The sequence below is a fragment of the Rhizobium sp. Root149 genome, assembly GCF_001427345.1.
Taxonomy (GTDB): Bacteria; Pseudomonadota; Alphaproteobacteria; order Rhizobiales; family Rhizobiaceae; genus Neorhizobium; species Neorhizobium rhizoryzae.
Genome location: NZ_LMGD01000012.1, coordinates 574266 through 686685, shown reverse-complemented (window position 1 = coordinate 686685; position 112420 = coordinate 574266). Strand labels below are relative to the sequence as shown.

Genomic DNA, 112420 nt, shown 5'->3' with positions numbered 1-112420 from the left:
GAATAATCGCGCGTCGCCGGGCAGGTGGATTGTTCGTCCAGCGGACGCATGTCCTCGGCGTGCTTGGCGTTGCGGATGTTGACCTTACCCTTGCGGGTGAAGGCCAGACCGTGGCGACCGGACCGGGTCGGCATGACACAGTCGAACATGTCGATACCGCGTGCCACCGATTTGATGATATCGTCCGGCGTACCGACGCCCATCAAGTACCGCGGCTTCTCGGTAGGCAGCACCGGCAGCGTGATGTTCAGCATGTCAAGCATGACATCCTGCGGCTCGCCCACGGCAAGACCGCCCACCGCATAGCCCTTCAGGTCCAGCTGCTTCAGGCCTTCGGCCGAACGAATACGCAGGTTTGGCTGATCACCGCCTTGCACGATGCCGAACATGGCCTTGCCCGGCTGGTTGCCGAAGGCCACCCGGCAGCGTTCTGCCCAGCGCAACGACAACTCCATGGCGCGTTCGATTTCCTTCGGCTCAGCCGGAAGCGCCACGCATTCATCAAGCTGCATCTGGATATCGGAATCCAGCAGGCCCTGGATCTCGATGGAGCGTTCCGGCGACATATGATGCAAGGAGCCATCGATATGGCTCTTGAAGGTCACGCCCTGCTCATCCAGCTTGCGCAGGCCGGAAAGCGACATGACCTGGAAGCCGCCGGAATCGGTGAGGATCGGTTCCGGCCAGCGGATCAGTTCGTGCAGGCCACCGAGGCGCGCCACCCGCTCCGCGCCGGGGCGAAGCATCAGGTGATAGGTGTTGCCGAGAATAATATCGGCACCGGCGTCCCGCACCTGATCCAGATACATGGCCTTGACCGTGCCAACCGTACCGACAGGCATGAAGGCGGGCGTACGGATGGTGCCGCGCGGCATGGTAATTTCGCCAAGCCGCGCCTTGCCGTCAGTGGCCTTGAGGTTGAACGTGAAGTTCTCGGTCATCGTGAATCGTTCCGGAAAAGCAGGCTGGAATCGCCATAGGAATAGAAGCGATAGCCTGTGGAAATCGCATGATCGTAAGCCGCGCGCATCGTCTCGTAACCGGCAAAAGCGGAAACGAGCATAAACAGCGTCGAGCGCGGCAGGTGGAAATTGGTCATCAGCGCATCGATGATCTTGAAGCGGTAGCCGGGCGTGATGAAGATATCCGTCGCGCCGCTCCAGGCCTTCAGGCTGCCATCGTCAGCTGCGGCACTTTCCAGAAGACGCAGTGATGTGGTGCCAACGGACACGATCCGCCCGCCCCTCGCCCGCACGGCATTCAGCGCATCGGCTGTCGCTTGCGAAACATAGCCGATTTCGGAATGCATCTTGTGTTCGGTCGTATCATCCGCCTTGACCGGCAGAAATGTTCCCGCGCCCACATGCAGCGTCACGAAATGCCGCTCGATCCCCGCTGCATCGATCGCCGCGAAAAGATCCGGTGTGAAATGCAATCCGGCGGTCGGGGCAGCAACAGCGCCCTCTTCCCGCGCATAGATGGTCTGGTAATCCTTGCTGTCCTGCGCATCTTCCGGTCGCTTTGCAGCGATGTAAGGCGGTAATGGAATATGCCCGACAGCCATGATTGCCTCATCCAGCGCCGGACCGGACAGATCGAAGCGCAGGGTTACTTCGCCGCCGTCGCCCTTGTCTTCCAGCGTCGCGTCCAGGCTGCCAAGAGCGCAGGTTTCCGCCGAATGGCCGAAGTGAATGCGGTCACCGATCTTCAGGCGCTTGCCCGGCTTGGCGAAAGCCTTCCAGACATCAGGCTCGGTGCGCATGTGAAGCGTCGCGGAAACGGCGATATCGGGCGCGCCTTCGCGGGTTCGAACACCTTCAAGCTGGGCGGGAATGACTTTGGTATCGTTGAAGACCAGCGCGTCTCCCGCTCTCAGAAAGCGCGGCAGATCGCGCACGATCTGGTCCGACAACACGGTTTCACCCTGCGGCTGAACCAGCAGCAGCCGCGCGCTATCCCGCGGATTGGCGGGTCTCAATGCAATGTTTTCTTCTGGCAGATCGAAATCGAAAAGATCGACGCGCATGTGCAAAGGCCGTTCGTTGGATAGGGGATGCTCAAAATCAGGCACGCTGATAAAGGCATCATCCCAAAAAGAAAAGCGCCCCGGCCACACCGGAGCGCTTCAATTCGCTCACGATGGGGAGATCAGGCCGCGATATCGGCAGCAACCTTCATCGAAACGATGGAGTCCGGATCGGAAACCGGCTCGCCCTTCTTGATCTGGTCGATGAAGTCCATGCCTTCAATGACCTGACCCCAGACAGAGTACTGCTTGTTGAGCCACGGAGCATCGGTAAAGCAGATGAAGAACTGCGAGTTGGCGGAGTTCGGGCTCTGCGAACGCGCCATGGAGCAGGTGCCGCGAACATGCGGAACAGCCGAGAATTCGGCCTTCAGGTCCGGCTTGTCGGAGCCGCCCATACCGGCACGAGCCGGGTTGAAGCTCTCGCCGCCCTTCTTGCCGAACTTCACGTCGCCGGTCTGGGCCATGAAGTCTGCGATTACGCGGTGGAAGACAACGCCGTCATAGGCGCCTTCACGTGCCAGTTCCTTGATGCGGGCAACGTGGCCCGGTGCGAGATCCGGCATCAGAGCAATGACAACCTTGCCCTTTGTCGTTTCCATGATGATGGTGTTTTCCGGATCCTTGATCTCGGCCATAGTCACTCTCCTTCTATGCGGAATGTCCGCCCTTTACTTGCCGACGGTGACCTTGATCATCCGGTCGGGATCTGAAACTTCGCCATTGCCGCCTGCGCCGCGCTTGATCTTGTCGACATTTTCCATGCCTGAAACGACCTTGCCGATCACGGTGTACTGACCGTTGAGGAACGAGCCCGGTGCGAACATGATGAAGAACTGCGAGTTTGCGGAATTCGGATCCTGCGAACGCGCCATGCCAACCGTGCCGCGCTCGAATGGAACCTTGGAAAATTCGGCAGGAATATTCGGCAGATCGGAACCGCCCATGCCGGCGCGGCGGGCGTCAAAACCCTTCGTCAGGTTGCCGAACTTCACGTCGCCGGTCTGCGCCATGAAACCGTCGATCACGCGGTGAAAGGCAACATCGTTATATTTGCCTTCTGCGGCCAGCTTCTTGACCTGCGCCACATGCTTCGGTGCGATTTCCGGCATCAACTGAACGACCACCGGACCATTCTTCAGCTGGATTGTCAGGAAATCGTCGGCAGCCGCAAAGGCTTGTGAAGCGAGCGAGGCTGCGGCCAGTGCGCCAGCAAATGCGAGAGAAAGAAGCTTCATGGTGAACTCCGTTTGAAAAAGATCGTCAGCTTGCGAACCGGGATGCCAAGGCACCTGCGACGCAAGCTGGTACGAACGAGCCTACATCGCCGCCCATTTTCGCGATCTGGCGAACCAATGTGGCCGTTATGGGTCTGGACGAAACACTCGCCGGCAGAAACACGGTCTGGATGTCCGGCGCCATCTGCGCATTCATGCCGACCATCTGCATTTCGTAGTCGAAATCTGTCCCATCGCGCAGCCCCCGGATCAGCAGGCGCGCATTGTGCGCTCTCGCTGCATGGATCACGAGACCATCGAAGGAAACCACCTCCAGCGAAGCCGCACGGTCCGGCAGAGCCTCCGTCAGCGAGCTGCGGATCATGGCGGCACGCTCTTCGAAGCTGAACAAAGGCACCTTGCCGGGATGGACGCCGATGCCGACAATGACGCGCTCGGCAACATTCAGCGCCTGAACAAGCACATCCAGATGGCCGTTTGTCATGGGATCGAAGGATCCGGGATAGAAAGCGCTCGTCAAGCATACCTCCAGCGTCGCGTTCGCCTTGTGTCATGGACTGCCGCAAATCGCAAGACAGCGCACCCCGCAGCGGTTGAACGCCAGATGAATGCGGCGTTCAAGGCCGTTTCAGACGCGCTCTGGTTAAGTGGGATCATCCAAGGCAGAGGCAAGGACGCCCTGACTGGAGATGGGGAAAACGATGTTGATCTTGCTGATGGCTGTCGCAGTTCTTGTTTCATTTGCTGTGGAACTCGCAATCGAGGCGATCCGTGAGAACTGGAACGAGGTTGAATCCTGAACGCCAGATGAACGGCGCTTTCAGGGTCGCTTCAGAGCCCGTCGTTTAACCATTCTTTCATACTGGTGCGGAACCGGTTCGCGTTTAACGCGTTCTGGTCATGAAAAAGGAATTCGGAGATGTTCGCCAAGAAGAAAACGGCAATGCCGGACACCATTACGATGATCAACCTCGTATGGACCGCCGTTATCGCAGTCATGATGACCGCTACTGTGACACTCTACCAGGACAGAAATGAAACTCAGGCTGTGAAGTACACGCAGCTGACCAGTCAACACTACGGACAGCCCTATTACTGAGAATAGGGCTCCTTGATCAGAAGGGAGATGCCTATGTACGTTACGATGATTGCACTTGCTGGATTGATCAGCACCATGTTTGTAGCGACAGTGGCCTCCACCATCAGCGAGTTGCGCCGAGAGCAAGCCAATCTCCGAGCCTTCGCAAAGCGCCACAGCGCCTTCTGAGCAAACAATGATGTTGAGTCTTATTTAGAGGCTCCGGCACGATGAGCGCCGGAGCCTTTTCCGTATCTTACTTCGCGGTGATGAGTGTGACGCGGTCGCCGTTTGGATCGTCCGGGTTCATGGACTTGTTGACCGCGTAAACGCCGCCCTTACCGTCTGCCACCACGTGGTTTGCGAAGGGTGCGACCGGAAGGTTGGCGACGATCTTGCCGTTTGCATCAACGACAGTCACCGTTCCCGCATCGCGGCTGCTGACATAAGCATGCTTCTTGACCGGTTCGAAAGTGACGTTGAGCGAACCAGCGCCCACTGCAACATTGTGCAGCGTCTCGCCCGTCTTCCCATCGAGAATCAGCAGATTATCGCTGCCTTGCCCGGCCACGAAAATGCGGTCGTCGGCTGCATCATACGCGATGCCGATGGTAGAAAGACCACCCTTCACCGGCAGAACCTTGTCCACCTTGCCAGCGACCGAATCGATGATTGCCACCTCATTGGTCGAGAGGCTGATGACGAACACCTTGCCGCTGGCCGGATCGAAATCGATGCTCGCGGGGGAGAACTTCTCGCCGCGAACCTTGGACTCGATCTTCACCGAAGGTAGTTTTTCAAGCGTGTTGGTATCGAAGACAGCAACTTCCGGCTCTCCGACCTGGCTGACATAGGCCTTGCCATTCTTCTCATCGATTTTCACGTCACGCGCATGCTGGGCAAGCCCCGGCTCGAACTGCTTGACCAGCGAAAGGTCTGACTGCTTGTAGACGGCAACTGTGTTCTGGCGGGTATTGGTCACCCAGACCGTCCCCTTTGCATCGTCCACACCCAGACCGTAAACTGCGTGTACACCGCCGTCTTTTGCGTCAGCAGGCTTTCCCCGCGCAACGACTTTCAGCGTCTCAGGATCCAGTTTGAGGATCTCAGATGTCTTGACGGGTGGGCGACCGACCGCGGACGTAACAAAGACCGCATTGCTCTTTTCACTGATGCCGATCTGGTAGAGACCCGGCGAAAGCTTCTCGGACGAAAGCGTGAACTTGTCCTCACCGGACAGCGGGACCTTCGGCGAGATCTTCAGCTTGGTAATGTCTGCGTAATAAGGCGAATCGGTCGTCACGATCAGCGGATAAGTTCCAACGACTGCATTTTCCGGCAGTTTGAATTTGCCTTCGAACTTGCCTTCCTGGTCGGCAGTGAAACCGTTTTCGCTCAGCGCAACCGCACCTTTCAGCAACTGTACCTTTTGCCCCGGTTTGAAGTTCTGCCCCTGCACAGACACTTCCCCGCCCGAGAACAATGGCTGGCCTCGCGTTGCGGAACCAAGCCGGACCTGACCCTTGTAGTCTTTCTCCGGCTGCTCAAAGGCGACCTGCGCAAAGGCGCTGGTCATGCCGAGCAACATGGCACTCGTGAGGATTGCCACCCGTGCCACTCCGGTGCGCAGGGTGATTTGGCTTGATCTCGAAAGTTTCGTCATTGGTTTTATCCTGTGATGACTGTGATGGATCGAAGGAAATACGGCATGGGTTGAACCCTGCCCGACAGCTTGAGATGCCTGCGATCAGGCCCGCATGGTCGCGCCACCATCGACATAAAGATCCGTCATGGTGATGTGGCTGGCCTGATCGGACAGAAGAAAGAGGACCGAATGCGCGACATCTTCGGGTGTCGCGAGTTTTTGAAGTGGAATGCCAGTCTTGAACCGCTCCGGCAGTCCCGCAATCACGCGCTCTGCGCCACGCTCGTCTGCCCACATGCCCGTCTGCATCGGCGTGAGGGTGGAACCGGGCGCGACGATGTTGCAGCGGATGCCGTGCGGAGCGAGCTCGAGGCCAAGGCATCGGGTAAACATCGTGGCCGCCGCCTTCGAGGCTGCATAGGCCGCCATTGCCTGCCTTGGAATTCCGGCGGCATTGGAGCTGACTGTGACCATTGCTCCGCGTTTGCGAGGCAGCATGACACGCGCAAGAGCGCGCGAGACATGAAAAACGCCATCCGTATTGACCGCAAAAATGTTCCGCCAGGATGCATCATCTGTCTCGACCACTGTGGTCGTGGTCAGAATTCCGGCGACGTTGATCCCGAGATCGATCGGTCCAAGCTGATCTTCGATTTCGTTGACCAGCGCATCGACGGCCGCACTGTCTCGAACGTCGAGTTCAAGCAGCGTGACGTCGCTCGTATGTTCTGGTCCGATTTCAAGCGGATGCTTGGCATTGTGATCGGTGGCGACGACATGAGCGCCCGCTTGTACGAGCAGTTTCACGACTGCAGCTCCGATGCCGCCAGCTGCGCCCGTGACAAGAGCGCGTTTTCCCTGAATGCCTGTCAACTGCATCAGGCGGTTCCTTTCTTTTCAAGCAATGTGAGGCTGGACAGGATTTCAGGCGCGATCGTCTGAACAGCGCCGGCCGAGGTCATCTGCGGATGAAGGCATGCGACATCGACTGTCTCGACTTCCGCGCAATAGGCAGCCCAGAGCGCCGGAGTCAGGTTCTTGTCCTTGTGATCCAGCGCTGCGCGGAAATGCGTGAGCGTGCCATCGAAACGTTTGTGGTAGTGTCCCCGGACCAGCCGATTCGTATCGAGGACCGACCGGATAACTCCGTCCAGGGCAGCGTTTGGCAGTCCGCCCAGCGAGCTGCCGTCCTGTTTCAAGAATGCGATGATCGCGTCCTTCGCGATGAGTTCCGGGTGTTCAAGCGGATCATGACCGGCAATGGCCAGCAGCGCCCGCAGCGCTGCCGTTTCATCAGGCTCCGGCTCCGCGCGCCAGCAATCACAAGGATAGCTGTCGAGAAGCGCAACGAGGCCAACATCGAAACCTTGCTGCTGAAGCTCTACGGCAACCGCTTGCGCAAGAATGCCGCCAACGGACCAGCCAGCGATGTGATAGATGCCGGTATAGATACGGCGGATCAGTTCCGCATATAATGCGGCAAGCGATGTTAGGCTTTCCGGCGACATCGCTTCTTTTGAAAGCCTCGGAGACTGGATGCCGTAGACAGGTCGGCGACCGAGTTGCTGGGCCAGATGACGGTAACCCCAGGCAATGCCACCTGCCGGATGAATGAGAAAGACGGGTGCCAGTGTCTCGTCGCCCCGCACAAGACGGATGATCGGACCGAGCCCCTCGTCGCTTCCTGCTTTCTCCAGCACCTTTGCGAGATCGCAAATGGCCGGATGCTCGAAGATTGCACCAAGGCCCGGATCAGTACCCGTTTCGGTGCGAATGCGCAGGCATAGCTGAACCGCTGACAAACTATCGCCACCCAGCGAAAAGAAGTCGCTCTCCGCGGTCGGGTCGCCATCCAATTCAAGGATCTCCTTGAACAGGATGGCCAGAAGCTGTTCCAGCGGTGACGAAGCACGCCGGCCGGCCGAAATATCGATAACCGGCGCTGGCAGAGCGCGGCGGTCAAGCTTTCCGTTCGATGTGACGGGGAGAGCATCCAGCCTGACGAATGCGGCCGGGATCATGTAATCCGGTAACTTCGCAGAAAGGCTCTCGCGCAGGGCCTCGATGGCAAGCGATGGATCTGCAACGACATAGCCTACGATGCGCTTGTCACCCGGTCGATCCTCCCGCGCGATCACGACGGCCTCGCGCACCAGACCAGAGGTCATGATAGCCGTGTCGATCTCTCCAAGCTCGATCCGCAGGCCGCGGATTTTGACCTGATGATCAGACCGACCGAGATAGACGACGGCGCCATCGGCACGAAGCTTTGCCATGTCACCGGTTTTGTAGATGCGCTGACCTTCTATGAAGGGATCCGGTAGAAAACGGTCTGACGTCAGATCGTCTCGCCCGAGATAGCCTCGCGCCAATTGAACGCCACCGAGGTAAAGATGACCTGCCACACCCGGCGGCAATGGCTGAAGATGATCATCCAGGACGTAGAGTCTGGTATTCCAGACCGGCCAGCCGATAGGCAGTGGCGAAGAAGTATCGGATGCCGATGCCTCCCAATAGCTGACATCGACAGCCGCTTCCGTCGGTCCGTAAAGATTGTGCAGTTCGCCCTTGATCAGCCGGTGGAAGCGGTCGCGCTGCTCGGCGGTGAGCTCTTCGCCGCTACAAAAGACGCGTGAGACCTCCAAGCCTTCCACTGAGGGCTCCGCCATGAAAGCGGACAGCATGGACGGCACGAAATGCAGCGTCGTGATGTTTTCGTCGCGGATGATGCGCGCGATAGACAGCGGATCACGATGCGCTTCCGGCGGTGCTACCACCAATGTCGCGCCGCACAGCGCGGGCAAAAAGAACTCCCAGACCGAAACATCGAATGTCGCGGGCGTCTTCTGCAGGATGCGATCTGCTGGGCCGAAACGATAATGCTGACGCATCCACACGAGCCGATTGACGATAGCTCGGTGTTCGATCATCACGCCCTTTGGCTCGCCCGTGGAGCCGGAGGTGTAGATCACGTAGGCGAGATTGTCGGTAGTAGCGACCGGCCATTCCGTATGCTGCGTATCTGATCGCCAGCGACTTGGCGGCAGAAGCGCGTAGTCAAATAGATCCGCAGCATTCTCTTCCCCGAGAACGAGAACCGGCTGCGCCGACGAAAGGATGCGCGACAGGCGGTCCTTGGGATGGCTCACATCCAGCGGCAGATAAGCTGCGCCGGACCGGAGGATCGCAAACAGGGCGACGATCAGCTCAAGGGAGCGCGGAAGCGCCACGGCAACGAGGCGGTCTGGTCCGGCCCCTTTCTCGACAAGTTGCGATGCGAGCGCGAGGCTACGGCGATCCAGTTCCGCATAGGTCAGCGTCTGGCCTTCGAAGATAACGGCAGGCGCATTGGGATGCGTGTTCATCGTCCTTTCGATCAACTCGACCAGCGTGACATCTTCAACCGAATGCGAGGTGGCGTTCGCATCGAATAGGTATCGTTGGCGTTCATACGCACTGGCCAGCGCAACATCGGCCAGGCGCTCCGCCTTCAAAGCATTTTCGAGATAGGCGATCAGCCTTGCCGAATGCGCTTTGGTGTCCTCTTCGCTATAGAGGGCCGGATTGCTATCCACTTCCATCATCAGGCTGGTTTTGGCATCACCCCGGAACGTGAAGGTGATATCATCCACTGCCCCGGCGCCCAGGATGTGAAGACTGACATCAAGACCATCGAACTTCGGCGGCATGTCGAATGGCTGTACGTTGATCAATGGACCGAACAGCCGACGCTGCCCACCGATCAAGCCCAGATCGCGGCGCAATTGTTCGCTGCGATAACGGCCGTGGCGACGGCAGGCCATAAGGCGTTTCGTGTGAATGACAGCTGCCTCATCAAGCGGCAGATGATCGGTGTTTTCGAACCTTACCGGCAGAACATTCATCAAGGTACAGGGAACGCGCGCCGCCTTGCTTCCGAGCCGACCCATATGCGGCACGCCCGCAACGATCTCGGCAGCCGACGCAAAACGACGGCAATAGGATGCAACCAGCGCCGTTAGAAGATCCGGCCAAGTGACCTTTGCATGCTCCGCTCGCGCTACGAGTACGCCGAAGAGGTCTTTGGATAGAAACCGGGTCTCCCGCCTGAACGAATGTTCGCTGACAGCGCGGCCACCTGCCAGGCTCACCACTTCGGGCAGGCTTGCCAGTTCATGTCGCCAGAACTCGGCATCACGCCGACGCCTGTCGTCAGAGAGATAAGCGGCGCCCTCGTCAATTGCCTGCATGAAAGGCGCAAACGGTGTGCCCGTACTCGCGCCGGATATGAGGCCTGAGTAGATTTCGCCAACACGGTTGGTTACGAGAACGATCCCGTATCCATCGATCGCCAGATGGTGAATCCGTTCGTACCAGTAATGTCTGTCTTCGCTCAGCCTGAAGAGGGTGAAACGAGCAACAGGGCCTTGGCCAAGATTGACCGGCCTTGCGGTATCCGCCTGCATGAGCGCAAGCGCCGCAGAGGCCGGGTCCGCCTCCGAACGAAGATCTACGATCTCGAGGGAAGGACGTGTGCTCGCGTCAAGACGTTGCGATGGGCCGAAAGCACCACTGTGGAATGTCAGCGAAAGGCAATCGGCCTCCTCGACCATCTGCGCGAAAGCGCGGCGGAAAAGGTCTACATCGAGCTCACCCGCCAATTCGACATATTGGCTGGCGTTGAGGATCGGATTTGAAGGGTCGATCTGCTGAACATACCACAAGCCCGCCTGCGCTTCCGTCAACAAGTGCTCGCCGGATGGCATGGCAGATCCGATAGGCTTGGCCGAAAGGCTGCTCATGCGTTTGCCCGCTTCGCCTCGATTGCCCGCCACCAGCCGTTCAACGTGAACTCCTCGGCAAATTCGCCGAAATCCAGGTCCACGCCCGCTTCCTGCCAGGTGAGGATGAGGTTCATTAGCCGCATCGAATCAAGACCAAGATCCATGAGGTTGTCGTCAAAGCCGATCTCGGAGGGATCTTCGTGAATGATCGCTGCCACATCGGCGCGCATCTTTTCGAGAGTGATGGTCATCGCGTTCTCCTTCACGCTCCAAGTCGGGCGAGAGCCTGCTGCGTGGTCAGCGGAATGCCGCAGCGTCCCGCAACCCAATTGATTGCGAGGTCATGCTGATCGCGTGAAAAATCTGCGAGGGCATCGGCGATGAAAAACGCCTCGATATCGCGCTGGAAGGCTTCGGCGGCTGTCATCATGCAGCCGATATGCGCGTAGATGCCGGTGACGATCAGTTGGTCGCGGCCCCTCGCCTGCATCATGGTTTCGAGGTTCGAGCGCTGAAAAGCACTGTAGCGATGCTTGACCAGAACGAAGTCTGATGCTTCCGGCTGGAGCTCCGGTACAATCGATTGATGCTCCGGTGCAGAAGTCATGCCCGGCCCCCAGAGATCTGCCTGCAAACCGCGATCACGGCGATCCTGATTGCCATTCTGCGCAGTGTAGAAAACCGGAATACCGATCGCGCGGCAGGCCTTTGCCAGTTGTGCAATGTGTGCTGTCGCAGGTGTTATGGGCGATGCGTCCGGCGTAAAGGCGTTTACGAAATAGTTCTGCATGTCATGGATCAGCAGAGCCGCCCTCTTCGGCTCCAGCTGCCATGGACCTTTCGGTGTCGGCAATTCCTGCGCTGTGGGCAGCGCATAGGGCGCAATCTTCGGCAAAGCCATCAGTCTATTGTCCTGCTTTCAATTGTTCATCGCCAAGAAACTGGGCTCTGAGGCGGGCTCGCAATTCTTTGCGGCTGACCTTGCCGACTGCCGTCAGTTCGAAGGCGTCGACAAACACGATCTGATCCGGAACCTTGAAATCCGCGACCTTGCGACTGCGCATGAAGGCCTTCAGCGCTGGACCCTTCGGCTTTTCGCCCTGTGGAATAACGAAAGCGCAGATGCGCTCGCCAAGGAACGGATCCGGTATGGAGACAACCGCTGCGTCAAAGACGTTCGGATGCGCCAGAAGGTGGTCTTCCACCTCGTCTGCGGAAATCTTCTCGCCTGCCCGGTTGATGTGATCGGTGGCGCGACCCTGCACCACCAGGTAGCCCTCGGGCGTGCGCTTCACGATATCGCCGGTCTTGTAGAACCCGTCTTGCGTGAAGGAACGCGAATTCGCACCCGGATCGTCATGGTAATTGCGGATCGTATAGGGGCCGCGAGTCAGCAGGTTCCCCGCTTCGCCTTCCGCGACGGGATTGCCCTGATCGTCGACGATCAGGATCTCGTCATCCGGAGAGATGGGACGCCCTTGGGTTTCCACGATGATGTCTTCGGGATCATCCAGACGGGTATAGTTCACCAGCCCTTCCGCCATACCGAACACCTGCTGGAGCGTGCAGCCGAGCGTTGGACGCACGCGCTTCGCTGATTCCGGCATGAACTTCGCACCACCGACCTGCAGCACCTGCAAGCTGGAAAGATCATGCTTCGATGAAGGTGCCGCCTGCAGCCACAGAAGTGCGAGCGGCGGAACAAGCCCGGTGATGGTGACCTTTTCCCGCTCGACCAAGGGGAACACCGTCTCAGGGCTGGGCGATGGCGCAAGCACGACGGTGCCGCCCGCGTAGAACACCCCGAGATAGCCTGGCGAACTCATTGGAAAGTTATGAGCCGCTGGCAAAGCGACGAGATACACGCTCTCTTCCGTCAGCTGGCAGATCTCAGCACTCGCCCGGAAGGAGTAAATGTAATCATCATGAGTACGCGGAATGAGCTTCGACAATCCTGTGCTGCCGCCGGAGATCTGCAGGAAGGCGACAGAGGAAGGGTCGGCCGGCTCAAACGCGATGTGCTGGTCGCGCTCGAAGGAGCCAAAGGAGATGAACTCCTGCGCTTCCCCAACGATGATCACGCACTCCAGTTCAGGTCGCTCAAGCTTGATCGACCGCGCAACATCTCGGTAATCGAAACCGTCATGGCTGGCAGCTGTCACATAGGCCGCAGCTTCTGATTTCTGAAGGAAATGCAGAATCTCAGTTTGGCGGTGCGCGGGCAGCGCGTAGACCGGTACCAGACGTGCGATGAAGAGACCAAAAACGACCGAGAAGAACTCCGGTATATTCGGCAATTGCACGACGACGCGGTCACCTGGCTGCAGACCCAGCTTCAGAAATCCGCACGCGGCGACTTCGGCCTTCTCCAGAAGATCGGCATAGGTCCAGCGCTGGTCCCCTCCGACCACTGCCGTGCGCGAACCAAATCGCTCGGCGCGTTCACGCAGCAATGCCGGAAAGGTTTCACCTCGCCAATAACCTTGTTCCCGATAGCGTGCAGCGAAGTCTGTCGGGAAATTTGCCTCAAGCGGAATCATGCAGCAAACTCCTGCAAGGGTCGCCCCTGCTCATCGATGCCGAACGCAGTCAGCATGGCTGTGAACTTGGCGGAAGTTTCTTCGGTTTCCTTGACGGGATCAGACCCCGGTACAATGCCCGCGCCAGCAAAGACACGTGCACGACGCTCTGAAATTTCTGCACACCGGATGGAGACGTACCATTCGCCATCCTGCTGATCGTCGATCCAGCCGACGGCACCGGCATAGAAGCCGCGGTCATATCCTTCCAGTCGGGAGATCAGATCTGCCGCTTCCCGCCTCGGCAATCCGCAAACGGCGGGTGTGGGATGGAGCAGCGAAAGCAGATCCGCAACCGGCGTAGCGCGGTCCTTCAATCTCGCGACGATCCGGGTTCCGAGATGATGCATGGTGGCCGTAGAGCGGATGGTCGTGCCCTCTGGCGCTATGATCTCTATCGAATAAGGACCAAGCGTATCGAAAATCATTTCCCGCGTGATGCGATGCTCTCGCTGGTCCTTTTCGGACGCCAGAAGATCACGGGCCGCCTGACGGTCTGCCGAAGGGTCGCTCGAACGCCGCGCGGATCCGGCGAGCGGATAGGAGACTGCCAGTTCAGCCTTCTTCGAGAGAAGCAGTTCCGGAGTCGCTCCGACAAGAGCAGTCGCAGCTTTGGCGGGAAGCGGCGTCCTGAACACGGTCACAGAGGAATCGCGTCTTAGCCGGTTGATGACCTGTCCAACCGGGATTGCAGAATCCGACTGCAGTTCAAGGCTTCTGGAAAGGACAGCTTTTGTTACCTGCGTTGCAGCCGCGGGATCCGTGAGCGCAGCAACGCATCTTGCTACGCTTTCGGCATAGTCTGCGGCGGAAGGGCACGCACGTAGCATCCAGCGCCCGGAGCCGGATGCGGCATCACCACCGGACTTTGCACCCAGCAGGCGACCAATGCGAGCGGGCTGGAACAGGTAGTCCTCGTCGCTGGAAGCAAACGGCACAGCACCGACAAGAAGAGCAGGTCCATCTGACGCAGTCTGGAAGAATTCTGAAACCCGATCGCTCAGGCTATCGGCTGCTCCACGGGGCAGAGTTCGGATCACGCCATGCGCTTCCAGTTCGTGTTCCGGTGCCGAGAGCAGAAACGTATGAGCATTCTGGAACCCAGGTGCCGCAAGGGGCGAAACCAAATCTGTCATCGCGAACTCCTTAGCTGTTTGATCAAAGCGCAACTGACATCAGAACCCGAAGCGGCGGGCGGTTAGCAGGCTTGGCCGAGAGAAATGCCGAAACGAAGTCGGGCGATAACTACTAACGTGACTAGAATTGTCAACTTTAATCCGCTGAAAACCAGTTAAAAACTATCCACTTTAGAACAGTTTGAAACTGCACGTCTTTTCATAGAGTTAGTCAGAGTACGGCGGCGACAGCGCTGTTTGACAATCAGAGGCTGACGATTGTCAAAGGGAATTGCGTTGAGATGAAAAGACGCGCACATTAGGCGTGCATTTGATTGGAGGAGCAGATGCGGCATACTGTTGCACACGCTGATCAGGTCTATGCATCCGCGCAGTCGACTGCTGCGGGGTCAACGGTTGTTGCCTCCTGGCGCCGCTGCATGACAATGCACAAGCTGGCACCGGAACAGGCAAGGCTTCCCGACAGGCTTACAGAGGTGGAGTTTCGCCGCGCACGCGACCGCGCCTCACCTCTGGTCGAAAGTTCCACTGATGAAATCGATCGCCTGTTTCAAACCGTCGGCAAGGCCGGTTGCTGCCTCCTCCTGACGGATCAGGACGGAGTAGCGCTGGAGCGTCGGGGGACGCGCGGCGACGACAAGGATTTTCATCAACTCGGGTTATGGACCGGATCGATCTGGTCCGAGGCCAGTGTCGGTACAAACGGTATCGGCACAGCGCTTGCTGAAGAACGATCTGTTGCGATCATCCGTGACCAGCACTTTCTGTCTTCCAACATTGCGCTGAGTTGCACCACCTCGCCCATTCGCGATCACCTCGGTCGCTTGTGCGGCGCGCTGGATGTATCGACCTGCCGCGAAGATATGGATGCCATTACGTTGAGCATCCTTCAGCAGACGGTTCGCGACTCGGCAATCCGCATAGAGCTTAATCTCTTTCGGAGAGCCTATGCCGGTGCACGCTTCATATTGGTACCAACCGAAACTGGGGCTAATTCCGCGCTCCTTGCCGTTGATCGGAACGACCTCGTGCTGGGCGCGACGAGATCCGCCCGCGCTGCGCTGAGGTTGACGGACGAGCGCATTTGCGCCGGAGTTCCGGCTGCGGACCTGCTTCAGGATGGAACTGGTCCAGATAACGAGGATCTGCAGCAGGCTGAGCGTGCAGCCCTCAAGCGTGCCCTTTCGCGCGCGAGCGGCAATGTTTCCCAGGCGGCGATTTCTCTTGGAATGAGCCGGGCAACGCTTCACCGCAAGATGAAGAAGCTCAACCTCAACTGAACACGCTTCGACTGTCTCAAACTTGCGACAGTGTGCACTGCGGAACCTTACTCCCCATCTTTGAACGCGTCTTCAACGGGCGCACAGTCTCCTCACCGGTTCGGAGGAACCAGTTCAATCCATGGGAGGATGACATGCTGCACCAGAAAATCGTCGAGTCACCGTTCAAGCTGAAATACGGCAACTACATTGGCGGCGAATGGCGCGAGCCGATCAATGGCCGCTACTTCGACAACATCACACCTGTCACCGGCGGCAAGCTGTGCGAGATCGCCCGCTCGGATGAGCATGATGTCAATGCGGCGCTGGACGCCGCCCATGCTGCCAAGGACAAATGGGGCCGCACCTCTACGACGGAACGTTCCAACATCCTGATGAAAATTGCCCAGCGAATGGAAGACAAGCTGGAGGTGCTGGCGCAGGCGGAGACCTGGGACAACGGCAAGCCCATTCGGGAAACCATGGCCGCCGATATTCCGCTGGCAATCGATCACTTCCGGTATTTTGCGGCCTGCATTCGCGCACAGGAAGGTTCTATCGGCGAGGTCGACCACGACACTGTCGCTTACCATTTCCATGAGCCGCTTGGTGTGGTCGGCCAGATCATACCCTGGAACTTTCCGATCCTGATGGCGGCCTGGAAGCTCGCCCCTGCCCTTGCCGCCGGCAACTGCGTGGTGCTGAAGCCCGCCGAGCAGACGCCCGCCTCCATTCTGGTCTGGGCGGAAATCGTGGGAGACCTGCTGCCACCGGGCGTCCTCAACATCGTCAATGGTTTTGGCCTCGAAGCAGGCAAGCCTCTTGCCACCAGCCCGCGGATTGCGAAGATCGCCTTCACGGGTGAAACGACAACCGGCAAGCTCATCATGCAGTATGCCAGCCAGAACCTCATTCCGGTCACGCTGGAACTCGGCGGAAAATCGCCGAACATCTTCTTCGCAGATGTGATGGCAGAGGATGATGATTATCTGGACAAGGCGCTTGAAGGCTTTGCGATGTTCGCCCTCAACCAAGGCGAAGTCTGCACCTGCCCAAGCCGCGCACTGGTGCATGAATCCATCTATGATCGCTTCATGGAACGGGCAATCAAGAGGGTTGAACTGATCAAGCAGGGCAACCCGCTCGATCCGGCAACCATGATTGGCGCCCAGGCCTCCGGTGAACAGTTGGAGAAGATCCTTTCCTATCTTGATATCGGGCGCCAGGAAGGTGCCGAAGTGCTCACTGGCGGCGCGCGCAACAATCTCGGAGGCGAGCTTGCCAACGGCTATTACGTGCAGCCGACAATCTTCCGCGGACACAACAAGATGCGAATATTCCAGGAAGAAATCTTTGGCCCCGTGGTTTCCGTCACCACGTTCAAGAATGATCAGGAAGCCCTGGAGATTGCGAATGACACGCTCTACGGTCTGGGTGCTGGCGTCTGGACGCGTGACGGCAACCGCGCCTATCGCTTTGGCCGTGAGATCCAGGCGGGTCGCGTGTGGACCAATTGCTACCATGCCTATCCGGCCCACGCGGCATTCGGTGGCTACAAGCAATCCGGCATCGGGCGCGAAACGCACAAGATGATGCTGGATCATTACCAGCAGACCAAGAACATGCTGGTCAGCTATAGCCCTAAAGCGCTCGGCTTCTTCTGATAGTCGCCCAACTATCGGACGACGAGGGCTCCCGTTCCCCGATCGGGGGCCTTCTGATTACTGGAGCGATTCAGTCATTGATGAGGACGAGAGTATGGATCAACCAATTGATGAACCGCGCGTAACGGCGACAGAACCTGCACTCCAGCTCATCCGTGAGATTCAGAAGGATTATCCGGATATTCTGTTTCACCAGTCCGCTGGATGCTGCGATGGCTCTTCTCCCATGTGTTATCCCACGACCGAATACCGCGTTGGCGAGACGGATGTAAAACTGGGAGAGATCGGCGGCGTACCGGTTTACATCAGCGGCAGCCAGTTCGAAGTGTGGAAACATACCCAACTGATTATCGACGTCGTTCCCGGTCGCGGCGGCATGTTCTCTCTCGACAATGGGCGAGAGAAACGTTTCCTGACCCGCTCACGTCTATTCCGACAGGAAACTTCCTGAACAAGGCGAGGCGCTCAGTCTATTTTTTCGTCACGAGGCAGACGATGCTTGCGGAGATCGCATGATCGTTGATCTCATCAGCGTTTTCTGAAGACGGCGCGAATGTGCGTAGCGTGTCGCGAGACACCTGATCCTCATTGACCAACCGCAACATCAGATAGAACAACCTGGATTTCGGATCTTCACCGATCTCCAGAAAATCATCCTCACATGCAGAAGCGATCGTGCGCTCAACCAGAGCGTGCTGCTCCGATTCGAGCGGCGTGAAGCACTTCGACCACCTCAGCAGGATCAATCGAAGGTCGGGATTAAGATCCGCATACTGTGCTTTTGAAAACGGCATCGCTTTCCTCCTTGAAACAGGCGGAAGCGATTAAGGCTCACAGCCGTCAGCGCCCGGGATGTAATAGCTGACGATGTATCATCTTAACCCTTGCGGTTCAGCTTGTCACCGTGCGCCACCGTACGGACGATTTCGCCTCAGATCGTGCAAGACGTTTCAATGCGGTAGCCCGCATCGGAACAATATTTTCCACCGATTTTGGCGCCTGTGGGAAGGTGTGTTTTCCGGCTTGAAAAGCCGCGAAGGCTTCGATGGAAATCTGCATGAACCATGGCCTCCTGAAGCGTGCACTGCTTCAAGTTCCTCGGGAAATGGATGGATTCACATAAGTTGAGGATTGGTTTCTCTTGCTTCGCATGCCAAAAGACGAGCGGACGCGACCGCCGTTATCTTTAGAACGGGGTCGGGCGACCGATTGACGTCACGTTGCTGCCGCGAGATCACGCTGGCCGTCCGCTTGGTTCAATTGAAGGTTTCAGGATGACCATATCTGTACAGAAGACCATTCCTGCATCACGGATGCGTCAGTTCAACCAGATGGTCGATCGATGGCTGGAAGAGGGACCGATCAAGCTGGCCACGAATGCGACTATCACCGCGCTGGACAATGCTGGTATTCCGAAGGATGAACAGGTCGCGATCATTGAAGATCGCAATATCATCATGAAGCACAATATGCGCCTTGGACTGATCAGCGAGGTGTTTGCCAAGTCACTCGAAGCCGCTGTTCATTCGTTTCGATCAGGAAGTGAAGCGCAGGACGAAATCGCGCGCTTGATTGTGACTGCGGTTGGAATCCGCCAGCAAGACGACAGCGAGCTGGTCACGTTTGTGTTTCTCAAGCAAAGTGAAGCCGACGCATTCGATGCAGCGCTGTGACCGTAGCGCCTGAGCTAAAAGGCTAATCTAGCGACAGTTCGGAAGCCAAGACAAGCGAGGCCTATACCCGCCGCGTAGAACGGTGGAACCTTGCAAAGCAGGCGCTTGGAAAGCTGGATTGCAAAAGTGAACAGGACGACGCCAAAAATCATTGTCCCATAAACGAGAAAAAGCGCTGATAAATCAGCGCTTTTCTCAAGTACTTGGTGCGGTCGAGAAGACTCGAACTTCCACGGGTTGCCCCACAGCGACCTCAACGCTGCGCGTCTACCAATTCCGCCACGACCGCATCGTGGTAGGCCTTCTTGCGTCGGCGAGGGAGCATCTAGCAAAGCGTTTTGGCCCGCGCAAGAGCGCCGTGACAGTTTTTTGAAAGATAAATTTCTCGAAACAATCCCCATATGTGGAGGAGCCCGCATTTGCAGGGTTTTACGCCTGTGGATATAAGCGGGCATCATCGAAAAAAGAGAACCATGCCATGCTGACGCGCACCGATCTTGAGGTTTCCATGCTGCCGAAGGTGGGCTCCCCGCCCGTCCGCTGGAGAATCTCTGATGATCTTGTGCCTTACGACCATGCGCTTGCGGTCATGGAACGCGAGGTAGCGGAGATTGCTGATGGCAAAGCGGACGAGCTTGTCTGGCTTCTGGAGCATCCGCCGCTCTACACAGCAGGCACGAGTGCAGATTCGGCTGACCTGATCGAACCGGACCGCTTTCCCGTGTTCGCGACAGGCCGCGGAGGTGAATACACGTATCACGGACCTGGCCAGCGCGTGGCCTATGTCATGCTTGACCTCAAGCGCAGGCGCCAAGATGTGCGTGGTTATGTCGCCGCACTGGAAGAGGTGATCATTCGAACCCTAGATTCCATGAATGTTCGCGGCGAGCGCCGTGAGGATCGCGTCGGCGTTTGGGTTCGCAGGCCGGAAAAACCGCTCTTGCCAGATGGATCCATAGCCGAGGACAAGATTGCAGCACTTGGTATCCGGCTGCGGCGCTGGGTCAGCTTTCATGGTCTCTCGCTCAATGTAGATCCAGACCTCTCGCACTTTTCAGGCATAGTGCCCTGCGGAATTTCCGCCTACGGCGTCACCAGCCTCATGGATCTCGGCCTGCCGATCTTGATGACGGACGTCGATGTCAGGCTGCGGCAGGCATTCGAGGATGTGTTTGGACCAACGGCACGGGAAATGGTCTGAGTGAGCAGACGAGGCGCTTGACGTAAGGTGAGTCCCTGTGATTGATGTCGAACATAGGGAGAACACTCATGCATAGCGCGAGCGCAAGCATCGACCGTACCGTACCGGGAATGGCGCTCATGGCTTTCTGCATGATCGTGCTTCCGATGATGGATGCCATCGCAAAATACATGGCGACATTCGAAACCATGTCGCCCGGCCAAGTGACGTTCTATCGTTTTTTCTTCCAGCTTGTTGTTCTGGCACCGCTTTTCTTCTGGAGTGTTGGCAGCTTCCGTAACGTCAAGCGACCATGGATGAACCTGCTGCGCGGTGCGCTTCATGCAGCCGCCAGCCTGCTGTTCTTCACCGCTGTCAAATACATGCCTTTGGCAGACGTATTCGCCATCTATTTTGTCGAGCCCTTCCTGCTGACGATTATGTCTGCAATCTTTCTCGGCGAACGCGTCGGCTGGCGCAGATGGCTGGCCATCCTTGTCGGCTTTGCCGGTGCGATGATCGTCATCCAGCCGAGCTACGCCATCTTTGGCCCGACCTCTCTTCTGCCGATTGCCTGCGCCGCCCTTTTCACGCTCTACCTCTTTCTCAATCGCGCGCTTGGCGACGCCGACTCACCGCTGACAATGCAGATGATGTCCGGCCTGGGCGGTACACTCTTCATGGGCGTAATCCTGGTTATCGGGCATCTGGCGGGCCAGACAGATTTTGCAATGTCCCTGCCCTCGTCGACCCTTGGGCTTACATTGCTTGTCATACTGGGGTCGCTGTCCGGCTACGTTCATCTGCTCGTGGTTCGCGCGTTCCGGATGGCGTCCCTGTCTCTTCTGGCACCGTTTCAGTATTTCGAGATCATTTCCGCAACTGTGCTGGGCTATTTGCTGTTTTCCGATTTCCCCACGCCATCAAAGTGGCTGGGTATTGCAATCATTGTCGCGTCCGGGCTGTTTATCATCTGGCGAGAACAGGTCGCGCGGGCGCGCTTGGAGGCCTGATCGTAAATTCACACGCACAGAGTTTCGGCCGTCAATGAATGTCGCACTGAAGACTTGAGCCTCTGAGCCGGGCATGTAACAAGCGTGATGAATCAAGAATGTAGGGAGATTAAAGATGGATGTACGTGCAGCCGTTGCCGTTCAGGCTGGCAAGCCCCTTGAAGTCATGACCGTTCAGCTTGAAGGCCCGCGCGCGGGAGAGGTTCTGATCGAGGTCAAGGCAACAGGAATCTGCCACACGGATGATTTCACGTTGTCCGGTGCCGATCCCGAAGGTCTCTTCCCGGCAATCCTCGGCCATGAGGGCGCTGGCATTGTTGTTGATGTCGGACCGGGCGTAACGTCGGTGAAGAAAGGCGACCACGTCATTCCGCTTTACACGCCGGAATGCCGCGAATGCTATTCCTGTCTTTCCCGCAAGACCAACCTCTGCACGGCGATCCGCTCCACGCAAGGGCAAGGCCTCATGCCGGATGGCACAAGCCGCTTCTCCATCGGCAAGGACAAGATCCATCATTACATGGGTTGCTCCACCTTCGCGAATTTCACGGTCCTGCCGGAAATTGCTGTCGCTAAAGTCAACCCAGACGCTCCTTTCGACAAGATCTGCTACATCGGCTGCGGCGTGACGACAGGCATTGGCGCTGTCATCAACACAGCCAAGGTGGAGATTGGCTCGACGGCAATCGTCTTCGGTCTCGGCGGTATCGGCCTCAACGTCCTGCAGGGGCTGCGTCTGGCCGGCGCGGACATGATCATCGGCGTTGACATCAACCCGGACCGCAAGGCCTGGGGTGAGAAGTTCGGCATGACGCATTTCGTAAACCCGAAGGAAGTCGGCGATGACATCGTGCCCTACCTCGTCAACATGACGAAGAGGAACGGCGATCTGATCGGTGGTGCAGACTACACCTTCGACTGCACGGGCAACACCAAGGTCATGCGTCAGGCACTGGAATCCTCCCACCGCGGCTGGGGCAAGTCCATCATCATCGGCGTGGCGGGAGCGGGCCAGGAGATCTCGACGCGCCCCTTCCAGCTTGTGACCGGACGTAACTGGATGGGCACGGCCTTTGGCGGCGCACGCGGACGAACCGATGTTCCAAAGATCGTTGACTGGTACATGGACGGAAAGATCCAGATCGACCCGATGATCACGCACACCATGCCGCTTGAGGATATCAACCAGGGCTTCGAGTTGATGCACAAGGGCGAAAGCATTCGCGGCGTGGTGGTTTATTGATCAGCCACCCCTCCTACGCAGTGGACGTGCGGAGCCTTGATGAATTCTCCGCACGCGAACTCTATGCTCTGTTGAAACTGCGCGTCGACGTTTTCGTCGTCGAGCAGGCATGCGCCTATGAAGAGCTGGATGGCAATGACGACGGAGCACTGCATCTGCGCGTAATGCAGGGCAGTGACCTGATGGCAGCTGCGCGGATTCTCCCGCCGGTGGACGGGAAGAACCCGCGGATCGGCCGGGTCGTGGTATCCCCGCATCATCGCGGCAAACGCTTGGGCGAGGCTGTGATGAGGGAGGCTTTGGCGGTCTGCGCCGATCGTTTCCCGGGTATTGACGTGGAGATTTCCGCACAAAGCCATCTCCAGCACTTCTACGGCGCCCTTGGTTTCGCGGTGATCTCGGAAGAATATGTCGAGGATGGTATTCCCCACGTCGATATGGTGAGGTCTTCATCATGATCTATGTCGATGCTGATGCCTGTCCGGTGAAGCCCGAGATCTTGAAGGTTGCGGAACGCCTCGGGGTGGAGGTCACGTTCGTCGCAAATTCCGGGCTTAGACCGTCTCGTGACCCGATGATCAAGAATGTCATTGTCTCGGGTAAGTTCGATGCTGCGGACGACTGGATCGCGGAACGGGCCGGAACCGGCGACGTCGTGGTGACTGCAGATGTGCCGCTGGCTGTTCGCTGCGTCGCCAATGGCGCGCAGGTCACGGGGCCGACTGGCCGGATTTTCGATGAGACAAATATCGGCATGGCGAGCGCCATGCGGGACCTCGGTGCGCATTTGCGGGAGACCGGGGAAAGCAAAGGCTATAACGCGGCCTTCACTCAAAAGGACCGCTCCGCGTTTCTCTCCGCCTTGGATGTTCTCTGCCGCCGGGCAATGCGCGCGGATGGATCTGCGGGATGACAAGCGGGACACCGAGAGTGAAGCTGAAATGGCGTAGCCGCCGCTACAGCCCGTTCTACGGTGCGGGATTGGCCGGGCTTGCTGCCGTGCCGTTGTTTGCTTACTTCGCCCCGAATCTCCTCATTGAAGGTGCGGCGGTCACCTTTTTCCTGATCTATCTGGGCATTATGGGCCGTCGAATTCCGCACCTCACCGTAGAGCGTTACAAAAACAGCCGGGAGCGCGATGATGCGCCCGCCTACGCCATCATACTCGTCACGATTCTGGCCGTCGTCGCGGCAATCGGAGCATTGTTCAATGCGCTCAATCGGGGTTCGCATGTGAGTAGTTTCGAGATTGCGCTTGCCTTCCTGTCCGTCATCGGCGGCTGGCTGACGCTTCATACAATGTTTGCGTCGCACTATGCGCATCATTTTTGGCGGCATGTCACTGGGCCGGACGGCGTTCGCAAGGTCCAGGGTGGGCTCTCATTTCCCGAGACGGAAGAACCGGCCGGTCTGGATTTCCTCTATTTCTCCTTCGTCATTGGCATGACGGCGCAAACATCGGACGTTGCAATCACGACGACTGCGATGCGGCGTATCAATCTCTCCCATTCTCTGACAGCCTTCTTTTTCAATACGGTGCTGGTGGCGGCAACAGTCAATGCCGCCGTCGCATTGGCAGGCTGACACCGCGCAAGGACATAAGAAATGAAAGTCATCTCCCAGAATACAGCGTTTGGCGGCATGCAGGGCGTTTTCCAGCATCAGTCGGAAGCGTGCAATTGTGAAATGACCTTTGCCGTTTTCGTGCCTCCGCAGGCCATCACCGAGAAGAGACCGGTACTCTGGTTCCTGTCCGGCCTGACCTGCACCCATGCCAACGTCATGGAAAAGGGAGAATATCGGCGGCTGGCGGCTGAACTCGGGCTGATCATCGTGTGCCCCGATACCAGTCCAAGGGGCAATGACGTCCCGGACGAGCTGACGAATTGGCAGATGGGTAAAGGCGCGGGCTTTTACCTGGATGCAACAGAAATGCCGTGGTCTGAACATTACCGTATGTATACCTACATCACCGAGGAACTGCCGGCCCTGATCAGCGAGCACTTCCGGGCAGACATGACACGTCAAGGCATGTTCGGCCACTCGATGGGCGGCCATGGCGCAATGACGATCGCGCTGAAGAACCCTGATCGCTTCAAGAGCTGCTCGGCATTCGCCCCCATCGTGGAGCCATCCACTGCGGATTGGTCTGCACCCGCCTTGGAAAAATATCTCGGCTCGGACAAAGCCAACTGGCGCGCCTATGATGCATGCGCCCTCGTTCAGGATGGAGCCCGTTTTCCGGAATTCCTGATTGATCAGGGTAAGGCTGACAGTTTTCTGGAAAACGGATTGCGTCCCTGGCTCTTTGAGGACGCCATTCAGGGCACAGGAATCGGCCTGACCTTGCGCATGCACGAACGCTATGATCACTCCTACTATTTCATTTCGACCTTTATGAATGATCATCTGCGGTGGCACGCCGAGCGGCTCGGATAAAATTCAGCAGGTCTTGAAATAGGTCAGGTCACACACTACCTCCTGGCTTGCGCAGACGACTGCGTATGCTTTTCCTCTCGAAGCATGGTGAACCGGCGGGGACGACCTCGCTCTCAAAAGGAGCGATACATGCCCTGGATATACCTGTTCCTCGCCGGCGTGCTCGAAGTTGGTTGGGCCATTGGCCTGAAATACACTGACGGCTTTACGCGCCCTCTCCCCACAATCCTGACTGTCTTGTCCATGGTTGCAAGCGTTGGCCTGCTTGGGCTCGCCGTTCGCGACTTGCCCATTGGCACAGCCTATGCAGTCTGGACAGGGATAGGCACGGTGGGCGCCGTAACACTGGGCATGGTTTTGTTTGGTGATCCGGCGACAGTGGCCCGCATAGCCTGCATTGGCCTGATCCTGATCGGCATTGCCGGATTGAAGCTCACCAGTTGACGCAAAAGGAAGCGGAGATCGAACCCGTCGACCTCCGCTTCGTTGCTCATGCACATATCGATAGCAAGATTGGAAATCAGTCCGGCTTGCGGTGCTCCAGCTTCAATCCCTTAGCGGTCCGGTTCTTGAAACCGGCCCAGTAAGTGTGATCCGGCTTGAACCCACCGCCCTGTTGCGCCGACCACACGCCTTTCTCGGCGTCCTCTACCAGATCCAGATAGCGCACCTTGTCCTGGTCGCCTTTCAGCTTGAGATCGAACCAGACCGAAGCGAAATGTTGCGCGATGTTATTCATGCGCACCGTATCCCACACCGGATCGGCGTAGTGATCGAAGGGTGCATATCCCAACGTCTCACTAACCTTCCAGCTTTCAGCGGGTGCAGGCATGGGCGCCGCGGCATTGTGGTTCGCATTGTCGAATGTGAGCAGGTAACGGTCTACCGGCATTTTCGCTTCGAAGATCTTGCGGATACCCTTCTGATAGTCGGAAACGTCATCAACACTGCCAGCCATGAAAAAGAGCGGAACCTTGATTTCAGCAAGCCCCGCTGCATCCCACATTCCACGCTGCATGCCCCAGGGAGCAATGGCTAGGATTGCCTTGAACCGCTGATCGAAAAGCTGACGATGCGTCTCCGAGCCTGCCTTATGGATGGCAAGCAAACTGTTCGGCGCGCTCCAATCAGCTGTCACGGCGCCGTCGGAAACGCCCGCCCCTGCGGTGATGACTGCACCATATGCGCCCATGGAATAACCAATGAGGCCCGTGGTTGATGTATCGACCAGTCCGGAGAGAAAACTGTTGCTAGATGTCTCCTGTCTCGAAATCTCGTCCAGAACGAATTTCTGGTCCAGCGGACGGTTGACCAGCGTGCTGCCGAAGGGTCCGCGGTCAGCATATGTACTGTCCGTATGGTCGATCGATGCAACGACATAACCTTTGCTGGCGAGATTCTCCGCAAGCGGGCTCAGCAGCATCCTGTTGCCCGGATAGCCATGCGAAATGATGATCAGAGGATATTTCGGCTCCGGCTTCAGGGGTTCTGCATCGCGAACCGCCCTGCCCTTCAACGTCACTTCCGTCTTGCCATCACGAAGAAGCGTTCGGTACTCCCCGCCCATCTGGTCGGTCTTTGCAGGATACCAGACTTCAAGCGTCAGTGGCCTGTCATATCGCGGCGGCTCCTTGCCCGCTTCCGCCTTGGCGACATTGATCTGGTTGGGGTTGGTGAGGTTCAGCGTTCGCACACCAACCGGTGCGGTTCCATAGGCCGCCAGTTCTGGCGCGTCCGGTCGGATCTGGTCAATCCTGTTTTCCGCCCTGTTTTCCGCAATGGCCGGTCCAGATCCCATCATCCCAACAATGCACGCCCCTGCCAGGAGGTTAAACTTCATCACCATCTCCTCCAAACGATCCAAAAAGGAATCATGCTCACAACCCGGCCATCAAAACCGAAGCTGCTTCATTTAGAAAGATAGCATGTGACGATTGGATGAATTCTCAGAACCGTGGAAACAGGGCGGTGGCAAGGGTTGAGGGTCCTGTCTCCTGAAGACGAAACTCGAACGAGATGCGATCGGCGATCCGCCTCGCCAAAGCCACGTCGCCATACTCTGGATGAAGGGAAAATGAGGAGACGCTGAAAACTCCGGCCGCGATCTTTTCACCATTACCGACTGCTGTAGCGTCAACGGAAACATCGGCGCTGAAACGACCACCGACGATGTATTCCTGTCGTTTTACCTCGATGATCCGGACAGTCAGAACGGCTCGAGGAAGCAAAGTTGCTCGAAATGTCGCGCGTATGGCTTCATCTACAAGCCGGTCGGTTTCCGTTACAAGTCGCCGGGATACGGTGGGTGGAGCGCTGACAAATGCACCACGGACATCGTAGAGCACAGCCATTTCCGGAGGGCGATCTCCCGGCGCAAGCCGAAAGCTGCTGAGGGTCAGCCAGGCCAGCAAAAGCAACAAAACTCGGACAAAAGCGCTGTTCATGGACCACCGGAACAATTTGTCCGATGGTCTCAGAACAGGGTTAGGTTTCGGTTAAATTCGTCCGATCAGGAGCGCAGAGATCGAAATACCGCAACCGCCGCCTGCAGTTCCTGGTAACGCTTGGAGCGTCTCGCTTCAGCCTCCGCATCGACGCCCCAATGTTCATTGGTCCAATCCTCATCGAGATGAGCAAGTTTCCACGCCTCATCCATTCCGATGAAACCTCTGGCAAAGGCCAGAGCCAGCATGGCGGAACCAGTGAGAGATGTGATTGTGTGGAGCGCGGCGAGGTCCAAAGGGGTCGAGAAGGGTCTGAGCGCATCGGCAAAGGCCGCGATAGCGTCATCTGGCTGTTCCTGCGGCATGATCCCTTCTATCAGGATGAAGCGTGCACCAACTTCGCTGGCCAGCCACTCCATGACAGGATCCCATTCTGCAGTCTGCCGAGCGACAAGTTCCACGGGACCATCTGCACGGTAGCACAGCAGATCGCCGCCGGAGAAGCGAACGATTTCATCGAACACCGCCTGCATCTCAAGCGAAACACCATCAATCGCAGTGTTGACCAGACGCGTGACCGGCATGGTGGATGGATCGACGGTCTCGCTCTGCGCATCCCATTCGGATTGAAGCAAGGCGGCCAACGCCTCCGTCGGAACCTTGAGGGGATGCTTTGCAGGCGTCTTGATCGCTTTCCCGTCGAGCAGGACGGCAAACTCTTCACCGTCCAAGCTCACGGAGACCTCTTTGTAGAAGCGCTTTGGAAGCGGCTTCTGCATTTGAATCTGCGCACGACGGGTAGGATCTGGATGGCTAAGACCATCTGGAAGATCAAAGAGTTCTCTCATTTTCGGGCTTCCTCAGCCAATCAGTCTCAAAAGGTCGTCTGGTGTCCGGGCAATCGCGTCCGCACCGGCGGAAAGCAAATCGGCAACTGAGGCATAGCCCCAGGAAACGCCAATCGCTGTGGCGCCAGCCGCTTTCGCCATCTGCATATCGTAGATGGCATCGCCGATAACAAGTGTACGAGAGGGTGGGATCCCGCTTTCATCGCAGCATTCGGTGACCATTGCCGGATGCGGCTTTGAGGGACAATCGTCTGCTGTCCGGCTCACCGTGAACAGTTTGCCGAATTGATGCGTCTGAACGATCATGTTCAAGCCACGGCGCGATTTGCCCGTTACCGCGCCGATAAGCAATTGCTCGCGAGCCTCAAGCGAGGTCAGAACCTCCCGGATCCCGTCGAAAAGCGGCTCTTCGAACCCGAGTTCGGAACGCGTCTGCAGGAAGATGGATTTGTAATAGGCCATCATGCCGACGGCTTCTTCATCGGCATGGGCTTTGCCTTGCAGCCGCGCGATTGCGATATCGAGCGTCAATCCAATGATGGACTTCGTTTGCTCCAGCGTCGGCGCCGCATACTGAAAATGGGTGAAGGTTCGAACCATCACCTCGTGAATCAGCTTCGCGCTATCGACAAGCGTCCCATCGCAATCGAAAAGAACGAGACGCAGATCACTCATCGTCATCAATTGCGCCATCCGCCTGATCGAAACCGAGCAGGTTCCAACTCTGCACCATGTGGGGAGGCAGCGGCGCCGTCACACGCAGGCGCCCGCCCGAAGGATGCGGAATGTCGATGTGGCGTGCGTGGAGATGCAAACGCTTCTGCACACCACCCGGGAAATCCCAGTTCGGGTCGTCCTCGAAATACTTCGGATCGCCAATGATAGGGTGGCCGATATGAAGCGCGTGAACACGCAACTGGTGCGTACGGCCTGTATAGGGCTCCATCTCGAGCCACGACAGTCTTTGCGCGGCAGTATCGATCACGCGGTAGTAGGAAACAGCGTGATCGGCCCCCTCTTCCCCGTGCTTGGCAATGCGCATACGGTCGCCATCGGGGGTCTGCTCCTTGACGAGCCAGGTGGAAATCTTGTCCTCGCGCTTGCGTGGAAGCCCTTTGACCAGCGACCAATAGGTTTTCTTTGTATCGCGCTCACGAAAAGCCGCAGTCAGCTTTTGGGCTGCGCCGCGTGTGCGCGCGATCACCAGAACACCGGACGTATCCCTGTCGAGGCGGTGTACCAGACGTGGCTTCTCGCCCTTCTGGCTCACCCAGGCTTCCAGCATCTTGTCGATATGCCTGGCGACACCGGAACCGCCCTGGACGGCCAGACCGGCAGGCTTGTTCAGCACAAAGACCTTGTCGTCCTCATGCAGCAGCATCCGCGCCAGCAACTGGGCATCATCACCGTGCTTGAGATCCTTGCCGCCAATCGGGCCGCTCTTGATCTTGGGATCCACATCCATCGGTGGAACGCGCACCATCTGTCCCGGCTGAACACGGGTGTCGGATTTGACCCGGCCGCCATCCACACGGATCTGTCCCGATCGCAGCAGCTTTTGAAGCGCTCCGAACCCCAGACCCGGGTAGTGGATCTTGAACCATCTATCGAGGCGCATGCCCGCCTCGTCCGCGTCTACGCGGATATGCTCGATGCCAGCCATCGAACCTCTTTCCTGAAACCTGTTTATCAAGGTTCAGCCTTTAGATGATTTCACCTCCGATTGGAAAGGGTCAGTTGGGAAATACAGGTTAGGGTCAAAACTCAATCGGGATTTGGAGCGTGGTATGGCAGAAAATCGTTCAGTTATAGAAGCGAAGCCGCCGGTGGATCCAATATCCATCAAGGATTCGCGACGCAGAAATGAGCGATTTTCGCCATATCCCTGCGGAACGCGGCAGATTTTCTCTGCGAAGGCGTCGAAAAGGCTTTGTGGAGTGGCGCTCCACGGCAGCCTCTTCTCCTGCTCGCCAACAAAATCCGCTCGCGCCACGCCCGAAACCTGATTGAGTTTTGACCCTAGAGCAGCGCGCGACCGACAGCAAAACCGGCAAAAGTTGCCATGAGCGAAACAACGACGCTGGAAAATACGTAGATCACGGCCGATGAAACGGCACCCTTTTCGATCAGCGCAACAGTATCGAGGGAGAACGACGAAAACGTCGTGAACCCGCCAAGAATGCCAACGACAAGCAGCAGCCGCATTTCCAAAGAGGCATCGAAGCGCCGCGCAACCAACTCCGTCAGCAAACCGATTGCGAACGACCCGACAATATTGACAGTGATTGTGCCCCAGGGAAAAGCAGGGCCCATCAGCCTCGTCATGAGGATGCCGGTGAGATAGCGACAAACAGAACCGAAGGCGCCGCCTACGGCCACGAGAACTATGTTCAGCATTTTTGTTCCAGATGAGTTGAAAGTCCGGATGTCTACAATTCTAGGAAACGACTTAAGCTTCCTTGAGGTCGGTGACGATATACTCATGGAAACTAGACGTGGATATGGCCATGACACAAGTCCTCTCAATTTCCGCCGCAACAGCCGCTTACGCCATGGAGGCAGCGAAGCCGGCTCGCAGGATCTCGACAAAAGATCAGGTGCGCGATGTGAAAAACGATGCGGAAACCAACGAGATTGCTAAAGCTGGTAGTGCAGAGAAGGCGGAAGCAGTGGCGCTCATACCTCCGCTTGCACTGAGTCTCGGTGATACCATGCAGCGAAACGCCGAAAGCTTCCCAAGTCTGCAGGATGTCAGCAAGGCGTATGAGGAAACCGAGTAAGCCGGTCGCTCTCTAGGCTCTTCCTGTCTTCCGTTATTTCAGGATCTCGGCTTGTAATAGCCGAAGCGATTAAGTCCGTACCCGCAGTTAGGCTGCGCGACAAATTTCGTGTCCATTGCGACATTTGCTACTTGCCAACTGGCATCCTGCTCTCATAATGACGGCACATCTCGTTGGGAGAAACCGCTTCGATGCGGCGCCGAAGGAGCAACCGCCCCGGAAACTCTCAGGCAAAAGGACCAGCGAGACCTACAGAACTCTGGAGAGAAGCCTTTTCTACGCGAAGGGCTCGCCGAAGGGATAACAATCTCAGGCGCAAAGGACAGAGGGGGCTCTTTGAAAGGCGCTGTTTTGGCGTCAGTAACTGAGCCCGTGCGGCCAAGCCGCACCTGATCTGGAGGCGTTCTTGACCGATAGCGGCCCACTGTCCACTACCCCACTCCATGCACTTCACATCTCGCTCGGCGCACGCATGGTGCCGTTCGCGGGATACGACATGCCGGTTCAATATCCGGCAGGCGTTTTAAAGGAACACCTTCATACGCGCGCAAAAGCTGGCCTTTTCGACGTCTCTCACATGGGCCAGGTGCTGGTGAAGGCAGCCTCGGGCGCCGTTGCCGATGCAGCCCTCGCACTGGAAAAGCTCGTTCCGGTCGATATTCTGGGCCTGAAGGAAGGTCGCCAGCGTTATGGTTTCTTCACGGATGACAACGGCGGAATACTGGATGATCTGATGATCACCAATCGCGGCGATCACCTGCTTGTCGTGGTAAATGCGGCCTGCAAGGAAGCCGATGTCGCTCACATGAAGGCGCATCTTTCCGGCTGTTCTGTAACGCTGCTCGAAGATCGTGCCCTGATCGCGCTTCAAGGCCCGGCAGCGGAAGCCGTTCTCGCCTCACTCGCTCCCGAAGTCGCCGCCATGAAGTTCATGGACGTCCGCGATGTGACTTTGGTGGGCGCTGACTGCATCGTTTCCCGTTCCGGCTATTCGGGTGAAGACGGGTACGAAATCTCCGTTCCTTCGGACAAAGCCGAAGAATTGGCCAAGGCATTGCTGGCCCATGAAGATTGCGAAGCCATCGGTCTCGGTGCGCGCGATTCTTTGCGCCTCGAAGCGGGTTTGTGCCTCTACGGCAACGACATCGACACGACCACGTCACCGATCGAGGCTTCATTGGAATGGGCCATCCAGAAGGCACGTCGCGCTGGTGGCGAACGTGAAGGCGGCTTCCCGGGCGCCGGACGCATTCTCGGCGAGTTGGCGAACAAGACAAGCCGCCGCCGCGTCGGCCTGAAGCCCGAGGGCAAGGCACCGGTGCGCGCCCATGCCAAGCTTTTTGCGGATGCTGAAGGCCAGCGCGAAATCGGCGAAGTGACATCCGGGACCTTCGGTCCTTCTGTCGAAGGCCCCGTTGCCATGGGTTACGTGCCGAGCGAACTCGCGGTGCCCGGCCAACAGGTGTTTGCGGAAGTTCGAGGCAAATACCTGCCGCTGACGGTCGCGTCCCTGCCGTTTATTACCCCTACCTACAAACGCTAAAAAACTTCCGGAGAGAACCATGTTGAAATTTACCGCTGAACACGAATGGCTGAAGCTTGATGGCGATGTTGCAACTGTTGGCATCACGCAGCACGCTGCAGACCAGCTCGGTGATCTCGTATTCGTGGAACTGCCGGAAGTTGGCAGCACATTCGCCAAGAACGGCGAAGCCGCAACGGTCGAGAGCGTGAAAGCTGCGTCCGACGTGTATTGTCCCCTCGACGGCGAGATCGTCGAGATCAATGAGGCGATCACCTCCGACCCATCGCTGGTCAATTCCGATCCGCAGGGCACAGGCTGGTTCTTCAAGCTGAAGCTCAGCAATGTTGCCGACGCTAATGATCTGCTGGACGAAGCGGCCTATAAGGAGCTGGTTGGCTAATGTCTGACACCCGCGATTTCCATTTCACCGACTATCAGCCCTATGATTTCGCCAATCGGCGGCACATTGGTCCCTCTCCTTCCGAAATGAAGGAAATGCTGAAGGTTATCGGTTATCCGTCGCTAGACGCCTTGATCGACGCTACAGTGCCATCCTCCATTCGCCAGCGCGAGCCGCTGGCATGGGGTGCGGCTCTGACCGAACGCGAGGCCCTGGATCGTCTGCGTGAGACCGCAAACAAGAACCAGCCCCTGACGTCGCTGATTGGACAGGGCTACTATGGTACGATCACGCCTCCGGTCATCCAGCGCAATATTCTGGAAAACCCTGCCTGGTACACGGCCTACACGCCCTACCAACCAGAGATTTCCCAAGGTCGTCTGGAAGCCCTTCTGAACTTCCAGACCATGATCTGCGACCTGACAGGTCTCGATGTCGCCAATGCTTCGCTTCTCGATGAAGCAACCGCAGCCGCTGAAGCCATGGCGCTCTGCCAGCGTCAGGCGAAATCCAAGGCAACAGCCTTTTTCGTGGATGCGGCCTGCCATCCGCAGACGATCGCATTGATTGAAACCCGCGCGGCGCCGCTTGGCTGGAAGGTCATCATTGGAAATCCGTTTACGGATCTCGATCCTGTCGATGTGTTTGGCGCGATTTTCCAGTATCCGGGTACACACGGTCATGCGCAGGATTTCTCCGGTCTGATCGCCCGCCTGCACCAGACTGGTGCCGTGGCAGCCATGGCGTCCGACCTGCTGGCGCTGACACTCCTCAAGTCTCCAGGCGAAATGGGTGCGGACATCGCAATCGGTTCGTCCCAGCGCTTCGGCGTTCCCATGGGTTATGGTGGTCCGCACGCAGCCTTCATGGCTGTGAAGGATGCGCACAAGCGCTCCATGCCGGGTCGTCTCGTTGGCGTCTCAGTCGATGCGCGCGGCAATCGGGCTTATCGTCTGTCGCTGCAAACGCGCGAGCAGCATATTCGCCGCGAAAAAGCGACGTCAAACATCTGCACCGCGCAGGTGCTTCTCGCTGTCATGGCTTCCATGTACGGCGTATTCCACGGACCCGAAGGTCTGAAGGCCATCGCCCAGCAGGTTCACAGAAAAGCTGTGCTGATGGCCAAGGGCCTGGAAAAGCTCGGCTATATGGTAGAGCCTGACGCATTCTTCGATACGATCACCGTTGAGGTCGGGCATATGCAGGGCCTCATCCTGCGCGCCGCCGTTGCCGAAGGCGTCAACCTTCGCAAGGTCGGCACAACCAAGATCGGTATGTCACTGGATGAGCGCACGCGTCCCGCAACGCTGGAAGCGGTCTGGCGTGCCTTCGGCGGCAATTTCGCTGTCTCGGATTTCGAAGCAGATTACCGTCTTCCGAAGGATCTGCTGCGGACATCGGCCTACATGACGCATCCGATCTTCCACATGAACCGTGCTGAAAGCGAAATGACGCGCTACATCCGCCGTCTTTCGGATCGCGATCTCGCGCTCGATCGTGCAATGATCCCGCTTGGCTCGTGCACGATGAAGCTGAATGCCACGGCCGAAATGCTGCCGATCACCTGGCCGGAATTCTCCGACATGCATCCTTTCGCCCCGGTCGAACAGGCCGCCGGCTATAAGGAAATGATCGAGGATCTGTCCGCCAAGCTTTGCCAGATCACCGGCTACGACGCTTTCTCCATGCAGCCAAATTCCGGTGCGCAGGGTGAGTATGCTGGCCTGCTAACAATCCGCAACTACCACATCGCCCGCGGTGACACGCATCGTGATGTCTGCCTGATCCCCACCTCGGCGCACGGAACCAACCCCGCCTCGGCGCAGATGGTGGGCATGAAGGTGGTGCCGGTAAAGGCGAAGGAAAACGGCGACGTCGATCTTGATGATTTCCGCGCCAAGGCTGAACAGTACGCGTCCAGCCTTTCCGCCTGCATGATCACCTACCCGTCCACGCACGGTGTGTTTGAGGAAACTGTTCGGGAAATCTGCGAGATTACCCATCAGCATGGCGGCCAGGTCTATCTCGATGGCGCGAACATGAATGCCATGGTCGGCCTCTCCCGCCCAGGCGATATCGGCTCTGACGTATCGCACCTCAACCTGCACAAGACCTTCTGCATTCCGCATGGCGGCGGCGGACCCGGCATGGGACCCATTGGCGTCAAGTCGCATCTGGCACCCTATCTTCCGGGACACCCGGAATGGGACGGACGCGAAGGTGCGGTCTCGGCTGCACCATTCGGATCTCCGTCCATTCTGCCGATCAGCTGGTCTTACTGCCTGATGATGGGCGGCGAAGGGCTGACGCAGGCAACGAAGGTGGCAATCCTGAATGCCAACTATATCGCTTCCCGTCTCGCCGGTAGCTATGATGTGCTGTACAAGTCTGCTTCAGGCCGGGTTGCGCATGAATGCATCATCGACACACGCCCGTTGAGCGCTTCAGCCGGTGTCACTGTCGATGACATCGCGAAGCGCCTCGTCGATTGCGGCTTCCATGCACCGACCATGAGCTGGCCGGTTGCAGGAACCCTGATGATCGAGCCGACCGAGTCGGAAACAAAGGCGGAGATCGATCGCTTCTGCGATGCGATGCTGGCGATCCGCGAGGAAGCGCGCCAGATCGAAGAGGGCAAGATGGATCGGGAAAACAACCCGCTCAAGAATGCGCCGCATACGGTCGAGGATCTGGTCGGCGAGTGGAACCGTCCTTACTCGCGCGAGCAGGCCTGCTTCCCTCCGGGTTCTTTCCGCGTGGACAAGTACTGGTCTCCCGTCAACCGTATCGACAACGTCTACGGTGACCGTAACCTCGTCTGCACCTGCCCTCCAATGGAGGAATATGCAGAGGCTGCGGAGTAACTAAAAAACCCGCTCCCGGTTCTCTGACCGGGAGCGGAATGCCAATGCCGGCATGCCGATCTTCAGCAAGCCGTCAGTATCGGTTGCTAGCCATTCTCCGGGGCAATACCGAACGGAGAATTTCAATGTCCAGACTTACAACACTATCGCTTCTGGTTGCTGGCGGCTTGCTGGCATCGGCACCCGCATTCGCAGCCGGTTCGACTGTCATGGTCATGACCAATGGCGAAGGCGGTCAACCGATGACATTGTCTCTTGATAAAGCCAGCGTCCCGGCGGGTGACGTGACGTTCAAGGTTCACAATAGCGCCATGACGGAAGAGCATGAAATGGTGCTCGTCAAGCTGAAGAGTGCCAATGATCAAATTCCCTATAATGCGGCGAAACATAGGGTCGATGAATCGAAGCTCAAAAGTCTGGGTGAAGTTTCCGATCTGAAGCCCGGCAAGGATGGTCAGCTCAAGGTTAAACTCGCTGCAGGTAACTATCTCCTGCTCTGCAATATCAAAGGCCATTTCGAAGCAGGCATGAAGGCGAATTTTACCGTGACGCCCTGATGTTCGCCCTATCAGATTTGTGAATGACGGCTCCGTAGATACGTACGGAGCCGCTTTGCTGTCAAGTTGTACTTAATTTGGACCGGTTATTGCCAAGTCGTAAATTGTCCCGCTGAAGTTATCAATCTGTCCATACATCACGTGACTGAGTTTACATCTCATCAATCCTACCGACGTATCATCCGCGACAACGAACTATTCGTTGGGTATGGTCATCGTCAGGCATAATTGCCTGGAGAGGTGAAAATGAGCTTGAGCGGTGTTACGAATTCGGCCCTGTCTGGCATGCAGGCACAGGTTACGCGGCTTTCTGCCACTGCCAACAACATTGCAAATGTTGACTCATCGAACTACAGCCGCCTCTCCACCCAATTCAGCACGACCCCTGATGGTGGCGTACGAGCAGATCTATCTCAATCTCAACAGCCGAGCGCTGACGGAGAAGGAGTAGACATCGGGCAGGAAATGCTTGAGCTCACAGAAGCATCACTGTCTTTCAAAGCCAACGCCGCCGTTTTTGAAACAGGCGCGGATCTGTGGCAGCTATTGGCGACAATCAAGCGCGACTGACATTACATTGTCTCCCAAGACAAAAAAGGCTCTGGATCGATCGATCCAGAGCCTTTTCCGTAAAGTATATCTATAGATCAGCCGACAAATGCGCGTTCGATGACAAACTCGGCAGGCTTATTGTTTGCGCCTTCCGTCAGTCCCGCCTTTTCAAGCAATTCCTTGGTGTCCTTGAGCATGGCCGTCGATCCGCAAATCATACCGCGATCAACAGCTGGATCGAGCGGCGGAACGCCCAGATCGGTAAACAGTTTGCCGTTTGCGATCAGATCGGTAATGCGCCCCTGGAACGCGTAATCTTCACGTGTCACCGTCGGATAATGCTTGAGCTTGTCGCCGACAACCTCAGCCAGAAACTCGTGATTGCGGATTTCTTCCATCAGGTCGAAACCGTATTTAAGCTCCGCAATCTCCCGGCACGTATGCGTGAGAATGACTTCGTCAAACTTTTCATAGGTTTCGGGATCGCGAATGAGGCTCGCAAACGGAGCGATGCCCGTACCGGTCGAGAACATGTACAGGCGCTTGCCCGGCGTCAGCGCGTCGAGCACCAGAGTGCCAGTCGGCTTCTTTCGCATGAGAACCGTGTCGCCTGGCTTGATCTTCTGAAGATGCTGCGTCAGCGGACCGTCCTGCACCTTGATGGAGAAGAACTCCAGTTCTTCGTCCCAGGCCGGGCTGGCGATGGAGTAAGCACGATAGATCGGCTTCTCGCCAACCATCAGGCCGATCATTGCAAACTCGCCTGACCGGAAGCGGAAGCCCGCAGGGCGCGTCATGCGGAAACGAAACAAATGATCCGTGTAATGTTCGACAGCCAGAACGGTTTCCGCATAAACTCCATCCGGAATATTGGCGGGTGCCTTGGCGGCGAATTCTTCAGTCTTGGCGGAAACGTTCATTCGTGCGTCTCGTTCTATCCAGCTTCGTGTGCGCTAGCGACATATACCATGAACACACTGTTTTGAAGGCATCCGCGTTTATATGTCGCGGATGCTTGGAAAAATTCGCCTCTTGCACTCAGCTTTAATCAGGCCGAGCGACGGCGCCAGCTATAGGCTTCGCCGCCTGTTGCTGCACGAGCCGTGGGCTGGTAGTGAACAGCAATGCCCGGCAGCCGGTTTTCGGAAAGACGACGCAACGCGGTCTCATTGGTGACCGCGAAACTGTCGAAGCCGCACCGTAGCATGAGCGGAACCTGGTCGATCAAGACATCGCCCACCGCACGCAATTCATTGGCGTAGCCGAGCCTCTCGCGAAGCAGAGAGGCGTGGCTGAAGCCACGACCATCGTTGAACGCGGGAAAGGCGACAGCGATCAGCGCCAGTCGGTAGAGATAGGGTTCCAACCTTGATACGTCATCGGCGGGCTTAACGAGTACGCCAAAGCCAACGTCGTTGGAGTTATCGGCGCGCTCGATCAACTCGTCAATGGTGAGGAGAGCCGTCTGCCCCTCGCCTGCCTTGACCTCATCCGTTTCGATGATCCAGGGATCAGCGTCCACGAAACCGTTTTCTGTCCAGATACGTGTCATGTTCAATCCCTAAACCTACGCTGCCTGTGCAGCTTCGCCGTAAAGCGCATCCTTGAAAGGCTGCGGGCCGACACGACGATAGGCCTGAAGGAAGGTTTCCTCCTTGGACAATCGAAGGCCAAGATAGGTATCCACGATCTTCTCGACGGCATCGGTCACTTTTTCCGGCTCGAAACCGCGCCCGATGATCTCACCGATCGAAGTATGCTCGTCCGCCGAACCACCGAGCGTGATTTGATAGAGTTCAGCACCCTTCTTCTCAACGCCGAGCAAGCCGATATGACCAACATGGTGATGGCCGCAGGCGTTGATGCATCCCGAGATCTTGATCTTCAACTCACCGATTTCTGCCTGACGCTCGGCGGAGCCGAAACGCTGCGAAATTGCCTGCGCAACCGGAATGGACCGCGCATTCGCAAGCGCGCAGTAATCAAGACCGGGACAGACGATCATATCGGTGATCAGCCCGGCATTGGCTGTTGCAAGCCCTTGCGCTACCAGCGCCCTATAGACGGCTTCGAGATCGGCAAGCGCCACATGCGGCAGAACGATATTCTGCTCGTGCGTGATCCGGATTTCATCCAGGGCATACTGCTCTGCGATGTCCGCGACGGCGTCCATCTGCACATCGGTCGCATCACCTGGCACGCCACCGATCGGCTTGAGTGAAATCGTCACCATGCCGTAGTCGGGATGCTTGTGAGGCTGAACGTTCTGGTGCACCCACTGCGCGAAACCGGCATCTGCCTTCTTCGCACCCGCCAGCTGCGCCCAGCCTTCAGGACGCGCAACCAGCGCAGGCGGTGCAAAATAGGTGCTGATCGCCTCGATGTCTGCCTCAGGAAGCTTCAGTTCGGCACCCTGCAAATGGGCAAACTCGGCTTCTACCTGACGAGCGAGTTCTTCCGTTCCTGTCTCGTGCACAAGGATCTTGATGCGCGCCTTGTACTTGTTGTCACGGCGACCATGCAGATTGTACACGCGCAAGATCGCAGTCGTATAGGACAGCAGATCCTGCTCCGGCAGGAAGTCACGGATCTTCTTTGCGATCATCGGGGTGCGGCCCTGGCCACCACCGACGTAAACGGCAAAGCCGATCTCACCCTTGTCGTTCTTTTTCAGATGCAGACCAATGTCGTGAACCTGAATGGCAGCACGGTCGCGTTCAGCGCCGGTCACTGCAATCTTGAACTTGCGCGGCAGGAAGGAAAACTCGGGATGGACCGAAGACCACTGACGCAGGATCTCGGCGTATGGACGTGGATCCGCCACCTCGTCCGCAGCAGCACCGGCGAAATGATCAGCGGTTACATTGCGAATGCAGTTGCCAGAGGTTTGTAGCGCATGCATCTCGACGGACGCGAGTTCCGACAGGATATCCGGCGTATCGGAAAGTTTCGGCCAGTTGTACTGGATGTTCTGGCGCGTGGTGAAATGGCCATAGCCACGGTCGTACTTGCGCGCGATGTGCGCAAGCATCCGCATCTGCCGGGAATTCAGCGTGCCATAGGGGATCGCAACACGCAGCATGTAGGCATGAAGCTGCAGGTAGACGCCATTCATCAGACGCAGCGGCTTGAATGCATCCTCAGCAAGCTCGCCCGATAGGCGGCGCGCGACCTGATCACGAAACTGCTCCACGCGACTGGAAACGAAAGCGTGGTCAAACTCATCATAACGATACATCGAATTCCTCAGGCAGCAATGAATGCCGGATCAGCGGGCTTGTAACCGGGGGCATAATCCATCGTCGGACCAGCGGCGCGAATACGCTCACGCAGGCGCAGAGGACGGATAAGGCCATTGACCTCTTCCACGTCCACCACGTTGACGTCAACGACAAGATTTGCAGAAAAGTCGCGCTTGCCAATTTCCTCCAATGCCGTGACGGCCTCAGTGTGCCGCGCCACCAAGGCGCTCTGCAATGCCTCGTTCCACGCTCCACTGGCGTCAAGCCATACGGCAATGCCGTCGGTCAGACGATTCGCGGTCAACACCTTGTCTGCCATCACTGGGTCCTGTCGTTCCTGTGCGCTCGCACAATGATGAGTTATTGCACTTAATATCGCAGTTTCATGAAAAATCGAGAAGCAACAGCAATCCGTGGAGACCGGACTTCTGATATTTTCATTCCGAATGTGCGGCAAATCACAGAAAATCAGCCTGATACGCCGTCGAGGCGACGCTGCGTGGTAGGCGGTCAAAAGGGAATCGGTGTTTTCAAGCTCTCCGCACCTGTCGTATGGTAGAGCAATATCAGAAAAAGGACATGAGCGCGTGACTCCGAAAACAATCGCTACCCGACTGCTGGATGTTATCGACAATGACATCCTCCCGCTCACCGAGCGCGGAGTGGCCCTCGGCAACAAGGTGTTTGGTGCCGCCATCCTCCGCAAGGCGGATCTCTCACTGGTTCTTGCAGAAACCAACAACGAACTCGAAAATCCCCTCTGGCATGGCGAAGTGCATACGCTGAAGCGCTTCTATGAGATGGCGGAGCGGCCGGACCCACGCGAACTCATTTTCCTGTCCACCCATGAACCCTGCACCATGTGCATGTCGGCAATCACCTGGGCAGGTTTCGATAACTTCTATTTCTTTTTCAGCCACGAAGACTCGCGTGACGCCTTTGCCATCCCCCACGATCTAAAGATCCTGAAGGAAGTGTTCGGCTTGGAACCCGGCGGTTACAATCGGCAGAACGCATTCTGGAAATCCTTCGCGATCAGCGAAATGGCCGATACCGAGGAGGAAAAGCTTCGTGCCGAACTTCACGAGCGGATCAATGCCATCAAAGCCCGGTATGATGCACTCTCGGAAAGCTATCAGCAAAGCAAGTCCGACAACGGCATTCCCCTGAACTGATAGAATAAGGCTTTAGCAATGCAGCCCTCCAAGGATATCTCCGATCTCCTGAAACTTATGGCATCTCTGCGTGATCCTCAGACGGGATGCCCGTGGGATATCAAACAGGATTTCCAGACCATAAAGCCCTACACGATCGAAGAAGCCTACGAAGTGGCGGACGCGATTGAGCGTGCTGATCTGGAAGATCTGAAGGATGAATTGGGAGATCTGCTGTTTCAGGTCGTGTTTCATGCACAGATGGCGGAAGAAGCAGGCGCATTCAGCTTTGCCGATGTCGTTGAAGCGATTACGACGAAGATGATCAGGCGGCATCCACACGTCTTCGCACGTTCGGATGTCAATACGCCAGAAGCGGTCAAACTCCAGTGGGATCAGATCAAGGCCGCCGAAAAGAAAGATCGCGCCGAGCGACGTGCAAAGCGCGGATTGGTTGACGATGAGACTGTCGGCCTCCTGGGTTCCGTATCTCGTCATCAACCTGCTCTTGTCGAGGCACTGAAGCTGCAGGAACGCGCGGCAACTGTTGGCTTCGACTGGTCGGAAGCAGAACCAATTTTCGACAAGATCGAAGAAGAGATCGCAGAATTGCGAGAGGCTCTGCGAGAGGGGCAATCGGTAAAGATAAAAGACGAACTCGGGGACCTGATATTCGCCGTTGTGAACATCGGGCGTCACGTAAAAGCCGATCCCGAGCAGGCTTTACGTGGTACCAATGCAAAATTTAGAAACCGATTCAGATATATAGAAACGGAACTTAAGAAATTGGGGAAGGCTCCTGCGGAATCCTCGCTTGAGGAAATGGAGGCCTTCTGGCAGGCTGCCAAGGGCGTTAATCCTAGAGAGGCAGCAGAATAGGGAGCGGCTTACCGCTCCCAATCTTCCTTTTCAGCCACCGGAAAAACGCCTAGCTTCCGTTCAAGGGCGTTCGCCTGTTGCTCGGAAAGTCTCAGATCGAAAGCGACAGAACCATCTTCCCGATCCTCTCGCTGGTCGACCATGGCATTTTCATAGATCCACGAAATCAGCGACAGCTTTTCCGGCGGAAGCACGACGGTCGTCTCTGTCACGACACCCGCCAGGCGGCGTGAAATCTCGTCCATCAAACGATCGACGCCCTCACCGGAGATTGCCGAGACGGCCATGACGTTTTCACGGCCAAGAGCGCGTTCAGCAACGGCCTCGTGCGCCTCGGGCTCCAGACGGTCAATCTTGTTCCAGACCTCGATAATGCGCTCGCTGCGCTCCTTCTCGTCTATACCAAGATCATCGAGAATACGCAGGACATCCGCCGACTGGGCCCCGTTATCAGGATCGGACATATCGCGGACGTGGAGAATGAGATCTGCCTCCAGCACTTCTTCCAGCGTCGCGCGGAAAGCGGCGACCAGATGGGTAGGAAGGTCCGAAATGAAGCCGACCGTATCGGAGAGGATGACAGTTCGGCCATGCGGCAACTTCATGCGACGAAGCGTTGGATCAAGCGTGGCGAACAACATGTTTTCTGCCAGCACGCCTGCTCCCGTGATCCGGTTGAAGAGCGTTGATTTTCCGGCATTCGTGTAGCCCACGAGCGCGACGATCGGATGAGGAACCTTGCGGCGCTTGGCCCTATGCAGCTGCCGGGTGCGCACAACCTGCTCGAGTTCGCGCTCCAGCTTGAGGATGCGCTCCTGCAGCAGTCGACGGTCAGCTTCGATCTGGGTTTCACCCGGACCACCCATGAAGCCCGCACCACCGCGCTGACGCTCAAGGTGCGTCCAGCTTCGCACGAGGCGACCCTTCTGATAGTTGAGATGCGCAAGATCGACCTGGAGCGTCCCCTCCTTCGTGGAGGCTCGTCGCCCGAAAATCTCGAGAATGAGACCCGTGCGATCAATCACCTTCGCCTGCCATTCCTTTTCGAGATTGCGCTGTTGCACCGGCGTCAACGGATGGTCGACGATCACCAGACCACAGTCATTCTCGTCCAGCAGAGCCTTGATCTCCTCGATCTTGCCGGTCCCAATCAGTGTCGCGGGCTTCGGCTGACTGACCGGTATGATCAGTCCACGAGCAATCGTCAGGTCAATGGCACGAGCCAGACCCATCGCTTCTTCCAGTCTTGCTTCATCGGATCGGCGCGGCGCAGGTGTCGCCGTGTCAGACGGGCCGGAAGCGGCAGATCGCGCCTGTTTCAAAACCGGAACGAGCACCAGCGCGCGCATATCATCGCGGCGCTTCTCGGCGTCGGGAATCAGGGATTCATTTGAGGTATCGCGAGTGACTATCGCAGTCTTCCTTCAATTCTAGCCAATTAAGCCGTTTGGGGAAACAACCAGTTCGCTAAGACATGCGAAAACCGCCGAAAGGTGTCGGCGGTCTGAGGTTCCCTGCAAGTGACGGCTTTCCTGAGTGATAGATGGGGCAACCGGTGTTGGTATTCAATGGCTGCCCTGATCGAGATCAACCAGCGCTTTCTTCGGTTTCGAACATCTGCATCGGCTGTCCAGGCATGATTGTAGAGATCGCATGCTTGTAGACCAGCTGCGAATGACCATCACGCCGCAACAACACGCAGAAATTGTCGAAGGATGTTACAACACCCGTCAGCTTGACGCCATTGATGAGGAAAATAGTAAGTGAAATCTTCTGCTTGCGAACAGTGTTGAGAAACAAGTCTTGAAGATTTTGAGAACGTTCCGCCATAGCGCCGCTTCTTTCTTTTTTGCCAGCCATGCGGCCGGGATATGATCACGCTCGGAAAATTCGGTAGAGCACCCTCTCCTGCCTCCACCGTCCGTGCAATTGGTTATCAAATCGCCGTGTTTTGCGCAATGACCAATCGCATATGCGAAGAACCGGCCCTTGTTGAGAACAATGCTTGTAAAAGCAGTTACTTATCGAGAAATCTCGCTTTTTGCGAAGCTCAATAGGCCGTCCATACGACGCCTAATGAATATCATGCTATCGAACTATCCACAGCTCTTGGCAGCGCCAACCTGCATAGGCCAGCTGGAATTCTCGCAGGGTCATTCTCTAGAAATATTGGATAGACACCCGGAATAGCTGCTCCACATTGCGCACGGCCTTTCGAGTAGCCAGCAGAACAACCCTGTCCTTTGCCTTGATCCGCGTTTCACCACCAGGTTTCAGAACCTTTCCGTCGCGCAGCATGGCACCAATTCGTATTCCTTCTGGCAGATCGAGATCACGAAGACAGGACCCAACCAGCGGTGAAGTTTCCAGAGCCTCGGCTTCGATCACCTCTGCGGCGCCATTCTGAACGGCGTAGACAGATCGAATTCGCCCCTTGCGAACGTGCTGAAGGACACGGGAAATGGTAACAGCGCGCGGATTGATAACGGAGTCGATGTTCAATGAATCACTCACCTCGCTCAGCGAGGTGGAATTGACAAGAACGAGGTTGGATCGGCATCCCAGCGCCTTGGCCATGACCGCACTGAGAATATTGACCTGGTCATTGTTGGTCAGCGTAATCATCAGGTCGGCATCCTGAATATCAGCCTGCTGCAGAAGGCTCTGCTCCAGAGACGAGCCCTGCAGAACAACGGCGTTCTTCAGCTCTTCTGCAATGAGTGTGGCGCGCGCCCGATCTGTTTCGATGATCTTGACCCGGCTTCTTGGCTGCATCTGCTCGATACGCTGTGCAACATAGAGCCCGATATTGCCACCGCCGGCGATCACGATCCGCTTCGCTTCCTGCTCTTCATGGCCGAACAGACCAAGCGTGCGCCGTGTATGCTCGCGCTGGCAGATCACATAGGCCAGATCCCCAACGTGAAGCTGATCACCCGATCGGGGAATGAAAAGCTTCCCGTCCCGCAAAACTCCTACGACGGTAGCAATCAGATCCGGAAACAGTTGGCTCAATTGCTCAAGCGGCGTGTCCACCACCGGGCAATCTTCCATGCATTCAATGGCAACCATCGCGATGGCGTCGTCAGCAAAGCGGGCAACGTCCACAGCACCGGGAAACGATATACGTCGCAGAACCATCTTGCCGACTTCGATTTCTGGAGAAATCGTCACGTCGATCGACATGTTCCGGCTGCTGAAGAGATCGGCATATTCCGGCAGCAGATAGCTTTGCGAGCGAATACGGGCAATCTTGGTCGGGACGCTGAAAAGCGCATGAGCGACCTCGCAGGCCACGATGTTGACCTCATCATACAACGTGACGGCGATGATCATATCCGCCTGCTCGGCGCCTGCCTTGGCGAGCACGTCCGGATGCGCGCCGTGACCGACATAGCCGCGCACATCAAGCGTTTCGGTGATGGCGTTGATCAACGCCGCCGAAGTATCGATCACCGATACATCGTTTTCTTCTTGCGAAAGACGCTCGGCGATTCCGTAACCCACCTGCCCGGCACCACAAATGATGACCTTCATCTTGCTCTTTCAACGTAACGGGTGGGTATTCAAAGTTCAGACGCCCAGCGACTTCAGCTTCCGATGAAGTGCTGAACGCTCCATACCAACAAATTCAGCCGTGCGGGAGATGTTGCCACCAAAACGATTGATCTGCGCCACAAGATAATCGCGCTCGAACATTTCGCGCGCCTCGCGGAGAGGCAAGGTCATGATGTGATGATCGCCCTTCGTGGAGATCTTCGGCAGCATGTCGCCAAGATCCGTCGGAAGCATATCCGCCGAGATCGGCGAATCCGGACCGTCGGTTCGCGCAAGTATCATCAGCCGCTCGATGTTGTTACGCAACTGGCGAATATTGCCGGGCCAGTCATGCGCCTGCAGAACAGCCATAGCATCATCGCCGATCTTGCGCGGACGAATGCCCGCCTGCTCCGAGATCTGTCGCATGAACATGTCCACGAGGAAGGGTATGTCTTCGCGACGCTCGGCCAATGCAGGAACCTTGACGGGCACGACGGCAAGGCGATGGTAAAGGTCCTCACGGAAGATGCCTTCCGCAATCAGGTTCTCGAGGTGGTATGCGGTCGACGAAATGATGCGAACATCGACCTTGACGCGTTTGGATCCACCGACGCGTTCGAACTGTTGATCCACCAGCACCCGCAGGATCTTGTTCTGCGTTTCGCGCGGCATCTCGCCAACCTCATCAAGGTACAAGATACCGCGATGCGCTTCTTCGAGTGCGCCGATCTTGCGTGGCTGCCCCGGCCCGCCTTCCGTACCGAACAGCGCGATCTCCATACGATCCGGCGTAATGGTTGCGGCGTTCAAGGCGACGAAGGGACCGCCCGCACGGGACGACCGCTTGTGGATCATCCGCGCAACCAGTTCCTTGCCGGAACCGGAGGGGCCAAGAATCATAATGCGGCTATTGGTCGGCGCAATCTTTTCGATCGTCTGGCGAAGCTGCGATATGGCGACCGAGGTTCCGACGAGTTCGGAGGAGTCACCCGCCCGTTTCTTAAGCTCGGTGACCTCGCGCTTCAGCTTCGAATTCTCCAGCGCACGTTCGGCGATCAGGATCAGGCGATCAGCCTTGAACGGCTTCTCGATGAAATCGAAAGCGCCGCGCTTGATGGCGGATACGGCAGTCTCGATGTTGCCATGACCTGAGATCATCACGACCGGAACCTCAGGGTGCCGGACCTTGATCTCATCTAGCAGAGCCAGCCCATCAAGCTTGCTTCCCTGCATCCAGATATCCAGGAAAATCAGGCGCGGCACACGATCGGAGATCGCCGCGAGGGCGCTATCGCTGTCATGCGCCATCCGCGTTTCGTGTCCTTCATCGGACAGAATACCCGCAACGATTTCCCGAATGTCTGCTTCATCATCCACGACGAGGATATCAGACGCCATAAGCTGCTTCCTTGTTCATATCTGTTTGAGACGCGGCAGCACTCTGAACATGCGGCAGGATCACACGGATCATGGCACCCTTGCCCTGATCGAAATCCGCCGGTGCGTCGTGCAGTTCCAATTGGCCGCCGTGCTCCTCAATGATCTTCTTCACGATGGCGAGTCCGAGCCCGGTGCCCTTTTCCCGCATCGTCATGTAAGGCTCGAGAATGCGGTGCCGGTTTTCAACCGGTAGACCGTTTCCATTGTCGATGATGTCCACCCGGAACTGGTCCTTCGCCGCATCGAACATTGACCGAACCAGAACCTTCCGGCCATCGCGCTCGGCGTCACTGGGGACCGCCTCTATGGCCTCAACCGCATTTTTGATCAGATTGCCGAAGGCCTGACCCAGCATGCGCGAGTCAAACAGGCCCTCCAAGCGCTCGTCTCCCAGTTCGCGGAAAAACGTTACATGGCTGGCGCCCATTTCGCGCAGGAAAATTGCATCCCGGAGGATATCCCGAAGATCGCCCTTTTCCTTCGTCGGCTTCGGCATTCGGGCGAACGAGGAGAACTCATCCACCATTCGGCCAATGTCACCCACCTGCCGCACGATTGTATCTGTGCACTGGTCGAAGACTGCCCGATCGCTTTCGTCTATCTGCTTGCCGTATCGACGTTTCAACCGTTCTGCTGAAAGCTGGATTGGCGTCAGCGGGTTCTTGATCTCGTGCGCAATACGTCGAGCGACGTCGGCCCAGGCGGTCGACCGCTGCGCAATGACAAGGTCGGTGATGTCGTCCAGCGTGATGACATAGGAGTCAGTGCTGCTGCGCTGCTCTTCGCGCGTGACCTGCACACTCAGAGTGCGTTCCTTGCCACCGCGTACAAGGTTCACTTCCTTGCGCAGCTCTCCACGCGCCCTGCCCGCTGCCTCCTTCAGAACCTGATCGATTTCCGGCGCCACGTCTTCAAGTCGCTCGCCAACCAGTTGGTCGGCCTGCATGCCAAGAAAATCTTCGGCAGATGGATTGACGATCGTGATCCGGTGGTCGTTTTCGACACCGATAACAGCGGCCGTGACACCCGAAAGCACAGCCTCGATGAAGCGGCGGCGATCATCCACCTCATCCTTCGCTTCCAGAATTTCATTTCGCTGGCTGCGTATCTGCGAGATCATCTTGTTGAAGGTTCGCGATAGATTGCCGACATCGCCATCCGCAGAGCGCACCGGCACCACGACATTGAAATTGCCCGTCGCGACATTATCCGCGGCACTGATCAGCAAACGGATCGGGCGAACGATACGGTCGGCGACGGCGATGGCAGTCCAGATCGCAGCCAGAAGAACGATGAGCGCGAAGCCAAGATAGAGAACGGCAAAGGCGACCTGCAGGCTCATACGGCCTGCTTCCATGGCTTGATACTCCGCCCGATTATCCTCCATCAACCGCATGGCGCTCATGACCTTGGGGTCGACGGCACGGATGGTGTAGAGAAACGCGCCAGGGATGGCTTCCAGCTTGATGATCGCGCCAACCAAGTTTGTAATGCCAGGCGGAATGAGCGTCGGCTGACCGGCCGCCGAACTGGCCAAGGCATCCTTGGGGATTGCAGGTAGCGGCTTTTCGGTCTGGATATCCGCCTGGGCGATCGCTTCGCCATCTTCACGGACCAGGAATGCACCCAGCATTCCACGACCCCTGGCCTGACGCGTCATCAGGTCAACGAATCCGGTGCGATCCAAATAGAACATCGCACGGTTTCGTTCGAGGTCGTTTGCCATCGATACGGTCTGACCCTGCAGATAGCTCGCATTCTCAAGCATATAGGCGCGCGCAACGTCCAGCGAGGACTGGACGATCGACTGGGTGCGCAAGGAGAACCAGCGATCAAGACCGACATTGAGCGTCAGACTTGCAAAAATCGCGACCAGGACAGCAGGCGTGATCGCCACAATCGAAAACAGTACAACGATACGGACGTGTAGACGCGCTGCGGCGCGGCCGCGCTTGCGCGCTTTGACCAGGCGTGAAACTTCGCGTGCGATCAGATAGATCAGCCCCAGCACGAAAAGCGTGTTGAGAACTGCCGAGGTGATCACGACATTTGACGTCGGTGCAATGGGCGTAGCGCCGAGAAGCACGAGAAGAGTTGCAACGGCGCAGATGAGTGCGCCGCCTGCAAGCAGAAGCCCGGGCAATGCGAAGGATGCACGCCGGTCCTGCACCAGTGCCGCTGGCTCTTCACCCGCGGCCGCTGACAACGCATCTGCCATGCTTAACCCCAATCCCAGTCCCTGCACTCAAACAGCGACCAACGCGCTCATTTCGCAAAAACGACCGCATCCGGGATGCGACTCGATCTATCTTCTGCGTTGCTATTGAGCAACGCATTGTGGCGAAAATGCAACGAGCCCTGATCCTATGTCAAGCTCGAAGGGCAAGGACGGCTACACGGTCCGCGAGCTGCGGTAGACCGAAACGCCCAATTCGCGGATCTTCTTCCGCAAAGTGTTGCGGTTGAGCCCAAGCAGATCCGCTGCCTTGATCTGGTTTCCTCTCGTTGCCGTGAGGGCGGCAAGAATGAGCGGATATTCCATTTCTGTCAAAACGCGGTCGTAAAGCCCCGGCGGCGGTAATGCCTCGCCGAAGCTTGCGAAATAGGTCCGCATGTTTTCTTCGACCGCCTGGGCAATCGTCATGTTATCCGGTCGCGCACCCATTTTCTCGATCGGACTGTCAGGAACATCGGATCTGAGCTCCGTATCGATAATCTCGCGCGTAATGACTTCCTGTGGATAGAGCGCCATCAACCGGCGAACCAGGTTCTCCAGTTCGCGAACGTTTCCGGGCCACGCATAGGCTTTCATCAGATCCAGCGCTTCCGTGTCGAATCGCTTGCCATCAAGGCCCTGCTTTTCAGCCTGCTGCATGAAGTGACGAACGAGATCCGGAATGTCTTCAGCGCGGTCCCGCAAGGGCGGCAAGCGCAGCGGCACCACATTAAGGCGATAGTAGAGATCCTCGCGGAACAGTCCCTGATTTATGAGCTGCTTCAGATCCTTGTTGGTTGCGGCCACGATCCGGACATCGGTACGGATCGGAGTCCGGCCACCCACCGTCGTGTACTCCCCCTGCTGAAGAACGCGCAGCAGGCGCGTCTGGGCGTCCATGGGCATGTCGCCGATTTCGTCCAGGAAAAGCGTTCCGCCCTCAGCCTGCTCGAAGCGACCTGTCGAGCGGTTCTGCGCGCCGGTGAACGCACCCTTTTCATGTCCGAAAAGTTCAGACTCGATCAGGTCTCGCGGAATCGCCGCCATGTTGATGGCAACGAAGGGGCCATTGCGCCGCTTGCCGTAATCATGCAGCGCCCGTGCCACCAGTTCCTTGCCAGTGCCGGACTCGCCCGTAATCATCAGCGTCAGATCGGTCTGCATGAGGCGGGCCAGAACGCGGTAGATTTCCTGCATCGCAGCCGAGCGGCCGACCAGCGGCATGCCGTCCTGCATGTCGTCATCCAGCTTGGCCGGCTTGCGCTTCGGCTCGGAAAGCGCCCGCCCGATGATGGCAATCAGTTCGGTCAGGTCGAACGGCTTCGGAAGATAGTCGTAGGCGCCCTTTTCCGATGCCTTGATAGCGGTCATGAATGTGTTCTGCGCGCTCATGACCAGAACGGGCAGATCAGGGCGTGACTTCTTTATGCGCGGAAGCAGATCGAAAGCGTTCTCATCCGGCATGACGACGTCGGTCACGACCAGATCACCCTCGCCTGCTGAAATCCAGCGCCACAGGGTGGCCGCGTTCGAGGTGATACGTACATCGTAACCGGCACGCGTCAGCGCCTGGTTCAATACGGTCCGGATGGCCGCATCGTCATCTGCGACAAGGATGGTAGCAGTCATTTCAAACTTCCTGTCGTGTTCAGCAGCGACCTTCAAGCCTGAAGGTCATCTCCCTTGTGCATGGGCATGAGTACGCGAAAAACCGTCCGGCGCGCCTGGCTGTCGCATTCGACGATGCCGCCGTGGCCGCCGATGATCTTTGCGACCAGCGCAAGGCCGAGGCCCGAGCCGTTGGTTTTCGTGGTAATGAATGGATCGAACAGATGGGGCAGAAGATCACTCGGCACGCCCGGTCCGTTGTCGATGACGCAGAACTCCAGTGGCAGAGAGATCTTTTCCCGCGTACCGGCGACGGAGAGGCGAATGCCGGGCCGATAAGCGGTGGTCAGCATGATCTCGCCATCCTGCTGGTCCCCAATCGCTTCGGCCGCATTCTTGATGAGGTTGAGAAAGACCTGCACCAGTTGATCGCGGTTTGCATAGACCGATGGAAGCGAGGGATCATAGTTTTCGCTGATCTTGATATCGCGCGCGAAGCCGGCCTTCGCCACAGCCTTTACGTGATCGAGTACGGAGTGAATGTTGAGCGGAACCCGGTCTACGGGACGTTCATCCGAAAACACTTCCATCCGATCGACCAGCGAAACGATCCGATCGGTCTCATCGCAGATCAATCGGGTCAGCGCACGATCTTCGTCTGCGACCGATGTTTCGAGCAGCTGTGCGGCGCCACGGATGCCCGAAAGCGGGTTTTTGATCTCATGCGCGAGCATGGATGCAAGGCCGGTCACAGACCGTGCCGCTGCCCGGTGGGTCAGCTGACGGTCGATCTTGTCCGCCATGCTTCTTTCCTGAAACACAATGACAACGCAGCCCGGATCCGTCACCACAGGCGCGACATACAGGTCCACCAGCTTTTCCTGGCCAAGACGCGGGGATGAGAGATCGACACGATATTCGTTGACCGGCGCACGACGCTCCCGCACCTGATCGATCAACGCCAGAAGCGGGCTGCCAAAAGGAATGAAGGTCGAGATTTTGTTCTTGGCGAGATGCGTAGCGCTGGCACCGAAAAAAGCTTCGGCCTCCCAGTTTGCGAACGCAATCTGCCCTTCTTGGTCAACCATGATCACCGGGTTCTGAACGGAATTCAAAACCGCCATGGCCAGTTTGTCTGTTGCTTGCGGGCTCATGCGGCCTCCCTACGCGCAGGAACCGCGCCTTTGATCATCATATCTTCCAATACCTTGAGAACCCGCTCGGGATCCCGCTCTGTCATCAGGCTCGCCTTCAGCTCCGCCGGGACGCCGATCGTGTTGCGATCGAGATACCAGCCGACATGTTTGCGGGCATGGCGCAGACCGGCCTCCCGCCCATAGAACGCAAGCATCATTTCGTAGTGTTCGCAGGCAACCGACGCCTTTTCGCGGACATCAGGTTCCCGAGCACCAGCCAGTACGCCTGCATGCCACGGACGACCCTGCGTGCCTCGGCCAGTCATGACAGCATCCGCACCGGATGCTGCAACGATGTTCTGCACGTCGTCTGCTGTCTCGACATCGCCATTGGCCACAAGCGGAATGGATAGAACGTCCCGAACCGCGTGAATGGCGGACCAGTCCGCACGACCTTCGTAAAACTGCATCCGTGTCCGCCCGTGCACGGTAATCATTGCAACCCCGGCGTCCTGCGCTCGCTTTGCGATCAGGGGCGCGTTGAGCGAATTGTCATCCCAGCCCAACCGCATCTTGACTGTGACGGGCACGCGAACAGCACGAACCACAGCTTCCACAAGGCTCAGTGCATGGTCAGGATCCCGCATGAGGGCAGAACCGGAATATCCACCGGTCACCTTCTTTGCAGGACAGCCCATATTGATATCGATGATGTCAGCACCCTCGCCCTCGACAATCCGGGCGGCTTCGGCCATCCAGTGTGCCTCGCGGCCTGCCAGCTGCACCATATGAGGGCGAATGCCGGTACTTTTCAGCCTCTCCCAGGATTCACCCTTGTTATGGACGAGTTCCCGGCTCGCGACCATTTCCGTCACGACCAGCCCTGCGCCATAGCGCCAGGCAAGCTGCCTATACGGAAGATCCGTCACGCCCGACATCGGAGCAAGCACGATCCGGTTCCGGATCTCGACCGATCCGATGGAGAATGGCGCTGCAGGATTGAATGGACTCAATTGATGATCTTTCGGGCATCGGAAATTTCTGCCCTATTTTTATTCATTGATTTAGGTTTTGCCAAGAGCGTTTTCGCGAATGCGTCATTTATGGGCGCGAGGCTGGAAAACCGGGATTTGAAGCTGTAGTTCTGCGCTGTCAATCAGAGGATGAACTGAAAATCAATGTGTGATGGGCGGCAAACATGAGGATTGGCGTTGTTATTGTGGCAGCAGGCCGTGGCGAGCGTGCCGGTGCACCTGAGCAAGGGCCCAAGCAGTACCGGTCCATCGGTGGGCTGCCCGTCATTCAGCACACGTTGAATGCATTTCTTACGTGGCAGACATCTCATCAGGTCGTCTCGATTATTACCGTCATTCATCCGGATGATGTCGACCTGTTCGCCACAGCAATTGATGACCTCAGCAATGCGAACCGCATACACTCGGTGATGGGCGGCGCGACACGTCAGATGTCCGTCTTGGCCGGCTTGAATGCATTGAAGGGATCAGGCGTCACACATGTCATGATTCACGACGCGGCCCGTCCCTTTGTCGAGCATCAGTTGCTCGATTCCATCGCAGACATTCTTGCAGAGGGCGCAGCCGGCGTTCTTCCCGCAATGGCGGTGACCGACACATTGAAGCGGGCAGATGCATCAGGCGTCGTTGAGGAGACGGTGCCCCGCGCAAACCTCTATGGCGCGCAAACACCTCAAGGGTTTCGCCTCGAAGCGATTCTTGCCGCTCATGAGGCTGCTGCAACGAGTGGCAGGACAGATTTTACCGACGATGCTTCCATCGCAGAATGGGCGGGAATAGCCGTGAGGCTTTGCCCTGGCACATCAAGCAACGTGAAGCTAACCACCGCACAGGATATTGCCATGGCAGATGCCAAGCTCAAGACACAGGAACGATTCCCGGATGTTCGAACAGGGAATGGCTACGATGTCCATCAACTCGTGCCAGGTGATGGCGTAACACTGTGCGGCGTCTTTATTCCGCATGACCAGAAACTCAGCGGTCATTCGGATGCGGACGTTGCATTGCATGCCTTGACGGACGCGCTTCTGGCAACGTGCGGCGCAGGTGATATCGGCGACCATTTCCCTCCGTCCGATCCGCAATGGAAAGGCGCTGCATCTCGGATTTTTCTGGCACACGCAGCGGAGATTGTCCGTGGAAAAGGCGGCGTCATCACTAATGCCGACATTTCCTTGATTGCGGAAGCACCAAAAGTGGCTACCCATCGCGACGCCATGCGCCAGAACCTGTCGGAAATATTGGCAATCTCGATCGATCGATGCTCTGTTAAGGCAACCACCAACGAGAAAATTGGCTTCATTGGCCGCAAGGAAGGAATCGCGGCAATCGCGACAGCGACCGTGGTTTACGGGATCGTTGGAGAATGAGCCAGTTTCCAACGGAGATTTTGACCCTTGCAACTAAGGTGATCGAGCTGAATGCTTGCCGCCGGACTAGGATCGCGACCGCCGAGAGCTGCACGGGCGGGCTTATCGGTGCCGCATTAACGGAAATCGCCGGTTCTTCTGCTGTTGTTGATCGGGGGTTCATCACCTACAGCAACGATGCAAAAATGGATATGCTGGGTGTTACAGCAGAGACCTTGCAGCAATTCGGCGCCGTTTCGCGCGAAACCGCCTTGCAGATGGCCAAGGGTGCACTCATCCGTTCCAATGCACATCTGTCCGTTGCCGTAACAGGAATCGCCGGACCGGGTGGGGCCACGCCGGGAAAGCCAGTTGGCTTGGTCCACCTCTGCGCCGTTCATGGGGACGGTCGCCTGATCCACAGGGAAATGCAGTACGGCGATATCGGACGAACAGAAGTGAGACTGGCGACGGTTACGACCGCACTTCAACTGCTTGCGGAATTATCGGCCTGATACACCTTGTCAGCACGCGCTTCGAACGCTTCAGCAAACATGCGGAATGCGCGATCAAACATGGAGCCCATAACAGCGCCGAGAATCCTGCTCTTGAACTCGTAGTCGATCAGGAAGTCTACGATGCAGCCCTCCGGCGATGCCCGGAAACGCCATTGATTGTCCAGATACTTGAACGGACCTTCGATGTATTTCACATCGATCACGAGGTCGGCTGGATTGAGTAGCACCTGGGTGGTGAAGGTTTCGCGGATCGCCTTATAGCCAACGGTCATATCAGCAATCAGCAATGTCTTACCATCGCGCTCCTTGCGCGAACGCACCGACAAGGCTTCGCAGAGTGGAAGAAACTGCGGATACTTCTCAACGTCTGCGACGAGCGCGAACATGTTCTCGGGAGAATGGCGTACGGGGCGATGGTTTTCAAACTTGGGCATGATGTTCAGCTAATATCGGAAAAGCGTCAAGACAAGTGACAGTTCGCCGCGATTAGTCGAACCACCACTGGATACTTCTAATTTAGCCATAATCGAAGTCGATCAAGCTACAAGAACTGCGGGCTTGGCGGAAACCTGCGCTTCCCCAGACCCTTCGAAATCGGCGTATGGCAGTATGGATGACACGCTCAGACTGATAAGACATCTCAAAAAAGCTGGCGACATCGCCGAAAAAATAGAAGCACCGATGTTGGCATACTTGATCAGGATGGCCTTGGATGAGGCGAAGACCATAAGATTCAGCGCCACACCACCACCCACGTCGAGCAACTCAACCTAGGCGGGTCCTACTCCGCAGCAGCGAGGAGTTTCCGCGCACGAGCTTCCCGGAGACGCGCGAAGTCATCACCAGCGTGATGCGAAGAGCGCGTCAGGGGGCTGGAGGAAACCATCAGGAAGCCCTTGGAGTAGGCAACAGTCTCATAGGACTTGAATTCTTCCGGCGTGACAAACTTCTCGACTTTGTGATGCTTGCGCGTCGGCTGCAAATATTGGCCGATCGTCAGGAAATCGACATCTGCCGTACGCAGATCATCCATCAACTGCAAGACTTCGTTCCGCTCCTCGCCCAGCCCAACCATGATACCGGATTTGGTGAACATGGTCGGATCAAGCTCCTTCACGCGCTGCAAAAGGCGGATGGAGTGAAAATAGCGCGCACCAGGGCGTACCGTCAGATAGTTGCCCGGAACCGTTTCAAGGTTATGGTTGAAGACGTCCGGCTTGGCAGCCACAACACGTTCCAAAGCCCCCGGCTTCTTCAGGAAGTCAGGTGTCAGGATTTCGATCGTCGTCGAAGGGGAAGCCTCGCGGATGGCCCAGATGACCTTTTCAAAATGCTCGGCGCCACCATCATCCAGATCGTCACGATCCACAGAGGTGATCACCACGTGGCTGAGCCCCATCTGCTTGACGGCCTTGGCGACATTGGCAGGCTCTTCGAGGTCAAGAGCATTCGGCTTGCCGGTCGCCACGTTGCAGAAGGCACAGGCGCGCGTGCAGATCTCACCCATGATCATGAAGGTGGCATGCTTCTTGTCCCAGCACTCGCCGATATTGGGACAACCTGCCTCTTCGCACACAGTCACCAGTTTGTGGCTACGCACAAGCTCCCGCGTTTCCTGATAGCCCTTGGACGTGGGCGCCTTCACGCGGATCCATTCGGGCTTGCGCATGACCTCGGTATCCGGGCGATGCGCCTTCTCCGGATGGCGAACGCGCTTGGCATCATCACCGGACATGCGATCAAGAATTGTGACCATAGTAAAATTGCTTTCTAAACCAAAAAGGCTAGCGTCTCACGAGTTTTGCGACGAATAGCAGACCACAGGCGCCAAGGAAACCGCTTACGAGGCCACCCCAGACGCCGGGTTTAACCCAGATGCCTGCTCGTTCCAGGATCGCGGTGGCCAAAGCTGCCCCCACGACACCGATCACGATATTCATGAATACGCCGAAGCGCAGATCCATCAACATGCCCGCCAGCCAGCCGGCCAGACCGCCAACGATAATGGTTCCGAAGAAACCGAGACCTTCCATGCAGCGTCCTCCTTTGCGGACACGATATGGGCTTGGCCTCGCGCGGTTACAATGCCGCCCGAGGCCGATTTGGCATCAGGCATTCAGGACTTTGCCATAGGCGTCGAGAACGCTTTCCTTCATCATTTCCGAGAGTGTCGGATGCGGGAAAATCGTGTGCATCAGCTCTTCTTCGGTCGTCTCTAGGTTCATGGCGACAACGAAACCCTGGATAAGCTCGGTGACTTCCGCACCCACCATATGTGCGCCCAGAAGCTCGCCCGTCTTCTTGTCGAAGATGGTCTTGATCATTCCCTGATCTTCACCGAGAGCGATGGCCTTTCCGTTTGCCGCAAAGGAGTAACGGCCAACACGAATATCGCGGCCTTGTTCCTTCGCTTTGGCCTCTGTAAGACCGACGGAAGCAACTTGCGGGTTACAGTAGGTGCAACCCGGAATCTTGGCTTTGTCCATTGGGTGAACGCCCGGAACACCGGCGATCTTTTCAATGCAGATGACACCTTCATGCTCGGCCTTGTGAGCCAGCATCGGAGGACCGGCCACATCGCCGATTGCGTAGAGGCCCGGAATGTTCGTCTTGCCGTAGCCATCAATCACGATACAGCCACGATCGGTTTTCACGCCCAGCGCTTCGAGGCCGAGATTCTCGATATTGCCCTGCACGCCGACCGCAGAGATCAGGCGATCTGCAGTGATCTGTTGAACTTTGCCATCCTTGGTCTCGACATGAGCCGTAATGGAATTGGCACCCTTATCGACCTTGGAGACCTTGGCTTCCGTGATGATCTTGAGACCGCGCTTCTCGAGCTGCTTGCGCGCGAATGTAGAAATCTCGGCATCTTCGACCGGCATGATGTTTGCCATCAGCTCGACGACGGTGACGTCCACGCCCATGGAACGATAGAAAGATGCAAACTCGATACCGATGGCGCCGGAGCCCATGACAACGATCGACTTCGGCATGAAATCAGGCTTCATGGCTTCGAAATAGGTCCAGATCAATTTGCCGTCCGGCTCGATACCCGGCAGTGCGCGAGGACGTGCACCCGTAGCGACGATAATATGCTTCGCGGTGTACGTACCTTCACCCAACACACCCTTGGGAACCGGATTCTGCGGCTGAACGGCGGGCTTGGACGGCGCACCGACGACAATTTCGCCCGGCTTGGTGAGCTTCGCTTCACCCCAGATCACATCGATCTTGTTCTTCTTCATCAGGAACGCGACGCCGCCGTTCAGACGGGCGGAAACGCCACGCGAACGTGCAACCACATCCTTGACATCGGCCGTCATGGTGCCGTTGAGCGTCAAACCATAGGACTTTGCATGATTGGCGTGATCGAGGATTTCAGCAGATCTCAGCAACGCCTTCGTCGGAATGCAGCCCCAGTTCAGGCAGATACCACCCAGGTGCTCGCGCTCGACGATCGCCGTCTTCAAACCGAGTTGGGCAGATCGAATGGCCGTTACATAGCCGCCGGGGCCGGAGCCGATAATGATCACGTCATAGGATTGAGCCATGGGTGCTTCCACTCCTTCAGAACCTAATTCCCGCAAGCTTCTGGCTTGCCTTGTTGTTCTCTCGGGAGTGGAAGCGTTAGGCCCGGATCAGGCCTCTTCTGAGGCCAGCGGCTCCGCCCGCGTCAACATCCCGCTTATTTCATCCTTCAGGGTCATCCGGCGCTTCCGCAGATCCGCCATGTGGAAATCATCGCAGGGCTCGATGTTTGTCTCACCCAAATGAATTCGATGATTGACCTCGTCGTATTCCTTCGAAATCCGGTGAAAATGGCCGTCTGTTTCTCGCAGGTGGCGCATCTTGCCCAGATGCTCCGGAAATTCTTCTGCAAGCTGATGTGGCGTATGTGTCATGACTACCTCCGTCTGATGACTTCGGTACCCATGCTACCTTCTGCGGATTCCTACTCCTTGACCCTGATCAAACTTCTCAAGGACCTCACAGCCCAAGCATCACACGCACGACCGGCTCGATACCTCGACCGATAGCACGCGTATTCTCGGCATCCAGATGGATACCATCCAGCGGCGTCGTAACAGCAACAGAGCCCGCGTCGAAGAAACCGCAGCCTGTCTCATCCGCCAGGTCTCGATACAAAGTCGCCAGCATCGCCGACTCATCGAGCGAGCCACGAAACATGGCCGCAAAATGGGCATTCGCTGTCTCGCAGGTCTTCGGCGGCGAAACCAACAGAATATCCGGGGCGTCATAATCGAAGCCCCAGACATGATGGCGAACGAGATCAACGAGACGCTTCATACCGCTGGCCGCCAGATTGGCAGAGCCCGCGATGCCTCGCTTCATGTCGTTTGTGCCGAGCATGATCACCACGAGATCGACCGGCTTGTGCGTTTCGAGAAGGCTCGGGAGCAGCTTCGCCCCGTTTCTCTCGCAGTCGGCCAAATGATCATCATAGGCGGTGGTCCGGCCATTCAAGCCTTCAGCAATGACCCGGACACCATGTCCAAGCGATTTCTGCAATACGCTTGTCCAACGATCCTCATAGGCATGACGACCCAGGTTTACCGGGTCGTATCCCCATGTCAGGCTATCGCCAAATGCGAGAACGGATTTCATACCGCCGCCTTTCTGGTCTTAAACCAGCATGCCCATTGGGTTCTCGATGTAACGCTTGAACGCACCGATCAACTCGGCACCCAGTGCTCCATCGACCGCACGGTGGTCGGTTGAAAGCGTCACGGTCATGACGTTTGCAACCTTCATCTCGCCCTTTTTAACGACGACACGCTCTTCACCCGCACCAACCGCCAAAATGGTCGCATGTGGTGGGTTGACGACAGCGGCGAAGTTCTTCACGCCCATCATGCCCATATTGGAAACCGCGGTTGTACCACCCTGATATTCCTCGGGCTTCAGCTTCCGCTCCTTGGCGCGCTTGCCATAGTCCTTCATCTCGTTCGAGATCGCGGACAGGCTCTTGGTTTCAGCCTTACGAATGATCGGCGTGATCAAACCACCCGGAATGGAAACGGCAACGCCAACATCCGAATGCTTGTGCTTGACCATGGCGCTATCCGTCCAGGAGACGTTGGCATCCGGCACATCACGCAGAGCCAGTGCAAGCGCCTTGATCACCATGTCGTTGACCGAGAGCTTGTAGACCGGCTTGCCATCCTTCTCAGGTGCGGCAGCATTGAGCTGTGCACGCAGAGCGAGGAGAGCATCGAGTTCGCAATCCACGGAGACGTAGAAATGTGGGATCGTCTGCTTCGACTCCTGAAGGCGCTTGGCAATCGTCTTGCGCATGCCGTCATGCGGCACGAGTTCGTAAGAGCCCTGTTCGAACAGCTTGAGCACGGCTTCTTCCGATGTGCCCTTGGACGGAGCAGGCGCTGCGGCAGGTGCAGGAGCTGCAGCTGGTGCAGCCTTGGCAGAACCGCCGGCAACAGCCTTTTCGACATCCGACTTCACGACGCGGCCCTTCGGACCCGATCCGGAAACCTTGGCAAGATCGAGACCAGCTTCCTTGGCCAGACGTCGTGCAAGCGGGGAAGAGAATACCCGATCGCCGGAAGACGCAGGAGCCGATGCGGCCTCAGCCTTCGGCGCCGGGGCGGCAGCAGGTGCCGCCTCTGCCTTCGGAGCAGGCGCAGCTTCCGCCTTGGCAGCTGGAGCAGCAGAAGCGCTACCAGATGCAGCGGCGGAAACATCCTCGCCTTCCTCAGCAAGGATTGCGATCAGGGCATTGACCTTCACGCCTTCCGTGCCAGCAGGTACGACGATCTTGGCGACCACGCCCTCATCGACGGCTTCCACTTCCATGGTCGCCTTGTCGGTTTCGATCTCCGCGATGACATCGCCGGACTTGATCTTGTCGCCTTCCTTCACAAGCCACTTGGCGAGGTTGCCCTCTTCCATGGTGGGAGAGAGGGCAGGCATCGTGATATTGATCGGCATGAGCCTACCCTCCTCTTACTTGTAGCAAACAGCTTTGACGGCCTGAACCACTTCGCCGACGTTCGGCAGAGCGAGCTTTTCGAGGTTGGCCGCGTAAGGCATCGGCACGTCCTTGCCAGCAATGGTCAGGACCGGCGCATCGAGATAATCGAATGCTTCGCGCTGAACCGAGTTGGCAATAAAGTCACCGACGGACGACTGCGGGAAACCTTCCTCGATCGTAACGAGACGACCGGTCTTCTTGACGGATTCGATGACGGTCGGCAGATCCATCGGACGAATTGTCCGCAGATCGATCAATTCGACATCGATACCAGCCTTCTCCAGTTCAGCAACAGCCTTGACCGCATAGGTCATACCGATGCCCCAGGAAACCAGCGTCACATCCTTGCCCTTGCGATGAATGCGCGCCTTGCCGATCGGCAGGACGAAATCATCCAGCTTCGGCACGTCGAAAGACTGGCCGTACAGGATTTCGTTTTCCAGGAAGATCACCGGATTCGGGTCACGAATCGCGGCCTTCAGAAGACCCTTCGCATCAGCAGCCGTATAGGGAACGACGACCTTGAGGCCCGGAATGTGGCTATACCAAGCGGCATAATCCTGGCTGTGCTGGGCGGCGACGCGGGCAGCAGCACCGTTAGGGCCGCGGAACACCATCGGCGCACCCATCTGGCCACCGGACATATAGAGCGTCTTCGCAGCAGAGTTGATGATCTGGTCAATCGCCTGCATGGCGAAGTTGAAAGTCATGAACTCAACGATCGGCTTCAGACCAGCCATTGCGGCGCCGACCCCGACGCCAGCAAAGCCATGCTCGGTGATCGGAGTATCAATAACGCGGTTTGCGCCGAACTCCTGAAGCAGACCCTGGGTGACCTTATAGGCACCCTGATATTCGGCAACCTCTTCGCCCATGACGAATACGTCGGGATCCCGGCGCATTTCTTCTGCCATGGCATCGCGGAGAGCTTCGCGAACGGTGGTCGACACCATTTCCGTCCCAGCTGGGATATCGGGATCAGCGGCGACATCAACCTTCGGCTGGGCAGGAACCTTGCTGTCAGCAGCAGCGGTAGGCTCATCCGCACTTTCGCGCGCTTTGCCACCCGATGCATCAGAGGTTGCAGCAGGCGTATCGGCGTCAGCCTTCGGCGCAGCAGCCACGGCATCGGCACTTTCGCCGTCTTGCAGAAGAACCGCGATTGGCGTGTTGACTTTCACGTTTTCGGTACCGGCAGCAATCAGCAACTTGCCGATGACGCCCTCGTCGACAGCTTCCACTTCCATGGTCGCCTTGTCGGTCTCGATCTCGGCAATCACATCACCCGAGGTGACCTTGTCACCTTCGTTCTTGAGCCACTTCGACAGAGTGCCTTCTTCCATGGTCGGAGAGAGGGCGGGCATAAGGATATTGATAGGCATGGGTTCCCTCCCCGATTAGAGCAGAATGTCGGTGTAGAGCTCGGAAACATCCGGCTCCGGATCGCTCTGTGCGAAATCGGCGCTGTCTGCGACGATATCACGGACGTCCTTGTCGATCGCCTTCAACTCATCTTCGGTCGCCCAGCCTTTTTCGAGCAGGCGCGTGCGTACCTGCTCGATCGGATCGTGCTCGGAGCGCATCTTCTGGACTTCGTCCTTCGAACGATACTTCGCCGGGTCCGACATCGAGTGGCCGCGGTAGCGGTATGTCAGCATTTCGAGGATGATTGGGCCCTTGCCAGAGCGGCAATGTTCCATCGCCTCGTCGGCCGCAGCCTTGACGGCGCGAACATCCATGCCATCGACCTGATAACCGGGAATGCCGAAGGACGCACCACGCTGGGAGAAGTCCGTCTGCGCGGAAGCGCGCGCGACCGAGGTGCCCATGGCGTAGCGGTTGTTCTCGATCACGTAGATGACCGGCAGCTTCCACAGGTTGGCCATGTTGAAGCTTTCATAGACCTGACCCTGGTTGGCAGCGCCATCACCGAAGTAGGCGATCGAAACGTTGTCATTGCCGCGATACTTGTTGGCAAAGCCAAGACCTGTACCGAGAGAGACCTGCGCACCGACGATGCCGTGGCCGCCATAGAAATGCTTTTCCTTGGAGAACATGTGCATGGAGCCGCCCTTCCCCTTGGAATAGCCGCCCCGACGCCCCGTCAACTCTGCCATGACACCGCGTGCCGTCATGCCGGTTGCCAGCATATGACCGTGGTCGCGGTAACCGGTGATGACCTGGTCACCTTCCTTCATCGCCATCTGCATGCCGATGACGACAGCTTCCTGGCCGATGTAAAGGTGACAGAAACCGCCGATGAAGCCCATGCCATAAAGCTGGCCGGCCTTTTCCTCAAAGCGGCGGATGAGCAGCATCTCGCGATAGGCGCTCAGCTCGTCGTTCTTGTTGAATTCGGCGATGGTTCCGCCGTTGAAGTCTTTCTTTGCAGGCTTCGCAGCCGCCTTACGGACGGGTGCGGACGCGGATTGCTTCGGCGCCATTCATAACCTCCCTGCGCGTTTGTTTGGTTGCGCGTACCATAGGGAAGAATTCACGCCTCAGCAATGCCATAAATGCATGGCTCACATGATAATCAACTATCTGAAATCACTAAGAAAAAGTTGATTTAACCAATTTTAGGTTAATTCAGAAATAGCTGCGAAAAACGGTGATCTCGTCTTTGCGAGAAACATTGAGCTGGTATCGCGCAATTTCGTCCAGCATGTCTTTTTCCAGCGAACCGTCGCTCAACAGGCGAACCTGCCGTTCCAAAGCCTCCCGCTTTGCTACCAGCTTTTCAAGCGCAACAGCTCTCTCCACCCGAGTACGCTCGAATTTCTCCGTGGCGATCAGTCCAAGATCACCATGAATGGAATGATAACTGAAATAGGAGACGAAGGCGATGGTAATAGCGGGAAGGACCAAACGCCCCAGTTTTCGCTCTTTATGATGCTTGGTCCACATATCGATTTCCTGACACGCATTACGGTCTGCAGATTGCCAGAGTTTGCTTAATCAATCGTTGACCATGAATGTCAGCGGGACGCGGACAACAAAAAAGGCGGCAACCGCAATGGGTTGCCGCCTCGAAATCGTGACCGGAAGACCGAATTATGCGCGCAGGATCGAACGACCTGCGTAGGCCGCCTGCGGGCCCAGCATTTCTTCGATACGAATCAGCTGGTTGTACTTAGCAATACGGTCGGAACGTGAGAGCGAACCCGTCTTGATCTGTCCGCAGTTGGTCGCGACGGCGAGATCGGCAATCGTCGAATCCTCGGTTTCGCCAGAGCGGTGTGACATGACGGCAGTGTAGCCAGCCTTATGCGCCGTTTCCACAGCATCCAGAGTCTCGGTGAGTGAGCCGATCTGGTTGACCTTCACGAGGATTGAATTGGCAACGCCCATCTTGATGCCGTCACGCAGACGCGACGAGTTGGTGACGAACAGATCGTCTCCTACAAGCTGAACCTTGCTACCGATCTTGTCGGTCAGGTATTTCCAGCCGTTCCAGTCGTCTTCCGCCATGCCGTCTTCAATGGAAATGATCGGATACTTGGCGGCAAGCTCGGCCAGATAATCAGCCATAGCCTCCGGCTCGAGCGTGCGACCCTCGCCTTCCATGACGTATTTTCCGTCCTTGAAGAATTCAGTAGAAGCGCAGTCGAGTGCCAGCTGCATATCGTCGCCCGGACGATAGCCAGCCTTTTCGATCGACCTCATGATGAAATCGAGCGCTTCTGGTGCACTCTTGAGGCCGGGCGCGAAACCACCTTCGTCACCGACGTTGGTGTTGTGGCCCTGTGCCGACAGTTCCTTCTTGAGAACGTGGAAGACTTCGGAGCCCATGCGTACGGCGTCGCGGATGTTTTCCGCACCGACCGGCATGATCATGAATTCCTGGAAATCGATCGGATTGTCGGCATGCGCACCGCCGTTGATGATGTTCATCATTGGAACCGGCAGCAGGCGGGCGTTCGGGCCACCGACATAACGGAAGAGCGGCAGGCCAGAGGCTTCTGCAGCGGCCTTTGCAACGGCAAGCGAAACACCGAGGATAGCATTCGCACCGAGGCGAGATTTGTTCGGGGTGCCGTCGAGCTCACGCATCAGGTTATCGATGAGGATCTGGTTTTCAGCGTCGTGACCGCCAACAGCATCAAAAATCTCGCCGTTGACGGCTTCGACAGCCTTCTCGACACCCTTGCCGAGGTAACGCTTGCCACCGTCGCGAAGCTCGACCGCTTCATGTGCACCCGTGGATGCGCCGGAGGGAACAGCCGCACGGCCCATGCTGCCGTCTTCGAGGTGGACATCAACTTCAACGGTCGGGTTGCCACGGCTGTCGAGAATTTCGCGCGCGATAATGTCCGTAATAGCTGTCATAAGCTCATCCTGTGCTGTGCGGTGAAAGTATGTGCCTGTCTTACCCAACAAGGCAGAAAATACAATGGCACGCGTATGACAGCTCGATATTCAAGCTGCCATTGGGCGCCACTAAGCAGAACGCTTGGCTACGCCATCAAAGGCCATCAATGTTTCCAGCAAACGCGGAAGGTCCTGAAGCTTGACCATGTTCGGTCCGTCAGAAGGTGCATTGTCGGGATCCTGATGGCTTTCGATGAAGACGCCGGCAACACCGACGGCCACAGCGGCGCGCGCCAGTGTTTCGACGAATTCGCGCTGTCCGCCAGTGGAGCCACCCTGCCCGCCCGGCTGCTGAACGGAGTGGGTTGCATCGAAGATGACCGGCGAGCCCATGGCAGCCATGATGGGCAATGAACGCATGTCGGATACAAGCGTGTTATAGCCAAAAGAAGCGCCTCGTTCGCACAGCATGACGTTCGGATTACCGCTCTCCGTGAACTTGGCCTGCACGTTCTTCATATCCCAAGGGGCCAGGAACTGCCCTTTCTTCACATTGATCGCACGACCTGTCTTGGCTGCAGCAACGAGAAGATCCGTTTGCCTGCAAAGGAAAGCAGGAATCTGCAGAACATCGACGACCGGCGCGACCTCTGCACACTGCTCTTCGGTATGGATATCGGTCAGGACCGGAAAGCCAAACTCCTTCTTGAGGTCGCCGAAGACCTCAAGCGCCTTCTCCAGGCCGATACCCCGCTTGCCGGAAAGGGACGTCCGATTGGCCTTGTCGAAGGAGCTCTTGTAGACGAGCCCGATACCCAGCTTGTCAGTGATCTCCTTGATCGAACCTGCCATCATGAAGGCGTGGTCGCGGCTTTCCATCTGGCACGGCCCGCAAATGAGCGAGAGAGGCTTTGCATTGGAAAACTCGACGCGGGATTTGCCTTCGCCTACGGCAACCACGGAATTCGCGACAACACTCATAAGCTTATCCTTCCCGGCGTCAGCCGCTTGCTCGGCTTGAGGCGTCGGCAAATTGCTGAAAGCTTCAGGCCTTTTCGATTCGGGCATCGTACAGTCCGGATATCACCCAAGAATGGCACCGATGCGCTCGCGCGGTGCATAACAGTCGAGCGTGTAACTGTCACCACTGGAAATGGATGCCACTCTCACCTCGTTCGATCGAGCAGCAAATGGTGCGTATAGGTCTCGATAACGAAGCTGAAGGGCATCGAATCCGGCTTGTGCAGGACCGCGTGATGTCGAAGAACGAAGTACGGCATGGGTTCTGGTGGACACCAGAGGATTTCGCTCTGCAATGTTCTCCGAGTAAACTGTAAAGCCTGCACGACCCGGCCAAACGGCACATTTGTTTGAGCCAAACACTCTTTCATCTGGATGGTCAGCGCGTCTGGCCGATACCAGTTGTGAGCCTCGGAAAGAACCAGTCCATCGCGCATCAGCTGAACCTTGCGATACTCGATTTCTTCGCCGTCGCTTAACCCGAGAGCGGCCACAAAATAGGTTGGAGGCAATGCCACTATCGAGTCAACGCGCTTCGCATAGCTTCTCTCACGCAGCGAGAAACCTCGCAAATCGCACCAGACATCGAGTGCCTGTGTTGCGCTGTTATATTGCATGAGATGCTGATCAAGCTCTTCAACCCGGAGGAGCGACGCACCCTTCGCAGCCACGGTCGTTGATATCGGGAGCGTCTTGACTTGCGCAGGGTTCATCTCGCAACGACCTTGTCAATCGTAAACATCAGGCTTGGACAAATTCCACAATGCATCCCTGTCCTTGCGCCGGCGCGATGATAAGGCGCTCGCCGCTGCTCTCATGCGGAATTGATGCTTCTTGTAGCGCGGCGCGGGTTTCTGCAATGTTCCTGACGCGGAACCGAATGCCGATCCCGCGGAGACCTGTGGGATACCTTGGAGTGTGGTCTAATTCGGGGGCAATTTCCATCGCGACCTCGACGTCACAATTGCCCAGCGGGAACACATGCTTGTGATCCTTTGCCTGCGCGTGAACGCCAAGCATCGTTGCCAGATTTTCAATTCCCTTGGGCGCCTCTGCGGCGAGGAAGAGAGCGCCAAGTCCGAGCGCACCATTTCTATGCTCTACGGACGGCCCCGCAGTTGGTAATGCCGCATTCACTCGTTGGCACGTGAAAGCGAAGAAGCTCGAGGAATCGAGATCGGCAAAGGCCAGTCGAAAGCTGGCAACCGAAGCGCTACCGTTCTCATCAACGACCGTACGCGAAAAGTCCAGGCGATTCCCGGCGCTGATCCCGGATTGCCGGAAGCGTTCATCATCCGTCACCGCATCCGTCGAACGCAAAACAAAAGCAGAAAAACCTTCACGAGCTCCGGCTTGCCGAAACGTACGATCTTTTTCGACGAAGCAGTTTCCTGCAGTAATGCTCTGGCCTGCGAGAGCCTCATCTTGAACGGCAAGTGGCTCAAGATAGGTTCCGTCGCTGAAAAAGACACAGGCATTGGACGTGCCGAAAGGATGGAACGCGTCCGGCGCCACGGTAAAGCCAAGCTCCTGCCAACGCTTGCGCGCGCCAACCAGCGATTCGACCGGCAAGACCAGATGATCGATGTTCGGAGTAGTCAAAAAAGAAGCTCCTGTCGGTAACACGGCCTGCAACCCACCATTATCCATGTGTTTCTGCAAGCTATATTTGCCGTGAACCTCTTGCGGAACACATATGGAACAGATAGTGTCTGTTCTGGATTTGTTTCCCAACAGGATGACGACGCATGTTGACACGTAAACAGCAGGAACTGCTTCTTTTCATTCATGCACGGATGAAGGAGTCGGGCGTGCCGCCGTCATTTGACGAGATGAAAGATGCTCTGGATCTCGCCTCCAAGTCGGGAATTCACCGCTTGATCACTGCTCTTGAAGAAAGAGGCTTTATCCGTCGGCTGCCCAACCGCGCCCGGGCGCTGGAGGTTATCAAGCTGCCCGAGCCCTTCGGTGCAACGCCTGCGACACCCAAACGCGGCTTTTCGCCAAGCGTCATCGAGGGATCGCTTGGCAAAGTGCAGCCGCCTTCACCTGCTCCGGTGCAGTCAAAACCCGCAGAAGAGGATAGCCAGTCCGCATCGGTTCCTGTCATGGGGCGCATCGCCGCTGGCGTGCCGATCTCTGCGATTCAGAACAATACCCATGCCATCAGCGTTCCATTGGAAATGCTTGGGCCGGGAGAACACTACGCGCTCGAGGTCAAGGGTGATTCGATGATCGAGGCAGGGATCCTGGACGGCGACACCGTAATCATTCGAAACGGCACGACAGCCAGCCCCGGCGATATCGTCGTAGCACTTGTGGACGACGAGGAAGCGACGTTGAAGCGTTTTCGCCGCAAAGGCGCATCGATCGCGCTCGAAGCTGCGAACCCCGCTTACGAAACGCGCATCTTCCCGCCAGACCGTGTCAAGGTACAGGGCAAGCTGGTGGGCCTCATTCGGCGCTATCACTGAACCCGAAGTCGACGGATAGTCTCGTCGTCCAACGGCTGGAATGTGTTGGTTCGCCAGTCGTAGAGACGGTGCAACTGCCAAGGTCTTTCGTTGCCCTGAAGCGCAGACTCCAGCATCCAGGAACCTGGATGAGGCTGACCGTTAAACCAAATTTCAATGGAGCCTGTCTGCTTCAGTTTTGAACCCGTCAGGAGCAACGCACCAGAGCGGCATTGTGTAAAGGGCGAGCCGGATACGACGACGATGTCAGACTTATCGCACGCATATCCTGTGAGGCGTGTGTCACTCACGATCGTAACTCTGGCACCTGATGGACTGCGTCCGATGCAAATCAGATTTTTGACGCAAGAGAAGCGCGGCATTTGAAGCGGCGGCAAACGGTCTATTGCCAATGCTATGTCGATGAGCGCGATCTCTTTGCTCGTCAATACATGACGCGGTGTCTTCCCTGAAACCGTTCCTGTTACTGGCCCGTTTGATTCTGGTGCCGCCTCGCGCTTACCCAGATCTACCCTCGTCACGACCGGCATCACGAGTTCCTCAAGGCCCAGCGCGTTCTTCCATTGTTTGAATACGAACTCGGATGGTCTTTCCGTCGTGACGGATGCCGACGTCCCACTTAAGAGCGCCGCCATTCTTCCATCCTCTGCAATTATGAGATCGGGTCTGGACGGCTCCATCAGTCCGTTGACACACACTGAAGCCACAAGAATGACGAGGCCAAACCATCGCAGTCGTGTCCGCAAGAGCGAGAAGATGATGAGACCGGCGGTGGCAACAGGCAAAAGCCAGCTTGCGGCACGCCCCGTTTCTATATTTCCGCCCCAAGAGGCCACCTCCAGGGCCACCGCGATTACCAGCTTCAAGCCAAGAGACATGATCATGAAGAACGGTTGATCGAGCCCGAAGGGCATCAGAAGCATGCCGATGAGTCCCGAAGGCATGACAATGAGGGAGATGATGGGCATGGTCGCAAGATTGGCAGCGAGGCCATAGGCAGTCAGCTGATTGAAATGCGCAATGGAAAAGACCGCAGTTGCCAATCCTCCGATCAGGGATGTCATCAACGTCCCGCCCAGAACCCGAGAGACGCCGGACAAAAGGCTACGAAATGAAATGCCGGAAACGAGCGCCTGATCGGACTCATGAGCGCGATCAGCCCAGATGCGATAGCAGGCAAGCAGAGCAGCAGTCGCAGCAAACGACATCTGGAAACTGGCGCCCATGACACTGGATGGGTGAAGAACGATGATCACCAACGCCGCCAGGGCGATGTTGTGCATACTCAACGAAGGGCGGTTGAAGAGGATGGCAATCAGAAGAATCGCCATCATGATGTATGCTCGTTCAGCTGATACGCCGAAACCGGAGATGCAATAATAGGCCGTCACCATCAGAAGCGCACCGAATGCGCTGACTTTTTTGACAGGTAAACGCGCTGAAACGCCCGGCAGCATAACGAGCACGGTTCGTAGGCCGACAAAAAAGATTCCCGCAGCGAGCGCCATGTTCAGGCCGGATATGGCGACGATATGGGCTAGCCCAGATGATCTGAGAGCCTCCACGACCGTTGGCGAAATCGCTCGTCGCTCATCCGTTACGATGGCAGCCGCAAATGCCCCCTCATCGCCGGGATTAAGTTGCCGAATACGATCGCCAACATAGCTGCGCAATGCGAAGGCAAACTGCACGGCCTGCTGCCAAACCCCTATTGCTTCCCGAGCACCCAGTATCTCGGGGCTGCCGTAGAAAAAGCCCGTTACACCAATGCCGTCGAAATAGGCCGGAAAGCTGAAATCGCTCAAACCGGGAAGCGCCGGCCCTGACGGCGGCGTCAATCGCGCGCGCCCCCGCACGACAGCGCCGGTCTGCAAAGGGTCTGTCTTGCCGCGCACGATCAGCGCCACACGTTCAGGGGCGCGCTTCAGCTTCGGTCCAGAGGTCTCCAGGATGTTGAGGACGTAGCGCCAACGCTGGTCGCCGACAGCTTCGCGACGCTCGACAACTCCGGTCACAGTCGTCGTGACCGGGCTATCGAGAATGATTGTCGCAAGCCGGTCGGATTCGAATCTGGCGAGCAGCATCCCCCCTGCCAGAAGACCGGGAATGGCAGCAGCAAGTGACAGCTTTTGATAGCCCGCTCGCCCCAACAGACATGCCGCAGCAAGAAGGAGGCAGGCTGACCAGAGTTGGACCAAAGGAGGTTCAAACGGAAGTGCAAACCAGATTGCCGCACCGGTGCCCAGAGCGACGGGCAGAAAAAGGAAAACGTGTCCAAAAGACACCTCTTCGGCCCATATACGCTGGTACCAAGGTTTCTTGCTTTCAACAGCAGGCGGCGGCTTATAGCGGTCATTCGATGACGGACGCGTTGGGAGTTGTGGCGAGGCGGTCTTCTCCCGAGATGCATCGGCCAAGTGCACCCAGATTTGAGTCGCCTCTCTAGGGCGGCGAAAACGTAAGAATGCACGCCCAACAAGTGCCCGATCCACTATATGCTGCCTTGAAAATCGCTTGCTAAGTTAAATATGAAGGGCAGACTGCATGTGGTGAACGGGCGCGTCAATCGGCGTCAAACCAAACTTGTTGGCTAAATCTGTGTTGGATCGATTTAATTCAACATATTCGCGGGGCACCCTCTTTACTGTCTCGACGTGAGGTCGTTAAGCCCTACTTTCGCGGTGCACAAAACATCATGTCGAGCGCTTGGCAGGGGCTGCGAGATCATATAGCTAATTGCACAGCTTCAGTTTTTCCTGGCGCGTCCTGCGCCGTTCCGCCCATCGGAGGATCAGTATGACGGACACAAATGCACATCTTGGACTAGGCGATAAGAAGGTTGACCTTCCGGTGCGCAAGGGCACGATCGGGCCGGACGTTCTGGACATTGGCGCGCTCTACAAGAACACCGGCACCTTCACCTACGATCCCGGCTTTACGTCGACTGCATCCTGCGAATCCAAGATCACCTTCATCGATGGCGATGAAGGCGTACTTCTGCATCGCGGCTACCCGATCGAACAACTCGCAGAGCATGGCGACTTCCTGGAAACCTGCTACCTGCTGCTCTACGGCGAACTGCCAACAGCTGCTCAGAAGAAGGATTTCGACCACCGTGTAACCCATCACACGATGGTGCATGAGCAGATGAGCCGTTTCTTCACCGGCTTCCGCCGTGACGCTCACCCAATGGCCGTTATGGTCGGCACTGTTGGCGCCCTTTCCGCCTTTTATCACGACTCGACGGATATCACGGACCCGCATCAGCGTATGGTTGCATCTTTGCGCATGATCGCAAAGATGCCGACGATTGCTGCAATGGCCTATAAGTACCACATCGGCCAGCCCTTCGTGTATCCGCAAAACAATCTCGATTATGCCTCGAACTTCCTGCGTATGTGCTTTGCCGTACCGTGCGAGGAATACAAGGTTAACCCTGTTCTTGCCCGCGCCATGGACCGGATTTTCATCCTTCATGCCGATCACGAGCAGAACGCTTCGACCTCGACGGTTCGCCTCGCCGGTTCGTCTGGTGCTAACCCGTTCGCCTGTATCGCTGCTGGCATTGCTTGCCTCTGGGGTCCTGCACACGGTGGCGCGAACGAGGCAGCGCTCAACATGCTTCAGGAAATCGGCACTCCGGACCGTATTCCCGAATTCATCGCTCGCGCGAAGGACAAGAACGATCCGTTCCGCCTGATGGGCTTTGGACACCGCGTGTACAAGAACTACGATCCGCGCGCCAAGATCATGCAGAAGACCACGCATGAAGTGCTGGCGGAACTTGGCCATTCGGACGATCCGCTGCTGCAGGTCGCGATGGAACTGGAAAAGATCGCATTGACGGACGAGTACTTCATCGAGAAGAAGCTCTACCCGAACATCGACTTCTATTCCGGCATCACGCTGAAGGCCATGGGCTTCCCCACCACCATGTTTACCGTGCTCTTCGCACTGGCCCGTACAGTGGGCTGGATCGCTCAGTGGGCGGAAATGATCGAAGATCCGCAGCAGCGCATCGGTCGTCCGCGCCAGCTCTACACCGGCGCGCCGAAGCGCGACTACCTGCCGCTGTCCAAGCGCTGAACGGCGTATCTGACATGAGAAAAAGCCCGCCATTCGATCGAATGGCGGGCTTTTTTGTCATTGGAGCTTCTGATCTGAGGAACGAACGATGTGAAATTCCCGCGGAACTCCGACCCGGCACAAGGTCAAACAGGAAGCTTGTTTTGCTTTGCGAGCAGATCCAGTACAACCCTGGCTCCGGCGAGACCCGGAGGAGTGTCGGTCGCAAGCTTCGCCCAGACTTCGTCGAACCCGCTCTGCATTGCCCGCAATTGGGGCGTGTCGCGCGACAGCACCTCCGCCCAGCGCGCAAAGTAGCCAGGGCGTAAAAGATCATTCAGGTGTTCCGGAATGACAGGTTTGTCCGCGATGAGATTGGGCAAGGCGGCTGACCACACCTTGATCCGTGACAGAAACAGCTGCATCAACAGATCCGTCTTGTACATGGAAACGGTTGGGACACCGCACAGTGCAAGCTCCAGCGTCACGGTCCCAGAGGCGGCAAGAGCCATATCCGCCTTGGCAAAAGCGTCCCATTTCTCCTGCGGAGTCCGCGTGACCGTTGGCTTAACGCTCCAGCCCGCAAGCAGCGATTCGACGAGAGCATGTTGACGCGAAACCGTTGGAAGAAGAAAGGTCGCCGACGGATTGCGGCTACGGATGAGGTCGGCCGTGTCCTTGAGAATTGGCATCAGGCCCTTGATCTCGGTGGACCGCGACCCCGGCAAAAGCAGAACGCATGGACCGGAGCCGTGACCAGTGACTTGATTTTCTGCCAAAATCTGGCGCTGCTCACGCACGCGCTTAACGTTCGGATCCGCCGTTAATCGATGGCCGATAAACGTTGTCTTCGGTCCACCCAGGCGAACCATCTCTTGTGGTTCAAAGGGCAGGACAGCAAGCACGTGATCGACATATCCCAGCATCGCCTGGGCGCGGTACTCTTTCCAGGCCCACACGCTTGGACAGACATAATTCACGATGGGCAAGCCCGGCAGTTTCGCGCGGACATGTTTGGCGACACGATGGGTGAAGTCTGGACTATCGACAATGACCAGCAGGTCAGGCCTGGCTTCAACTATTCTGTCGGCAGTCTGCCGTATGCGGCGCAGAAGCTGCGGCAACCGCTTCAGAACCTGCGTTATTCCCATGATGGAAAGTTCAGAATAGTCAAAGAAGGACCGGAGCCCTTGTGCCTCCAGCGCATCCCCGCCAACCCCCACGAGTTCGATCGTGCCGCCGTGTTCTGCACGCAGATAATGCATGAGATCGGCAGCGAGGAGATCCCCAGACACTTCACCCGCAACCACCGCGACCTTGAGTTCTCTTCCGTTCACGGCAGTCCCAACCCATCCAATCCCAGATCAACGCCAGCGATGAAAAGACCATGTTGCTCAGCAAGTTCCCCAGCCGCAGCCCGCTCGACAATCAGCGAGCGCCCTGCCTCAACGGCAACCCCTGCCAGACCCGCGGCCGAGAGTGCTGCAATCGTCGACAGACCAATCGTTGGAAGATCTGCACGCAGATCCTGCTGAGGCTTGCAGAGTTTTACAAGCACACCATTCTTCCGTTGGGATATGCGTCCTGATCGACGCAGGTCAGCGACACGGGAAAGCATTGAGTCCGTGCCCTCTGCACCCTCCAGGGCGATGATACGGCCACCAACGCAAACAGCCCCCTGCCCGATATCCAGCCGACCGAGAGCGCTTGCTGCATCTACTCCGGCCTTGATATCTATCCGATCCTGATCCGTCAAAGCTGGACCATGTAGCAACCCGGTTTGCGCAAGAAGATCAGGGGCAATTTCATGGACGCCGCAAACACGGCAACCCATGCCCTCAAAGATGCCGATGACCATCCGCAGGACAGCGTCATCTCCGCCGTTGATCAGCGTCCTCACAATCGAAGGCAAGCGAAAAACCACCCGCAACGTCGGGTGAATACTGCCCCAATCTGGCCTCTTGTGAACACCGCCAGACATGACAACGCGGCCGATCCCTTCGCGCCGGACGATCTGCTCAATCAGGCGCGCATCGCCAATGCCTGCAATTTGAGTGGAGAAGCCCGAAAAGTCAGCATCCGCTTCGTTGCTGAGCGCGATGATATAGGGATCATCCTGCGCTCGGCGCGCTGCCTCGGCCACATACAGAGGGAGGAAACCACGCCCTGCTATGATGGCGAGCCTACCTTTTTGGCCTCCACCACCGACCATAGACACCGGCTCAAGCCTTCCCGCGATACGGAGACGAAATGGCGCGATCACTCTCGGCACAGATGAAGTCAATCACCTCGAGCGCCTCAGGGCAGTCCAGATAGTCGTTCCGCAACGCAGCGGCATTGCTGCGAACGGAACCCTCAGCCTCGAAAATATCTTTGTAGGCTCGCCGCACCTTGTGAATGACGGCCCGCTCTATGCCTGCACGCGTCATCCCCACAACGTTAAGGCCGCCGAGAATTCCGGGATTGCCGTTCAACATTCCATAGGGAATGACATCGTAGTTGACCGCAGAAAGCCCACCAATAAAGGCCTGCCTGCCAATCCTTGTGAATTGGTGCACTGCACATCCACCGCTCAGGATAGCGCGATCTCCCACAATGACGTGCCCAGCAAGCATGACATTGTTGGACAGGATGATATTGTTGCCGAGACGGCAATCGTGGGCAACATGCGAATTGGCGAGAAACAGGCAGTCATCTCCGACGCTCGTTATGCCACCGCCACCCACGGTACCGGAATTCATCGTTACGCCTTCACGAATCGTGCAACGCGCTCCGATGACAAGTTTCGAATCCTCACCGGCTTCATGCAGGCTCTGCGAAACACCACCGATAACGGCCATCGGATGGATACGGCAGTCGGCGCCAACTTCCGTAAATCCGTCGACCACGGCATTCGAAATGATGTGAACGCCATCTTTCAGGACAACGCGCGAGCCCACTCTTGAAAAGGGACCGACAACAACGTTCTCACCAATGACTGCGCCATCCTCGACAACAGCGAGCGGGTGAATACGTGCACTTGAAGCTATCGAACTCATTCAGCTTCCTTCGGGCGCATCATGGCGCCGATATCTGCTTCGGCGACGAGCACATCGTCAACCAGAGCATCGCAGTGGAACTTCCAGATGTTACCACGCTGTTTCTGCTTCTGAACCCGGATTTCAACGCGGTCGCCAGGAACAACCGGCTTACGGAAGCGAGCATTGTCAATTGTCATGAAGTAGACGAGATTGCCGCCAGCACCCTGCTTCCGCGCACAGATGGCGCCAGCCGTTTGCGCCATAGCTTCCACGATCAAGACGCCGGGCATTATGGGTCGAGTCGGAAAGTGCCCCTGAAAATGAGGCTCGTTGACCGTGACATTCTTGATACCAACTGCGCTATCGTCACCATTGATATCAACGATCTTATCAACAAGGAGAAACGGATAGCGATGAGGCAAGAGCTCCATCAGTTCCATGATGTCGACTGAATCCAGCACGTGCTGCGACTCTTCAGCCATTATTTTCACCCTTCTTCTTCAAGCGACCTTCGGCACGCACCATGATCTCCGCCGATTCTCGCAAAAAATCGCCCAGGGGACGCGCAGGCATTCCACCATATTTTGCACCGGCAGGAACGGGTGTAATCACGCCGCTCATTCCCGCGATCTGGGCACCATCACCAATGGAAATATGCCCATTTACCCCAGCAGCACCGCCTATTTGGACTCCACTGCCGATCACCGTCGACCCTGCAACCCCGACACCACTCGCCATCGCCGTATGCCGGCCGACCCGCACATTATGGCCGATCTGAACGAGATTATCGATCTTGGTGCCCTCGCCAATGACCGTATCATCCATCGCACCACGATCAATCGTTGTGTTGGCGCCAATTTCGACATTGTCCTGAATGATCACACGGCCAATCTGAACGATCTTCACCATGCCGGTTGCACTGGGCGCAAAGCCGAATCCGTCCTGTCCGATGCGAGCGCCAGAGTGAATGATCACGTTGTTGCCGATAAAGGTGCAGGCAAGCGTAACATTGGACGCAATAGAACAGCCCCGACCAATCTTGACGCCGGGTCCGATGGTCACGCTAGAACCAATATGCGTGCCAGCTCCAATCTCAACGCCAGCACCAATGACGGCAAATGGCTCAATGCTAACATCCGCCTCAAGACGCGCGGTCGGATCGACATGGGCAGATGGCGAAATGCCCGATGTTTGAACCTGCGTCGGCCGCAATGCCGCTGGATACAAAAGCGAGGCCATCAACGCAAATGAGGTTTGGGGCGACGTCGCACGCAGAATGGAAATTCCGGCTGGGACATAACCCTCAAGTCCTGAGCCGCAGATGATGGCGGTGGCAGCACAGGTTTCCAGTTCGGCCCGGTACTTCCTGGATGCAATGAAGCAAACATCGCCTTCCTTGGCACGATAAACAGGCGAAACACCCCTGATGATCGAGCTACCAGCACCTTCATCCACGAGTTCAGCCTGACACCGGTTTGCGAGCTCGCGCAAACTGAACGCCTCAGAAGGCGGAAAGAAAGAATGTCTATCCATGAAGTCAAGCTCCCGAAGAGCAATCGGCCCTCTTTCGAGGGCCGACAAGATCAGAACTGGTTCGCCATGCTGAAGCGGAAGCGCTGTTCCTGATCGTAGTCTTCCTTCATGACCGGAACCGCGTAGTCGAAGCGCAGAGCTCCGAACGGAGAGGCCCAGGTGATGCCTGCGCCCACAGATGCGCGCCATGCAGAGCTCGTACCCTGGATACCGGCTGTATTGGCAACTTCGTTGCCGTAAAGCGTACCCGCATCTGCGAAAAATGCTGCGCGCAGACCAAAGTCTTCCGGAACAACCGGCAACGGAGCGGTGACTTCCGCAGAAGCAGTGAAGTAGGTCGTACCACCGATCGTGTCACCATTGCGCATACGAGGACCGATACCATCGTTCTCGAAACCGCGAACCTGACGGCCGCCCAGCGTAAACTGGTCAAACACATTCAGTTTGTCGCCTGTTGCAACAACATGGCCCGCACCAACAGACAACTGACCGATGAGGTCCATTTCATCCGAAAGCGTGTGGAAGTAACGAGCGCGACCATAGATCTTGTAGAACTCGGAATCGCCACCGAGACCGGCATATTCATGCGTAACCGTTGCATAGATGCCCTGACGCGGGAGCGTCATGCTATCCAGCGTGTTGTATGTCAGCGTCTGCGAAACGGACGACTGGACATAGGTACCGCCATTCACGAGATCCAGATACGGACGCGACAGGCTCGTCTTCCAGTCGCCATCACCGCTATACTGGATTTCTTTGTAGTTATACCGGAATGTCGTCGCCAGTTCTTCCGTGATCGGGGCCGTCACACGCAGCGTAAAGCCCTGCTCTTCATAGGTATAATAGTCGTTCGAAGAGGTCTGGCTCTTGAAAACGTCAAAGCCAGCAGCAAGGCGATAGCCAAGGAAGTAAGGTTCAGTGAAGTTCAAGGAGTAGGTGCGCGAGCTATCCTGACCACCACCGGCAGCGACACGAATGTACTGACCGCGACCCAGGAAGTTCTTTTCCTCGACTGAGGCTTCAAGAACGACACCGTCATTGGCCGCATAACCTGCACCAATACCAAACGAACCGGTTGCCTGATCCTCAACATCGACAACGATCACAACGCGATCAGGAGACGAGCCCTGCTGCGTAGAAATATTGACTTTACCGAAATAGCCGAGGGCCTCCAGGCGGCGCTTGGCACGCGTGATCATTGTCTGATTGAAGGCATCGCCTTCGCTCAGGTCGAATTCGCGACGAATGACATAGTCACGTGTACGCGTGTTGCCGCGAATATCGATACGCTCAACGTAAGCGCGCTCACCCTGATCCACCAGGTAGGTCACACCAACGGTGTTCGTCTGGAAATTACGATCACCGCGCGGCGTAACACGCGCGAACGGATAACCTGCGCTAGCGACCTTTTTGGAGATCGCCTCCATCGTCTTCTGGATTTCCTTGGCGTTGTATGTGTTGCCGCTCTTGGTCTGTACAAGACCCTGCAACTCCTCGCCACTGATACCGCTGACGGTTGATTCGACAGCTACATTGCCGAAATTGTAGCGCGCGCCTTCTTCGACGGTGAACGTAATTGTGTACTCGTTCTTCGACTCATCAAGCACAGCATTGGAAGAGACGACGCGGAAGTCTGGATAACCGTGATTATAGTAGAACTGGCGAAGTGCCTCTTCATCAGCACGCAGCTTGTCATCGGAGTAGACATCCTTACGCGTGATGAACGAAAGCGGGCCGCTTTCCTTCGTGACCAGCACATCGTGAAGACGACGGTCGCCGTAAGCCTGATTACCGACAAAATTGATTGAGGAGATCTTCGTGCGCTCGCCTTCGTTGATCACGAAAGCCAAGTTCACTCGACCCTGTCCGACTGGAGCCGTCTGGGTCGTGATCTGTACATCGCTACGACCGATCGACGTATAGGCTTCCTTGAGGCGCTGAATATCCGCCTGGATGATTGCATCAGAGTATGGTCCAAGCGGCTGTGTCTGCACGACTGCCTGGAGCTTGTCATCCTTGATCTTGCGGTTGCCGTTGAAAACAACCTGATTGACCAGGCGGCTCTCATTGACCGAAACCACCAGAGTCCCGCCCGAAACGGAAATCTTCACGTCAGAGAAGTAGCCGGTTGCGTACAGGCGCTTAACCGACTCATCAATGTCCGAATTGGAAAACGCGACCCCTGGACGGATGGTAAGATTTGAACGGACAGCCTCCTGGCCAGTCCGCTGGGCGCCCCGCACATCAATGCGCTGAATCACAGCGGCTTCAGCCGCCAAAGGCGATGCAAGCACCACAACGCTTGCGCCCGACACGACAACACCAGCAGACAGCGCAAACGCCGACACTGCGTTCAAAAACTTTGAACCAGCTTTCATTTCAATTCTTACCTTTTCCCGTTGTCCCTCGGCGGGCGGTAACCCGACTCCGGCCACGTGTGTCGTTTTACCTGCTTTTACCCTACAAGCAAGGTTTCCCGTTAATTTCTATTTACTTCCTTGCAAGCAGTGTCTCAATCGACACGGCGACTTGCAAACAAGGTAAACAGACTCTTTCCTCGAACGCCCTCAGCCTATGAGATTGCTGATGTCGTTCCACGTCGCAAATACCATCAGGCTCAGAACCATAGCCAGTCCGATACGAAACGCAATCTCTTGTGCACCCGCCCCAAGTGGTTTTCCACGAATGGCCTCAATGGCATAGAACACAAGGTGACCACCATCAAGTACCGGAACCGGCATGAGATTGAGCAAACCGATTGAAACGGACAGGACGGCGGCGAGTTGTATCACTGCGGCAATTCCGAGAGTCGCCATCTGACCGGATGCCTGCGCCACCCGCACAGGACCACCCAGCTGATCTGCCTTCATGCGACCGGTAACAAGATTTCCGATGTAGCGGAACGTGCCGGAAATGATCTGCCCGGTTTCGATCACACCTTCTTTCACCGCCTCAATCGGTGTGTACTGGACACGGCGGAAGTTACCGCTCTGCTCGTTTGTCACGACGCCGATCAAACCCATTTCGACCTTGTTGCCGAACTGGTCGGTGAGTTCGGTCCGCTTCGGCACCAGAGGAATGTCTTGGCGCTGGCCGTTGCGCTCGATGGTCACAATGACCGGTGTTTCCGGGCGTATACTGACGTAGCGGCGAACGTCATCGAATGTCTTGATCGCAGATCCATCCAGCGCGACGAGGCGATCTCCCGGCAAGATTCCAGCGGCGGACGCGGCACTGTCCGCGCGCACTTCTGAAACAACGGGATCGGATACGGATCGTCCGTAGACACCGAACAGGATGGCAAAAATGACGATTGCCAGGAGAAAATTCGCAATCGGACCGGCAGCAACCGTTGCAGCACGCTTCCAGAGCTTGGCTCCGCCAAGTGTCTGGGCGCGCTCCGCCTCCGTCAGATGATCAAGGCCGTCGAAATCAGGTCGGCTCGAAGCATCCTCATCGCCCCAGAACTTGACATAGCCGCCCAATGGGATCGCGGAGATTTTCCAGCGGGTGCCGTGCTTGTCATTGAAGCCGATGAGTTCCGGGCCAAAGCCGATGGAAAATGCGGTGACTCGAATACCGCTCCAGCGACCAACGAGATAGTGCCCCATCTCATGAACGAAGACGAGCAAAGACAGCACAAGAATAAATGGAATCAAATAGCCGGTAATGAAGCCAAAAATGGCCATTTTATCCTCCGAGCAAGATCCGGCTGAATTTACAAGCCAAATACGAAAGCTGCAACTGATGTACCACCTGCGTCAGACCACGCCGCATGGATCACCGCAAGAAGAAAAGCTGTGAAACCGGCGAAAACGAGGCCGTCAACCCGGTCCATCACTCCACCGTGACCGGGAATCAGATGGCTGGAGTCCTTCACACCGAAGCGACGCTTGATGAACGACTCGAAGAGATCGCCGATTTGACTCGCAATGGACAGCAGTAGCGCGAGGCCCAGCGTCCGGAAACTCAACTGGGGAAAGAAGGAAAACGACACAGCGCCTCCGGCAATCACCCCGGATACGGTCCCGCCAATGGCACCGGACCAGGTCTTCCCGGGCGAAATGCGTGGCGCCAGTTTCTTCCCGCCAATGGCGCGTCCAACAAAGAATGCGAGAATGTCAGTCGCCCAAACGATTGCGAAGACATAGATCATCGCAACGAAACCTGTGGCATCACTTCCACGTATTGCGGCCAACGAAATGCCACTGAGGCCTGCGTAGAAGATACCACCCGGAAACCAACCGCTGCAATCTCTCAGATAGAGCAAAATCAATGCGGTCATGGTGAGACCAGCAAGCAGGGGAACGCCGAGAGCCGGATCACCCACGATCAAATTCAAGGAGAGGAGAGCGATCGCGAACCAACCGAAGGCGTAGGAAGGGTAATGCCGTGCCGACAGGCCGGTCATCGTAGACCACTCGTAGTAGATCGAGATCATGATCACGGCCGAAAGGATGTCGAAGGCCAATCCGCCCATCCATGTCGCCCACAACGAACCGACTGCCAAAACGATGGCCGAGACAATTCGCTTCTTCAGTTCAGACGACATCACCCTACCACCGCGGTTGTACTTTCGGACAGGCCGCCAAAACGACGATCGCGCGCAGCGAAGATTCGCAGGGCCTCATCGAACATCTCGCGGCCGAAATCAGGCCAATAACCGGGCAGAAAAACCAACTCGGCATAGGCGGCCTGCCAGAGCAAAAAGTTCGAGAGGCGCTCCTCGCCGCTGGTTCGAATGATCAGGTCAGGATCAGGAATTCCGAACGTATCCAACTGTGATGCAAGGTGATGTTCAGTGATATCCTGTGATGCCAGCTCTCCTGCTTCGACCATATTCGCGAGACGACGGGCCGCACGCGTGAGTTCGTCGCGCGCCCCATAATTGAAAGCAATGATCAATGTGAGGCCGGAATTGCCACGTGTGGTATCCTCGGCCTCAATCAAAAGCGGCAGAATATCGCCCTTCAGGTTCTCCCGATCACCGATGACCTTGATCCGAACATTGGATTTATGCAGCTCAGCGAGGTCGCGTCGGATGAACCGTCTCAGAAGCCCGAGAAGGTCAGAAACCTCTGCTTCCGGCCGGCTCCAGTTTTCTGACGAAAACGCGAACAAGGTCAGATAGCGTATGCCATAGTCACCGGCCACTTCGACCGCACGACGAACGGCTTCCACACCTTTGGTATGTCCAACGGTCCGTGGCAGGCCCCTCTCCTTGGCCCAGCGACCGTTGCCATCCATAATGATGGCAACGTGCTTCGGCACATTCGGCGTCGAGCCACTATTCATGGAATATCCGTTCATTTCGTGCCGATTCAACCGGTGAGCGCAGCAGGGGATTTAAACCTGCATGATTTCCTTTTCCTTGTCAGCAAGCAAGCGATCTACTTCGGAAATCGTATCATCCGTCATCTTCTGCACTTTTTCAGACTGTGCACGGCTGTCGTCCTGACCGATGACGCCGTCCTTCTCAGCCTTCTTCAGAGCTTCCATACCGTCGCGGCGAACGTGGCGAGCGGCAACCTTTGCCTTTTCGGCGTAATCATGTGCCACTTTCACGAGGGACTTGCGGCGCTCTTCATTCAGTTCCGGCAGCGGAATGCGCAGTGTCTGGCCGTCGACGATCGGGTTCAGTCCAAGGTGGGATTCCCGGACAGCACGGTCCACCGCCCCGACCATCGTCTTGTCCCAGATGGAAACCGATAGCATACGCGGCTCTGGAACGCTGATGTTGGCGACCTGATTCAGCGGAACACGCGAGCCATAGGCCTCCACGGTGACCGGATCCAGAATGTTTGCCGAAGCACGGCCTGTTCTCAAGGACGCAATATCGCTCTTGAATGCTGCAATGGCGCCGTCCATACGACGCTTGAGATCGTTGAGATCCGTTCCGCTCATCATACAACTCCATTCTTCTTGCTGTCGCGGCATCCTGACCGCGCCTGATGTCAGTTATCGGTTACGATGGTCTTCAGGCCACCACCCGTCAAGATTTGGCCGAAACCGCCCTTCTCGTGGATCGAGAACACGATGATTGGAATACTGTTCTCACGCGCCAGAGCCACGGCGGCTACGTCCATGACGGCCAGTCCCTTCTCCAGCACTTCGCTGTGCGTCAGTCTGTCGAAACGAGAAGCATTCGGGTCCTTTTTCGGATCGGCAGAATAGATACCATCTACCTGCGTACCCTTGAAAATAGCCTGTGCACCGATTTCGGCGGCTCTGAGCGCGCCAGCCGAATCGGTCGTAAAGAAGGGGTTGCCCGTTCCGCCGGCAAAAATCACCACGCGGCCCTGCTCCAAATGATGAAGCGTGCGCCGCTGTGAGAAGCTTTCACAGATCTCTGGCATCGCGATCGCAGAGAGAACCACCGTTTCGATATTGAGCTTGCGTAGCGACGTCGCCAGCGCCAGCGCATTGATCACAGTCGCCAACATGCCCATGTGATCGCCAGTGACGCGATCTCCACCCTTGGACGCAACAGCCACGCCGCGGAAAATGTTGCCTCCGCCTACGACCACGCCGACTTCCACTCCCATGGAGACGGCCTCGGCAATGTCGGCGGCAATACGATCGGCGACAGTGACGTCAATGCCAAAGCCCTGACTGCCCATCAGCGCCTCACCAGAGACCTTCAGCAGTACACGTTTATAGACGGGTTGAGTGGAAGACATGGAAACTCCTTCGAGGATCGCACCGAATGCCGGATACACGAAGGGCATCGCATTGTCACGCGATGCCCCAGGCTTTTACAGGTTTTAGGACGAAAGCTTAGTGCTTAACGGCCGCAGCAACTTCTGCAGCGAAATCCGTCTCTTCCTTCTCGACGCCTTCGCCGAGCAGGAGACGCACGATGCCCGTAACTTCGATCGGCGCGCCGGCATCCTTTTCCGCTTCCTTGAGAGCAGCGGCAACCGTCAGGTCAGGATTGATGACGAATGCCTGCGACAGAAGCGCGACTTCTTCGAAGAACTTGCGCATGCGGCCTTCAACCATCTTCTCGATGATCGCGTCCGGCTTGCCGGATGCGCGGGACTGCTCGATGAAGACGTTACGCTCACGCTCGGCAACGGCAGCGTCGACTTCCTCGGCGCGAACAGCCAGCGGGTTGGTTGCGGCAACGTGCATGGCAACCTGGCGGCCGATAGCTGTTAGAACATCCTTGTTACCGGTCGACTTGAGAGCAACCAGAACGCCCAGCTTGCCGAGCGAATCAGCAGCAGCGTTGTGGATGTAGGTCGCAACCACACCGTCTTCGACCGAAAGCTTTGCAGAACGGCGAAGCGTCATGTTTTCGCCGATGGTGGCGATTGCGTCCTTGATCGTATCGGTGACGGACTTGCCGGTCGCTGGGTAGGTTGCAGCCGAAACAGCCTCAACAGAACCATCAGTCGTCAGCGCAACAGAAGCAACGCCACGGACGAGATCCTGGAACGCATCGTTGCGGGCAACGAAGTCGGTTTCGGAGTTGACTTCGACAACCACGGCGCTGGTGCCAGCGCTGGCAATGCCGACGAGACCTTCTGCAGCAGTACGGCCAGACTTCTTGTCAGCCTTGGCGATACCCTTGGCGCGCAGCCAGTCGATCGCGGCTTCCATGTCGCCATTGGTTTCGGCGAGCGCCTTCTTGCAGTCCATCATGCCTGCGCCGCTCTTTTCGCGCAGTTCCTTGACCATTGCGGCTGTGATTTCGCTCATTTTCGCCTCTTATCGATTTGTCGGATGCGCCTGCTGGAATCAGGAACCGGCGCCAATTTGGAGCACGAATGTACTCGGGACTATAACAGCGTTATGAATGGCACTCCGGCGCATCAAGCTATCAACAGCGTGCATTCGGCCACGGAGCGTCTACATTCGAATGAAGGCCGCCACGAGGGCGACCTTCAAATCATGAACCGAAGAGCCGAAGCTCCCCGGCAAATTACGCCTGAGCGTCTTCAGCCAGAGCCGGCTCGATCGGAGCATCGGCAGAAGCGCCGATATCGCGACCGGAAGCGCCCTGCTGGCGAGCAAGACCGTCGATTGCAGCGCGGGCAACGAGGTCGCAGTAAAGCGAAATCGCACGCGAAGCGTCGTCGTTACCCGGGATCGGGTAGTCGATGAGGTCTGGATCGCAGTTCGAGTCGATGATGGCCACGACCGGGATACCCAGGCGCTTGGCTTCGTCGATAGCGATCTTTTCCTTGTTGGTATCGATGATGAACATCAGGTCCGGCGTGCCGCCCATGTCACGGATACCGCCGAGAGCCTTTTCCAGCTTCTCGCGCTCGCGCTCAAGGTTCAGGCGCTCCTTCTTCGTGAAGCCCTGGGCTTCGGAGTTCAGGATTTCGTCGAGCTTGCGCAGGCGCTGGATGGAGTTGGAGATGGTCTTCCAGTTCGTCATCATGCCGCCGAGCCAACGGGAGTTGACGTAATACTGGGCAGAACGCTTGGCAGAATCAGCGATCAGTTCAGACGCCTGACGCTTGGTGCCAACAAAGAGAACGCGGCCGCCACGGGCAACCGTGTCGGAAATCACCTGCAGAGCGCGCGACAGCATAGGAACAGTCTGCGCCAGGTCGATGATGTGGATGTTGTTACGATCGCCGAAAATGTACGGCTTCATCTTCGGGTTCCAGCGATGTGTCTGGTGACCGAAGTGAACGCCAGCTTCCAAAAGCTGACGCATGCTGAAATCAGGCAATGCCATGCCTTATACTCCTAGTTTCCGGTTTAACCCCCGCGAAACGAACAGCTGCATAAACAGCCACCGGCGGAACAGACCGGATTTCTCCCGGCCAATCCCAAGCTTCGCGTGTGGAATGAAGGTGCGCATAACCGCCTTGTCATCCAATTGCAAGACCCGCACCGATATTTTAACGACCCTGCTCCGGAGATTGCTTCGCCTCCATAGACATCAAGTCTGGAATTTTGCAGTCTGCTTAAGAAACTTGCTGGGGACGATTAGAATGAACAAACCTGCAATTGTTCTGGCTTTTATACCTGTATTTGCAGCCTCGCTTGCCCATGCGTCGGATGCAGCATGTCCTGTTCGTGCATCGGATCCGCTGATTTTCATAGAGCTGTTCGATGGTCCGGTGGCAGATAACGTGGTGCTCGCGCCAGACCAGTCATCAGGAAATGCGACCAAGGGGAAAGCGATCTGGCAAGTGAGTTCCGTCTACAAGGAGGGCCGAATGCTCAACTTAGCGTGCCGCTATCGATCATCAGAAAAACCTCTGATGATCGAAATCAAGCAGAAGGTAGCGACCTGCACCCAGCAACTCGACACGAAGATGGGTGGCACCTTTACCTGCAAGTAAGACACGGCAGTGCGCTAACCTAACGTCAGTTACATTTTTCCTGCGCCGGCTTCCCCAGAACCTCAAGTTTTGACAGCGTGCCGGAAAGGACGAAGTCGCCATAGTCCATGGTAAGGTCGCGCGTGATGCCGTTGTCATAAAGCTTGAACGACATGCGGTAGACGGGCGTAGAATCGGATTGGGCGTCCTCGTTGTAATAGGCAATCGTGACTGGCCAGTACGGTGTCTTGGCGAATTCACCAGCAAGCTGCGCCTCTTCATCATCGGACTTCGGCTGCTGCTGCGCGCCGACAACCGTGGATGTCAGCAGACTCTTGTCTCCGTCTTCTGAGCCGTCAAAAACACGCGCCTCGAAAAAGCGCTTGCCCTGCTTGGCGTGATCGATGACCTCCAGCATATGCTCCGTCGGGAACTGGGAAGGTGTCAGCGTCACATCCCGCTTGTCCGGCTTGGCAAGTGAGATCGCAAGATTGGTTTTTGCGTCAGTCGCCTCCCCGGTCACCTGCTTGTCGAGCTTTTCATCCGTGAAGGACTTGGTGTCAAAGCGAAATTGACGTGCCTTGATATTCTCGAAGGTTGTCGTCTGCTGGTCGGTGACGCGCTGTTCCTCGCCCGTATCGATCTTGGTGACAAAGCGGAAATTGGTCGTGAACCCGCTGCAGGCAGACCCCGTGAACTCGTAGACCATGCGGCCGAACATGCCTTCAATACCGGATCGATCGGACAGGTCTTTCAACTTCAAATCATAAACTGCGCGATGGGGAACGAGCGAAAGTGCGGTTTCGACGCCAGCGTGAGCTGCCCCGGGAGCAAAGAGCAGGGTCGAGGCGTAAAAAACACCAGCGAGGCCGTAACGGTTCATCCACAATCTCCTATGGGACTCAGCCCACGATGTTATATGTACGCCACAATAGCAGTGCGTCCTTCATGTGTGACGGAATCGCGTCAATTTTACAATCAAACAGGAGAATGAAATGTCCGCAGCCATCGAAACACGGCTCAAGGATTTGGGGTTCGAATTACCCGTAGCAGCCGCGCCAGCTGCGAACTACGTGCCCTTCACGATCAGCGGCAACACTCTCTACATCTCGGGCCAATTGCCCATGGAAGGCGGAAAAATTGCGATAACCGGGCTTGTTGGCGCTGAAGTCGACGTGCCGACAGCCCAGCGCGCGGCTGAACTCTGCGCCATCAACATTCTCGCTCAAGCCAAGGCCGCACTGGGTGGAGATTTAAGCCGTATCCGGCAAGTGCTCAAGCTGAACGGCTTCATCGCCTCCGCGCCTGGCTTCGCTGAACAACATATCGTGATGAACGGCGCCTCAAATCTCATCGCAAATGTGCTCGGTGCTCCGGGCAAACATGCTCGGGCCGCGGTGGGTATGGCCGCTCTGCCCTTCAACGCCGCTGTAGAAATCGACGCCATCCTGGAAATCGAAGCATGAGCATGAACGCTGATTGGATCAAGGATATCCCGGTCGCCCATCGCGGCTATCACGATCAGAACAAGAAGGTCTGGGAAAACACGCTGTCCGCGTTTTCACGGGCGGTAGAAGCCGGTTTCGCCATTGAATGCGATATCCAGCTGTCTTCGGACAGCGTGCCTATGGTCTTTCATGACCACACGCTGGAACGCCTCTGTGGGATTGCGGGAGACGTGCGCGAAAAATCCGCGGCTGAACTCGGCCTGTTGTCCGTCGGCGGAACCGGCGACAAGGTGCCCAGACTGCGCCAGATGCTGGATCTCGTGAAGGGCAAGGTCCCCCTGGTTATCGAGCTGAAGGGTCGCACGGAAGAAGAAGACGATGGATTTGCGGAAGCCGTTCTGGAGGTTCTGGAAGGCTATCAGGGCAAAGTGGCTTTGATGAGCTTCGATCATCATCTGCTTTTCGCACTGAAAAAGGCAGGCTCACCCTTCCCTGTGGGCCTGACCGCGGAAGGGAATGATCCGGACAAGTTCTTCGAGCATGATGAAGCCATGCAGGCTGGTCTGGACTTTATTTCCTACCACTGGGCGCACCTGCCGAACAGTTTCGTTGAGGCTCAAAGAAGCCGCGGAATTCCCGTTATCACCTGGACTGTCAGGGATGAAAATGCGCGGTCTCATACCTATACTCATGCAGACCAGATGACATTCGAGGGTTTCGACCCACGAGAAAGCTGAAACGCTGCGTAAATGACTGAAGAAATCACCATCCGCGTCGAACGATCTTTCAAGAACATCGCCAGTGAGCAGTGGTCGCATTTGACGGGCGCTCGACGCGGAGGTGGTTCACCTTACAATCCGTTCCTGTCTCACGCTTATCTCTCTTCCCTGGAAGCGTCTGGTTCGGCCACGGCCAAGACTGGCTGGCAGGGCCACCATCTGCTTCTGGAAGACGAGGCGGGAATGCTGATAGGCTCCGTTCCGGCCTATCTGAAAAGCCACAGTCAGGGCGAATATGTCTTCGACCATAGTTGGGCAGACGCGTTCGAGCGCGCCGGTGGTCGCTACTATCCCAAGCTCCAGTGTTCCATACCCTTCACCCCGGCCACCGGACCTCGCCTGTTGGCTCGCGACGGATCGTCAGCAGATGATGTGCGATCCTCACTTGCTCAGGGCGTCGCCGCGGCCGCCCTGCAAACGGGGCTTTCCTCCGCCCATGTCACGTTTCTCAGTGAGCGAGAGTTGCCGTTCCTGGAGCAGGCTCGTTTTCTGCACCGGACCGATCAACAGTTCCACTTCATCAACCGTGGCTATTCAAATCACGATGAATTCCTGAATGAGCTCTCGTCATCGAAGCGGAAGAACCTGCGCAAGGAACGCCGCGCTGCCGTGGAAAATGGCATCACCATCGAATGGTTGACGGGCTCGGATCTGACCGAAGATATTTGGGATCAGTTCTTCGCCTTTTACATGGATACCGGCAGCCGGAAATGGGGTCGGCCTTACCTCACGCGGCAGTTCTATTCGCTGATCGGCGAGCGGATGCCGGAAGACATCCTGCTCGTCATGGCAAAACGAAATGGCCGCTATATCGCAGGTGCCATCAACTTTATTGGCGAAGACGCGCTGTACGGTCGTCACTGGGGCTGCATCGAGGATCAACCATTTCTGCATTTCGAAGTCTGCTATCACCAGGCAATCGATTTCGCCCTTGCCAAGGGTTTGCAGCGGGTCGAGGCTGGTGCACAGGGAGAACACAAGCTCGCCCGCGGTTACCTGCCGGTGACCACACATTCCTGCCACTTCATCGCCCATGCGGGTCTTAGACGCGCAATCGACGATTACCTTGAAAGGGAGCGGCGCGAAGTGCAGTACGCTGGCGAATATCTCAGTGAACACAGCCCTTTCAGAAAGGGCGACCTATCTGAAACCAACCGCATAAATATCGGGAAGACAGACATAGATGACGTATGATCCAGACAACATATTCAGCAAGATCATTGCCGGAACGATCCCCTCTCACAAGGTTTATGAGGACGAGGACACGCTGGCTTTCATGGACGTCATGCCGCAGGCTCCCGGACATCTGTTAGTGATACCCAAATCGGGGTCCCGCAACCTGCTGGACGCAGATCCGGTAACGCTTTCCAAACTGATGCCGGTTGTTCAGAAGCTTGCCGTTGCTGCGAAAGACGCGTTTGATGCAGACGGCGTGTTTATCGCGCAATTCAATGAGCCAGCCGCTGGACAAACGGTCTTCCACCTGCACTTTCACGTCATTCCCCGGCATGAAGGGCAACCTTTGAAGCCACATTCGGGCAAGATGGAAGACCAGGCAATTCTGGCAGACCACGCTGCCCGGATCCGTGCTGAACTGACCAACTGATAGCTCATGCTCGGGTCATGCAAGGCATTGCCCGAGCATACCGCATCGCAATCGACGGACTCCAAAGTTTTGTCGAAGCTGATCTTATCGGCCGAATTGCTCGCCCAGTCAGACGATCAACAATCCACTGACAAGGCACACCAGCGATACGACCACACAAACGATAACCCGCTGGCCTGCTATCAAAAAGGCAACAAAGCCAATTCCCACCGCCCCTGCCCGGAGCCAAAGCGGGGCATCGGCAATTGTGCCGGTGGGAAAGACAACCAGTTTTGCCGTCACCGCCATCACCAACGCGGTTGCAACGGCGCGTACCCATTGCAGGCCCTCGGAATCCTCATCGAGCCGGTTTCCGACGATAACGCCAAGCCAGCGCCAAATGTCCGTGGCCAGCCATCCAGCAACGGCAATGACGAGAAACACCCACCACCAACTCTCAGTCATGGCAGCTCCTCCCGCGGTTCAGCTTTCGGAGACTTGGACGTTCGATTGCGGATAAAATAGCGATCAATCAGGTAAGCTGCCGTTCCTCCACCAATACCCACGTACAAGATATCAAAGCGAGGCTCGATGGTCGCCATTAGCGGCCCACCGATGACGCCAACAATAAAGGCGAGCTTCACGACAGAATGACGAGCGCTCGCCCAAATCGACGCGAAGAAATAGATCGGCGTCAGCATGAACAATGCGCCGGCCACAATGGGCGGAAACTGGGCGACAATTCCATAGCAGACACCGACGATAACGCCGTTCAGCAGCGTGAGCGTTATCGCGAAACCTCCGAAATAAGCGAGCCTGCGGTCTCGCGGTACAGCTTGCATGTGCTGCATGGCAAAGACCCACGAGGTTATCGCAACAAAATGCGACAGAAACAGAAGTAGCCAGGTTGGACTTCGCTCATTGCGCATTTCCGGCATGATGGAGGCAACCATCGGCATCATACGGATGGAAGAGAGCGTCACAGCCAGAAAGCTCGCGGCAACGGGTGCACCGCTTGCCATAGTCCCGATCAGGATCATCTTGGCCGGCAACGCCCAGACAGACAGTGTCATGAAGACAGCCTCGGCTCGCGTAATTCCTGATTCGAGGGCGAAGGCACTGAATCCGACGAAAGACGTCATAAGGATTATGGCTGGTATGGAAATTATTCCGCGCATGCCAGTCACAAACCAGGCGGTATTGGAGCGGTACTCAGTCGGGGAAGCTTGCATCGATCGTTTCCAGCGCTACCCCAGCAAAACCACAGAGTGCTGGCGTAGAAATTGTGTCGGCGCGGTGGGTCTAGCACAGCCCGTACGATTAGGTGATGCTGAAATTGAAAATGCCGGGGAAAATCCCCGGCATCGGTAACCCAGTCGAGTTACTTCTTTTTTGGAACCCGTGGCACCGTACTTCCTTTGCGCGGCTTGGCCGGTTCGTCAGTGATGACATCTCCATCCTGAAGTTTCGGCTTCACCGTCTTTTCCTTTGTGTCGGGCTTCGTGGATGCCTTGGCTTTCGAAGTCTTCTGCTTCGAAGAGCCGCTGTCTTCGGCAGCCTCCTCGACCTCTGCTTCAGGCTTAGGCTTCACCGGAACGGCTTCGGGAATGGACTTGAGAACCAGACCATCCTTGCCGTCTTCCTTCTTGCCGACAGTGACCTCAACGACACCACCCTTGCGAAGCGCACCGAACAGGATCTCATTCGCAAGCGGCTTCTTGATATGCTCCTGAATGACACGAGACAGTGGCCGTGCACCCATGCGCTCGTCGTAGCCCTTTTCCGCCAGCCAAGCGATGGCATCCTGATGCAGATCGAAGGTGACATTGCGCTCGGAAAGCTGGCTTTCCAATTGCATGACGAACTTCTGGACGACCTGATGGATGACTTCCGTTGGCAGCGGCGCAAACGGTATGGTCGCATCGAGACGGTTGCGGAATTCCGGCGTGAACAGTCGGTTGAGAGCCTCCTCGTCTTCACCGGTCCGCTTCGAAGAACCGAAGCCGATCGCCGCTTTCGCCATCTCCGACGCGCCAGCGTTCGTCGTCATGATCAGGATCACATTGCGGAAGTCGATCTTCTTGCCGTTGTGATCCGTCAGCGAGCCGTGATCCATCACCTGCAATAGGATGTTGTAGATGTCTGGATGTGCTTTTTCGATCTCGTCCAGCAGCACGACCGAATGCGGATGCTGATCGACCTGATCCGTCAACAGACCACCCTGATCGAAACCGACATAGCCGGGAGGCGCTCCGAGCAGGCGCGAAACCGTGTGGCGCTCCATGTATTCCGACATGTCGAAACGGAGCAGTTCCACGCCCAGAGACGCCGCCAATTGCTTGGCTACCTCCGTCTTGCCGACGCCTGTCGGGCCGGAAAAGACATAGGAACCAATCGGCTTGTTCGGCTCGCGCAAGCCCGCCCGCGCAAGTTTGATTGCGGTTGCAAGCGCCTCGATCGCATTGTCCTGACCATAGACGACCGACCGCAATTCCTTCTCGAGGTTGGCAAGAACCGCCTCGTCATCCTTGGATACGGTCTTGGGCGGAATACGAGCCATCGTAGCAACGGTGGCCTCGATCTCCTTTTCCGTGATCAGCTTGCGGCGCTTCGATGCCGGAAGCAGCATTTGAGCTGCTCCAGTTTCATCGATCACGTCGATCGCCTTGTCCGGAAGCTTCCGGTCCGAGATGTAGCGAGCCGAAAGCTCGACTGCGGATTTGATCGCATCGTTGGAATAGCGGAGCTTGTGATACTCCTCGAAATAGGGCTTCAAGCCCTTCATGATCTCGATCGCGTCCTCGATCGAAGGCTCATTCACGTCTATCTTCTGGAAGCGGCGCACGAGTGCGCGATCCTTTTCGAAGAACTGCCGATATTCCTTGTAGGTCGTCGAACCGATGCAGCGGATCGCACCTGAAGACAAGGCTGGCTTCAGGAGGTTGGAAGCATCCATCGCCCCGCCGGAGGTCGCACCGGCTCCGATTACCGTGTGGATTTCGTCGATGAAGAGCACGGCACCCGGATACTCTTCCAGTTCCTTGACGACCTGCTTCAATCTCTCTTCAAAATCACCACGATAACGCGTACCGGCCAACAGCGTGCCCATGTCGAGCGAGAAGATTGTGGCATCCGCAAGCGCTTCCGGCACCTTGCCTTCAACGATACGCTTAGCCAGACCTTCGGCAATGGCGGTCTTGCCTACCCCAGGATCACCCACGTAAAGCGGGTTGTTCTTGGAGCGGCGGCACAAAACCTGGATGGTACGGTTCACTTCCGAATGACGCCCGATCAACGGATCAATCCGGCCATTCTTGGCTTTTTCGTTCAGGTTGACGCAGTAGGCGGTCAGAGCATCCTGAGCCTTCTTTGCACTTCCCTCTTCCTGCTCACGACCCGGTTTGGATTCGGCTTCGCCCTCTTCGGCGCCGCGAGGCGTGCGAACTTGCGAAGACCCTGGACGCTTTCCAATCCCGTGAGAGATGTAATTGACCGCGTCATAGCGCGTCATTTCCTGCTCCTGCAGGAAGTATGCGGCATGGCTTTCCCGTTCAGCAAAAATCGCGACCAGTACATTGGCGCCTGTCACTTCTTCACGGCCGGAGGACTGCACGTGAATGACGGCTCGCTGAATGACCCGCTGGAAGCCGGAAGTCGGCTTCGAGTCCTCATCATAGCCGGTCACGAGGTTTGCGAGATCGTTATCGATGTAATCGGAGACGGTTTTGCGCAGAACGTCGAGGTTGACGTTGCAAGCACCCATAACGGCCGCCGCATCGGCATCATCGATCAACGCCAGCAGCAGATGCTCCAGCGTCGCATATTCGTGGTGCCGCTCATTGGCGAAAGTCAGTGCCTGATGCAGCGCCTTTTCAAGACTAGGCGAAAAAGTTGGCACGTGGGTTCCTCATTTCTTTTCCATGACACATTGCAGCGGGTGCTGGTGCTGGCGGGCAAAATCCATGACTTGGCTTACCTTCGTCTCAGCAACCTCATATGTAAAGACACCACATTCGCCCACACCGTGATTGTGAACGTGCAGCATGATGCGAGTGGCCGCTTCACGGTCCTTCTGGAAAAATCGCTCCAGAATGTGAATGACGAAATCCATTGGCGTGTAATCGTCATTCAGCAATAGAACGCGGTACAGATTGGGACGCTTCGTTTTGGGTTGGGTACGCGTGATAACAGACGTGCCGCGATTGGCCCGATTACCGTTTTCGTTTCCATCGTCCTGCATCAAGATCGGCTTTGCGATCATCTTTCATTCTTCCCCATTGTCTGGCGAATTCAGGTGTGTCGTTCATCGCAACCAGACATCAGTCATACATATTTAGTTCACCGTGTCGGGATTTTAAGCCCCCTGAAATCCCACGCAATCACTATTCCTCGACCCGATCTGGCTACCCTACCAAAACTGGCTTGCCCAGACCTGAGCGCAAACGAAAAAAGCCGCCGCGACGTGTCGCGACGGCCATGATACGTAAGATTCACTCGATCCGATTACAGGGTCGTCTTCGTGAAGACGGATGTTGACTGGCTTGCTGCCGCTTCCAATGGCTTGACGAGAGTCTTGCCCAGTTCGGAATACAATTCTGTCAACTTGCTGGTTTGCGCCACAGCAGTCTCGTAAGAAGACTTCGCGAAGTTGGTCTGCAACTCGAGAGCTGCCTCGATGGTGCGAACACCCATCAATTGCTCGAAATAGGATGTCGCGTCCTGCATGTATTTGCGCGAAAACTCGCCCGTTTCCGTCGCAATCGCCTGCCAGCTCTTAGCGACTTCGGAATAGCTCTTCAGAACGCCATCGACAGCTTCTTTGCTCTTGCGATTGGCTTCTTCGATATTCAACATTTCCCACCTCCTGGACAAATTGAGCCCGAAGTCAATGATTCCGCACTGCGAAAGTCAAGCGAAATTCCTTCGCACTTGCGAAATGCAATGGAAAAAGACAAAAAAATAGCGGGCAACACTGCCCGCCCACAACTCTACCAGAGATAAGTATTACGAGAAACGTCACTCAACCGACAGGAAAAATTGATTCCAATCGTTGCGGATCCGAATCGGATCGGATCACAAATCCACGTCGAGGATCGCCATAGAGAAATTATACGAACGGTCATCGTCTTCGTCATCGACGTAAACCACGCCCAGGAACTCGTCGCCTGCGTAAACTTCAGCGGAGTCATCTTTGCGCGGACGAGCCTTGACCGACATCGAGGGATTGAAGACGCGCTTGAAGTAGGCGTCGAGTTTCTTGATTTCGTCAGCTTTCACCGGTCATTCTCCGTCGTGTTCATTAAGGCTGCGGGCTTTTGGCACGGGAAACAGACGAAAGTAAAGACAGTTCCGTCCACCAACGGGGGTCTTAGTCCTCGGCAGCAAGCATCTGGTTCATGACCCGGGATGGCTCAGAGCAACCCGCCTCTCCCACCACCTTGGCGGGCACGCCAGCGACGGTAGAATTGGCCGGAACCGATTTTAGAACAACTGAGCCCGCAGCAACACGAGAGCAATTCCCGACCTCGATGTTTCCAAGGATCTTCGCACCCGCGCCAATCAGAACGCCGTGCCGGATCTTTGGATGCCGGTCCGCACCTTCCTTGCCCGTTCCACCCAGCGTCACACCGTGAAGGATTGAGACATTGTCTCCGATGACAGCCGTCTCGCCGACCACAAGCCCCGTGGCATGATCCAGGAAAATCCCCTTGCCGATGCGCGCAGCCGGGTTGATGTCGGTCTGAAAAATACTGGAAGCCCGGCTCTGCAGATAAAGCGCAAAGTCGCGACGATCCCGCTTCAGCAACCAGTTCGCCAGCCTGTGAGTCTGGATCGCGTGAAAGCCCTTGAAATAGAGAACGGGCTCAAGAAACCGCGTGCATGCCGGATCTCGATCATAATAGGCCTGAATATCGACGCGCACGATGGAGCCCCATTCGGGCCAGTCAACCATCATTTCTTCAAACGTCTGACGCAGAAGAACGGCCTTCACGTCGGCATGATCCAGCCGCTCGCAAATGCGGTGGATGACACAATCCTCCAGCGTACGGTGGTTTAGAACGGTCGAATAAATGAAGGCCGCCAAGAGGGGGTCACGCTCCGCCGCGATAGCTGCTTCAGACTTCAAGGTGTCCCAGATTGGATCTACCGAGGCGACCTGGTCGTTTGAGCGAATTTCAGTGCGAGCAACCATGTGAGCCAACCCCTATCGATGGATCTACTATATAGAACGTCGGGTAAAAAAACCACCCGAGGCCCTGACCGGCTTTCACCCTATTTCATTATAGAAATCGAGCACCGCAGCTTTGAAAATACGGTCCCCAACGGCAAGCATGTGATCGCGGTTGGGAATATCCAGTGCCCGCGCATTCGGCATCAGATCGGCTAACTCGTGCGGCGAACCGGCAATATCATCCTTGGTCCCCACCCCGATGAGCGTTGGCACCTTGATGGACGCCACAGCGGCCCGATCGACAAGATCCCGCGATCCTCTGATACAGGAAGCAAGCGCTGTTCGGTCACTCTTTGTCTGATCGGCAAAGGCACGAAACATCTTGCCACGCTCATGCGTGATCGCGTCCGGTTCGGGCGCCAGCAACGCATCGGCAATAGGGTCCCAATCTCCGACGCCATCCGTCAATCCGATCCCGAGGCCGCCAAGCACCAGGGATTTCAGTCTCTGCTGATGGTTGAGCGCAGCGAAGGTCGAGATCCTCGCCCCCATCGAATAGCCCATGAAATGAGCCGCTTCGATCTCGAGGTGATCCAGAAGAGCAACCGCATCATCCGCCATGATCCAGGGGCGATAGGCCTCCGGATCGAGCGGCTTGTCGCTGGCGCCATGGCCGCGATTATCCAGCGCGATCACTCGGTAGCCAGCCTCCCCGAGCGTCTTCAACCATCCAGGATAGACCCAGTTCACATTCGCACTCGAAGCAAAGCCATGAATGAGAATCACGGCCTCGACATCATGCGGCCCCTCATCGAAATAGGCTATCGAAAGACCGTCATGTGAAAAGCGGGTAAAGCTGGGCGTGTTGAGGTTCATCGAGAAATTTCCTATTGCGGCCGGAACATAGGTCCAAATACCTGTCAATTCCAAGAGAGAACACAGGAATTTAAGCTCAGTAGGGCTTTCCCTCTACACAATCTGCTGCGGCATGGATAATGTCCCGGCAACAGAAAAACGTTGGAGACTATCATGGCCGGTCACGGTATCCCTCATTTCCAGAACGACGGCGGACATAGGGTCATTGAAGTGGGCGTGAAGGAATTCATGTGCACGGGCGCTAATGTGCCGTTCGATCATCCGCATATCTACATCGACATGGGCGATGAGAACGAAAAGGTATGTTCCTATTGTTCGACACTTTATCGCTATAACGCGTCCCTGAAATCCGGCGAAACGATCCCCGCTGGCTGCGTATTCCACGTCAAGGCAGCCTGACGTTAGCAGAACCGATGACGATAAAGACCGCCGCAATCATTGGTGCCGGTATGGCTGGCTTGACTGCGGCGCTCGCGCTCGCTCGGCGCGGCGTTCAGGTGCATGTGCTTGAACAGGCACCCTATCTGGCAGAAGTTGGAGCCGGGCTTCAGATATCGCCGAACGCATCACGCATACTGGATCGGCTGGGTGTCCTGTCCGCACTCGAAAAAGTGTGGACTGAGCCGGAACGCGTGTCGCTGAACTCCGGAAAATCACTGAAACTGCTGGGTCAGGTCCCCGTCGGCCAATCCGCTCGTCAGAGATGGAAGGCGCCTTATGGTGTGCTGCATCGTTCCACCTTGCAGAATGCTCTTCGCGATGCTTGCAACGCCCAGGAGAACTGCACGATCTACCTCGGCAAACGCATTGATGGTGCCACCGCCAGAGAGATGAGTGATATGATTGGAGCGAATGCCGATCTGATCATCGGCGCTGATGGCGTATGGTCTGCTGTACGCGAAACGATCGACAAGTCGCCGGAGCCAGACTTTTCCGGCAATATCGCGTGGCGTTTCACTATTCCCTTCTCGGAGGCTCCGGATTTTCTCGACAACAGAAGCGTGCAGGCTTTCCTTGGACGTTCGGCTCATGCCGTGTGCTATCCGCTTCAGGAGGTTCGCCAGTTCAACATTGTTGCCATTGCCGCTGGCGTTTCACCCGGTCACACCTGGAACGCTCACTCGACGCCGGATCAGAAGAAGCTTCTTTTGGCAGAATTCAAGGGGTGGCATCCGGCTTTCCGGCAGCTTTTGAAAACGGCAGAAGATCCTCGTTTCTGGCCCCTCTACCAACTGGGCGCCGGCGCCTGGACCGATCACGTTTCGAAAGTTCTGATCGGTGATGCAGCGCACGCAATGATGCCGTTTGCGGCACAAGGCGCTGCCATGGCAATCGAAGACGCCTGGGAGCTGGCGCAGACGGTCACAACGCTGCCGCTTGCATCAGCCCTGAGCCAATTTGAGAGTGTCCGCCAGCGACGCGCTGCCAAAGTTAAGGCACGAGGTAACTTCAACCGTTTCGTCTACCATGCCGGCGGGCCGATCCGGCTTGGACGGGACTTGGTCTTGTCGTTGCGTCCGCCGCAATCACTCGCGGCAGACCTTGATTGGCTTTACGGCTACGGCGCCTGATCAAACCGCCGCAGCGGCTCTGAACCCCACTTCCAGGTCCCTCTTCAGATCTTCAATGTTTTCAAGGCCTATCTGAAGACGAATCACCGGTCCGGCCGAAGGCGCTTTCCTGATTGTTCGGTCGTTGAGATTCACATGCAGCGCCAGGCTCTCATAGCCGCCCCAGGAATAGCCAAGACCGAAAAGGGACAAGGCATTCAGGAAAGCGTGGGCTTTTGGCTTGAACTGATCGGGCGTGGCCGCCTTCAGTACGAATGAGAAGACGCCGGAAGACCCCTTGAAGTCACGCTTCCAGATCTCGTGGCCCGGGAAACTCTCGAGGCCAGGATGCAAAACACGTTCGACTGCATCGATGCCTTCAAGCCAATGGGCAACCGCAAGCGCGCTGTTTTGATGGTGGTCGAGCCTCACCGCCATGGAACGCAAGCCCCGCAAAATCAGATAGGAATCCTCAGGCGCACCGCAGATACCGAGTGCGGTCTGCGCCTCCAGGAGCCGAGGCCATGCAGCAGCGTTGGCAGATACGGAACCCATGACGATATCGGAATGACCAGACGGATACTTAGTCGTCGCATGGATAGAAACGTCGACCCCAAAATCCAGCGGACGGAAATAGAGCGGCGTTGCCCATGTATTGTCCATCGTCACGATGCAATCATGCCGATGTGCAGCATCCGAGATCGCTCGAATGTCTTGCATCTCGAATGTGTTCGAGGCTGGAGCCTCCGTGTGCACCAGGCGCGTGTTGGGTCGAAGAAGCGCTTCGATGCCAGCGCCGATTTCTGGATCGTAATATTCCACTTCGATGCCCAGACGCTTCAGCATCGTGTCGCAGAAATAACGGCACGGTCCATAGACGGAATCGACAATGAGCGCATGATCTCCCGAAGAGAGAAATGCAAGGAAAGGAACGGTGATCGCCGCGAGGCCAGAGGGAACGAGGACTGTCCCGGCAGCCCCTTCCAACGCGTTCAGTGCCTCGCACAGAGCGTCTGTCGTCGGGGTACCACGGGTCCCGTAAGTGTACTTTTGGTTGCGGCTCTCCATTGTTGCGCAGTCGGGAAACAGCACAGTCGATCCCCGAACGATGGGCGGATTGACGAAGCCGTGAAAACTGTGCGGGTCATTTCCGAGATGAACGAGCCGGGTACTCGTACCCAATGTGTCAGATTCTGCTTTATTTCTACTCATGAAACCTGAAGCTTTCTAATATGATAGCCTCATCATTGTGGCTATCCACAGGTGCCGCGTCAACATACGAAAACGCTCACTGAAGTCATGCAAAATTGCGATGGATGCTGGCCGAATAAGAGGCAACGCCTGCGCAAAAACGCACAACCAGCCTAATATATCAGCAGCTCAGCGAAATTTGTCGAATTTTGGGCGCTAATATAAAGTGTGAGACTTGACCCTCGCGAAGATTTCCGACTGTGATAGGCGCGGCTCGCTTCGGGAGGCCTTACGAGCCGGTCCTGCGCCATGGTGCGGGATAAACATGCTAAAAAACAAACAGACAAAGGTTGGGAAAATGAAAAAGACAATCCTGTCAGCCGCGATTGGCGCGGCAGTCCTGGGCTTCGCCTCGGCTGCATCCGCTGCCACGCTTGCCGATGTGAAGGCTAAGGGTTTCGTTACCTGCGGCGGTAGCAATGGTATTCCGGGCTTCTCTAACCCGAACGACAAGGGCGAATGGTCCGGTATCGACATCGACTACTGCCGCGGCATCGCTGCAGCTGTGTTCGGTGATGCATCGAAGTTCAAGATCGTTGCTCTGTCCAGTAAGGACCGCTTCCCTGCATTGCAGTCGGGAGAAGTCGATGTACTGACGCGCAACACGACCTGGACGATCAGCCGCGACTCGTCGCTCGGTTTCAACTTCCGGACAGTCAACTACTACGACGGCCAGGGCTTCATCGTTAAGAAGGGCCTGAACGTCAAGTCTGCGCTCGAACTGTCCGGCGCCGCAGTTTGCGTACAGCAGGGTACCACGACCGAACTCAACCTCGCCGACTACTTCAAGGCAAACAACCTGAAGTACAACCCGGTGGTTTTCGAAAAAGAAGCTGACGCCACCAGCGCCTACGACTCTGGCCGTTGCGACGTTTACACGACCGACCAGTCCGGCCTGTACGCCATCCGTCTGAAGCTTAAGAACCCGGACGAAAACGAAGTTCTGCCGGAAGTCATCTCCAAGGAGCCGCTCGGACCGGCCGTTCGCCAGGGTGACGACCAGTGGTTCGACGTTGTTTCATGGGTTCACTACGCCATGGTCAATGCTGAAGAATTCGGCATCACCTCCAAGAACGTTGACGAGATGAAGAAGTCCGGCGGTCCGGACGTCAAGCGCATGCTCGGTGCCGAAGAAGGCACGAAGATCGGTACAGACCTCGGTTTGACGAATGATTGGGCATACAACATCATCAAGCAGGTTGGTAACTACGGCGAAGTGTTCGAGCGCAACGTCGGCCCGAGCAGCCCGCTGAAAATCAAGCGTGGCATCAACGCACTGTGGACCAAGGGCGGCCTGCAGTACGGCCCGCCGATCCGCTAATCGAGCGACAGATTTGACCAATACCGAAGGCGGAGCAATCTCCGCCTTCGGCTTAAACAATTCCCGTAAAGGGCAAAAAGCTCAAAAGAGCATGTAAGAGGGAAAATACCCATGGCAGGCGACGCGCTCAGCTCAGGGAAACCTCGAAAGAGTTTTTCTTCGCTGATTTATGACCCGCAAGCGCGCGGAATATTTTACCAGGTCGTAACAGTGGCATCTGTTGCCCTGTTCGTTTGGATCATCACCCAGAACACGATCCACAATCTCGAGAAAGCCAACATTGCATCTGGTTTCGGCTTCCTGCAGGGGCGGGCAGGTTTCGACATCGGTCAACAGGCTATCGAATATAACAGCGACTCGACATATGGTCGTGCGCTCCTCGTCGGTTTGCTGAATACGCTGCAAGTCGCGTTCTTCGGTATCATCACCGCAACCATTCTCGGCTTCCTGGTTGGTATCGCACGTTTGTCCCACAACTGGCTTTTGGCGAAGCTGGCTCAGGCCTACGTTGAGATCTTCCGCAATATTCCACCCCTTCTGGTCATTTTCTTCTGGTACAAGGGGGTTATCGCAATCCTTCCGCAGGCGCGTGATTCCGTTGCGCTGCCACTCGGCGGCTTCCTCAACAATCGTGGCCTGTTCTTCCCGAAGGCAATCTGGGGCGAAGGCTCATGGATGATTGTTGCGGCCCTCGGCGTTGCGATCGTCGCTTCCATCGTCATTGTCAAATGGGCACGTGCGCGACAGGCAAGGACCGGTCAGCAGTTCCGGTCGGGATGGACCTCTCTTGGCCTGATCATCCTGCTGCCGACTGTTACTTTCCTGGCTCTTGGCGCGCCGCTGACTTTCGACTACCCCGTTGCTGGTCGCTTCAATCTGTCTGGCGGAACCAGTATCGGACCTGAATTCATCTCGCTCTACCTGGCTTTGTCCTTCTATACAGCCTCGTTCATCGCGGAAATCGTTCGCGGCGGCATCAAGGCGGTACCGAAGGGTCAGACGGAGGCTGCCAATGCCCTTGGTCTGCGTGCCAACATCATTACCCGCCTTGTCGTTGTTCCCCAGGCGATGCGGATCATCATTCCGCCGCTCACAAGCCAGTTCCTGAACCTTACGAAAAACTCGTCTTTGGCCGTCGCGGTTGGCTTCGCTGACATCGTTGCGGTTGGCGGGACCATGCTGAACCAGACAGGACAGGCGGTTGAAATCGTCGCGATCTGGCTGGTTATCTATCTGTCACTCTCGCTGACGACAGCGCTGTTCATGAACTGGTTCAACGCCAAGATGGCATTGGTGGAGAGATAAGATGGCGAATGTTGATTTTACCTACGTTCGTAAGGAAATGGTCGCCGCGCGCGAAGCGCCATCGAATGCAAAAGGCATTGGCCATTGGCTGAAGGTCAATCTGTTCGCGACACCCCGCGATATCATCTTCTCCATTCTTGCTATTGCATTGCTGGCCTACATTCTTCCTTCCATTTTCCGCTTCGTCTTCATCGATGCGGTCTGGACTGGCGAAAACCGCACAGCCTGCACGACAGTGTCGCAGGGCGGTGCCCTGCCAGATGGTCAATATGGTGCCTGCTGGGCTTTCGTTTCGGCGAAGTTCGAGCAGTTTATCTTCGGTCGCTATCCGCTTGAGGAACGCTGGCGTCCAATCACCGTCATGGTTGCCTTCACGCTCCTCCTCATTCCGATGCTCATCCCCAAGGCACCGTTCAAGGGTTGGAATGCGTTGGCGCTGTTCATCGTTCTGCCAACGGTATCGTTCTTCCTGCTGACTGGCGGGTTTGGTCTGCCTTATGTCGAAACGCAGCTGTGGGGCGGCCTCATGGTCACCCTGGTCCTGTCCTTCTTCGGGATCACGGTGTCCCTGCCCTTCGGTATTCTCCTGGCTCTGGGAAGACGGTCGAACCTCCCGGCCATCAAGATGCTTTGCATCCTGTTCATCGAGGTCGTTCGTGGCATACCGTTGATCACGGTTCTGTTCTTTGCCAGCGTCATGCTGCCATTGTTCCTGCCGGATGGCTGGACGTTCGACAAACTGCTCCGGGCCTTGATCGGTGTTTCAATCTTCGCATCAGCCTACATGGCGGAAGTGGTACGCGGTGGTCTGCAGGCTATGCCACGCGGACAATATGAAGGTGCCGACTCGCTTGGCCTGAGTTACTGGCAGAAGACACGCCTTGTCATCCTGCCTCAGGCCCTGAAACTGGTCATCCCCGGTATCGTCAACACCTTCATTGGTCTCTTCAAGGATACCTCGCTGGTATCGATCATCGGTATGTTCGATCTGCTCGGCATCGTGACCCTGAACCAGTCTGATGCGAACTGGGCTACGCCCGTAACCCCGGTCACCGGCTATCTGTTTGCTGGCTTCGTGTTCTGGATTTTCTGCTTCGGGATGTCACGTTACTCGCTCTTCATGGAGCGTCATCTCGATACCGGTCACAAGCGTTAATAGGAGAATTTCATGTCCGCACAGAACACCAAGAACGCGACCATGGCGGTCTCCGACACCGACGTCGCAATTCAGATCAGCAATATGAACAAGTGGTACGGAGACTTCCACGTCCTCCGAGATGTAAACCTGAAGGTCATGCGTGGCGAACGTATCGTCATCGCAGGCCCGTCCGGTTCCGGTAAGTCCACGATGATCCGCTGCATCAATCGACTGGAAGAGCATCAATCTGGCCAGATCGTCGTTGACGGCATCGAATTGACGAATGATCTCAAGAAGATTGATGAGGTTCGCCGCGAAGTTGGAATGGTCTTCCAGCATTTCAACCTCTTCCCGCATCTGACAATTCTCGAGAATTGCACGCTTGCCCCGATCTGGGTCCGCAAGATGCCCAAGAAGGACGCGGAAGAAATTGCGATGCACTACCTCAAGCGCGTCAAGATTCCGGAGCAGGCTCATAAGTATCCCGGACAGCTTTCCGGCGGCCAGCAGCAGCGCGTTGCTATTGCTCGTTCGCTCTGCATGAAGCCAAAGATCATGCTGTTCGACGAGCCGACATCGGCGCTCGACCCGGAAATGGTCAAGGAAGTCCTGGACACCATGGTCAGCCTCGCTGAAGAGGGCATGACCATGCTCTGCGTCACCCACGAAATGGGCTTCGCCCGCCAGGTGGCAAACCGGGTTATCTTCATGGACCAGGGTCAGATTGTCGAGCAGAACTCACCGGCAGAGTTCTTCGATAATCCGCAGCACGAACGGACCAAGCTCTTCCTGAGCCAGATCCTTCACTAGCGCACTCCAGCAGAACCGCGTGAGTGGTTTTGCATCGAGTGACGGGAACTGGTAGCATTTTGAGCGATCCAGATCTCGCTTGAAATGTCCCCAAGGGCAACGGAGGCATCGAAAATGCCTCTTTATCAAGTCGAAAGACATAAGGCCGCGCACCTGAACCAGGGCGCGGCCATTTTCGTTCTGGAAAGCTCCACCGAATGAGGCGCTAGAGCGCTTGTGGCCAGCTTCGGGCCGAGCGCGGACACAGCATTCAAAGCCGCAGCCAGTGTACGCAATCAGCACAGAGGTAGCGCATCCGATCCAGGATGTTACCCTACCAGCGGATCGAATAGCGTCCCCGGACCGCAGCATTGGGCTGTGTGGTCGTTATATTGGAAAGCGTACCAACGACTTTCAAATGCGATGAAAACCGTTTTTCGAGGGTGACGGCTGGTCTCAGCTTTCTCAGGCCTGGCTCCGCCGATACCTGCAGGCCGAAAGCTGCGCCGCTAGGAACATGGGTTAACTTAAGTGATTGCTCCAGATCCGAAAAATCAACCTGATTGCCGTTTCGGTCATATTGAAGCGTAAGGTGTCGTCTGACCTCGATATCGAGACTGTCGGTCAGGATCTGCTTCACCTGTTGGGACATCGCTACGTCTGCCACGCCAGTCTCGGTCGCATAGCCGAAATTGACCTCACGGGCGGCTCTGATTGCCGCAAGGTTGGATGACTGGTCCACGATCCGCGCCCAGAACGCGACAGGCGCACGAACCCGTCCGCCGGGCGTTTCGCTCTCAAGACCAATCTGTACTCCGCCGCTAACATCGGTCCAATCGGGAGCAGCGAGTCCAATGCTCGCTTCGTAGGATGTGTTGGAAAGCTTCGACGGTTTCCATATCAGCCCACTGTCCTCAGCCACGCCTACGGTTGGGTGCAGGCTCACAAGAGGAATCGCAATGAACCCGAGCAGGATCATGGGCCGACAGCAAGCGATAGGATGAATGAACGGCATTATGCCGCCATTTTGGTGAACTGAACTGGATATTCGCCGGCATCCAGCGCTTGAAGCTGTTCCTGCCGAGCGGGATGGACACCCTTGAAGCGTATCATTTCAAACCCATTTTTTTCCGAGTTGCGCTCAACTGACTGTATGCTGCGCGAGCGAGCAAGATGCGTAAGACCTTGGAGGGGTAATGTGGCAGAATATCGCCAAATCTGAATGTTGGATGAATGACGCTTGGATGCGGCGCGTTCATGGAAGGAATGCCTGAGATGAAATACCTGATCATCCTCCTGGCTCTCGCCGGATGCTCGACGACGACCGATTCGATAAAGCCATTTCCGGCCAGCCTCACCTATGGGGGACGGTCACCCATCGTGAACGCGCCCGTTGGAAGTTCGTTTAGCTATGATGTCCGGGATGAGTTTGGTGACCGATATCAGGAGCTTTATGAGGTCAAAGCGGATCACACCGTTAGACTGGTAACACGCTTCAAATATTCCCGATCATTCTGAAATCTCGAGACATCAGCGAAACACACCATCGATATGTTGCAGGAAGTCTTGGAGAAAGTGGTGAGAGCACAGGGATTCGAACCCTGGACCTACTGATTAAAAGTCAGTTGCTCTACCGGCTGAGCTATGCTCTCTCACCAACAGCGCTTGGCGCCTTGAAAGTGGGCGGAACATATGCAGATGGCCCTCTGCGGTCAACCCGCAAAGGGCAAAAAATTGGATTGTGGACAACAATCTTTCTCAATGAATGCCTTTGCCATCAGGCTCTTCTTCGAAGCTGACTGCCTCCGCGCCATTTGCTGAGAGACGCACGCGATCACCCTCGACATCAGCCACCAAATCAAGTGCAATAAAATGGTGATGCCCTTCGTGGCGGCCTTCGCCGCTATCACATTTCGTAAGTTTGATTCGGCCACCTTCAACGCGATCAACTGTGCCGACATGCACTCCGTCGGCTCCAATCACTTCTGCATGCTCACGGATACGGCTTGGTTCGATCATTGCTGGATCTCCTTTGCTGCTACCTGCATTGAACGCATTCATGCAGCAAAGGATCCCCTTAGAGCGTTTGGGAGCCGCTCTTATTCATGAATGGTATAGGAGCCAAGCTCGCAGAGGTTCTGCGTATCTTCTGTGGTATCGAGGTCAGAATCTTCAGTGAACTCGAAGCGCATGTCGTACTTGCACACTGTCCGGCCATCGCGAATGGTGATCTTGATGCTTTCACCGGGCTGAAGAACGTCGTTGCCGAACACGTCTTCTTCCCAGTCGTTGACACCAACAGGTGAAGTATAAAAGCGTTCAAGCGTAGAACGTGTATTGTTCGTTAGCATAAACACCAGATCTTCCGCTTTGGCGGAAGACGTTAGAGCCGCAAATGCGGCAGAAAACGCAACAACGTGTCGCAATTTCATCGAATTATCCCCTAAATCACCTCGTCATCTTGGCGCCATCAGCATTAGCTCATCAAATTTCATTCAACAATGTTCAATTCGAAACATCACTAACGGCTAGCATTACGGATTTTTAACTATGCAAGACCCCAGACTCATGTCATCCGAAACTTGGTACTTCGGTGAGCCTGCTGTTCGACGGCATTGGCATCATGAACATCATGCTGGTGTCCCTTACAGGACGCGCCCGCGAAATCGGTTTCCGCTTTTTCGGCGGTGATCGGCATGATCTTTGGCAAATTTCACGCGACACGTGCAGCAACGATGGACCCGATCTTGCACGTCACCACGAATGGCACGATTGGTTACTGATATATCAACAGGTGCGTTGAGAGGCGTCTCCAACTGGTATATCAACGTACCATGGATGAAGTCGACGCCTCCCCCGCAGCACAGGAATCCTACAGTCGCCAAGCCTACCGGGCTCTCGAGCACCTGATTGTCACGCTGAAACTCAAACCGGGCGCGCTGGTGACAGAGAAGCAGTTGATTGATCTTTCCGGTCATGGACGCACGCCTGTCCGCGAAGCGATCCAGAAGCTGGAATGGCAGGGTCTGCTCGCGGTTCGCGCCCGTATCGGGCTGCAGATCTCCGAAATCAATCCGTCCGACTATCGGGATATTCTCTGCGTTCGCCGTCGACTGGAACCCATGGCGGCAGAATTGGTGGCGACACATGCCAACGAAGAGCAGCGTCGCAGGATGGTAAACTGCGCGCGAGACATGGGCGCTGCGGCGGCAACAGGAGACGTGAATGCGTTCCTGTCTGCCGATAAGCGTTTTGACGAGATTGTAGAGGAGGCCTGCCCCAACAAGTTTCTTGTCGGCTCCCTGGCGCCACTACAAACGCACGCCCGCAGGCTGTGGTTCTCCACGGCAACGACTTCATCCATGGATCGGTCGGTCACACTTCATGTCAGCATCATTCGTGCAATACAGCAGCGAAACGGTGCTGAAGCCGCGACAGCGACAGAGCAGCTGCTTGATTACATGAGTGAGAACATCTGATACGCCAACAAAAAACCCCGCAACGAGCGCGAGGTCTGATTTGCACTATTGCTGTGTTACCGATTGAATCAGGCAGACGGGCTTTCTGTTGCGCGCTGCTTGGCAAGTGCCGCCAAATCGGCGGGCTTCAGCTCGACTGACTCACCGCATCCACAGGCCGAGGTCTGGTTCGGATTCGTGAAGATGAAACCGGAGCGCATCTGTGTCGTTTCAAAATCCATCTGTGTACCAAGAAGGTAAAGCACAGCGGAAGGTTCGATCCAGACCTTTGCCCCGGAATGCTCAATCAGGTCATCCTTTGGGTTCGGCTCGGTCACCAGATCAACGGTATATTCCATACCGGCGCAGCCGCCCTTCTTGATTCCGACGCGAATGCCTTTGGCATTCGGACCTGACTTTTCGACGATTGCCTTGACGCGACCTGCGGCAGCGTCTGTCATGCTCATTACTGCAAAGCCCATGGGCCTGATCTCCTTCACACATCCGGATTCAAGGTCCGGAGGTTTCGGTCTGAATGTAGTCGCTTGAGGCTTAAGGATCAATGATTCCGAAGGATCGGCGGAACAAGTTAATACCAGCCGACGGCAACCTGCGCCTCTTCCGACATGCGCTCAGGCGTCCACGGCGGATCGAACGTCATTTCGACTTCAACTCCAGAAACGCCTTCAACCGCGCCAACAGCGTTTTCAACCCAGCCCGGCATCTCGCCTGCCACCGGGCAGCCAGGTGCCGTCAGGGTCATCACGATCTTGACCATGCGGTCGTCTTCAATATCGATCTTGTAAATAAGGCCAAGTTCGAAGATGTCCGCCGGGATTTCCGGATCATAGACGGTCTTAAGCGCCGCAATGATGTCATCCGACAGGCGGGCTACTTCTTCAGGCGGAATGGCAGACTGGATGATGCCCTCACGAGCATCCCACTTCGGTATGGTTTCTTCGGTCGACATCATTTCGTCCCTAAGCAAAGAAATTTCGCGCATAGTCCAGCGCATCGGCCAGCGCATCGACTTCGGCGCGTGTGTTGTACATCGCGAATGATGCACGGCAAGTGGAAGTTACGCCAAAGCGTTTCAAGAGCGGCATGGCGCAATGTGTCCCAGCGCGAACGGCAACACCCTTCCGATCTATCACCATCGAGACATCATGTGCGTGGATGCCCGCAAGCTCGAAGGAGAAGATCGCGCCCTTCCCGGGTGCGTTCCCGATGATGCGAAGCGAGTTGATGGACCGCAAGCGTTCATTGGCATAGGCCGTCAAATCAGCTTCGTGCGCAGCGATCGCGTCTCTGCCGACCTTCTCGATATAGTCGAGCGCATGACCCAACCCGATCGCCTGAACAATAGGCGGTGTTCCAGCTTCGAAACGGTGCGGCGGGTCGTTGTAGGTCACGAAATCTTCCGCGACATCGATGATCATCTCGCCGCCACCCTGGAAGGGGCGCATCTCGTGCAAACGCTCTGGCTTGCCGTACAGAACACCGATGCCAGATGGACCGTAGAGCTTGTGACCGGTCATCACGTACCAGTCGCAATCGATGTCCTTCACGTCGACCGGCATATGGACAGCGCCCTGGCTCCCATCGACGAGAACACGGATGCCGCGTTCCTTGGCGATACGGCAAACATCCTTCACCGGAACCACGGTGCCGAGCGCATTCGACATCTGTGTGATCGCAATCAGACGCGTTCGTTCAGTCAGGCACTTCTCGAACTCATCAAGATGGAAAGCGCCGTCATCATCCACCGGCACCCACACCAGTTTCACGCCCTGACGCTCGCGCAGGAAATGCCACGGCACGATATTGGAGTGGTGCTCGAGGATCGTCAGAACGATTTCATCGCCTTCCTTCAGGTGTTGCATCGCCCAGCCATAGGCAACTGTGTTTATGGCCTCGGTCGAATTTTTGGTGAACACCACATTGTCCACAGATCCGGCATTCAGGAAATTACACACCTTCTGCCGCGCCGCCTCATAGGCTTCGGTAGCGGCATTGGACAGGTAATGAAGCCCGCGGTGCACATTTGCATACTCGGAAGAATAAGCATGGCTGATCGCGTCAATCACCGACTGCGGTTTCTGCGCTGAAGCACCGTTGTCCAGATAGACAAGCGGCTTGCCGTGAACGGACGTGGAAAGAATGGGAAAATCGCGACGGATCGCTTCGACATCATAAGTCATGGGCAGCTATCTCACCGGCGGCTCAATCGGCCGCACCATCATCTGCGTCGCCCGCAGGCAAGGGCCCGCGCCCCTGCCTGCGGCAAAGTCAATCAGGCATGCTTTTCCAGCCAGTTGGAAATGATCGCCTCAAGCGCTTCGACAAGCGCCTCGTCTTCCAGCTCTTCCACGATCTCAGCCACGAACGCATTGACCAGCATAGCGCGTGCCTTGTTGCGGGGAATACCGCGGGCCATCAAATAGTACAGATGGTTGTCGTCGATATCGGCAACCGTAGCACCATGGCCGCACTGTACATCGTCAGCAAAGATTTCGAGTTCCGGTTTCGCAGCAAACTCGGCATCATCGGACATCAGAAGCGTATTGCAGGCCATGCGCGCATCGGTCTTCTGCGCATCAAGCGCGACCTTGATCATGCCCTGGAAAACGCCTCGCGCGCGGTCGAACACCACGTTGCGGAAAATTTCCGTCGACGTCGTGTTCGGCACGTTGTGCCCCAGCACCAGCGTCACGTCCGTATGGGTATCACCACCCAGAAGGTTCACACCCCGCAGTTGGAGATCAGCACCCTCACCCGCAACGTCAATGCGCAGTTCCTGGCGCACCAGCTTGCCACCGGCATTAATGACGAACAGGCGAAGCTTGGCGTTATCGCCAACACGCACGCGCACCTGTGCCAGATGCGTATCATCGGCGCCCTGCTCCTGCACGACAATCCAGGTAACCTCGGCGCCATCCTCCAGCGAGATATCGCTAACCGAGGAGACAAACGCCTGGCCATCGGTCGTCTGGATATGCCGCTCGATCACCGTTGCCTTGGAGCCGGCGCCAAAGCTGACCGGGAACCGGGTATGGGCCTGGCCAGCACCATGCAGCGCCTGAATCTCGATCGGCTGTGCAATCTCGGCTCCTGCTGGAAACTCCAGGACATAACCATCGCGCACGAAGCTGCCATTGATCTTGCCGATCGTATCATCCTTGTCGATCACAGAAAGACCCGGTGCCGCCGTCCCTTCCCGCAGCATATCCGCGTAGGAACCGACCACGATGCCATCAACCGAAACGTTTCCATCCGCTTCGCCCTGACGCGTCTTGATCAGCGCCGCAGCATCGACAAGCGGGGCCGGGTTGCGCACCGAGCTCGCAGGACCGCTGGCGGGAATAGAGCGCAGCAAGGTCTTGAGATCCGTGTAGTGCCAGGCCTCGACACGACGTGTGGGAAGCCCGTTGGTCTTGAGATCATCGACAAGGCGGTCTCGCGCGCTGATGACAGCTCCATTGCCCGGCAATTCGCCGATCTGGGCATTATAGCTATCCAGAAGCGCAGTTTCCGCCGCCGTCTGGCGGTGTTGTGCCTGCATATTCATGCCAAATTTCCTTCCGCGGGAGAGCTCAGGCGGCCTGGCCGATGATATCGGCGTAGCCATTGGCTTCCAGTTCCAGCGCCAGTTCCTTGTCGCCGGTCCGGATGATCTGGCCCTTGTAGAGAACGTGCACCGTATCCGGCACAATGTAATCCAGCAGGCGCTGATAGTGCGTGATCACGATCACGGCGCGGTCGGGAGACTTCAGAGCATTCACGCCGTCGGCAACTATCTTCAGAGCGTCAATGTCGAGACCGGAATCCGTCTCATCCAGAACGCACAGCTTCGGCTCCAGAAGAGCCATCTGCAGGATTTCGGCGCGCTTCTTTTCGCCACCGGAGAAACCGACGTTCAGAGGACGCTTCAGCATGTCCGGGTTAATCTTCAACTCGGCAGCCGCTTCTTTGACCTTGCGGATGAAATCAGGCGTAGAAAGCTC

At 56.6% G+C, this 112420-nt stretch carries 119 protein-coding genes, 2 tRNA genes and 1 riboswitch (2 of these 122 only partly in view); of the genes, 40 read left to right on the top strand and 81 right to left on the bottom strand.

Annotation, left to right across the window (positions count from 1 at the left end; translation table 11 throughout):
• The 5 genes from tgt to coaD all read right to left on the bottom strand — a co-directional run.
• Positions 1-941: the 5' portion of a tRNA guanosine(34) transglycosylase Tgt gene (gene tgt / locus ASD54_RS10175; protein WP_062554450.1), read on the bottom strand. The gene continues 181 nt to the left of window position 1, outside the view; only the first 941 of its 1122 coding nucleotides appear in the window; the start codon lies at positions 939-941; its stop codon lies beyond the left edge, outside the window.
• Entirely contained in the window at positions 938-2026 is a 1089-nt protein-coding gene (queA, locus tag ASD54_RS10170; RefSeq protein WP_062554449.1) for a tRNA preQ1(34) S-adenosylmethionine ribosyltransferase-isomerase QueA, read from the bottom strand. The genes tgt and queA overlap by 4 nt, the downstream gene beginning before the upstream one ends.
• 122 nt (positions 2027-2148) lie before the next feature.
• Positions 2149-2664 (bottom strand): peptidylprolyl isomerase, encoded by a 516-nt coding sequence (locus ASD54_RS10165; protein ID WP_062554448.1) that lies wholly within the window; start codon positions 2662-2664, stop codon positions 2149-2151.
• A 33-nt stretch (positions 2665-2697) separates the two neighbouring features.
• Positions 2698-3264, bottom strand: a complete 567-nt coding sequence (locus ASD54_RS10160) for a peptidylprolyl isomerase (RefSeq protein WP_062554447.1) — start codon at positions 3262-3264, stop codon at positions 2698-2700.
• Between the two features lie 25 nt (positions 3265-3289).
• Positions 3290-3784: a pantetheine-phosphate adenylyltransferase gene (gene coaD / locus ASD54_RS10155; protein WP_062554446.1), complete on the bottom strand. Its 495-nt coding sequence runs from the start codon at positions 3782-3784 to the stop codon at positions 3290-3292.
• 423 nt (positions 3785-4207) lie between these two features.
• Between coaD and ASD54_RS10150 the strand changes: the two genes are divergently transcribed.
• Together ASD54_RS10150 and ASD54_RS27435 are read left to right on the top strand one after the other, a co-directional pair.
• Positions 4208-4363: a hypothetical protein gene (locus tag ASD54_RS10150; RefSeq protein WP_244484722.1), complete on the top strand. Its 156-nt coding sequence runs from the start codon at positions 4208-4210 to the stop codon at positions 4361-4363.
• Positions 4364-4396: 33 nt separating this feature from the next.
• Positions 4397-4531: a hypothetical protein gene (locus tag ASD54_RS27435; RefSeq protein ID WP_280139178.1), complete on the top strand. Its 135-nt coding sequence runs from the start codon at positions 4397-4399 to the stop codon at positions 4529-4531.
• Positions 4532-4598: 67 nt separating this feature from the next.
• Here the strand turns inward: ASD54_RS27435 and ASD54_RS10145 are convergent, their stop codons facing one another.
• The 7 genes from ASD54_RS10145 to ASD54_RS10115 all read right to left on the bottom strand — a co-directional run bounded on the left by ASD54_RS10145 (position 4599) and on the right by ASD54_RS10115 (position 14465).
• Complete coding sequence (locus ASD54_RS10145; RefSeq protein ID WP_062554444.1) at positions 4599-6005, bottom strand: YncE family protein; 1407 nt, start codon at positions 6003-6005, stop codon at positions 4599-4601.
• Between the two features lie 84 nt (positions 6006-6089).
• Positions 6090-6866 carry a 2,3-dihydro-2,3-dihydroxybenzoate dehydrogenase gene (locus tag ASD54_RS10140; RefSeq protein ID WP_062554443.1) on the bottom strand — a complete coding sequence of 259 codons (777 nt, stop codon included), beginning with the start codon at positions 6864-6866 and terminating at the stop codon, positions 6090-6092.
• A complete protein-coding gene (locus ASD54_RS10135; RefSeq protein WP_082547164.1) occupies positions 6866-10768 on the bottom strand; it encodes a non-ribosomal peptide synthetase in 3903 nt (1300 codons plus the stop codon). Before ASD54_RS10135 ends, ASD54_RS10140 begins: the two co-directional genes overlap by 1 nt.
• A complete protein-coding gene (locus ASD54_RS10130; RefSeq protein WP_062554442.1) occupies positions 10765-11001 on the bottom strand; it encodes a phosphopantetheine-binding protein in 237 nt (78 codons plus the stop codon). Before ASD54_RS10130 ends, ASD54_RS10135 begins: the two co-directional genes overlap by 4 nt.
• A gap of 11 nt (positions 11002-11012) precedes the next feature.
• Positions 11013-11651 (bottom strand): isochorismatase family protein, encoded by a 639-nt coding sequence (locus tag ASD54_RS10125; protein ID WP_062554441.1) that lies wholly within the window; start codon positions 11649-11651, stop codon positions 11013-11015.
• A gap of 4 nt (positions 11652-11655) precedes the next feature.
• Entirely contained in the window at positions 11656-13290 is a 1635-nt protein-coding gene (locus ASD54_RS10120; RefSeq protein ID WP_062554440.1) for a (2,3-dihydroxybenzoyl)adenylate synthase, read from the bottom strand.
• The gene (locus ASD54_RS10115) at positions 13287-14465 is read right to left on the bottom strand and encodes an isochorismate synthase (RefSeq protein WP_062554439.1); all 1179 of its coding nucleotides are present in this window, start codon (positions 14463-14465) and stop codon (positions 13287-13289) included. Before ASD54_RS10115 ends, ASD54_RS10120 begins: the two co-directional genes overlap by 4 nt.
• Positions 14466-14791: 326 nt before the next feature.
• On the opposite strand from ASD54_RS10115, the gene ASD54_RS10110 reads away from it, so the two are divergent.
• The 3 genes from ASD54_RS10110 (at position 14792) to ASD54_RS10100 (ending at position 17839) form a co-directional block, all read left to right on the top strand.
• Positions 14792-15745, top strand: a complete 954-nt coding sequence (locus ASD54_RS10110; protein ID WP_062554438.1) for a helix-turn-helix domain-containing protein — start codon at positions 14792-14794, stop codon at positions 15743-15745.
• A gap of 134 nt (positions 15746-15879) precedes the next feature.
• Complete coding sequence (gene adh / locus ASD54_RS10105) at positions 15880-17388, top strand: aldehyde dehydrogenase (protein WP_062554437.1); 1509 nt, start codon at positions 15880-15882, stop codon at positions 17386-17388.
• Between the two features lie 94 nt (positions 17389-17482).
• Positions 17483-17839 carry a DUF779 domain-containing protein gene (locus ASD54_RS10100; RefSeq protein WP_062554436.1) on the top strand — a complete coding sequence of 119 codons (357 nt, stop codon included), beginning with the start codon at positions 17483-17485 and terminating at the stop codon, positions 17837-17839.
• Positions 17840-17858: 19 nt separating this feature from the next.
• Here the strand turns inward: ASD54_RS10100 and ASD54_RS10095 are convergent, their stop codons facing one another.
• A complete protein-coding gene (locus ASD54_RS10095) occupies positions 17859-18182 on the bottom strand; it encodes a hypothetical protein (RefSeq protein WP_062554435.1) in 324 nt (107 codons plus the stop codon).
• Positions 18183-18279: 97 nt separating this feature from the next.
• A complete protein-coding gene (locus ASD54_RS26555; RefSeq protein ID WP_156379148.1) occupies positions 18280-18447 on the bottom strand; it encodes a hypothetical protein in 168 nt (55 codons plus the stop codon).
• A 215-nt stretch (positions 18448-18662) separates the two neighbouring features.
• On the opposite strand from ASD54_RS26555, the gene ASD54_RS10090 reads away from it, so the two are divergent.
• Positions 18663-19061: a hypothetical protein gene (locus ASD54_RS10090; protein ID WP_062554434.1), complete on the top strand. Its 399-nt coding sequence runs from the start codon at positions 18663-18665 to the stop codon at positions 19059-19061.
• A 204-nt stretch (positions 19062-19265) separates the two neighbouring features.
• Here ASD54_RS10090 and ASD54_RS10085 read toward each other — a convergent pair.
• Positions 19266-19350: transfer RNA gene (locus ASD54_RS10085), tRNA-Leu, on the bottom strand.
• Positions 19351-19539: 189 nt separating this feature from the next.
• Here ASD54_RS10085 and lipB point away from each other — a divergent pair.
• The 8 genes from lipB (at position 19540) to sugE (ending at position 25380) form a co-directional block, all read left to right on the top strand.
• Entirely contained in the window at positions 19540-20262 is a 723-nt protein-coding gene (gene lipB / locus ASD54_RS10080; protein ID WP_062554433.1) for a lipoyl(octanoyl) transferase LipB, read from the top strand.
• 68 nt (positions 20263-20330) lie between these two features.
• Complete coding sequence (locus tag ASD54_RS10075; protein ID WP_062554432.1) at positions 20331-21254, top strand: DMT family transporter; 924 nt, start codon at positions 20331-20333, stop codon at positions 21252-21254.
• Positions 21255-21369: 115 nt separating this feature from the next.
• Complete coding sequence (locus ASD54_RS10070) at positions 21370-22497, top strand: S-(hydroxymethyl)glutathione dehydrogenase/class III alcohol dehydrogenase (protein WP_062554431.1); 1128 nt, start codon at positions 21370-21372, stop codon at positions 22495-22497.
• Positions 22497-22955 carry a GNAT family N-acetyltransferase gene (locus tag ASD54_RS10065; protein WP_062554795.1) on the top strand — a complete coding sequence of 153 codons (459 nt, stop codon included), beginning with the start codon at positions 22497-22499 and terminating at the stop codon, positions 22953-22955. Before ASD54_RS10070 ends, ASD54_RS10065 begins: the two co-directional genes overlap by 1 nt.
• On the top strand, positions 22952-23410 hold the full coding sequence (locus tag ASD54_RS10060) for a YaiI/YqxD family protein (RefSeq protein ID WP_062554430.1): 459 nt from the start codon (positions 22952-22954) through the stop codon (positions 23408-23410). Before ASD54_RS10065 ends, ASD54_RS10060 begins: the two co-directional genes overlap by 4 nt.
• Entirely contained in the window at positions 23407-24081 is a 675-nt protein-coding gene (locus tag ASD54_RS10055) for a DUF1345 domain-containing protein (RefSeq protein ID WP_062554429.1), read from the top strand. Before ASD54_RS10060 ends, ASD54_RS10055 begins: the two co-directional genes overlap by 4 nt.
• Before the next feature lie 21 nt (positions 24082-24102).
• Positions 24103-24936, top strand: coding sequence for an S-formylglutathione hydrolase (gene fghA / locus ASD54_RS10050; protein ID WP_062554428.1), 834 nt, complete (start codon positions 24103-24105; stop codon positions 24934-24936).
• Positions 24937-25065: 129 nt separating this feature from the next.
• Positions 25066-25380 carry a quaternary ammonium compound efflux SMR transporter SugE gene (gene sugE / locus ASD54_RS10045; protein ID WP_062554427.1) on the top strand — a complete coding sequence of 105 codons (315 nt, stop codon included), beginning with the start codon at positions 25066-25068 and terminating at the stop codon, positions 25378-25380.
• Positions 25381-25456: 76 nt separating this feature from the next.
• On the opposite strand, the gene ASD54_RS10040 is transcribed toward sugE, so the two are convergent.
• From ASD54_RS10040 to crcB, 7 genes are all read right to left on the bottom strand, one after another.
• Positions 25457-26776, bottom strand: coding sequence for a dienelactone hydrolase (locus ASD54_RS10040; RefSeq protein WP_200958459.1), 1320 nt, complete (start codon positions 26774-26776; stop codon positions 25457-25459).
• Positions 26777-26882: 106 nt separating this feature from the next.
• Positions 26883-27380, bottom strand: coding sequence for a hypothetical protein (locus ASD54_RS10035; RefSeq protein WP_062554426.1), 498 nt, complete (start codon positions 27378-27380; stop codon positions 26883-26885).
• Positions 27381-27445: 65 nt separating this feature from the next.
• Positions 27446-28228: an ATP12 family protein gene (locus ASD54_RS10030; RefSeq protein WP_062554425.1), complete on the bottom strand. Its 783-nt coding sequence runs from the start codon at positions 28226-28228 to the stop codon at positions 27446-27448.
• Between the two features lie 12 nt (positions 28229-28240).
• Positions 28241-28894, bottom strand: a complete 654-nt coding sequence (locus tag ASD54_RS10025) for an HAD-IA family hydrolase (protein WP_062554793.1) — start codon at positions 28892-28894, stop codon at positions 28241-28243.
• Position 28895: 1 nt separating this feature from the next.
• A complete protein-coding gene (locus ASD54_RS10020; protein WP_062554424.1) occupies positions 28896-29891 on the bottom strand; it encodes an RluA family pseudouridine synthase in 996 nt (331 codons plus the stop codon).
• Between the two features lie 33 nt (positions 29892-29924).
• Positions 29925-30221: a hypothetical protein gene (locus ASD54_RS26810; RefSeq protein ID WP_162249570.1), complete on the bottom strand. Its 297-nt coding sequence runs from the start codon at positions 30219-30221 to the stop codon at positions 29925-29927.
• A gap of 26 nt (positions 30222-30247) precedes the next feature.
• Entirely contained in the window at positions 30248-30625 is a 378-nt protein-coding gene (gene crcB, locus ASD54_RS10015; RefSeq protein ID WP_062554423.1) for a fluoride efflux transporter CrcB, read from the bottom strand.
• Positions 30626-30729: 104 nt separating this feature from the next.
• Between crcB and ASD54_RS10010 the strand changes: the two genes are divergently transcribed.
• The 6 genes from ASD54_RS10010 (at position 30730) to ASD54_RS09985 (ending at position 36924) form a co-directional block, all read left to right on the top strand.
• Entirely contained in the window at positions 30730-31008 is a 279-nt protein-coding gene (locus ASD54_RS10010) for a hypothetical protein (RefSeq protein WP_062554422.1), read from the top strand.
• A 164-nt stretch (positions 31009-31172) separates the two neighbouring features.
• Positions 31173-31260: riboswitch (glycine riboswitch) on the top strand.
• A 220-nt stretch (positions 31261-31480) separates the two neighbouring features.
• A complete protein-coding gene (gene gcvT / locus ASD54_RS10005) occupies positions 31481-32551 on the top strand; it encodes a glycine cleavage system aminomethyltransferase GcvT (protein ID WP_244484737.1) in 1071 nt (356 codons plus the stop codon).
• 19 nt (positions 32552-32570) lie between these two features.
• The gene (gene gcvH, locus ASD54_RS10000) at positions 32571-32933 is read left to right on the top strand and encodes a glycine cleavage system protein GcvH (RefSeq protein WP_062554420.1); all 363 of its coding nucleotides are present in this window, start codon (positions 32571-32573) and stop codon (positions 32931-32933) included.
• The gene (gcvP, locus tag ASD54_RS09995) at positions 32933-35797 is read left to right on the top strand and encodes an aminomethyl-transferring glycine dehydrogenase (RefSeq protein WP_062554419.1); all 2865 of its coding nucleotides are present in this window, start codon (positions 32933-32935) and stop codon (positions 35795-35797) included. The genes gcvH and gcvP overlap by 1 nt, the downstream gene beginning before the upstream one ends.
• Positions 35798-35922: 125 nt before the next feature.
• On the top strand, positions 35923-36354 hold the full coding sequence (locus ASD54_RS09990) for a plastocyanin/azurin family copper-binding protein (protein ID WP_062554418.1): 432 nt from the start codon (positions 35923-35925) through the stop codon (positions 36352-36354).
• A 246-nt stretch (positions 36355-36600) separates the two neighbouring features.
• Positions 36601-36924 (top strand): flagellar basal body protein, encoded by a 324-nt coding sequence (locus ASD54_RS09985; RefSeq protein WP_062554417.1) that lies wholly within the window; start codon positions 36601-36603, stop codon positions 36922-36924.
• A 77-nt stretch (positions 36925-37001) separates the two neighbouring features.
• On the opposite strand, the gene ASD54_RS09980 is transcribed toward ASD54_RS09985, so the two are convergent.
• The 4 genes from ASD54_RS09980 to ASD54_RS09965 all read right to left on the bottom strand — a co-directional run bounded on the left by ASD54_RS09980 (position 37002) and on the right by ASD54_RS09965 (position 40467).
• Positions 37002-37826, bottom strand: a complete 825-nt coding sequence (locus ASD54_RS09980; protein WP_062554416.1) for a ferredoxin--NADP reductase — start codon at positions 37824-37826, stop codon at positions 37002-37004.
• A 128-nt stretch (positions 37827-37954) separates the two neighbouring features.
• On the bottom strand, positions 37955-38458 hold the full coding sequence (locus tag ASD54_RS09975; protein WP_062554415.1) for a DUF934 domain-containing protein: 504 nt from the start codon (positions 38456-38458) through the stop codon (positions 37955-37957).
• Between the two features lie 15 nt (positions 38459-38473).
• Complete coding sequence (locus ASD54_RS09970) at positions 38474-40144, bottom strand: nitrite/sulfite reductase (RefSeq protein WP_062554414.1); 1671 nt, start codon at positions 40142-40144, stop codon at positions 38474-38476.
• Positions 40145-40152: 8 nt separating this feature from the next.
• Positions 40153-40467, bottom strand: coding sequence for a DUF2849 domain-containing protein (locus ASD54_RS09965; RefSeq protein WP_062554413.1), 315 nt, complete (start codon positions 40465-40467; stop codon positions 40153-40155).
• 268 nt (positions 40468-40735) lie between these two features.
• Here ASD54_RS09965 and ASD54_RS09960 point away from each other — a divergent pair, with 268 nt between their 5' ends.
• Positions 40736-41323 (top strand): nucleoside deaminase, encoded by a 588-nt coding sequence (locus tag ASD54_RS09960; RefSeq protein ID WP_062554412.1) that lies wholly within the window; start codon positions 40736-40738, stop codon positions 41321-41323.
• Positions 41324-41341: 18 nt separating this feature from the next.
• Positions 41342-42181 carry a nucleoside triphosphate pyrophosphohydrolase gene (gene mazG / locus ASD54_RS09955; protein ID WP_062554411.1) on the top strand — a complete coding sequence of 280 codons (840 nt, stop codon included), beginning with the start codon at positions 41342-41344 and terminating at the stop codon, positions 42179-42181.
• Between the two features lie 8 nt (positions 42182-42189).
• Here the strand turns inward: mazG and hflX are convergent, their stop codons facing one another.
• From hflX to dusB, 8 genes are all read right to left on the bottom strand, one after another.
• Complete coding sequence (gene hflX, locus ASD54_RS09950) at positions 42190-43530, bottom strand: GTPase HflX (RefSeq protein WP_062554410.1); 1341 nt, start codon at positions 43528-43530, stop codon at positions 42190-42192.
• A gap of 238 nt (positions 43531-43768) precedes the next feature.
• The gene (gene hfq, locus ASD54_RS09945; RefSeq protein ID WP_062554409.1) at positions 43769-44011 is read right to left on the bottom strand and encodes an RNA chaperone Hfq; all 243 of its coding nucleotides are present in this window, start codon (positions 44009-44011) and stop codon (positions 43769-43771) included.
• A gap of 330 nt (positions 44012-44341) precedes the next feature.
• Positions 44342-45718: a Trk system potassium transporter TrkA gene (gene trkA / locus ASD54_RS09940; protein WP_062554408.1), complete on the bottom strand. Its 1377-nt coding sequence runs from the start codon at positions 45716-45718 to the stop codon at positions 44342-44344.
• 36 nt (positions 45719-45754) lie between these two features.
• Positions 45755-47119, bottom strand: coding sequence for a sigma-54 dependent transcriptional regulator (locus ASD54_RS09935; RefSeq protein ID WP_062554407.1), 1365 nt, complete (start codon positions 47117-47119; stop codon positions 45755-45757).
• Complete coding sequence (locus ASD54_RS09930) at positions 47109-49379, bottom strand: PAS domain-containing sensor histidine kinase (RefSeq protein ID WP_062554406.1); 2271 nt, start codon at positions 49377-49379, stop codon at positions 47109-47111. Before ASD54_RS09930 ends, ASD54_RS09935 begins: the two co-directional genes overlap by 11 nt.
• 174 nt (positions 49380-49553) lie before the next feature.
• Entirely contained in the window at positions 49554-51005 is a 1452-nt protein-coding gene (gene ntrC / locus ASD54_RS09925) for a nitrogen regulation protein NR(I) (RefSeq protein ID WP_062554792.1), read from the bottom strand.
• 32 nt (positions 51006-51037) lie between these two features.
• On the bottom strand, positions 51038-52138 hold the full coding sequence (locus ASD54_RS09920; RefSeq protein ID WP_062554405.1) for a nitrogen regulation protein NR(II): 1101 nt from the start codon (positions 52136-52138) through the stop codon (positions 51038-51040).
• Positions 52135-53133, bottom strand: coding sequence for a tRNA dihydrouridine synthase DusB (gene dusB / locus ASD54_RS09915; protein WP_062554404.1), 999 nt, complete (start codon positions 53131-53133; stop codon positions 52135-52137). The genes ASD54_RS09920 and dusB overlap by 4 nt, the downstream gene beginning before the upstream one ends.
• 185 nt (positions 53134-53318) lie before the next feature.
• Here dusB and ASD54_RS09910 point away from each other — a divergent pair, with 185 nt between their 5' ends.
• Together ASD54_RS09910 and ASD54_RS09905 are read left to right on the top strand one after the other, a co-directional pair.
• The gene (locus ASD54_RS09910; protein ID WP_062554403.1) at positions 53319-54524 is read left to right on the top strand and encodes a bifunctional 2-C-methyl-D-erythritol 4-phosphate cytidylyltransferase/2-C-methyl-D-erythritol 2,4-cyclodiphosphate synthase; all 1206 of its coding nucleotides are present in this window, start codon (positions 53319-53321) and stop codon (positions 54522-54524) included.
• Positions 54521-55018, top strand: coding sequence for a CinA family protein (locus tag ASD54_RS09905; RefSeq protein ID WP_062554402.1), 498 nt, complete (start codon positions 54521-54523; stop codon positions 55016-55018). Before ASD54_RS09910 ends, ASD54_RS09905 begins: the two co-directional genes overlap by 4 nt.
• Here the strand turns inward: ASD54_RS09905 and ASD54_RS09900 are convergent.
• The 14 genes from ASD54_RS09900 to ASD54_RS09830 all read right to left on the bottom strand — a co-directional run bounded on the left by ASD54_RS09900 (position 54991) and on the right by ASD54_RS09830 (position 68027).
• Positions 54991-55455, bottom strand: a complete 465-nt coding sequence (locus ASD54_RS09900) for a type II toxin-antitoxin system RatA family toxin (RefSeq protein ID WP_062554401.1) — start codon at positions 55453-55455, stop codon at positions 54991-54993. The two genes, ASD54_RS09905 and ASD54_RS09900, sit on opposite strands and share 28 nt — an antisense overlap.
• A gap of 347 nt (positions 55456-55802) precedes the next feature.
• Positions 55803-56777, bottom strand: a complete 975-nt coding sequence (gene lipA / locus ASD54_RS09890) for a lipoyl synthase (protein ID WP_062554399.1) — start codon at positions 56775-56777, stop codon at positions 55803-55805.
• Positions 56778-56805: 28 nt separating this feature from the next.
• The gene (locus ASD54_RS09885; RefSeq protein WP_062554398.1) at positions 56806-57054 is read right to left on the bottom strand and encodes a GlsB/YeaQ/YmgE family stress response membrane protein; all 249 of its coding nucleotides are present in this window, start codon (positions 57052-57054) and stop codon (positions 56806-56808) included.
• Positions 57055-57129: 75 nt separating this feature from the next.
• On the bottom strand, positions 57130-58575 hold the full coding sequence (lpdA, locus tag ASD54_RS09880; protein WP_062554397.1) for a dihydrolipoyl dehydrogenase: 1446 nt from the start codon (positions 58573-58575) through the stop codon (positions 57130-57132).
• A gap of 87 nt (positions 58576-58662) precedes the next feature.
• Positions 58663-58926: a DUF465 domain-containing protein gene (locus ASD54_RS09875; RefSeq protein WP_062554396.1), complete on the bottom strand. Its 264-nt coding sequence runs from the start codon at positions 58924-58926 to the stop codon at positions 58663-58665.
• Positions 58927-59011: 85 nt separating this feature from the next.
• Positions 59012-59650 (bottom strand): SGNH/GDSL hydrolase family protein, encoded by a 639-nt coding sequence (locus ASD54_RS09870; protein ID WP_062554395.1) that lies wholly within the window; start codon positions 59648-59650, stop codon positions 59012-59014.
• An 18-nt stretch (positions 59651-59668) separates the two neighbouring features.
• The gene (locus ASD54_RS09865) at positions 59669-60991 is read right to left on the bottom strand and encodes a pyruvate dehydrogenase complex dihydrolipoamide acetyltransferase (RefSeq protein WP_062554394.1); all 1323 of its coding nucleotides are present in this window, start codon (positions 60989-60991) and stop codon (positions 59669-59671) included.
• Between the two features lie 15 nt (positions 60992-61006).
• A complete protein-coding gene (locus ASD54_RS09860) occupies positions 61007-62416 on the bottom strand; it encodes a pyruvate dehydrogenase complex E1 component subunit beta (protein WP_062554393.1) in 1410 nt (469 codons plus the stop codon).
• A gap of 15 nt (positions 62417-62431) precedes the next feature.
• Positions 62432-63478 (bottom strand): pyruvate dehydrogenase (acetyl-transferring) E1 component subunit alpha, encoded by a 1047-nt coding sequence (gene pdhA, locus ASD54_RS09855; protein WP_062554392.1) that lies wholly within the window; start codon positions 63476-63478, stop codon positions 62432-62434.
• Positions 63479-63623: 145 nt separating this feature from the next.
• On the bottom strand, positions 63624-63941 hold the full coding sequence (locus ASD54_RS09850) for a septum formation initiator family protein (RefSeq protein ID WP_062554391.1): 318 nt from the start codon (positions 63939-63941) through the stop codon (positions 63624-63626).
• 147 nt (positions 63942-64088) lie between these two features.
• Positions 64089-65363: a phosphopyruvate hydratase gene (eno, locus tag ASD54_RS09845; protein ID WP_062554390.1), complete on the bottom strand. Its 1275-nt coding sequence runs from the start codon at positions 65361-65363 to the stop codon at positions 64089-64091.
• A 111-nt stretch (positions 65364-65474) separates the two neighbouring features.
• Positions 65475-66326, bottom strand: a complete 852-nt coding sequence (gene kdsA / locus ASD54_RS09840) for a 3-deoxy-8-phosphooctulonate synthase (protein WP_062554389.1) — start codon at positions 66324-66326, stop codon at positions 65475-65477.
• Positions 66327-66511: 185 nt separating this feature from the next.
• Positions 66512-67078 carry a hypothetical protein gene (locus ASD54_RS09835; RefSeq protein ID WP_062554388.1) on the bottom strand — a complete coding sequence of 189 codons (567 nt, stop codon included), beginning with the start codon at positions 67076-67078 and terminating at the stop codon, positions 66512-66514.
• 28 nt (positions 67079-67106) lie between these two features.
• On the bottom strand, positions 67107-68027 hold the full coding sequence (locus ASD54_RS09830; RefSeq protein ID WP_156379146.1) for a VOC family protein: 921 nt from the start codon (positions 68025-68027) through the stop codon (positions 67107-67109).
• Positions 68028-68113: 86 nt separating this feature from the next.
• On the opposite strand from ASD54_RS09830, the gene lexA reads away from it, so the two are divergent.
• Positions 68114-68839, top strand: coding sequence for a transcriptional repressor LexA (gene lexA, locus ASD54_RS09825; protein WP_062554386.1), 726 nt, complete (start codon positions 68114-68116; stop codon positions 68837-68839).
• Here the strand turns inward: lexA and ASD54_RS09820 are convergent.
• Entirely contained in the window at positions 68833-71124 is a 2292-nt protein-coding gene (locus ASD54_RS09820; protein WP_244484721.1) for a ComEC/Rec2 family competence protein, read from the bottom strand. The two genes, lexA and ASD54_RS09820, sit on opposite strands and share 7 nt — an antisense overlap.
• A 511-nt stretch (positions 71125-71635) precedes the next feature.
• Between ASD54_RS09820 and gltA the strand changes: the two genes are divergently transcribed.
• Positions 71636-72925 carry a citrate synthase gene (gltA, locus tag ASD54_RS09815; protein WP_062554384.1) on the top strand — a complete coding sequence of 430 codons (1290 nt, stop codon included), beginning with the start codon at positions 71636-71638 and terminating at the stop codon, positions 72923-72925.
• A gap of 125 nt (positions 72926-73050) precedes the next feature.
• On the opposite strand, the gene lpxB is transcribed toward gltA, so the two are convergent.
• From lpxB to rpsB, 13 genes are all read right to left on the bottom strand, one after another.
• A complete protein-coding gene (lpxB, locus tag ASD54_RS09810; RefSeq protein WP_062554383.1) occupies positions 73051-74241 on the bottom strand; it encodes a lipid-A-disaccharide synthase in 1191 nt (396 codons plus the stop codon).
• A complete protein-coding gene (lpxI, locus tag ASD54_RS09805) occupies positions 74238-75116 on the bottom strand; it encodes a UDP-2,3-diacylglucosamine diphosphatase LpxI (protein WP_062554382.1) in 879 nt (292 codons plus the stop codon). Before lpxI ends, lpxB begins: the two co-directional genes overlap by 4 nt.
• 10 nt (positions 75117-75126) lie before the next feature.
• Entirely contained in the window at positions 75127-75942 is an 816-nt protein-coding gene (gene lpxA, locus ASD54_RS09800; RefSeq protein WP_062554381.1) for an acyl-ACP--UDP-N-acetylglucosamine O-acyltransferase, read from the bottom strand.
• The gene (fabZ, locus tag ASD54_RS09795) at positions 75939-76406 is read right to left on the bottom strand and encodes a 3-hydroxyacyl-ACP dehydratase FabZ (RefSeq protein WP_062554380.1); all 468 of its coding nucleotides are present in this window, start codon (positions 76404-76406) and stop codon (positions 75939-75941) included. Before fabZ ends, lpxA begins: the two co-directional genes overlap by 4 nt.
• A complete protein-coding gene (gene lpxD / locus ASD54_RS09790) occupies positions 76399-77457 on the bottom strand; it encodes a UDP-3-O-(3-hydroxymyristoyl)glucosamine N-acyltransferase (RefSeq protein WP_062554379.1) in 1059 nt (352 codons plus the stop codon). The genes fabZ and lpxD overlap by 8 nt, the downstream gene beginning before the upstream one ends.
• 50 nt (positions 77458-77507) lie before the next feature.
• Positions 77508-79835, bottom strand: coding sequence for an outer membrane protein assembly factor BamA (gene bamA, locus ASD54_RS09785; RefSeq protein WP_062554378.1), 2328 nt, complete (start codon positions 79833-79835; stop codon positions 77508-77510).
• A 189-nt stretch (positions 79836-80024) separates the two neighbouring features.
• A complete protein-coding gene (gene rseP / locus ASD54_RS09780) occupies positions 80025-81146 on the bottom strand; it encodes an RIP metalloprotease RseP (RefSeq protein WP_062554377.1) in 1122 nt (373 codons plus the stop codon).
• A gap of 29 nt (positions 81147-81175) precedes the next feature.
• The gene (locus ASD54_RS09775; protein ID WP_062554376.1) at positions 81176-82009 is read right to left on the bottom strand and encodes a phosphatidate cytidylyltransferase; all 834 of its coding nucleotides are present in this window, start codon (positions 82007-82009) and stop codon (positions 81176-81178) included.
• On the bottom strand, positions 82009-82752 hold the full coding sequence (locus ASD54_RS09770; protein ID WP_062554791.1) for an isoprenyl transferase: 744 nt from the start codon (positions 82750-82752) through the stop codon (positions 82009-82011). The genes ASD54_RS09775 and ASD54_RS09770 overlap by 1 nt, the downstream gene beginning before the upstream one ends.
• A 51-nt stretch (positions 82753-82803) precedes the next feature.
• Positions 82804-83361, bottom strand: coding sequence for a ribosome recycling factor (gene frr / locus ASD54_RS09765; RefSeq protein ID WP_183898006.1), 558 nt, complete (start codon positions 83359-83361; stop codon positions 82804-82806).
• 50 nt (positions 83362-83411) lie between these two features.
• Positions 83412-84137, bottom strand: coding sequence for a UMP kinase (gene pyrH, locus ASD54_RS09760; RefSeq protein WP_062554790.1), 726 nt, complete (start codon positions 84135-84137; stop codon positions 83412-83414).
• Positions 84138-84234: 97 nt separating this feature from the next.
• Positions 84235-85161, bottom strand: a complete 927-nt coding sequence (gene tsf / locus ASD54_RS09755) for a translation elongation factor Ts (protein ID WP_062554374.1) — start codon at positions 85159-85161, stop codon at positions 84235-84237.
• A 223-nt stretch (positions 85162-85384) separates the two neighbouring features.
• Complete coding sequence (gene rpsB, locus ASD54_RS09750; protein WP_062554373.1) at positions 85385-86152, bottom strand: 30S ribosomal protein S2; 768 nt, start codon at positions 86150-86152, stop codon at positions 85385-85387.
• Between the two features lie 259 nt (positions 86153-86411).
• Between rpsB and ASD54_RS09745 the strand changes: the two genes are divergently transcribed.
• Positions 86412-86765: an STY0301 family protein gene (locus tag ASD54_RS09745; RefSeq protein ID WP_062554372.1), complete on the top strand. Its 354-nt coding sequence runs from the start codon at positions 86412-86414 to the stop codon at positions 86763-86765.
• A 25-nt stretch (positions 86766-86790) separates the two neighbouring features.
• On the opposite strand, the gene ASD54_RS09740 is transcribed toward ASD54_RS09745, so the two are convergent.
• Entirely contained in the window at positions 86791-87627 is an 837-nt protein-coding gene (locus tag ASD54_RS09740; RefSeq protein ID WP_062554371.1) for a cell envelope integrity EipB family protein, read from the bottom strand.
• A 112-nt stretch (positions 87628-87739) separates the two neighbouring features.
• Here ASD54_RS09740 and ASD54_RS09735 point away from each other — a divergent pair, with 112 nt between their 5' ends.
• Genes ASD54_RS09735 through ASD54_RS09720 form a run of 4 tightly spaced genes read left to right on the top strand, consistent with a single transcriptional unit; the run spans position 87740 to position 90577 of the window.
• Positions 87740-88210, top strand: a complete 471-nt coding sequence (locus ASD54_RS09735) for a RidA family protein (RefSeq protein WP_062554370.1) — start codon at positions 87740-87742, stop codon at positions 88208-88210.
• 2 nt (positions 88211-88212) lie between these two features.
• Positions 88213-88929, top strand: coding sequence for a glycerophosphodiester phosphodiesterase (locus ASD54_RS09730; RefSeq protein WP_162249576.1), 717 nt, complete (start codon positions 88213-88215; stop codon positions 88927-88929).
• A gap of 12 nt (positions 88930-88941) precedes the next feature.
• Positions 88942-90165 carry a GNAT family N-acetyltransferase gene (locus ASD54_RS09725; protein WP_062554368.1) on the top strand — a complete coding sequence of 408 codons (1224 nt, stop codon included), beginning with the start codon at positions 88942-88944 and terminating at the stop codon, positions 90163-90165.
• On the top strand, positions 90155-90577 hold the full coding sequence (locus ASD54_RS09720) for an HIT family protein (protein ID WP_062554367.1): 423 nt from the start codon (positions 90155-90157) through the stop codon (positions 90575-90577). Before ASD54_RS09725 ends, ASD54_RS09720 begins: the two co-directional genes overlap by 11 nt.
• A 108-nt stretch (positions 90578-90685) precedes the next feature.
• Here the strand turns inward: ASD54_RS09720 and ASD54_RS09715 are convergent, their stop codons facing one another.
• From ASD54_RS09715 to ASD54_RS09680, 8 genes are all read right to left on the bottom strand, one after another.
• Entirely contained in the window at positions 90686-91021 is a 336-nt protein-coding gene (locus ASD54_RS09715; protein WP_062554366.1) for an AzlD domain-containing protein, read from the bottom strand.
• Positions 91018-91788 carry an AzlC family ABC transporter permease gene (locus tag ASD54_RS09710; RefSeq protein WP_062554365.1) on the bottom strand — a complete coding sequence of 257 codons (771 nt, stop codon included), beginning with the start codon at positions 91786-91788 and terminating at the stop codon, positions 91018-91020. Before ASD54_RS09710 ends, ASD54_RS09715 begins: the two co-directional genes overlap by 4 nt.
• Positions 91789-91937: 149 nt before the next feature.
• Positions 91938-94454 carry an ATP-dependent Clp protease ATP-binding subunit ClpA gene (clpA, locus tag ASD54_RS09705; RefSeq protein ID WP_062554364.1) on the bottom strand — a complete coding sequence of 839 codons (2517 nt, stop codon included), beginning with the start codon at positions 94452-94454 and terminating at the stop codon, positions 91938-91940.
• Between the two features lie 9 nt (positions 94455-94463).
• Entirely contained in the window at positions 94464-94817 is a 354-nt protein-coding gene (clpS, locus tag ASD54_RS09700) for an ATP-dependent Clp protease adapter ClpS (protein ID WP_062554363.1), read from the bottom strand.
• A 242-nt stretch (positions 94818-95059) separates the two neighbouring features.
• Positions 95060-95410, bottom strand: coding sequence for a phasin family protein (locus ASD54_RS09695; RefSeq protein WP_062554362.1), 351 nt, complete (start codon positions 95408-95410; stop codon positions 95060-95062).
• A gap of 219 nt (positions 95411-95629) precedes the next feature.
• Entirely contained in the window at positions 95630-95833 is a 204-nt protein-coding gene (locus ASD54_RS09690) for a DUF3126 family protein (protein WP_062554361.1), read from the bottom strand.
• Between the two features lie 91 nt (positions 95834-95924).
• Positions 95925-96749, bottom strand: a complete 825-nt coding sequence (cysE, locus tag ASD54_RS09685) for a serine O-acetyltransferase (protein ID WP_062554360.1) — start codon at positions 96747-96749, stop codon at positions 95925-95927.
• A 75-nt stretch (positions 96750-96824) separates the two neighbouring features.
• On the bottom strand, positions 96825-97604 hold the full coding sequence (locus tag ASD54_RS09680; protein WP_062554359.1) for an alpha/beta fold hydrolase: 780 nt from the start codon (positions 97602-97604) through the stop codon (positions 96825-96827).
• Between the two features lie 153 nt (positions 97605-97757).
• On the opposite strand from ASD54_RS09680, the gene ASD54_RS09675 reads away from it, so the two are divergent.
• Positions 97758-98003 (top strand): zinc-finger domain-containing protein, encoded by a 246-nt coding sequence (locus ASD54_RS09675; RefSeq protein ID WP_062554358.1) that lies wholly within the window; start codon positions 97758-97760, stop codon positions 98001-98003.
• Between the two features lie 14 nt (positions 98004-98017).
• Positions 98018-99175 carry an FAD-dependent oxidoreductase gene (locus ASD54_RS09670; protein ID WP_062554357.1) on the top strand — a complete coding sequence of 386 codons (1158 nt, stop codon included), beginning with the start codon at positions 98018-98020 and terminating at the stop codon, positions 99173-99175.
• Here the strand turns inward: ASD54_RS09670 and ASD54_RS09665 are convergent, their stop codons facing one another.
• Entirely contained in the window at positions 99176-100366 is a 1191-nt protein-coding gene (locus ASD54_RS09665; RefSeq protein ID WP_062554356.1) for a cystathionine beta-lyase, read from the bottom strand.
• 337 nt (positions 100367-100703) lie between these two features.
• Between ASD54_RS09665 and ASD54_RS09660 the strand changes: the two genes are divergently transcribed.
• From ASD54_RS09660 to ASD54_RS09645, 4 genes are all read left to right on the top strand, one after another.
• Positions 100704-101726, top strand: a complete 1023-nt coding sequence (locus ASD54_RS09660; protein WP_062554789.1) for an amino acid ABC transporter substrate-binding protein — start codon at positions 100704-100706, stop codon at positions 101724-101726.
• 111 nt (positions 101727-101837) lie between these two features.
• Positions 101838-103031 carry an amino acid ABC transporter permease gene (locus ASD54_RS09655; RefSeq protein ID WP_062554355.1) on the top strand — a complete coding sequence of 398 codons (1194 nt, stop codon included), beginning with the start codon at positions 101838-101840 and terminating at the stop codon, positions 103029-103031.
• A gap of 1 nt (position 103032) precedes the next feature.
• The gene (locus ASD54_RS09650; RefSeq protein ID WP_062554354.1) at positions 103033-104187 is read left to right on the top strand and encodes an amino acid ABC transporter permease; all 1155 of its coding nucleotides are present in this window, start codon (positions 103033-103035) and stop codon (positions 104185-104187) included.
• Between the two features lie 12 nt (positions 104188-104199).
• Positions 104200-104979 carry an amino acid ABC transporter ATP-binding protein gene (locus tag ASD54_RS09645; protein ID WP_062554353.1) on the top strand — a complete coding sequence of 260 codons (780 nt, stop codon included), beginning with the start codon at positions 104200-104202 and terminating at the stop codon, positions 104977-104979.
• Positions 104980-105292: 313 nt separating this feature from the next.
• Here the strand turns inward: ASD54_RS09645 and ASD54_RS09640 are convergent, their stop codons facing one another.
• Complete coding sequence (locus ASD54_RS09640) at positions 105293-105904, bottom strand: hypothetical protein (protein ID WP_156379145.1); 612 nt, start codon at positions 105902-105904, stop codon at positions 105293-105295.
• A 329-nt stretch (positions 105905-106233) separates the two neighbouring features.
• On the opposite strand from ASD54_RS09640, the gene ASD54_RS09635 reads away from it, so the two are divergent.
• Positions 106234-106476 carry a hypothetical protein gene (locus ASD54_RS09635; protein WP_156379144.1) on the top strand — a complete coding sequence of 81 codons (243 nt, stop codon included), beginning with the start codon at positions 106234-106236 and terminating at the stop codon, positions 106474-106476.
• A gap of 58 nt (positions 106477-106534) precedes the next feature.
• Here the strand turns inward: ASD54_RS09635 and ASD54_RS09630 are convergent.
• The 3 genes from ASD54_RS09630 to ASD54_RS09620 form a co-directional block, all read right to left on the bottom strand.
• A tRNA-Lys gene (locus ASD54_RS09630) sits at positions 106535-106610 on the bottom strand.
• Positions 106611-106716: 106 nt separating this feature from the next.
• On the bottom strand, positions 106717-106977 hold the full coding sequence (locus ASD54_RS09625; protein ID WP_062554350.1) for a DUF2171 domain-containing protein: 261 nt from the start codon (positions 106975-106977) through the stop codon (positions 106717-106719).
• 80 nt (positions 106978-107057) lie between these two features.
• Positions 107058-107390: a hypothetical protein gene (locus tag ASD54_RS09620; protein ID WP_062554349.1), complete on the bottom strand. Its 333-nt coding sequence runs from the start codon at positions 107388-107390 to the stop codon at positions 107058-107060.
• Between the two features lie 161 nt (positions 107391-107551).
• Between ASD54_RS09620 and ASD54_RS09615 the strand changes: the two genes are divergently transcribed.
• A complete protein-coding gene (locus tag ASD54_RS09615; protein ID WP_062554348.1) occupies positions 107552-107761 on the top strand; it encodes a hypothetical protein in 210 nt (69 codons plus the stop codon).
• Positions 107762-107792: 31 nt separating this feature from the next.
• Positions 107793-108437, top strand: coding sequence for a GntR family transcriptional regulator (locus ASD54_RS09610; RefSeq protein WP_062554347.1), 645 nt, complete (start codon positions 107793-107795; stop codon positions 108435-108437).
• Between the two features lie 68 nt (positions 108438-108505).
• On the opposite strand, the gene sufA is transcribed toward ASD54_RS09610, so the two are convergent.
• The 5 genes from sufA to sufC all read right to left on the bottom strand — a co-directional run.
• The gene (gene sufA, locus ASD54_RS09605; protein WP_062554346.1) at positions 108506-108898 is read right to left on the bottom strand and encodes a Fe-S cluster assembly scaffold SufA; all 393 of its coding nucleotides are present in this window, start codon (positions 108896-108898) and stop codon (positions 108506-108508) included.
• Positions 108899-109005: 107 nt separating this feature from the next.
• Entirely contained in the window at positions 109006-109386 is a 381-nt protein-coding gene (locus ASD54_RS09600) for an SUF system Fe-S cluster assembly protein (RefSeq protein ID WP_062554788.1), read from the bottom strand.
• Between the two features lie 10 nt (positions 109387-109396).
• Positions 109397-110617 (bottom strand): cysteine desulfurase, encoded by a 1221-nt coding sequence (locus ASD54_RS09595; protein WP_062554345.1) that lies wholly within the window; start codon positions 110615-110617, stop codon positions 109397-109399.
• Positions 110618-110709: 92 nt separating this feature from the next.
• Positions 110710-111984, bottom strand: coding sequence for a Fe-S cluster assembly protein SufD (gene sufD / locus ASD54_RS09590; protein WP_062554344.1), 1275 nt, complete (start codon positions 111982-111984; stop codon positions 110710-110712).
• A 25-nt stretch (positions 111985-112009) separates the two neighbouring features.
• Positions 112010-112420 carry the 3' portion of a Fe-S cluster assembly ATPase SufC gene (sufC, locus tag ASD54_RS09585; protein ID WP_062554787.1) on the bottom strand. 345 nt of this gene lie beyond the right edge of the window, so the window shows 411 of its 756 coding nt (coding positions 346-756); its start codon lies off the right edge, out of view — the gene reads right to left on this strand; the stop codon is at positions 112010-112012.

Bases quoted from the DNA above. Each gene is read 5' to 3' on its own strand.
- pyrH (WP_062554790.1), bottom strand. From the start codon at position 84,137: ATGTCTTCCACTCAACCCGTCTATAAACGTGTACTGCTGAAGGTCTCT.
- fabZ (WP_062554380.1), bottom strand. From the start codon at position 76,406: ATGGCTGAAGAGTCGCAGCACGTGCTGGATTCAGTCGACATCATGGAA.
- ASD54_RS09675 (WP_062554358.1), top strand. From the start codon at position 97,758: ATGGCCGGTCACGGTATCCCTCATTTCCAGAACGACGGCGGACATAGG.
- ASD54_RS26555 (WP_156379148.1), bottom strand. From the start codon at position 18,447: ATGCAGATTTCCATCGAAGCCTTCGCGGCTTTTCAAGCCGGAAAACAC.
- ASD54_RS10145 (WP_062554444.1), bottom strand. From the start codon at position 6,005: ATGACGAAACTTTCGAGATCAAGCCAAATCACCCTGCGCACCGGAGTG.
- ASD54_RS09935 (WP_062554407.1), bottom strand. From the start codon at position 47,119: ATGGCGTCTGATATCCTCGTCGTGGATGATGAAGCAGACATTCGGGAA.
- ASD54_RS09740 (WP_062554371.1), bottom strand. From the start codon at position 87,627: ATGAACCGTTACGGCCTCGCTGGTGTTTTTTACGCCTCGACCCTGCTC.
- ASD54_RS09720 (WP_062554367.1), top strand. From the start codon at position 90,155: ATGACGTATGATCCAGACAACATATTCAGCAAGATCATTGCCGGAACG.
- ASD54_RS09905 (WP_062554402.1), top strand. From the start codon at position 54,521: ATGAGCCAGTTTCCAACGGAGATTTTGACCCTTGCAACTAAGGTGATC.
- ASD54_RS10055 (WP_062554429.1), top strand. From the start codon at position 23,407: ATGACAAGCGGGACACCGAGAGTGAAGCTGAAATGGCGTAGCCGCCGC.
- ASD54_RS27435 (WP_280139178.1), top strand. From the start codon at position 4,397: ATGTACGTTACGATGATTGCACTTGCTGGATTGATCAGCACCATGTTT.
- ASD54_RS10165 (WP_062554448.1), bottom strand. From the start codon at position 2,664: ATGGCCGAGATCAAGGATCCGGAAAACACCATCATCATGGAAACGACA.
- ASD54_RS09635 (WP_156379144.1), top strand. From the start codon at position 106,234: ATGAAATACCTGATCATCCTCCTGGCTCTCGCCGGATGCTCGACGACG.
- ASD54_RS09920 (WP_062554405.1), bottom strand. From the start codon at position 52,138: ATGAGCCCGCAAGCAACAGACAAACTGGCCATGGCGGTTTTGAATTCC.
- ASD54_RS09715 (WP_062554366.1), bottom strand. From the start codon at position 91,021: ATGACTGAGAGTTGGTGGTGGGTGTTTCTCGTCATTGCCGTTGCTGGA.
- ASD54_RS09930 (WP_062554406.1), bottom strand. From the start codon at position 49,379: ATGGCAGATGCGTTGTCAGCGGCCGCGGGTGAAGAGCCAGCGGCACTG.
- mazG (WP_062554411.1), top strand. From the start codon at position 41,342: ATGCAGCCCTCCAAGGATATCTCCGATCTCCTGAAACTTATGGCATCT.
- lexA (WP_062554386.1), top strand. From the start codon at position 68,114: ATGTTGACACGTAAACAGCAGGAACTGCTTCTTTTCATTCATGCACGG.
- ntrC (WP_062554792.1), bottom strand. From the start codon at position 51,005: ATGACTGCTACCATCCTTGTCGCAGATGACGATGCGGCCATCCGGACC.
- ASD54_RS09650 (WP_062554354.1), top strand. From the start codon at position 103,033: ATGGCGAATGTTGATTTTACCTACGTTCGTAAGGAAATGGTCGCCGCG.
- ASD54_RS10075 (WP_062554432.1), top strand. From the start codon at position 20,331: ATGCATAGCGCGAGCGCAAGCATCGACCGTACCGTACCGGGAATGGCG.
- ASD54_RS10110 (WP_062554438.1), top strand. From the start codon at position 14,792: ATGCGGCATACTGTTGCACACGCTGATCAGGTCTATGCATCCGCGCAG.
- ASD54_RS09610 (WP_062554347.1), top strand. From the start codon at position 107,793: ATGGATGAAGTCGACGCCTCCCCCGCAGCACAGGAATCCTACAGTCGC.
- rpsB (WP_062554373.1), bottom strand. From the start codon at position 86,152: ATGGCATTGCCTGATTTCAGCATGCGTCAGCTTTTGGAAGCTGGCGTT.
- ASD54_RS09875 (WP_062554396.1), bottom strand. From the start codon at position 58,926: ATGACACATACGCCACATCAGCTTGCAGAAGAATTTCCGGAGCATCTG.
- kdsA (WP_062554389.1), bottom strand. From the start codon at position 66,326: ATGAGTGTTGTCGCGAATTCCGTGGTTGCCGTAGGCGAAGGCAAATCC.
- gcvP (WP_062554419.1), top strand. From the start codon at position 32,933: ATGTCTGACACCCGCGATTTCCATTTCACCGACTATCAGCCCTATGAT.
- cysE (WP_062554360.1), bottom strand. From the start codon at position 96,749: ATGGTTGCTCGCACTGAAATTCGCTCAAACGACCAGGTCGCCTCGGTA.
- ASD54_RS09835 (WP_062554388.1), bottom strand. From the start codon at position 67,078: ATGAACCCTGCGCAAGTCAAGACGCTCCCGATATCAACGACCGTGGCT.
- sufD (WP_062554344.1), bottom strand. From the start codon at position 111,984: ATGAATATGCAGGCACAACACCGCCAGACGGCGGCGGAAACTGCGCTT.
- ASD54_RS10020 (WP_062554424.1), bottom strand. From the start codon at position 29,891: ATGGCTGGCATCGAGCATATCCGCGTAGACGCGGACGAGGCGGGCATG.
- queA (WP_062554449.1), bottom strand. From the start codon at position 2,026: ATGCGCGTCGATCTTTTCGATTTCGATCTGCCAGAAGAAAACATTGCA.
- ASD54_RS09770 (WP_062554791.1), bottom strand. From the start codon at position 82,752: ATGAATAGTGGCTCGACGCCGAATGTGCCGAAGCACGTTGCCATCATT.
- lpdA (WP_062554397.1), bottom strand. From the start codon at position 58,575: ATGGCTCAATCCTATGACGTGATCATTATCGGCTCCGGCCCCGGCGGC.
- ASD54_RS10115 (WP_062554439.1), bottom strand. From the start codon at position 14,465: ATGACAGATTTGGTTTCGCCCCTTGCGGCACCTGGGTTCCAGAATGCT.
- ASD54_RS10060 (WP_062554430.1), top strand. From the start codon at position 22,952: ATGATCTATGTCGATGCTGATGCCTGTCCGGTGAAGCCCGAGATCTTG.
- ASD54_RS09730 (WP_162249576.1), top strand. From the start codon at position 88,213: ATGAACGCTGATTGGATCAAGGATATCCCGGTCGCCCATCGCGGCTAT.
- lpxI (WP_062554382.1), bottom strand. From the start codon at position 75,116: ATGGTCGGTGGTGGAGGCCAAAAAGGTAGGCTCGCCATCATAGCAGGG.
- tsf (WP_062554374.1), bottom strand. From the start codon at position 85,161: ATGAGCGAAATCACAGCCGCAATGGTCAAGGAACTGCGCGAAAAGAGC.
- ASD54_RS09990 (WP_062554418.1), top strand. From the start codon at position 35,923: ATGTCCAGACTTACAACACTATCGCTTCTGGTTGCTGGCGGCTTGCTG.
- ASD54_RS10040 (WP_200958459.1), bottom strand. From the start codon at position 26,776: ATGAAGTTTAACCTCCTGGCAGGGGCGTGCATTGTTGGGATGATGGGA.
- pdhA (WP_062554392.1), bottom strand. From the start codon at position 63,478: ATGGCGCCGAAGCAATCCGCGTCCGCACCCGTCCGTAAGGCGGCTGCG.
- ASD54_RS09980 (WP_062554416.1), bottom strand. From the start codon at position 37,826: ATGAACGTTTCCGCCAAGACTGAAGAATTCGCCGCCAAGGCACCCGCC.
- ASD54_RS09595 (WP_062554345.1), bottom strand. From the start codon at position 110,617: ATGACTTATGATGTCGAAGCGATCCGTCGCGATTTTCCCATTCTTTCC.
- fghA (WP_062554428.1), top strand. From the start codon at position 24,103: ATGAAAGTCATCTCCCAGAATACAGCGTTTGGCGGCATGCAGGGCGTT.
- ASD54_RS09645 (WP_062554353.1), top strand. From the start codon at position 104,200: ATGTCCGCACAGAACACCAAGAACGCGACCATGGCGGTCTCCGACACC.
- ASD54_RS10010 (WP_062554422.1), top strand. From the start codon at position 30,730: ATGGCCATGACACAAGTCCTCTCAATTTCCGCCGCAACAGCCGCTTAC.
- ASD54_RS09775 (WP_062554376.1), bottom strand. From the start codon at position 82,009: ATGTCGTCTGAACTGAAGAAGCGAATTGTCTCGGCCATCGTTTTGGCA.
- ASD54_RS09985 (WP_062554417.1), top strand. From the start codon at position 36,601: ATGAGCTTGAGCGGTGTTACGAATTCGGCCCTGTCTGGCATGCAGGCA.
- gcvH (WP_062554420.1), top strand. From the start codon at position 32,571: ATGTTGAAATTTACCGCTGAACACGAATGGCTGAAGCTTGATGGCGAT.
- eno (WP_062554390.1), bottom strand. From the start codon at position 65,363: ATGACAGCTATTACGGACATTATCGCGCGCGAAATTCTCGACAGCCGT.
- rseP (WP_062554377.1), bottom strand. From the start codon at position 81,146: ATGGCCATTTTTGGCTTCATTACCGGCTATTTGATTCCATTTATTCTT.
- ASD54_RS10035 (WP_062554426.1), bottom strand. From the start codon at position 27,380: ATGAACAGCGCTTTTGTCCGAGTTTTGTTGCTTTTGCTGGCCTGGCTG.
- crcB (WP_062554423.1), bottom strand. From the start codon at position 30,625: ATGCTGAACATAGTTCTCGTGGCCGTAGGCGGCGCCTTCGGTTCTGTT.
- lipA (WP_062554399.1), bottom strand. From the start codon at position 56,777: ATGGTCACAATTCTTGATCGCATGTCCGGTGATGATGCCAAGCGCGTT.
- clpS (WP_062554363.1), bottom strand. From the start codon at position 94,817: ATGATCGCAAAGCCGATCTTGATGCAGGACGATGGAAACGAAAACGGT.
- adh (WP_062554437.1), top strand. From the start codon at position 15,880: ATGCTGCACCAGAAAATCGTCGAGTCACCGTTCAAGCTGAAATACGGC.
- ASD54_RS10100 (WP_062554436.1), top strand. From the start codon at position 17,483: ATGGATCAACCAATTGATGAACCGCGCGTAACGGCGACAGAACCTGCA.
- ASD54_RS09965 (WP_062554413.1), bottom strand. From the start codon at position 40,467: ATGGCAGACAAGGTGTTGACCGCGAATCGTCTGACCGACGGCATTGCC.
- ASD54_RS09885 (WP_062554398.1), bottom strand. From the start codon at position 57,054: ATGGAAGGTCTCGGTTTCTTCGGAACCATTATCGTTGGCGGTCTGGCC.
- ASD54_RS09865 (WP_062554394.1), bottom strand. From the start codon at position 60,991: ATGCCGATCAATATCACGATGCCTGCCCTCTCTCCCACCATGGAAGAG.
- sufA (WP_062554346.1), bottom strand. From the start codon at position 108,898: ATGGGCTTTGCAGTAATGAGCATGACAGACGCTGCCGCAGGTCGCGTC.
- lpxA (WP_062554381.1), bottom strand. From the start codon at position 75,942: ATGAGTTCGATAGCTTCAAGTGCACGTATTCACCCGCTCGCTGTTGTC.
- ASD54_RS09850 (WP_062554391.1), bottom strand. From the start codon at position 63,941: ATGTGGACCAAGCATCATAAAGAGCGAAAACTGGGGCGTTTGGTCCTT.
- ASD54_RS09860 (WP_062554393.1), bottom strand. From the start codon at position 62,416: ATGCCTATCAATATCCTTATGCCCGCCCTCTCTCCGACCATGGAAGAA.
- hfq (WP_062554409.1), bottom strand. From the start codon at position 44,011: ATGGCGGAACGTTCTCAAAATCTTCAAGACTTGTTTCTCAACACTGTT.
- ASD54_RS10125 (WP_062554441.1), bottom strand. From the start codon at position 11,651: ATGGCTTTGCCGAAGATTGCGCCCTATGCGCTGCCCACAGCGCAGGAA.
- ASD54_RS09660 (WP_062554789.1), top strand. From the start codon at position 100,704: ATGAAAAAGACAATCCTGTCAGCCGCGATTGGCGCGGCAGTCCTGGGC.
- ASD54_RS09695 (WP_062554362.1), bottom strand. From the start codon at position 95,410: ATGTTGAATATCGAAGAAGCCAATCGCAAGAGCAAAGAAGCTGTCGAT.
- ASD54_RS09975 (WP_062554415.1), bottom strand. From the start codon at position 38,458: ATGACACGTATCTGGACAGAAAACGGTTTCGTGGACGCTGATCCCTGG.
- ASD54_RS09670 (WP_062554357.1), top strand. From the start codon at position 98,018: ATGACGATAAAGACCGCCGCAATCATTGGTGCCGGTATGGCTGGCTTG.
- lipB (WP_062554433.1), top strand. From the start codon at position 19,540: ATGCTGACGCGCACCGATCTTGAGGTTTCCATGCTGCCGAAGGTGGGC.
- ASD54_RS10140 (WP_062554443.1), bottom strand. From the start codon at position 6,866: ATGCAGTTGACAGGCATTCAGGGAAAACGCGCTCTTGTCACGGGCGCA.
- ASD54_RS10030 (WP_062554425.1), bottom strand. From the start codon at position 28,228: ATGAGAGAACTCTTTGATCTTCCAGATGGTCTTAGCCATCCAGATCCT.
- trkA (WP_062554408.1), bottom strand. From the start codon at position 45,718: ATGAAGGTCATCATTTGTGGTGCCGGGCAGGTGGGTTACGGAATCGCC.
- ASD54_RS10160 (WP_062554447.1), bottom strand. From the start codon at position 3,264: ATGAAGCTTCTTTCTCTCGCATTTGCTGGCGCACTGGCCGCAGCCTCG.
- ASD54_RS10070 (WP_062554431.1), top strand. From the start codon at position 21,370: ATGGATGTACGTGCAGCCGTTGCCGTTCAGGCTGGCAAGCCCCTTGAA.
- gcvT (WP_244484737.1), top strand. From the start codon at position 31,481: ATGGTGCCGTTCGCGGGATACGACATGCCGGTTCAATATCCGGCAGGC.
- ASD54_RS10150 (WP_244484722.1), top strand. From the start codon at position 4,208: ATGCCGGACACCATTACGATGATCAACCTCGTATGGACCGCCGTTATC.
- ASD54_RS09620 (WP_062554349.1), bottom strand. From the start codon at position 107,390: ATGAAATTGCGACACGTTGTTGCGTTTTCTGCCGCATTTGCGGCTCTA.
- ASD54_RS10135 (WP_082547164.1), bottom strand. From the start codon at position 10,768: ATGAGCAGCCTTTCGGCCAAGCCTATCGGATCTGCCATGCCATCCGGC.
- ASD54_RS09910 (WP_062554403.1), top strand. From the start codon at position 53,319: ATGAGGATTGGCGTTGTTATTGTGGCAGCAGGCCGTGGCGAGCGTGCC.
- ASD54_RS10120 (WP_062554440.1), bottom strand. From the start codon at position 13,290: ATGATTCCGCTTGAGGCAAATTTCCCGACAGACTTCGCTGCACGCTAT.
- ASD54_RS09745 (WP_062554372.1), top strand. From the start codon at position 86,412: ATGAACAAACCTGCAATTGTTCTGGCTTTTATACCTGTATTTGCAGCC.
- ASD54_RS09900 (WP_062554401.1), bottom strand. From the start codon at position 55,455: ATGCCCAAGTTTGAAAACCATCGCCCCGTACGCCATTCTCCCGAGAAC.
- sugE (WP_062554427.1), top strand. From the start codon at position 25,066: ATGCCCTGGATATACCTGTTCCTCGCCGGCGTGCTCGAAGTTGGTTGG.
- ASD54_RS10095 (WP_062554435.1), bottom strand. From the start codon at position 18,182: ATGCCGTTTTCAAAAGCACAGTATGCGGATCTTAATCCCGACCTTCGA.
- ASD54_RS09680 (WP_062554359.1), bottom strand. From the start codon at position 97,604: ATGAACCTCAACACGCCCAGCTTTACCCGCTTTTCACATGACGGTCTT.
- ASD54_RS09710 (WP_062554365.1), bottom strand. From the start codon at position 91,788: ATGCAAGCTTCCCCGACTGAGTACCGCTCCAATACCGCCTGGTTTGTG.
- ASD54_RS09625 (WP_062554350.1), bottom strand. From the start codon at position 106,977: ATGATCGAACCAAGCCGTATCCGTGAGCATGCAGAAGTGATTGGAGCC.
- gltA (WP_062554384.1), top strand. From the start codon at position 71,636: ATGACGGACACAAATGCACATCTTGGACTAGGCGATAAGAAGGTTGAC.
- ASD54_RS09735 (WP_062554370.1), top strand. From the start codon at position 87,740: ATGTCCGCAGCCATCGAAACACGGCTCAAGGATTTGGGGTTCGAATTA.
- ASD54_RS10090 (WP_062554434.1), top strand. From the start codon at position 18,663: ATGACCATATCTGTACAGAAGACCATTCCTGCATCACGGATGCGTCAG.
- ASD54_RS09600 (WP_062554788.1), bottom strand. From the start codon at position 109,386: ATGTCGACCGAAGAAACCATACCGAAGTGGGATGCTCGTGAGGGCATC.
- ASD54_RS09725 (WP_062554368.1), top strand. From the start codon at position 88,942: ATGACTGAAGAAATCACCATCCGCGTCGAACGATCTTTCAAGAACATC.
- bamA (WP_062554378.1), bottom strand. From the start codon at position 79,835: ATGAAAGCTGGTTCAAAGTTTTTGAACGCAGTGTCGGCGTTTGCGCTG.
- lpxD (WP_062554379.1), bottom strand. From the start codon at position 77,457: ATGGATAGACATTCTTTCTTTCCGCCTTCTGAGGCGTTCAGTTTGCGC.
- ASD54_RS09870 (WP_062554395.1), bottom strand. From the start codon at position 59,650: ATGAAATCCGTTCTCGCATTTGGCGATAGCCTGACATGGGGATACGAC.
- ASD54_RS09665 (WP_062554356.1), bottom strand. From the start codon at position 100,366: ATGAGTAGAAATAAAGCAGAATCTGACACATTGGGTACGAGTACCCGG.
- hflX (WP_062554410.1), bottom strand. From the start codon at position 43,530: ATGCGCGCGCTGGTGCTCGTTCCGGTTTTGAAACAGGCGCGATCTGCC.
- ASD54_RS09655 (WP_062554355.1), top strand. From the start codon at position 101,838: ATGGCAGGCGACGCGCTCAGCTCAGGGAAACCTCGAAAGAGTTTTTCT.
- ASD54_RS09970 (WP_062554414.1), bottom strand. From the start codon at position 40,144: ATGTATCGTTATGATGAGTTTGACCACGCTTTCGTTTCCAGTCGCGTG.
- ASD54_RS10130 (WP_062554442.1), bottom strand. From the start codon at position 11,001: ATGACCATCACTCTCGAAAAGATGCGCGCCGATGTGGCAGCGATCATT.
- frr (WP_183898006.1), bottom strand. From the start codon at position 83,361: ATGAGCGGAACGGATCTCAACGATCTCAAGCGTCGTATGGACGGCGCC.